Below are 90,067 nucleotides of genomic sequence, written 5' to 3'. Positions count from 1 at the left end.
GGCGTATATTACGCTTTCCTCCTTCGGAGTCAACTTCTTTTTGAGAAGTTTTTTCCGGCGGTTCAGATGCTTCCTGAACCTCCTGAGCCGCTGGCTGTAAGCCGTTGTGCCGTCTCAGTGGTTGCGCATTATAGGCAGTTTCCGACGAGTGACAAGTGTTTATTGCAATAAAATGACTGAGCGCGTTATTTTTCAGCGAAGCGCGTTTTTTTACTGCGATTTGTTCGGTAATTCAGCAAATTCATGGGCAAAACGGGCCACTTGTTGCCAGTCGGTATACTCCACTTCTTTACTGGCATCGGTTTCTCCCTTTGTCATACGCATAATCAACTGGATCATGATGCGATCGAAGAAACTGTAGCGCGGATACCGCAGCGCGCCCGCAAAGACAGCACAGCAGTCAGGCTCCCACGGCGACTGAATCAAAAACTTTCGAGTATAAGCATTGGTCTGCGGTGTACGCTTCTCAGGCTTACGTGCCGTCAGGTTTACCGAGAAAAAACCACTTGAACGCTGCTGCAGTGCATTAAGGTGTGTTTTCACAAATTTGGCCACCGCTGGATGGAAGTGACCATAACGAATAGAAGCACCAATCATCACCCGATCGTACTGCGCCCAGTCAATCTCGTTAATAAGCTGGATGTTGAACACATCACACTCCCGAACCTCCTTTAGCTGGTTAGCTATATAGAAGGCAATCTCGCGGGTCTGCCCATCACGGCTGGAAAACAGGATTAACGCTTTCATTATTCCACTCTCACTTATTCACGCCAGAATGTCGGCGTAAACAAAACTAATAAGGTGAAGACTTCAAGACGCCCGAACAGCATCGTCAAAATCAGTATCCATTTGGCGGTATCATTCATTGAGGTAAAGTTGTCCGCCACCACACCAAGGCCCGGGCCAAGATTATTCAGCGTTGCTGCCACCGCCGCAAATGCAGAGAAGTCATCAACACCAGTAGCGATGATCGCCAGCATGCTGAGGATGAATACTAATGCATAGGCAGAGAAGAACCCCCACACCGCTTCAAGAATGCGTTCAGGCAGCGCACGGCTACCCAATTTAATGGTGTATACCGCATTAGGGTGTACCAGCCTTTTCAGTTCTCGCGACCCTTGCTTAAACAACAGCAGAATACGGATCACCTTCAGGCCACCGCCCGTCGAACCCGCACAGCCACCAATAAAAGCAGAACAGAGTAACAATACGGGTAAAAAGAGAGGCCAGCGCGCAATGCTGTCCGTCGTGAAACCTGCGGTGGTTGCCATCGATACCACCTGGAAGAAAGCCTGATTAATGGTCTGCATTCCTGTCTGATAGACATTATGAAACCACAGCACCAGAGTACAGATAATCACCAGTGTAATCTGTACGCCGATAAACATACGAAATTCAGGGTCACGCCAGTACACGCGTAAGTTGCGCCCGCTCAGTAACGAGAAGTGCAGGCCGTAGTTACAGCCAGAAATCAGCAGGAAGACGGCGATGATGGTATTAATAGTCGGACTATTAAAGTAGCCAATGCTGGCATCATGGGTAGAGAACCCCCCAATGGCGATAGTTGAGAAACTGTGCCCAATGGCATCAAACAACGACATACCCGCCATCCACAGCGACACTGCACAGGCAATCGTCAGCAGCACATAAATCAGCCAGAGCGTTTTCGCTGTTTCAGCAATACGCGGCCGCATTTTATTGTCTTTCAACGGGCCAGGCATTTCGGCACGGTAGAGCTGCATTCCCCCCACCCCAAGAATAGGCAGGATCGCTACGGCGAGTACGATGATCCCCATCCCCCCCAGCCACTGCAGCATCTGGCGATAAAACAAAATCGCCTTCGGCAATGCATCCAGCCCCACCAACGTGGTGGCTCCGGTGGTCGTCAGAGCGGAGAACGATTCGAAAAAGGCATCGGTCAGCGACAGATTAGGCTGCTCTGCGAAGATAAAGGGCATAGCACCCACACTACCCAGCACCGTCCAGAACAATACGACGATCAGAAACCCTTCCCGTGGCTTCAGCTCGCTCTTCTTTTTACGGTTGGGCCACCACAGTAACGTCCCAATCATCAGCGCCATGAAAAACGTCTGAGTGAATGCTCGCCCTGCCCCATCGCGGTAAATTAACGCCACCAGCCCGGGCACAATCATGGTGCCTGAGAACAAAATGACCAGTAAACCCACTATGCGGGTAATGGCGCGAAAATGCATTCTGCCGTTCCTTTCCTGACATGAAGTGTTATGTGAGCGAGGCTAAGTGCAAAGCGCCCCGGCTAAAGTCTGACAGATTTTGCCTGAAGCCCGCCACCTGCGCATGAGGCAGAGCCAGGTGAAGAGTAATGTTCTGTTGGAACTCAGTATGAATCAGCTGGCCATCAAAGCGTGCGACCATCCGTTCAATATCACCCAGTTGGGCATAATCGCAAATCAGGCTGAACTGCATCATGGGAACCTTGACCTTGCGGGGCAGTAATCGCAACGCCTGCTGCACGCCACCGCCATAGGCCTTGACCAGCCCCCCCGTTCCCAGCTGGATGCCGCCATAATAACGCACAACCACCGCCGTAATTTCGCCAATATTGTTACCCATTAACTGGGCCAGCATCGGTTTTCCGGCGGTACCGGACGGCTCCCCGTCGTCGGAGAATCCCAACTGTTGCGAATCATCGGGTGCCCCGGCAACGAACGCCCAGCAGTGATGCCGGGCCGTTGGGTGCTGCTGCTTGATCTGCTGTACGAATCCCCGCGCCGCCTCCACACCTTCGGTATGTGCCAGTAGCGTGATAAAGCGGCTTTTCTTGATCTCTTCGCTAAAGCTGAATAGTTCAGCCGGGATATCGTAAGCGTCCATCAGGCCAGATGCAGATCGCGAGTCATATTTTCTACGCCGTTGGTATGAATCACGACATTATCTTCAATACGAATACCGCCGTAAGGCTTCAGCGCATCAATTTTCGCCCAGTCAAAATGCTGGCTGAACTTACCGGCACGCCACGGCGCCAGCAGCGAGTCGATAAAGTAGATGCCCGGTTCAATCGTCAGCACCATTCCAGGCTCCAGCATGCGGGTACAACGCAGGTAAGGATACTGCGCAGGGGCGGCCAGATGTGTCCCCTGGTCATCCTGCATAAAACCTGCAACGTCATGCACCTGTAAGCCCAGCGGATGGCCGATGCCATGAGGCATAAAGGGCCCCGTAAGATCCTCTTTCACCATGGCTTCCGCGCTGATGCCATTCACCAGTTGGTGTTTCAACAACAGACTGGCGATACGGTAATGCATCTGCTGATGGTATTCGGTATAGCGCACGCCCGCTTTCATCGTGGCAATCAACGCCAGCTCTTCAGCGTTCATATCCCGGATCAACTGCGCATAGTCGCTCTTCTCATTAGCCGCATAGCTGCGGGTCAGGTCTGCCGCGTAGCCGTTATACTCGGCACCTGCATCGATCAGGAAACTGCGGCGCTGTTCAGGGAGCTGATGTTCGAGTTTAGTGTAGTGCAGCACCGCTGCATGTTCGTTAAGGGCAATGATATTGCCATAAGGAACATCGGTATCGCGGTGGCCGGTCGCGCTGAGATAGGCGACATTAATGTCGAACTCGCTCATACCCGACAGAAACGCTTCTTTCGCCGCACGATGACCGGTCACGGCTGTTTTCTGCGCCTGACGCAGGCAGTGCAGCTCATAACCCGTTTTATAAGCACGGTGATAATGCAGGAAGTCGATCACGCCCTGAGGATTAATCGCTTCGGCACTGAATCCAAGCTGAGTCGCTCGTGCAGGCACCGGGCCAATGTAGGCCACATTCTGGCGCTGCACAGGCAACTGCTGACCAATGTCATCCGCGCTTTTCAGGCCGACGATGTCAATTTCGCTCGTCCAAAAACTGTGCGGTAAAGGCTCAACGTTGTGCCAGTAATCAACAGGGGAATAGAACCACAGTTTCGGTTTGTTCACACCGTCGATCCACAGCCAGCAGTTTGGCACCTGAGTGACCGGCACCCAGGCTTTGAACTGAGGATTAACCTTAAAGGGATACGTGTGATCGTCGAGAAATACCGTCAGTAATTCCCCGGAATGAATCAGCATGGCATCAAGATTGTGCCGCGCCAGTACCTGCTGTGCGCGCTGCTGTAACGTTTTAACATGCTGCTGATAAAGCGTAACCAGTGACTCCATCTTCCTGTCTCCGTTATTACGAAATTGTCGGCATCTTACCACAGCCAGCAGGGGTATGGCGTTTTGCCGCAGTTGTGATCTTGTTTGCAAATCGACAACGTATCGTTTGCAAATAAGCAACACCAATCCCACACTCACGATCATCTGGTATGACCAGATCCCCTTATCGCGGCACAGGAGACACACATGCTCTACCAAGGCGAAACCCTATCCCTCGACTGGCTGGAAGACGGCATAGCCGAACTGGTTTTTGATGCGCCCGGCTCGGTGAACAAGCTGGATACACAGACGGTTGCCAGCCTCGGTGAAGCTATCTCGGTGCTGGAACAGCAACCCACCCTGCGCGGCGTTCTACTAACCTCGCGCAAAACGGCCTTTATCGTCGGTGCCGATATCACGGAATTCCTCTCACTGTTTATCGCCCCGGAAGAAAAACTGACAGCATGGCTGGGCTTTGCTAATAGCATCTTTAATCGGCTGGAAGATTTGCCTGTCCCCACCGTTTCGGCCATCCGTGGTTATGCATTGGGTGGCGGATGCGAATGCGTGCTGGCAACGGATTTCCGTATCGCGACTGCCGATACCCGCATTGGCCTGCCGGAAACGAAGCTTGGCATCATGCCAGGTTTCGGCGGTTCCGTGCGCCTGCCACGTCTGCTGGGAGCTGACAGTGCGCTGGAGATTATTGCCGCAGGTAAAGATATTGATGGCGCTCAGGCGCTGAAAGTGGGTCTGGTAGATGCTGTCGTGGCTGCGGATAAACTGGATGCCGCCGCATTATCCGTGTTGAAAGAAGCTATCTCCGGCCGACAGCCGTGGCGGGAACGCCGCCAGTGCAAGCTGGAAGCGCTAAAACTGAATAAAATCGAAGCCGCAATGAGTTTCACCACGGCCAAAGCTATGGTGATGCAAACCGCCGGGAAACACTATCCGGCCCCACTGACCGCCGTGAAAACCATTGAAGCCGCCGCACGTCTGGGACGTGATGAAGCACTGAAACTGGAAACGGCTGCGTTTGTTCCCCTGGCACGATCGAATGAAGCCCGTGCCCTGGTCGGGATTTTCCTTAACGATCAGGCGGTGAAAGCCAAAGCGAAGAAACTGACCCGCGACGTCGAAACGCCAAAACAGGCCGCCGTGCTGGGTGCCGGCATCATGGGCGGCGGCATCGCTTATCAGTCCGCCTGGAAAGGCGTGCCGGTTATCATGAAAGATATCAGCGACACATCGCTGACGCTGGGGATGAATGAAGCCGCAAAACTGCTGAATAAGCAGCTGGTACGCGGCAAGATTGATGGTCTGACGCTCGCAGGAGTCATCAGCACCATTCAACCCACGCTTCACTATACGGGGTTCGATCGGGTTGATGTGGTAGTAGAAGCGGTAGTAGAAAATCCGCAGGTGAAAGCGGCCGTACTGGCCGAAACAGAAAGTCACATTCGCCCGGATACGATTCTGGCATCGAACACCTCGACCATTCCCATCAGCCAGCTTGCTAAAGCACTCACCCGCCCGGAAAATTTCTGCGGTATGCACTTCTTCAACCCGGTGCCCCGTATGCCACTCGTTGAGGTTATCCGGGGAGAAAAAACCGCTGAAAGCACCATCGCCAAAGTGGTGGCCTGGGCCAGCAAAATGGGCAAGACACCGATTGTCGTCAATGACTGTCCAGGATTCTTTGTGAACCGCGTGCTGTTCCCCTACTTCGCTGGCTTCAGTCTGCTGCTGCGCGACGGCGCCGACTTCCGTCAGGTTGATAAGGTGATGGAAAAACAGTTCGGCTGGCCAATGGGCCCCTCGTGGCTGCTGGATGTGGTAGGCATCGATACAGCGCATCATGCGCAACGCGTTATGGCAGAGGGCTTCCCGCAACGTATGAAGAAAGAGTACCGGGATGCCATCGATATCCTGTTTGAAGCAAAACGCTACGGCCAGAAAAACCAGCAAGGATTCTGGCGCTGGGAAACCGACAATAAAGGTAAAGCGAAAAAGGTGACGGATGCCGAAACCGATCGTTTGTTGCAGACCGTGTGCCAGCCTAAACGCGTGTTCAGCGATGAGGAAATTATCGCGCGCATGATGATCCCCATGATTAACGAAGTGGTTCGCTGTCTGGAAGAAGGCATTATTGCCAGTCCGGCGGAAGCCGATATGGCGCTGGTGTACGGCCTTGGCTTCCCACCGTTCCACGGCGGCGCGTTCCGCTATCTGGACACCCTTGGCAGCGATCAGTTTGTTGCTCAGGCTGAACCGCTCACTGTACTCGGTCCGCTTTATCATCTGCCGGACGGGTTACGGGATAAGGCAGCGCAGGGCGGAAGCTGGTATCCGCTGGCGGTTCCCCTGAATGATCTCTCTTTGAAAACGGCGTGAGGAAATCAAAATGGAAAAAGTTGTGATCGTTGATGCCATTCGCACGCCAATGGGACGTTCGAAAGGTGGCGCATTTCGCCATGTACGTGCCGAAGACCTTTCAGCTCATCTGATGCGTAGCCTGCTCAGCCGCAATTCTGCGCTGGACGCCGCGTTGCTGGATGACATCTATTGGGGTTGCGTTCAGCAGACGCTGGAACAGGGATTTAATATTGCGCGTAATGCGGCTCTGCTGGCGGAAATCCCTCATAGCGTGCCCGCGACCACCGTCAACCGCCTGTGTGGCTCGTCGATGCAGGCACTGCACGATGCCGCACGCGCCATTATGGTGGGCGATGCCCGCGCCTGCCTGATTGGCGGCGTAGAACACATGGGTCACGTACCGATGAATCACGGCGTCGACTTCCATCCCGGGCTGAGCCGCAATGTCGCGAAAGCGGCGGGAATGATGGGCCTGACGGCTGAAATGCTGGCAAAAATTCACGGTATCAGTCGTGAGATGCAGGATCAGTTTGCCGCGCGATCCCATCAGCGCGCCTGGGCAGCAACGGAAGCCGGGCATTTCGCCAGTGAAATTGTGTCTGTATCCGGGCATGACGCCGATGGTGTATTAAAACGCTATGACACCGATGAAGTTATTCGCCCGGATACCACCGTGGAAAATCTGGCAGCATTGCGCCCGGCATTTGATCCAGTGAACGGTACCGTGACGGCGGGCAGCAGTTCAGCACTCTCCGACGGCGCAGCCGCCATGCTGGTGATGAGCGAGTCACTCGCACGGGAGTCTGGCCTCACACCGCGAGCCCGGATCCGCGCAATGGCCGTTGTCGGCTGTGACCCGTCAATTATGGGGTACGGTCCTGTTCCGGCATCACAGCTGGCGCTGAAACGTGCCGGGCTGAACGCCAGCGATATCGGTGTGTTTGAATTGAATGAAGCCTTTGCGGCACAAACCCTGCCCTGTATTAAGGATCTGGGGTTAATGGATCAGCTCGACGAGAAGGTGAATCTGAATGGCGGCGCGATTGCATTAGGCCACCCACTGGGATGCTCAGGAGCGCGTATCAGCACCACACTGCTTAATCTGATGGAACGACGGGATGCGCAATTTGGCCTTGCCACCATGTGCATCGGGTTGGGACAGGGGATCGCAACGGTGTTCGAACGCGTTTAGCTTTCAACACGGGTAAAAACAAGGGGCAGCCAGGCTGCCCCTTACTATCAGATAAAGGCAAAAGCATCGCCAAACATGCGCGATTCCTGTGCACCACGTTCAGCACAGAAGCGTTCACGGGCGATTTTAGCCATCTCAAAACGACCAGCTATGTAGATATCGTGATCGGCAAGAGAGCCATAATCCTGCATGACAGCGGTCAGAACGGTGCCATTACGGCCGGTAAAGCCCTCTTCAGGTTGCTCGACCACCGGAATAACGCTCAGGTTCGGGTGCTTAATCGCCAGGGCGTTCAGTTCATCCAGATCGTACAGGTGTTTCAGCTCGCGCCCACCCCAGTAGATCGCAATATGGCGATCCGGCTGCTGCGACAATGCTGTCAGCAAAATGGAACGCGCATAGGAGAAACCTGTGCCGCCAGCAATCAATACCAGCGGACGTTCGCCCTCTTGTAGCCATGCATCACCATGAGGAATATCAACGGTGATCTGACGCTGCTGTTGGATACGTTCCATTACGGCCATCGCATAGAGGTTCAGCTCAGAGGCACCAATATGCAGCTCAATAATGTCTTTTTCCATCGGCGTTGATGCCAGTGAGAACGGACGTTTGTCGTTTTCATCCATCACCACCATCAAATACTGACCCGCCTGGAAGCTAAAATCAGCTTCAGGGATCATTCGTACGCGGTACACGGTATCGGTAATAGCCTCTACTGAGGTCACTTTACAGCTTAAGGTTGTCATGCGTTCCCTCTGTCGGGTCGTCATTATCATTTGACCGCCAGCGCTTCATCGCGCTGGTGTATCACTCAAGATGCCTAACTCATCCCAGATCGCATCAATACGTGCAGTAACGGCAGGGTCCTTACGGATTGGCGTACCCCACTCGCGCTGGGTTTCACCCGGCCATTTATTGGTCGCATCAAGCCCCATTTTTGACCCCAGACCCGAAACAGGCGAGGCAAAATCGAGGTAGTCGATCGGTGTATTTTCAATCAGCACGGTATCACGGGCCGGATCCATACGCGTGGTGATCGCCCATATGACATCATTCCAGTCTCGGGCATTAATGTCATCATCGCAGACGATAACAAATTTGGTATACATAAACTGACGCAAGAAAGACCAGACACCCATCATGACGCGTTTGGCGTGTCCGGCATACTGTTTCTTAATCGTCACCACGGCAAGACGGTATGAACACCCTTCCGGTGGTAAATAGAAATCCACAATCTCCGGAAACTGTTTTTGCAGGATCGGCACAAACACTTCATTCAGCGCGACACCCAGTACCGCAGGTTCATCCGGCGGACGCCCGGTAAAGGTAGAATGATAAATCGCATCACGGCGCTGCGTAATATGCGTGATGGTGAACACCGGGAAGTTATCCACTTCATTATAGTAACCAGTGTGGTCACCGTATGGACCTTCCGGTGCCATTTCACCCGGTTCAATGTACCCCTCCAACACAATTTCTGCACTGGCAGGGACTTCCAGATCGTTGGAAACGCACTTAACCACTTCGGTTTTCGTGCCGCGTAACAGCCCGGCAAAAGCATATTCCGACAGAGTATCCGGCACTGGCGTGACGGCCGCGAGAATGGTGGCCGGATCGGCACCCAGCGCAACAGAGACGGGAAAACGTTCGCCCGGATGCTGCTGGCACCAATCCTGGAAATCCAGTGCGCCGCCACGGTGTGAGAGCCAACGCATGATCAGTTTGTTTTTACCAATCACCTGCTGACGATAGATGCCTAAATTCTGGCGTTCTTTCAGCGGGCCGCGCGTCACGGTCAGACCCCAGGTCACCAGCGGTGCTGCGTCGTCTGGCCAGCATTTCATCACCGGAATACGGCTGAGATCGACATCATCGCCCTGCCAGATTTGTTCCTGGCAAGGTGCACTGCGCAGCCGTTTGGTCGGCATGTTCAGGACCTGCTTCCACTGCGGCATTTTATCGAAGAAGTCGCGGAAACCACGCGGCGGCTCAGGCTCCTTAAGGAAGGCCAGCAGGCGGCCAACGTCACGCAGTGCTTTAACATCCTCCTGGCCCATGCCCAGCGCCACGCGGTCCGGGGTACCAAAGAGATTGCAAAGGACTGGCATGCTGTAACCTTTCGGGTTTTCAAACAGCAGAGCAGGACCACCGGCACGCAGTGTGCGATCGGCAATTTCAGTCATTTCCAGATCGGGATCGATCTCATGTTTGATGCGTTTTAATTCCCCACGCTGTTCAAGCAGAGAAAGGAAGTCGCGTAAGTCGTGGTATTTCATGACTTTCCATCAGTACGGTCAGTGAGTCGGCCATTATAGTGCCGATCCATCGCTCAGGGTAAATTTTGTTGCAACGTTTAGCCTCTTGCGCACGGCAAAACACAGCGGACTCGCTTATTAGAATAAGGCTGATCTACCGTGCATAATAAGGATACGACACAGGTGTAAGGCGACAAGTTGATTCGATAATAACGGCGAATTCAGCGTTATCGTATGACGGAGTACCCTGTGAGCCAGGGGGATGAAACAGACTGATGCCGCCAATCTCGCTATATCTCTCAGAGCGATTTTGCTATTCTTATCGGACAGATAATTGGAAAGTGATGTTATGGAATCCTGGTATTTACTTTACTGCAAACGAGGTCAGTTACTGCGCGCAAAAGAACACCTTGAGCGCCAGGCCGTGCATTGCCTCAGCCCGATGATTGCTTTAGAGAAAACAGTGCGCGGTAAACGTACCCAGGTGAATGAACCGTTATTCCCTAATTATCTGTTTATTGAGTTCGATCCTGAATCCATTCACACCACAACCATCAGCGCAACGCGTGGGGTCAGCCATTTTGTCCGTTTTGGTACCCAGCCCGCCACCGTCCCGCTGGATGTGATTGTCGCGTTGCAAAGCCCTATCGAAACCGTCGTAGAAAGTGAGCTGCCGCAGCCAGGCGATACGGTAATTATTACCGAGGGTGCATTTGAAGGGTTGCAGGCGATATTCACTGAACCTGACGGTGAAGCCCGATCTATGCTGCTACTGAACCTGTTAAATAAACAGGTGGTACGCAGTGTGGGCAACCGCCAGTTTCAGAAGCTGTAATACGCATCATTCAGAGGCAAAAATAGCCCCAGGGCGTCTCACAGACCAAACAGTTTTCGTGCGTTTAACGCCGTTTGCTCTGCCAGTTCACCCGCATCTTCCCCACGCAGTAGTGCCACCTGTTGAACAATATGCGGTAAAAAACAGGGTTCATTGCGGCGCGATGCCGGACGTGGGTGCATATCACGCGGGAGCAACCAGGGCGCATCCGTTTCCAGCAACAGACGTTCTGCCGGGATCAACGGCATCAACTCGCGCAGCGCCTGTCCTCTTCGCTCATCGCACACCCATCCGGTAATTCCGATAGATAATCCCACTGCCAGACAGGCTTCCAGCTCTTCACGTGTCCCGGTAAAGCAGTGCAATACAGCCGCTGGTAGCTTAGGTAACCACGGCGTCAGGATCGCAATAAACCGCTCATGGGCTTCCCGGCAGTGCAGAAACACAGGCAGTGATAATTCGGCGGCCAAAGCGAGCTGGGCTTCAAAGGCGTAAGCCTGCTGTTCCGGCTCAGAAAAGTTACGGTTAAAATCGAGGCCACACTCCCCAATAGCGACAACCCGCTCGTTTTCTGCCAGTCGACGCAGCGTAGCAGCCGTTTCTCCCGACCACTCGCTGGCATGATGGGGATGAACGCCAGCGGTTGACCAGCAATACTTCGGATGCTGCTGTGCAAGGCTGCAAGCCTGCTGACTTTCCAGCGCATTGGTGCCCGTAATCAACATGCCGGTGACACCCGCTTCACGCGCACGTTTAACGACTTTTTCGCGATCTTTCGCGAACTGCGTGCTGGTCAGGTTTACACCAATATCAAACATAGTCTCTTCCATACAGTAACCGCCCTGACGGGCGGTTAATTTATTCAGATTGTTCTGCCGGTGGCAGCCGTTCGCGCATCGTTACTCCGATTCCGCGTCCTGTACTTCGTCTTCATCATCTCGACGGTTTTTACCCACGTAGAAGCGGGAAACAAAAACACCGACTTCAAACAGGCAGTACATCGGAATGGCCAGCAACGTCTGGGAGAAGATATCCGGCGGCGTCAGTAACATGCCCACGACAAATGCACCTACCAGCACATACGGGCGCTTCGCACGCAAATCTTCTGGCGTTGTTACCCCGGTCCAGCACAGCAGAACGATAGCAATCGGTACTTCGAACGACACACCAAATGCCATAAATAACGTCATCACAAAATCGAGATAGTTATTAATGTCGGTGGCAATCGTCACTCCCTGGGGCGCGGTCTTGGCAAAGAAACTAAACGCCAGCGGGAAGACAATAAAGTAGGCGAAAGCCATCCCCAGGTAGAATAGGAATGAACTGGAAAACAGCAGGGGCATAACCAGCCTGCGTTCATGGCGATACAACGCGGGCGCCACAAAAGCCCACACCTGGTAGAGGATAACCGGCACTGACAGGAACAAAGAGACAATGATTGTCAGCTTAATCGGTGCCAGAAAAGGAGAGGCGACATCCGTAGCGATCATACTGGCCCCGGCGGGCAATTGCTTGATCAATGGCGCCGAGACAAGTTGATAAATATCGTTGGAAAAATACACCAGGCACAGAAAAATGGCCAGAACAGCAATAATGCTGTTCAACAGGCGCTTACGTAGCTCAATCAGATGACTGATAAGCGGTTGGGTATCATCAACAGCCATATTTAACGTTCATCGCCTGGTTGTAGGGGTGGCACGGGTGCACGCGGAGCGGAAGACGCTGGCGGCTGTTTCGATTCAGATGGCATTGACGAGGCAGATTGCGTCACCGTGACAGGTGCCTGTGCAGGCGCACTTGCCTGGTGATCCGCTGCCGCTGGCGTGGCACCATCATGCGATTCTTGCGGATCTTTCACCAACGGATTATGGATAGTATGAGCTTCGTCATCCGCTTTTTCATTTTCGCCCAAGTAGGAGCGCTTCATTGAATCAGCCGTCTGTTTCAGCTCATCGACCGTCGCTTTCAGTTCAGGGGAGAGACTGTCTTTGCTGGCCTGTTCAATTTTTTTCAGGCCGTCCTGCAGTTCCTGAATTTTCAGTTCCTGGGCCAGCTCATTCTGAACGCTGGTTGCCAGAGAACGCATTGCGCGAATCCAGCCCATCACCGTTCTGACTGCAACAGGTAAACGCTGCGGACCCAATACCACCAGGCCAATAACGAATACCAGTACCAGTTCACCAAAGCCTATGTCGAACACGGATTACACCTTGTCGTTCTTGACGTCTTCTTTCTTCGCTTCAGTCTGCTGCGGTTCAGCCAGTTTGGCATTGAAGTCAGCATCATCATGAGCATGGTTTTTTTCTTTGTCGTCTTCATCGCTCATGGCTTTTTTAAAGCCTTTGATCGACGAACCGAGGTCAGAACCCAGTGAGCGCAGTTTTTTGGTGCCAAACAACAGAATCACCAGTACCGCGATGATCAACAAGTGTGGAAGTGTAATACCCATGATTACCTCTGATAACAATAAGTGATGCGGATTTCGAGTATATAACAGCTTATGTCTTACTTACGATGCGCAAACCTTGCCCCTTGCGCAATAAACTGCCTATTTACCTTTCATGACAATCAGTTTGTTCTGCGCCAGCCCACCAGCCAGGCAACAACGCCTGCGGCCATCAGCCCGGCAGAGAACATATCCCATTCAGGACGTGACAGCAGGATTGCCGTCCCACTGAGCAGCAATGTAGCACCGACACCAAACAGATAGCGCGACTGATGCTGCTTTGCACGCTCTCCTTTCAGATCGTTAGCCAGGCGATCAACACTGTGGCGCAAATGCTTATGCTGACGCAGGCTGTCATAAAATAGCTCTGGCAGCTCAGGCAATTTTTCTGCCCAGAACGGCGCTTTTTCTTTCAACGCACGCACAATGGCAGGAATCCCTACCTGGTCTTTAATCCAGTCTTCCAGGAAAGGCTTGGCCGTTTTCCACAAATCCAGCTGTGGATAGAGCTGGCGACCCACCCCTTCAACGTACAGCAAGGTTTTTTGCAGCAGAACCAGTTGAGGCTGCACTTCCATATTAAAGCGACGTGCCGTGTTGAACAGGTTAAGTAGCACATGTCCGAACGAAATTTCGGCCAGCGGTTTCTCAAAAATCGGTTCGCACACTGTGCGAATGGCGAATTCGAAATCTTCCACATTGGTATCGGGCGGCACCCAGCCGGAATCCACGTGCAGCTCGGCCACCTTACGGTAGTCGCGATTAAAGAAGGCAATGAAATTCTCTGCCAGATAGCGTTTATCTTCTTTGTTCAGAGAGCCAACAATACCGCAGTCAATGCCAATATATTGCGGATCTTCCGGATGTTCATAGCTGACGAAGATGTTACCGGGGTGCATATCCGCATGGAAAAAGCTGTCACGGAACACCTGGGTAAAGAAGACCTGTACGCCACGCTCGGCCAGCAGCTTCATGTTGACGCCATGCTGCTCCAGCGTCACCACATCGGAGATGGGAATACCGTAAATACGCTCCATCACCATCATATTTTCACTGCAGTAATCTGAAAAGACTTCCGGTATGTACAGCATCTTGCTGCTATCAAAGTTACGTCGCAGCTGGATAGCATTGGCGGCTTCGCGCAGCAGGTTCAGCTCGTCGAGCAGTGTTTTTTCATAGTCCGCCACCACTTCGCGTGGACGCAGACGGCGACCATCAGGTAACAAACGCGGCACCCAGCGCGCCAGGCGGTAAATCAATCGCATATCCGCTTTAATCACCGGCAAAATGTCCGGGCGGATCACCTTGATCACCACTTCACGGCCGTTCTCTTTCAGGGTTGCAGTATGTACCTGGGCGATAGAGGCAGAAGCCAGCGGGACAATATTGAAATCATCGAACTGGGTGTCGATAGGCGCACCCAGCGACTGTTCGATCAGTTTAAGCGCTTTAGCCCCATCAAATGGCGCGACGCGATCCTGCAACATCGCTAGCTGATCAGCGATCAACGGCGGAAACAGGTCCCGACGGGTCGACATCATTTGCCCAAACTTAATCCACACCGGCCCTAACTGCTCCAGAGACAAGCGTAAACGCTCGCCCAATGGCTTGTCTTTATGGCGGTTAGGCATCCAGAACAGGCATTTACGCCCCAGCCGTAACGGCAGAGTCAGGCGCATTTTCGGGATCAGTTCATCAAGACCGTAGCTGAGGAACACACGAATAATCAGATAGAGACGACGCAGTTCACCGAAGGTCATTTGACCTCCAGCTGGCTAAGGCGAGCATCTAACGCATCCAGCGAACGGGACAGCGCATCCACTTCTTCAGCAAACCACACCAGCTCAAGCGAACCCGGTGCCAGACGCCACTCTTCCGTCACCGTTTGTGACAGATAACTCTGTTTACGCTGCACATCACGGCGGACCGCGTTGAAACCACGTCGGGCGAACTGCGTGATGCCCTGGGCGGCGATATCACCGATCCAGGGCGCAAGATACTCTGCCGGGTCCAGTTCTGCCAGGTCCAGCAGGGCCGAAAACTGCTGCACAACCTGAAGGTCACCTTCAACTTCCAGCTCACCGCTGCGAATAAGTGTCGTCAGTTGCTGCCGATCACGCAGTTTTGACAGCGTGGCAAAGCGCGTCTTCACCGTACAATCCGGTGTATCACTCCATTCGCCAATCACGTCCACCTGCTGTTCACTGAAAATGAAGATAATCGGCTGCTTGAGCTCGGCCAGCACGATCGCCAGGCTGCGACCATTGAGACGTTGACGCGCCGCCTTAAGGCCACGATCGCGGTACAGCAAATGGTTAAGTGCGGTCTCCAGACTGGCGGTTAATAGCGGCGTTAATGTCATTCGTTTCCCTGCTTAAAACTTAAATCCGCGGTGCAAGGCAACAATGCCGCCCGTCAGATTGTGATACGTGGTGTTTTCAAAGCCAACGTCATTCATCATCTGTTTCAGAGTGTCCTGATCGGGATGCATACGGATGGACTCTGCCAGATAGCGATAGCTGCCTGCGTCTTTCGCGACCATTTCACCAATGCGCGGCAAAATATGGAATGAATAGGCATCGTACGCTTTGCTCAACGGTGCGAACTGCGGCTTGGAAAACTCCAGTACCAGCAAACGCCCACCCGGCTTCAGCACACGGAACATGGACGCCAGCGCTTTTTCTTTTTCAGTCACATTACGCAGACCGAAAGCGATAGTGATGCAGTCAAAATAGTTATCAGGAAACGGCAGTGCTTCGGCGTTGGCCTGCACATAATTCACGTTGCCGATAATGCCTTTATTGCGCAGCTTTTCACGGCCCACTTTCAGCATTGAGCTGTTGATATCGGCCAGCACGACTTCACCGGTTTCACCCACCAGGCGCGAGAATTTCGCCGTGAGGTCACCCGTGCCACCCGCCAGATCGAGAACGCGTTGCCCACGGCGCACGCCGCTGGAATCAATGGTAAAACGCTTCCAGATGCGGTGAATGCCGAATGACATCAGGTCATTCATCAGATCATATTTGGCCGCAACGGAATGGAAAACATCAGCAACCATATCGGCCTTTTCGTCTTTCGCAACGGTGCGGTAGCCGAAGTGGGTTGTGTCCTTTGATTCATCTGCCATTTGTTTTGCCTGCTCTACAATCAAATATTTGCCAAGTGTACCAGAGTCACGCAGGCCAGGCACTGGCCGCACGCTTATTCATTGATACGGCGTGATACTGCATCCGGCGAATATTCCGCCTTTTCTACAGGCGGCATATCATCATCGTCATCCACATCGTCATCAGCTTCTGGTAATGCCTGTTCCACCAGTCTTGGGTTAATCGGACGCTTCACTTCAACCCCCATCTGGCGGAACCCTTCTGTCTGAGCAATCAGATTGCCCCGACCTTCGGACAATTTTTTCATTGCCTGTCGATAGCTATCCTGAGCCTTATCAAGGTTCTGGCCGATGGCACTCATATCATCGACAAAAAGACGCATTTTGTCATAGAGCCGGGCGGCACGATCGGCAATACGCTGGGCGTGACGACTCTGGTGCTCATAGCGCCACAGATTATTGATGGTGCGCAGCGCCACCAGCAAGGTGGTCGGGCTGACCAGCATGATGTTCTGGTTCAACGCCTCGTTGATCAGCTCTGGCTGTCTGTCGATGGCCAGCAGGAAAGCGGGTTCCACCGGGATAAACATCAACACATAATCCAGCGAGCGTAAACCCGGTAATTGTTGGTAATCTTTTCGGCTTAGCAGGCGTAAGTGCCCACGGATCGCAGCGATATGCTCAGTGATTGCCAGTTCACGCGCTGCGTCATCATCACCGTTAAAATAGCGCTCATAGGCCACCAGCGTCATTTTGGCGTCAATCACCACATCCTTGCCCTGCGGCAGGCGTACGATCACGTCAGGCTGCATTCGCCCATTTTGCTCAAGCTGGATGTTAACCTGCGTTTCGTATTCATGGCCTTCACGCAAACCGGAAGCTTCCAGCACCCGGCTGAGGATCACTTCTCCCCAGTTACCCTGCGTTTTGTTATCTCCCTTGAGCGCCTTGGTCAGGTTGATCGCTTCCTGGGCCATCTGCGCATTCAGCTGTTGCAGGTTCCGTATTTCATGCGCGAGGGTGTGCCGTTCACGCGCCTCCTGGCCAAATCCTTCCTGAACCTGGCGGCGAAAGCCCTCAAGCTGTTCCCGCAGCGGCGTAATCAGGCCATGCAGGCTCTGACGATTTTGTTCATCCACCCGGCGGCCACTGTTTTCAAAGATGCGGTTCGCCAGATTTTCAAACTGCGCGTTAAGGCGCTGCTCACTGTTCACCAGCAGCCGCTGCTTCTCTTCCGCCGCCATGCGCGTCTCTTCCAGGCGGATGGTAACTTCGCGCAGTTCAGCCTCCTGCGAGGCATTGATCTCCAGCTGATTGCGCAGCTCACGATTGAGCTGCTCAGTTTCACCACGCCAGTGATCAAGCTGGTGCAGCTTCTCTCCGGCCGCTGCCAGTGAACCGTGCAGCTGACGCAATTCCTGCTCATTCTGTTTTTGCGTCAGGAGCTGGGCATCCAGCTGCTGCTGCTGACGCTGGCGTTCAGATTCCGCCAGTTCCACCGACTGCTGAAGCAAACGCCGCTCAGTTTCGCCGTTGGCCAGCTGCTGCTGGCTGCGGATCCCGGCGATTAACCAGCCCGCCAGCAACCCAACCAGACCAATACCGGCACCATATACGATTGTTGCATCCACCCTGCTTCTCCTGCTGAAACCCTGACAGGGGAAAAATAGAGGTGCACTGTATGAATGTCCAGACAAAAAGCAGTGAACGGGCAGCTTAGGGAGGGAATATCGAGGAGGATCTGAATTTTTTCACGGCGGGAAAAGGCATTGCAGGCCGTGCGTGAGCACGGCCAGAAGAAAAACGATTAGATCAGACGGCGGGCAGCCTCAACCACAATCTTCACCGCATCGCTCTCGGTGCGTTTCATGGTTTCTGCATCCGGGATTTCCTGCTGGGTGCGGTTGACGATAACCCCTGCCACCATCCCGGCACGCAGCCCCTGGCTGGCACACATGGTGAGCAGCGTGGCAGATTCCATTTCGTAGTTCAGTACGCCCATCTGCTGCCACTCTTTCATCGAGTTCTGGAAGCGGCTGACCACCCGTCCGGAGAAGGTGTCATAACGCTCCTGGCCCGGATAGAAGGTGTCTGACGAGGCGGTAATGCCAATATGGGTGGTCGCACCAGCCGCTTTAGCCGCGTCGACCAGCGCCGTGGTGCAGGTAAAGTCCGCCACAGCCGGGAACTCCAGCGGAGCAAAGTGCAGGCTGGCGCCATCAAGACGCACAGACCCCGTGGTCACCAGCACGTCACCGACGTTGATATCAGGCTGGATCGCGCCGGTGGTTCCCACGCGCAGGAAAGTACGTACTCCAAGCTGAGCCAGTTCTTCCACGGCAATCGAGGTGGACGGGCCACCAATACCTGTTGAGCAGACAATCACGGGTTTACCGGATAACTCGGCACGCCAGGTGGTGAATTCACGATGCGATGCCAGATGAACCGGATTGTCCATCAGGGCGGCAATTTTCTTCACGCGCTCCGGGTCGCCCGGCACGATGGCCAGTGTGGCGCCCTGAAGATCGGCTTTCGTTAAGCCAAGATGGAAAACGTCAGACTGTGCCATTTCAAACTCCTTTCACGGGAAGAGGGATAGTTAACGGGATGCTACTGTAAGGAAATCCGGCGAACATTTATGTGATTAACATCGATAATACAAATGAAAATTGCATTGATTACATTGTAAAAAGTGATGGATGTCACATTATTAAATCCGATCATGGCACTTTCACACATCCGGGCCTGTGGTTCAGGGCTATCTGGTGATAGAGATAGCCCGTAGTGAAACCTGATCCCATCGCATTACGGGCTATAGTTAAACCCTGAATGCCGATCGTACTTGTGCATGCACGGAGAGGATAATGAAAACCGACGATAACACGACGCAAGAATCGAGCAATAAAGGGTTTGCACCCGCAACAGGTCCTGCCGCAGCCACCACGATTATCACTGACAGTACCGATATTATTTCAGGTGAGACGTCCATTCCTACTCAGGGTGAGAACATGCCGGCTTTCCATGCGAAACCGCGCCATGCCGAAGGGCTGTTGCCGGTAGTGCTGGTGGTCCAGGAGATCTTTGGCGTACATGAACATATCCGGGATATTTGTCGTCGTCTGGCCAGTGAAGGCTATCTGGCGGTGGCGCCAGAACTCTATTTCCGCCAGGGTGATCCTGCGGATTACACCGACATCTCCACCCTGTTCAATGACCTCGTCAGCAAGGTCCCGGACAGCCAGGTACTGGCCGATCTCGACCACGTGGCAAACTGGGCGTCCCGTCATGGCGGGGATATGCGCAACATGGCTGCCACCGGTTTTTGCTGGGGCGGACGTATCACCTGGCTGTATGCCGCGCACAATCCGCAGCTAAAAGCCGCGGTCGCCTGGTATGGCAAGCTGGTGGGTGAAAAAACCATGAAGCAGCAGAAGCATCCGGTGGATATTGCCGTGGATCTGAATTCGCCGGTCCTGGGCCTTTACGGCGGCAAAGATGACGGTATCCCGCTGGAGAGCGTGGAGACCATGCGCCAGGCGCTGCGTGCGGCGAATGCTGACGCTGAGATTATCGTTTACCCCGATGCCGGGCACGCCTTTAATGCGGATTATCGTCCCAGCTATCACGCGGAGTCTGCTCAGGATGGCTGGCAACGGATGCTGGCATGGTTTAAACAGCATGGCGTGGCGCCAAAAGCATAAAAAAGGGGCGCCTCTTGGCGCCCCTTTATGATCAGCAACAACATCGTCATCAGGCTTTTTGCGTGCTGCGCAGGTTCTGGGCCGCTTTCACCATGTTTGCCAGAGCCTGACGTGTTTCTGTCCAGCCACGCGTTTTCAGACCACAATCCGGGTTAACCCACAGACGTTCAGTCGGGATCCGTTGTGCCGCTTTCAGCAGCAGTGCTTCCATCCACTCCACGCTCGGAACGTTTGGCGAGTGAATATCGTAAACGCCGGGACCGATTTCATTCGGGTAGTCGAACTCTTCAAACGACTCCAGCAGTTCCATATCCGAGCGTGAGGTTTCGATGGTGATCACATCGGCATCCAGTGCAGCGATCGAATCCATGATGTCGTTGAACTCGCAGTAACACATGTGGGTGTGAATCTGAGTGTCATCCTGCGCCACGGCGGCGTTTAAACGGAAGGCATCCACAGCCCACTTCAGATAGGCAGCCCAGTCGGAGCGATGCAGCGGTAAACCTTCGCGCAGTGCAGGTTCGTCAATCTGGATGATACCGATACCGGCTTTTTCCAGATCTTCCACTTCGTCACGCAGTGCCAGGGCAATCTGTTTTGCGATGGTTTCGCGAGACACATCTTCACGTGGGAATGACCAGCACAGGATCGTCACTGGCCCGGTCAGCATGCCTTTGACCGGCTTGTCGGTCAGAGACTGCGCATACTTCGCCCACTCAACGGTAATGGCTTGCGGGCGGCTGACGTCACCGATAATCACCGGCGGTTTCACACAGCGCGAACCGTAGCTCTGTACCCAGCCATTCTGCGTAAAGATAAAGCCATCCAGGTTTTCACCGAAATATTCCACCATGTCATTACGTTCCGCTTCGCCGTGCACCAGCACGTCCAGACCTAAACGCTCTTGCTCAGCAATGGCCTGCTTAATATGTTCAGCGATGCCGGTACGGTAGTGATTGCCGTCCAGACGCCCTTGTTTGAAATCAAGGCGCAGGCCACGAATTTCGGTGGTTTGCGGGAAAGAGCCGATAGTGGTGGTGGGCCAGGCGGGCAACTGGAAACGCTGACGTTGTGCTTCAGCACGCACCAGGTAGCTGCTGTTACGCTGGCTGTCTTTGGCAGTAATCCCGGCCAGACGCTCGCCAACGGCCGCATTGTGAACACGGGTGGAGTGTTTACGGGCGCGAATGGGCGCACTCCAGGCCTCCAGTGACGCCGGATCGTTGTTGTTCAGCGCATTGCTCAGCAGTGACAGTTCAGCACACTTTTGCAGGGCAAAGGCGAACCAACTTTTTACTTCATCATCCAGACGGGTTTCCACGCTCAGGTCGATCGGGCTGTGCAGCAGTGAGCAGGAAGAACCGATCCACAGCTGTTTACGGGCAGCGCTCAGCGGCTGCAGACGCTCAAACCAGCGGCTCAGATCCGCACGCCAGATGTTACGACCGTTAATCACCCCGACTGACAGCAACCAGCTTGCCGGTACTTTGCTGTTGAGCACAGAGATATCATCGTTACCGTGGACCAGGTCCACATGCAGCCCCTGAACCGGTAGTGCCGTAATGATGTCAATGTTCTGGCCGATACTGTCGAAATAGGTGGTCAGCAACAGCTTGCTGTGCCCCTGCAATGCAGCATAGGCGGATTTGAAAGCAGCTAACCACTCGGCAGGCAGTTCCAGCGCCAGCGCGGGCTCGTCAATCTGCACCCATTCGATATCGCGTTTAGCCAGTTCGGCCAGCACCTGCTGGTAAACTGGCAGGATGTCTTTCAACAGGCTCAGGCGATCAAACTGATCCCCTTTCACTTTGCCCAGCCAAAGATAAGTTACCGGGCCCAGTAAGACAGGTTTAATTTTGTGGCCCAGCGCCAGCGCTTCGTCGACTTCGTCCAGCAGTTGGGTCCAGGTCAGTTTGAACTGCTGACCCTGAACAAATTCAGGCACCATGTAGTGATAGTTGGTGTTAAACCATTTGGTCATTTCTGCGGCGGCGGCGGGTTCACCGGTCGGAGCGCGGCCACGACCAAGACGGAACAACGTATCGAGGTCAACTGAGCCCTCTTTATTCTGGTGGCGCGCGGGTACGTTACCCAGCATCAGGCTGGTGGTCAGCACGTGATCGTACCAGGCGAAGTCACCGACCGGCAGCAGATTCACACCTGCGTCTTTCTGCTGTTGCCAGTGGCGTGCACGAAGTTCACGGCCAGTCGTCAGCAGATCGTCCTGGCTGGTGGTGCCCGCCCAGTAGCTTTCCTGCGCTTTTTTCAGTTCGCGACGCAGACCAACGCGGGGAAATCCGAGAATGTGGTTCAGAATAGTCATCAGTTGTGCCTCGTTAAATTGTTCTTTACCGGGACCATCAAAATTGGCTGATGTCAGTGTGCACACAGCCAGCGCGCAAGAACCGGAGCGTACTGAAGTACGTGAGGATTCTGAGCACTGCCCGGGATGTAAAATGACAAGTAAACTCATCAGCGAATCATTTAGACGTCCAGATGTTTACACCGCTATATTGTGCAGGTACTGTATCAACCACAAGCGCAAAATATTCACTGTCGATGTGAAGGACTCTCATGATCGAACTTAAACACCTGCGGACGCTGCAAGCGTTGCGAACGACAGGTTCACTGGCGGCGGCGGCGGCCCAGCTTCATCAAACGCAGTCAGCGTTATCTCATCAGTTCAGCGACCTGGAGCAACGTCTGGGGTTCCGGCTGTTTGTACGTAAAAGCCAGCCGCTGCGTTTCACGCCACAGGGAGAAATTTTGCTGCAACTGGCGGAACAGGTGCTGCCGCAAATCCAGCAGGCATTGCAGGCCTGCCATGAACCGCACCAGACCACATTGCGCATCGCTATTGAATGCCACAGTTGTATTCAGTGGCTGACCCCGGCGCTGAACAATTTCCGCAAGAGCTGGCCGCAGGTGGTGATGGATTTCAAATCGGGGATGACATTTGACCCGCAGCCCGCCCTGCAACAGGGAGAGCTGGATGTGGTACTGACCTCCGATATTCTGCCGCGCAGTGGGCTGTTTTATTCACCTATGTTTGATTTCGAAGTCCGCCTGGTGCTGGCACCGGATCATCCCCTGGCGCAAAAGGCGCATATTTCACCGGAAGACCTGGCCAGTGAGGTGCTGATGATTTATCCGGTTCAGCGCCAACGCCTGGATATCTGGCGTCATTTCTTACAGCCGGCCGATGTCAGCCCAACGTTGAAAAGCGTAGACAACACGCTACTGCTGATTCAGATGGTGTCTGCACAGATGGGGATTGCTGCGCTGCCACACTGGGTAGTGGAGAGTTTTGAGCATCAGGGACTGGTGGTAACGAAAACGCTGGGAGAGGGCCTTTGGAGCCGCCTGTATGCGGCAGTGCGCGACGGTGAACAGCGTCAGCCTGTAGTCGAAGCCTTTATTCGTTCCGCCCGCCAGCACGCCTGCGATCATCTGCCTCGGGTTCGTGATGCATCCCGTCCTGGCGTGCCACATCCTTCCATCAGCCATCCTTAGCATGCACGGCAGCCAGTCGACTACTGGCGTTACACGCTGACCCGCGCTCGTGACTCAGGGCAGCGCACGCCGCTAACGCAGATGCACCCTGAGGGACGACGAGTTATACTGCACTCACTGCAATTGTTTCACTACAGAGAGTCCCTATGACCAATAACGATGTCCTGCGCAGCGTGCGTTACATGCTGAATTTAAGCGATGCTAAAGTTGTGAGCATTCTGGCGCTGGCAGAGAGCGAAGTAACAGAAGCCGAAGTGCACAGCTTCCTGAAAAAAGAGGATGAAGCCGGCTATCGCCCCTGCCCTGATGTCATCATGGGTTACTTTCTGAATGGTTTGATTTTTGAACGCCGTGGCAAAAGTGAAGACGCACCTGCGCCTTCTATCGAACGCAAGATGACCAATAACATCCTGATGAAGAAGCTGCGTGTTGCCTTCGACCTGAAAACCACCGACATTCTGGAACTACTGAAAAGTGCCGATTTTGCGGTAGGACAGTCAGAAATTGGGGCGATCTTCCGTAAACCTGGGCATAAAAATTACCGCGAATGCGGCGATCAAATTCTGCGTAACTTCCTCAAAGGCCTGACGATGAAAATCCGTCCGGTGAAGAAAGCCTAAGCGATTGACTGACTGATTAACGCCATCTGCTGGCGTTAATCTTTGTTCTTCTGCCAGATTAAAACCTTCCTTTTAGAACAAAATCACTCACCAAACGAAACCCACAGCCTTTATCTGGGTTTGCATATGTGACTATCCTCACACTTTATAGTTTCATTATGAAAATAAAACACCGATTTGTGATGTAGATATAGCCATCTCGTCATAAAACTGTAACATTTGCGCCATTCTTCACAGTCAGTTGTTCTGATTACGACTACGCTATGCGCGAAATGGAACATTTATTCCTGTTTTAACAGGATCCTGTTCCTCTACTCTGCGCATTCGAAGCCGGATGTCAGTCTTTCGAGCCATGGGAGGCCAAAATGTTACGTTTTTTCAAACCTGCTGCACATCAGCCCCGCGTTGATGACAGCCGCGTTGACCCGTTATACCGCAAGCTACGCTGGCAGATCTTTCTGGGGATATTCTTCGGTTATGCTGCCTACTACCTGGTGCGTAAGAACTTTGCCCTCGCGATGCCCTACCTGGTTGAACAGGGTTTCTCACGTGGTGACCTCGGCTTTGCGCTCTCCGGCATCTCTATCGCCTACGGTTTCTCAAAATTCATTATGGGGTCGGTCTCTGACCGCTCCAACCCGCGCGTCTTCTTACCTGCTGGCCTGATACTCGCCGCGGCAGTCATGTTGTTTATGGGCTTTGTCCCCTGGGCAACGTCCAGCATCATGGTGATGTTTGTACTGCTGTTCCTGTGTGGATGGTTCCAGGGGATGGGCTGGCCGCCGTGCGGTCGTACAATGGTGCACTGGTGGTCACAGAAAGAGCGCGGCGGCATTGTTTCCGTCTGGAACTGTGCGCATAACGTCGGTGGTGGTATCCCTCCACTGCTGTTCCTGCTCGGTATGGCCTGGTTTAACGACTGGAAAGCGGCGCTGTATATGCCTGCTTTCGGTGCCATTGTTATCGCCATCATTGCTTTTGCGCTGATGCGTGATACCCCGCAGTCTTGCGGCCTGCCGCCGATTGAGGAGTACAAAAACGACTATCCACCGAACTATGATGAGAAACATGAAGATGAGCTAACGGCTAAGCAGATCTTTATGCAGTACATCCTGCCGAACAAACTGCTGTGGTATATCGCGCTGGCCAACGTGTTTGTTTACCTGCTGCGTTACGGCATCCTCGACTGGTCACCGACCTACCTGAAAGAAGTGAAACACTTCACGCTGGATAAATCATCGTGGGCTTACTTCTTCTACGAGTACGCCGGTATCCCGGGTACGCTGCTGTGCGGCTGGATGTCGGATAAAGTCTTTAAAGGTAACCGTGGTGCAACAGGCGTGTTCTTTATGGTGCTGGTGACCATTGCCACCGTCGTGTACTGGATGAACCCGGCAGGTAATCCTGGTGTGGATATGGCCTGTATGATGATTATTGGCTTCCTGATTTATGGCCCGGTGATGCTGATTGGTCTGCATGCCCTGGAGCTGGCACCGAAGAAAGCGGCGGGTACCGCAGCAGGCTTTACCGGTCTGTTTGGCTACCTTGGTGGGTCCGTTGCCGCCAGTGCTATCGTCGGCTATACCGTTGATTACTTCGGCTGGGATGGCGGCTTTATCATTATGATCGGCGGCTGTGTGCTGGCGGTGATCCTGCTGACGATGACGATGTTCAGCGAGAAGAAACACAAACAGGGCCTGAACTCACTCTGATTGAAGGGAACATTATGTTGAAAAACGTTATCGCTACCTTACTTCTCACCACCTCTCTCGCGGCGACAGCCGCGAGTTCTTCGCCTGTCGTGATTGCGCATCGTGGGGCCAGCGGTTATCTGCCAGAACACAGCCTGCCGGCAAAAGCGATGGCCTATGCTCAGGGAGCGGATTACCTTGAGCAGGATCTGGTGATGACCAAAGACGATCATCTGGTGGTGCTGCATGACCACTATCTGGATCGGGTGACGGATGTTGCCACGCGTTTCCCCCATCGCGCACGGGCTGACGGACGTTATTACGCCATCGACTTTACCCTTGCCGAGATCAAGAGCCTGGCGTTTACCGAAGGCTTTACGCTTGAAAACGGCAAAAAGGTGCAGACCTTTCCAGGCCGCTTCCCGATGGGGAAATCTGATTTCCGTGTTCATACCTTTGAGGAAGAACTGGAGTTTATTCAGGGCCTGAACCACTCCACCGGCAAAGACATCGGGATTTATACCGAAATTAAAGCCCCGTGGTTCCACCGCAAAGAAGGCAAGGATATCTCTGCCAAAGTGCTGGACGTCCTGAAGCAGTATGGTTACAGCAGTAAGACCGATAAGGTTTATGTGCAGTGCTTTGACTATAACGAAGTGAAGCGCATCAAGACCGAACTGGAACCTCAGCGGGGAATGAATCTGAAGCTGGTGCAGCTGATCGCCTATACCAAATGGGATGAAACTCAGGAGCAGCGCGACGGTAAGTGGGTGAACTACGATTACGATTGGATGTTCGCGCCGGGTGCGATGAAAACCATCGCCCAATACGCCGACGGTATTGGCCCGGATTACCATATGCTGGTGGCGCCAGGCGCAAAAACCGGCAATGTGGCGCTGAACGATATGGTCAAAGAGGCACACCAGAATCATCTGGTGGTGCATCCGTACACGGTACGCGCCGATCAGCTACCGCCTTATGTCAGCAACGTCGATCAGCTGTACGACCTGCTGTACAACAAAGCGGAGGTTGATTGTCTGTTTACTGATTTCCCGGATAAAGCCGTTCGTTTCTTAGGTCGATAACTATCGGATGACTAAAGGGCCGATCGAACAGTTGATCGGCCCTGCAGACTTACACGTGATACAGCTGACGCAGGAAGTTCGGCACGGCCTGATCGGCATTCGACCCGATCACTTCCAGCTCCGGTAAGATATCTTTCAGGCGCTGATGAGAGTTGCTCATGATGCAGCCTTTGCCCGCCATACTCAGCATCTCTTTATCATTCATACCGTCACCAAAGGCAATGCACTCCTGTAACGAGAAGCCCAGTGATTTTGATACCGCATCCAGCGCGTGCCCTTTCGACACACCGCCCGCCATCACTTCCAGGCAGGTTGGCAGCGAGAAGCTGACGTTAACCCGATCACCCCAGCGCGCAATCAGCGCCAACTCCAGTGGGACCAGCAGTTCCGGGATCGCGCAGGTGAAGAACACCTTGCTGATGCCGTCGGTCGACAGCTGGCCCGGCTCATAGATCTGATAGTTGAAGTCAGACTCGCGGAAGAAATCCATCTCTTCAGGACGGTGGCGGTTCAGGAACCACTCTTCATCCCGATACACGTTGGTGTAGATATCAGGGTTGGCGTGCTGCATGGCGAACAGTTCAAGCGCGATATCTTCATCCAGGTTGTGACTGAAAACCAGCTCACCGGCGGTGTTATGCACCCGCGCCCCATTTGAGGTGATCATGTAAGCATCGATGCCCAGGCTGTCACGCATCTGCGCCACGTCGATGTAATGGCGGCCCGTTGCAAAGACAAAATGGATGCCTTTACGTGTCAGCAACTGTAACGTTTCGCGGGCATAAGGGGAAAGCGTGTGGTCCGGTGACAGCAGCGTGCCATCCAGATCTGAAGCAACAATACGGTACATAACACCTCTGATTAATATTTCTGGCGGGCTGTCAGTACCCACCGGCAAAGTCATTCTGTCCACTCAGCAGTGGCGGGAAAAAAAGGCCAGGATGGCCTCCAGCGCTTCGCTGCGCATGCTGTCTTTCTCAAACAGGATCTCGTGGCGGGCACCGTCGATAATCATCGGCTTACCCCCTTCGCAGGGCTGGCCGGCGGCCACCATCGTCTGGCAAAACAGATCCTGAGCGCGGTTATCCACCACTTTATCGTCAGCGGCCTGGAGCAGCAGCAGCGGCGTCGATATCTTCGCCGCCTGGCTTAAAATACTGTGCCCGGCGCGTACCCCTTCTCTCACCCAGTGATAAGTGGGGCCACCCACACGCAAGCCCGGGTCGTCGGCATAAAAGCGCAGGTTACGGCGATAGCGTTCACGGCTGTGTGTCAGTTCGTTAATGGCGAACGGGCGCGCATGCCATTTTCCGGTCCCCAGTGCATAACCCTCGCGTACCGTCGGATATTTTTCCGCCCAATTAAGGATAGAGTTGGCCATCCATAACGGCATCGGCAGGAAGATGCCAAACATCGGCGATGCCAGCGCCACTGCATCAAACGCCGCAGGCTGGCGAGCCAGCATCAGCGCCAGTATCGCCCCGCCCATCGAATGGGCCAGTGCATAACGGCGGCGATAGTGACGTGTGACAATCTCTTTCAAATACAGGGTTTCGAGGTCGTCGACATAATCTTCGAATTCAACCACATGGCCACGGTGAGAATCCTGCAATAACCGCCCGGATCGTCCCTGCCCGCGATGATCGATAATGATGACATCATAACCGCTATGGAACAGGTCATAGGCCAGCTCCGGGTATTTCACATAGCTTTCAATGCGCCCCGGGCACAGCAGTATCACCTTATCGTGTTGCGGTGAGATGAAACGGACGTAGCGGATCGGGATGTTTTCAACACCGAAAAACTCATCCTCTTCACGCAATTTCCAGAAATCCAGCAACGGGCCTGTAGCAAATGCCGCAAAGGCTTTTTCCCGCGTCGTCCAGTTGTGTTTACGATGTTCCATCAGGCTCATTTCCAGAAAGGACTCTCCCTTAAAAAAAGGGGCAGGGTTCCCCGTAGCGCCGCATTCAACAATAACGTATTGTGTCACAAATGAGCGTTTTTCGGGAGTTTTACGCATGACCATCGAGTGGTGGCTGACCTATCTGTTAACAACCAGCATCTTAAGTCTGTCGCCAGGTTCTGGCGCAATCAATACCATGAGCACCGGTATCAGCCACGGTTATCGGGGTGCGGTCGCCTCAATCTCCGGCCTTCAGGTTGGGCTGTCACTGCATATTGTGCTGGTTGGCATCGGGCTGGGTGCACTGTTTTCCCAGTCGTTACTGGCCTTTGAAATTCTTAAATGGGCCGGGGCGGGCTACCTGGTCTGGCTGGGTATTCAACAGTGGCGATCGGCCGGGGCGATCGATCTGAATGCGGTTGCCAAAGCGATGCCGCGTCGTAGGCTGTTTAAACGCGCCGTGCTGGTGAATCTGACCAATCCAAAAAGTATTGTGTTCCTGGCTGCCCTCTTCCCGCAGTTCATTCTGCCACATCAGCCGCAGGCGATGCAGTATCTGGTCTTGGGCGTCACGACCGTAGTGGTGGATATTATCGTGATGATTGGCTATGCCACGCTGGCCACACGCATCTCCGCGTGGATCAAAGGACCGCATCAGATGAAATTGCTAAACCGGATTTTTGGGGGCTTGTTTATTGCGGTAGGTGCACTGCTGGCCTCGGCACGAAGAATCGCCTAACAGAACCCGGGTCGGGCATGCCTGCCCCCTACAAAACCTGTCGCGGCCGATAATTTATCGATCGGCCCACATCAAACATTACTCGTCGTCTTCACCGTCGACATGTTCTTTGATCATCACCATAAACGGCCTGCCAAAACGCTCCAGCTTCTTATGCCCGACGCCATTCACACTCAACATCTCGGATGCTGTCAGCGGCATTTGCTCCGCCATTTCAATCAGCGTTGCATCGTTAAACACCACATATGGCGGAACATTGGCTTCATCGGCGATGGATTTACGCAGCTTGCGCAGTTTGGCAAACAGCTTGCGGTCATAACTTCCGCCATAGGATTTCTGGCTGCTGTTACGCGGTTTAATACTCACCAGGCGAGGAACCGCCAGCATCAGCGGCACTTCACCACGTAAGGTGGGGCGTGCGGCTTCCGTCAGCTGTAATGCTGAGTGCATGGCGATGTTTTGCGTCACCAGCCCAAGGTGAATCAACTGGCGTAACACGCTGGTCCAGTGCTCATGGCTCTGCTCACGGCCGATGCCATACACCGGTAATTTGTCGTGCTGCATATCGCGGATGCGCTGGTTATTGGCGCCGCGCAGGATCTCGACGATATACCCCATCCCGAAACGCTGCCCAACGCGATAAATACAGGAGAGTGCTTTTTGCGCCTCGACCAGGCCATCATAACGGCGCGGTGGATCAAGGCAGATATCGCAGTTGTCGCAAGGCTGCTGACGCCCCTCACCAAAATAGTTCAGCAAGACCAGACGACGGCAGGTCTGCGCTTCGGCAAACGCACCCATCGCATTCAGCTTATGGCGTTCAATATCCTGTAGCGGCCCCGGTGTTTTCTCTTCCAGACACTTACGCAACCAGGCCATATCGGCCGGATCGTACAGCAGCAGCGCCTCGGCTGGCAGGCCATCACGCCCCGCACGCCCGGTTTCCTGATAGTAGGATTCGATATTGCGCGGGATATCAAAGTGCACCACAAAACGCACGTTGGGTTTGTTAATGCCCATACCAAAAGCCACGGTCGCCACCACAATTTGCAGGTCATCACGCTGGAAGGCTTCCTGCACATGAGCACGGTGTGCGTTATCCATCCCCGCATGATAGGCACCAACACTCAGGCCACGGCTTTGCAGACGGGCTGCGGTGTCTTCCACTTTGGCCCTGCTGTTACAGTAAATGATGCCGCACTTGCCGCGCTGATCCTGCACATAGCGCAGCAGCTGTTCGGTAGGTTTGAATTTTTCCACCAGCGTATAGCGGATATTGGGGCGGTCAAAGCTACTGACCTGGATGAGCGGGTCATCAAGCTGCAGCAGACGGGCAATGTCGTTACGCGTGGTTTCATCGGCGGTGGCGGTCAGCGCCATCACCGGGACATCCGGCAGGCGATGACGTAGCTGGCCCAGCGCACCGTATTCCGGGCGGAAGTCGTGGCCCCACTGGGAAATACAGTGGGCTTCATCCACCGCCAGCATCGCCGGATTCCAGTGCGTCAGCTGCTCGAGGAAGTTGTCCATCATCAGACGTTCAGGGGCAATGTACAGTAGACGGATGCGACCGGTACGGCAGCCTGCCATCACTTCCTGCTGCTCTTCACGGTTCTGCGTCGAATTGAGGCAGGCCGCCGCAACGCCGTTTGCAAGCAGTTGGTCGACCTGGTCTTTCATCAACGAGATCAACGGCGACACCACCAGCGTCAGCCCCTCACGCACCAGTGCAGGGATCTGATAACAGAGTGATTTTCCGCCGCCGGTTGGCATAACGACCAGACAGTCACGCCCATTGAGCGACTCCTGAATGATGGTTTGTTGCCCCGGACGAAACTGCTGATAGCCGAAGGTATCGCGTAATACCTGCTCTGCCAGCGTTTCTTTATTGATGACTGCTGCCGTAGACACGTTGTCCCCACATCTGAAATAACAAGAATTCTGGCCGGGTTGATTGCTCAACCCGGTCACGACGACCTTAGAACAGGTCGTTGAGCGTCACGCCCACACCGACGCGCGTTTGACGGTGGTTATAGTCGATTAACGATTCGCCATAACCACTAAACACCTGCGTATAGAAACGCACATGATCGGTCATCGGGTAGCTCCAGCCCAGTTCAGCGCCGCCGTAGCCGCTGTTCCAGTTGTAGTTGCTCCTCACGCTGAAGATGCTCTCGCCCCACTGGTAGCCCACCGTCAGGCGATAATAACCCATGTACTTAGTGATATCCGGGTTATCGTCATTATTTTCACTTTCTGGAAGACGGTACCAGGGTTTGACCTCAACCATCCAATTGCCGTTTTCTGCCATCAGTCGGGCATAGACACGGTTCCAGCTGCGCGATGTCGGATCGGATCGGCCGTTAGACTCATGATTCAGGCCCGTTTCCACATCGCGTAACGTCCAGCCAGCGAAAGAGTAATCCGTGGCCCAGCCAAGAAAGATCTGCGGCTGGTAGTTGGTTTCACGAAACGGTGAAGAGGCACCACGATTAGATAACTGCCACCAGGACCGTTGAGTATAGGACGCCGCCAGCACCGAGTTATCGCCGAGAATGCCACGCCATAACGGGAAGGCCAGGCTTAACTGGAACTTCACTTCATCATGTTTGGCTTTATTTCCCCAGTCGTAAGACTCGATCGCTTCCTTGTTGATATTGCTGGTATCCGTGTAAAGCAGATAGTTGTTTTCGTAAGGGAACAAGATAAACGGGTTATCGTGCTTCTCCAGCAAATTGGCAATAATGCTGCCGCGAACCGCAGGCTGATCGTGGACATCTTTTACGGTAGCGGTCTGTGCCAGCACCAACGTCGGAAACAGAATTGCTGACGCCAGCAATCCTTTCAGCAGAGCCATAGGATTCTCCCAGAGAGGCGGATAAGTGAATAAAAAGCACGCCATTCTACACAGAAACATCCTGGGGGATTAGTGCTCATTTCCGAAAGTGGAAAGCACCGTCAACGAAGCATATTATACACACTCCGTTAACCTGATTTTTCATTCAGACCGCATTACAGGAAGACCCGCTAATGTCAGCAGTACCTATGGATCAGGCTGCCGCTCGCCGCCTGATTGGCGAGATTTTTGTCTACCACATGCCGTTCAATCGCGCACTGGGGCTGGAGCTGGACCGACTGGAGTCGGATTACGCAGAGATAAGCCTGGCGAACCAGACCATGCTGGTCGGTAACTCTGCTCAGAAAATATTGCACGGTGGCGTGATCGCTTCCGTACTGGATGTCGCTGCCGGTCTGGTGTGTGTCACCAGCGCGCTGACACGCCAGGAAAGCATCACTGAAGAGGAGCTACGCCAGCGCCTGTCGCGCATGGGAACCATCGACCTGCGGGTGGATTATCTGCGTCCCGGCCGTGGTGAACGCTTTACGGCCAGCAGCAGTCTGTTACGTGGTGGTAATAAAGTGTCGGTTGCCAGGGTCGAGTTACATAACGATGTCGGTGTTCATATTGCCAGCGCCACTGCTACCTATCTGATCGGTTAACTTCATGAATCCACAGCACACTCGCCAGGGCATTTTCTTTGCTCTGGGCGCTTATTTTATCTGGGGCATTGCTCCGGTTTACTTCAAGCTCATCCAGCAAGTTGCCCCCGGGGAAATTATGACCCACCGGGTGATCTGGTCATTTTTCTTTATGCTGGTGCTGCTCACCGCCAGCCGACACTGGCGCAATGTCCGTACGGTTATCCAGCACCCCAAAAAGGTGCTGCTGCTGGCGCTCTCCGCCGTTGTGATTTGCGGTAACTGGCTGCTGTATATCTGGGCGGTGAATAATCACCATTTGCTGGAGGCCAGTCTGGGTTACTTTATTAACCCGTTGCTGAACGTTCTGGTGGGGATGGTGTTTCTCGGGGAACGCTTCCGGCGCCTGCAATGGCTGGCAGTGGCACTCGCGGCCTGCGGCGTACTGATACAGGTGTGGCAGTTTGGTTCCGTGCCGGTGATCGCTCTCAGTCTCGCCATCAGCTTTTCATTCTATGGCTTGCTGCGTAAAAAAATAGCCGTTGATGCCCAAAGCGGAATGCTGATTGAAACCAGCTGGCTGTTAATCCCTGCGGCTATCTATCTGTTCGCGATAGCCGACAGCCCCACCAGCCATCTGGGAAGCAACCCACTGAGCCTCAACTTGATGCTGGCCGCTGCCGGGGTGATCACCACGGTTCCGCTGATGCTGTTTACTGCCGCTTGTACACGTTTGAAACTGTCCACCGTCGGCTTTTTCCAGTATATGGCACCCACGCTGATGTTCCTGCTAGCCGTATTATTTTACGGAGAGCAAATGACACCCGATAAAGTCGTGACCTTTGGCTTTATCTGGACAGCGCTGGCGCTCTTTATTGCCGATGCTCTGTTGGCATTACGCCGATCGTCGGCCGTATAGCGCGATAAGCAGAAATAAAAAAATCGCCTCTCAGGCGATTTTTTTTATCGAGCGGCTTACAGCCAGTTCTTACGCTTAAAGTAGGCGTAAGGTGCCAGACCGGCGAGGATCATCAGGCTAATCGCCCCTGGATAGCCAAAGCTCCATTTCAGCTCAGGCATAAACTCGAAGTTCATCCCGTAGCTGGAGGCCACCAGGGTAGGCGGCAGGAAGACCACCGATACCACCGAGAAGATCTTGATGATGCGGTTCTGTTCGATGTTGATAAAGCCCATCGCCGCCTGCATCAGGAAGTTAACTTTCTGGAACAGGGATTCATTGTGCGGCAGCAGGGATTCGATATCGCGCAGGATCTCGCGAGCCTGCTCCAGCTGATTGCCTGGCAGACGCGCCTTACGTACCAGGAAGTTAAGTGCACGCTGGGTATCCATCAGACACAGGCGCACCTTCCAGCCGATATCTTCCAGCTCTGCCAGCGTCGACAGTGCTTCATCAAACGCATCGCCCTGCTGTCCTTCCATAATCACGCGGCTCAGTTTTTCCAGATCGCTGTAGATATTCTCGATCTCATCCGCCAGCTGTTCGATTTTTGTCTCAAACAGATCGAGCAGCAGCTCGTAAGCATTTCCGTCGCTCAGAACCTGATTACGGGCACGCATACGGTAAAGACGAAACGCCGGGAGTTCACGTTCGCGCAGCGTATACAGGCGCCCTTCACGAATGGTGAAGGCCACCGTCGAGTTACCCGCGTGATCGTCAGCATCTTCATAGAAGAAAAATGAGTGAATATGCAGACCATCTTCATCTTCGAAGAAACGTGCGGAGGCTTCGATATCTTCCAGTTCAGGGCGGGTCGCAAGGCTCTGGCCCAGTTCGGTTTGTACCCGATCTCGTTCAGCTTCTTCCGGTTCGATCAAATCGACCCAGACGGAACCGATCAGCTCGTCCCTGGCATCAGCATCATCCAGTTCAAGGCGGGTCAGACGGTTTTGGTCGAGTTTAAATGCGCTCAACATTAGCTGTACTCCCAATTCACAGTAACAAAATGGGACAGAGCGCTTGAACACGGGAAACAGATGTTTCAGTCAGCGAGCAAAACTGACTCAGAGCGACGGGACATGCGGTCGCCAACAACCACGAAGGCTATCGGCAAAAGAGGATAGCCTTAGGAGTTGTACCTGAAATGCAGGTCAGTGAGCCAGTATGTACTGGGTGTGTCCAAGGCGAATGTCCTCTTAGGGTAATGGTGGGCGCATGTTACGCTGAGACTAAAAAGGCGTCAAGCGGGGCCATGCGCCCTTCTGGGCGTCACATCGCTTCCAGTTTGGCATAAGCAGCCACCAGCCACTTAATGCCCTGTCCCTGGAACGCCACCTGGAGTCGGCTATGCTCGCCACTGCCTTCCAGATTAACGATAGTCCCTTCGCCAAACTTGGCATGATGCACCCGCTGGCCGAGGGCGAAACCACTGTCATTTTTCGCGATCGGCGTCCCCATGCGCTGATGGTTGGCAGGGCGGCTGACGCTGGCACGCAGACGAACCTCCTCCACGCACTCTTCAGGCAACTCTCCGATAAAGCGCGATGGGCGGTGATACACTTCCTTACCATAAAGCCGTCGGGTTTCGGCATAGGTCAGGGTCAGTTTCTGCATCGCACGCGTCACACCAACGTAGGCCAGGCGACGTTCTTCTTCCAGGCGGCCACCTTCATCCAGCGACATCTGGCTGGGGAACATGCCCTCTTCCATGCCGACAATAAACACCTGCATAAACTCCAGCCCTTTGGCGGAGTGCAGGGTCATTAACTGCACGGCATCCTGCCACTTGTCGGCCTGCCCTTCACCGGCCTCAAGAGCGGCATGGGAGAGAAACGCCTGCAGCGGCATCAGGTCCTGGTCTTCATCCTGATAGCTGTACTGTCGTGTGGCATTAACCAGCTCCTCAAGGTTTTCGATACGTGCCTGGCCCTTCTCGCCTTTTTCCTGCTCATACATCAGCCACAAACCGGAATCTTTGATCACCCGGTCCGTCTGCACATGCAGCGGCATCTCAGCGGTTTCCTGCGCCAGTGAATCGACCAGCTCGGTAAAGCGCTGTAAGGCTGATGCGGCACGCCCGGCCAGCGCTTTTTCCTGCAACAGCACGCGCGTGGTTTGCCACAGCGTGAGCTGACGTTCACGTGACGTCTGGCGGATGACATCCAGCGTCCGGTCGCCTATGCCTCGGGTCGGCGTGTTGATCACGCGCTCAAAGGCGGCATCGTCATTACGGTTGGAGATCAAACGCAGATAGGCCAGCGCATCCTTGATTTCCTGGCGCTCGAAGAAGCGCATACCGCCATAGATCCGGTACGGCATACTGGTTTGCAACAGGGCTTCTTCCAGCACGCGCGACTGGGCGTTACTACGATAAAGGATCGCGCAGTCATTCAGCGCGCCGCCATTCTCCATCCACACCTTAATGCGGTTGACCACAAAGCGCGCTTCATCGAGTTCATTGAAGGCACAGTAAACCGCAATTTGCTCGCCATCGCTGTCTTCGGTCCACAGCTCTTTACCCAGGCGGCCACTGTTATTAGCAATCAGGGTGTTCGCTGCTTTCAGAATATTGTTGGTCGAGCGGTAGTTTTGCTCAAGACGGATGGTTTCCGCACCGGGGAAATCTTTGAGGAAGCGCTGGATGTTTTCCACCTGCGCACCACGCCAGCCATAGATAGACTGATCGTCATCCCCCACGATGATCACTTTACCGGTGTCACCCGCCAGCATACGGATCCACGCATACTGGATGTTGTTGGTATCCTGGAATTCGTCCACCAGGATATTGGTAAACCGTTCGCGGTAGTGATTGAGGATATGCGGTTTGTTCAGCCACAGCTCATGAGCACGCAGCAGCAGCTCGGCAAAGTCCACCAGACCGGCGCGATCGCAGGCTTCCTGATAGGCCTGGTAAATACGCAGCCAGGTCTGTTCAATCGGGTTACCGTAACTTTCGATATGTTTCGGACGCAGCCCTTCGTCTTTTTTGCCATTGATGTACCACATCCCCTGACGGGCAGGCCACTGCTTCTCATCCAGATTCATCGCTTTGATCAGGCGCTTCAGCAGACGCAGCTGATCTTCACTGTCGAGGATTTGGAAGTCCTGCGGCAGGTTGGCATCGAGATGGTGCGCGCGCAGCAGACGGTGCGCCAGCCCGTGGAACGTCCCGATCCACATACCGCCCTGGCTGGTACCGATGAGCTGTTCGATACGGTGGCGCATCTCGGCCGCCGCTTTGTTGGTGAAGGTCACCGCCATAATCGAATAGGGGGAGCAGTTTTCCACTGCCATCAGCCAGGCAATGCGATGCACCAGCACGCGGGTTTTACCACTGCCCGCACCCGCCAGCACCAGCAGGTTGCTGCGCGGCGCGGCAACGGCTTCGCGTTGTTTGTCATTCAAGCTGTCGAGCAGTTCAGAAACGTCCATAGGCACCGTCGGGGATCGGGGGCAGCATCAGGCCGCCCACTGGATATTTAACCAGCTTATTATATCAGCGCGGTCAGCGATGCCAACCGGGAAATTTCCAGCGTGGGAAGCAGGCGGGTGTCGTTAATATGCATCAGGTTGCCTTCGCGCAGGTTAATCCAGCATGACTGCATGCCGTAGCGGATAGCCCCGGCGACATCCGTGGTGAGATCGTCACCCACATGCAGGATATTTTCAGCAGACAGATTTAACCGCTCTGCCGCCAGCTGATACATATCATGGAAAGGTTTAGCGCGGCCATCCGGCCCGGCACGCAGGGTAAACTGGAAGTACTTATCCAGGCCACAAAGGTGGGGTTCCGCATTACCATTGGTGATCGCCACCAGCGGTATGCGCTGAGCCAGAGCCGCCAGCGTGGCGTGCGTCTCTTCAGGCATCTCAATCTCGCTGCGCCAGCGGGCAAAGACAGCCATGACGTCATGCGAACCTCTCAGCGCCTGCGTTGACGGCAGCCCCACATCCAGCATCACCTGCTCGACTGCGCGGCGACGCCACTCGCTGACATCATGATAAATTTCAGGCTCGGCAGCCAGCAGGCGGTCACGCACCTGTTGATACTGCGCCACGCTGTAGTCCTTCAACGCGGGATGATACGCCTGTAGCGCGCTGTGAGATTCCCGCGTGGTACGCAGGATCACCGGGTGGTTGTCATACAGCGTGTCATCAAGATCGAAGGTCATTGCCGCAACAGGGCGTAAAGGCCGGTAAAAGTGCATCAGGATTTTCCTCGTTTCGCACGGGGATGGGCAGCATCGTAAACCGACGCCAGGTGTTGAAAGTCGAGATGGGTATAGATTTGCGTAGTGGTCAGATTGGCATGCCCGAGCAGCTCCTGCACGGCACGCAAATCACCACTGGATTCCAGCATATGCGTTGCAAATGAATGACGTAGTTTATGCGGATGAACATGGCTTGACAGCCCCTGTTTAACGCCCCACTCAGCAAAACGCTTTTGTACGTTACGCGCTGAAATGCGCTTGCCCTGCTTCGACAGGAATAACGCAGTGTCCTCTGGTGCAAACAGCTCACGCATCACCATCCAGTGCTCAACCCAATGGACGGCGGTCCGGCCAATCGGCAGACGGCGCTCTTTGCTGCCTTTACCGATCACCCACACTTCACCGGAAGCGAGGTCAAGATGACTCAGGTCAATACCCACCAGTTCGGACAAACGCAAGCCGGCACCGTACATCACCTCCAGCATCGCGCGATCGCGAACGGCCAGCGGGTCATTGAGGTCAATGTCCAGCAGCTTGTCGACTTCATCGACATCAATATTTTTGGGAAGATGCCGTGCAGCGCGCGGCGTGGCAACGCCTTTCGCCGGGTTAGCGTTGATGACGCCCTGGCTGATCAGCCAGTCGAGGAAGCTACGTAATGCGGAAAGCCTCAGCGCCAGGCTCGCGGGCTTCAGCCCGCTGCGACTGCTGCGGGCCGCCAGTGAGCGCACCAGGGCAGCATCCAGCCGTGGCCAGTCACTCACGTTCAGTTCATCCAGCAGGGCTATGACAGCACTGAGCTGGCGCTGATAGCTCTCCTGAGTGAGAGGACTGAGCTGACGCTCCACTTTCAGATAACGCAGGAAGCCCTCTACGGCTGGCAGCAGGGGCGACTCGCTATTCACGCGCGTTCTATCCAGCGTGACAGCAGCTGGGGCAACATCAGCGACAGATGCTGTAACAACACCGTACCCATGCCCGACTGGTAATGCTGATTGTCGCGGCTGCTGAAGATCAGTACGCCGAGGTCACCCTCTTCACCCAGCAGCGACATCGCGACCGAACCAATGGCTTTTGCCTGTGGCAACAGTAACAGTAACTCCGGGCCATTAAGACTGCCAAGATAGTGATTCTGTTTACCCAAACGCTGAATGCGCACAGATTCAAATGCCTGACGCGGCAGCGCCAGCTGCGTAAAGTCGGAAGGGGCACCGATGCGCCATTTCTCAGCGAACAGCCGAATATTTGCCCCCGCAAGGCCAAATTCACGCGCCCAGCGATGGAGGCGGTTAAGCATGTCATGCAGACTGGTGGCCGAGGCGAGACGCCCCTGCAGGGCGAACAGCCGATCAAACAGCTGCTGATTTGCGCTGGCCTGCTCCATCAACAGCGTAATGTCTTCTTCCAGCTGGTGAATATGATTGCGCTGACGCGCCAGCTGCCACTCCACCAGCGAGACGGTGCCGCGGATCGGATGCGGCACGATCATCTGTTCAACCTGGCGGGCATTGCGGATAAAGAAGTCTGGATTTTGCATCAGGAACTCACTGACCGTACGATCGTCTAGTAAGATTTCGCCAGCGTCCTGTTGTTCCCCGACATTTTTCATAAATGAATAAACCCGTCATATACGTGAGTGGCAGGACCGGTCATATACAGGGGATGCCCCGGACCTTTCCATGCGATATTGAGCGTGCCGCCAGGCAGGTCAACCCGCACTTTTTCCGCCAGCAACGTCTGCTGTATCCCGATCGCGACGGCGGCGCATGCACCGCTGCCACAGGCCTGGGTTTCACCCGCACCGCGTTCATACACGCGCAGACGGATATGTTCGCGGCTGACCACTTCCATAAAACCAACGTTGACCCGCTCAGGAAAACGTTCGTGGCTTTCCAGCACCGGCCCCAGTATTTCCACCGTGGCGGTTTTTACACTCTCAACCTGTAAGACGCAGTGTGGATTACCCATCGACACCACACCACACATCACAGTTTGCTCAGCAGCGCGCATCAGGTAGATATTTTCCGCTTTGTTGGCACGGAAAGGCACCTGCTGCGGTTCGAAATTGGGTTCGCCCATGTTCACGCACACCAGTTCATCCTGGTTGACGCTTAACACCATGCGGCCGGTTTGGGTGCTGACGCGGATATCATTTTTATTGGTCAGCCCTTTCAGGCGGACAAAGCGGGCAAAACAGCGTGCGCCGTTGCCGCACTGTGCCACTTCGCTACCGTCGGCGTTAAAGATGCGGTAATGAAAATCCAGATCAGGATCGTAAGGCGGCTCAACGATCAGTAGCTGATCGAAGCCGATCCCCAGATGACGATCGGCCAAACGGCGGATCAACTCAGGTGAGAAATAGACATTCTGCGTGACGGCATCAACCACCATAAAGTCGTTGCCTAGGCCGTGCATTTTTGAAAACTGCATTTTCTGCTCCGCCGGGTGCGTCATAGTTTACTGAGCCGGTTGCACACTCTGTCCGCGGGTCGTGGCAGGCGTCTGCTCTGACGTGGCGGATGGCGTCGTTGGGGTAGCCTGCTGGACCTGCGGTTTAGCAGTCTCATCTTTGGGGAAATAGAGCGGGCCTTTCAGGCCACATCCCGTGAGGCTGACCGCAGCCAGTACCAGAGCCAGCGGGAATCGTATTTTCTTCATTCTTGTTCTGCTCGTTAAAGATACCTTTTGCCGTCTATCATCGCAGGTGAAGTTCGAAAAGCAACAGGAAAAGCGCAATCCCTGTTGCCGTATTCACCATCAGAAGCATCAGAGGCACAGCAGTAAAAGAGGGAACAGACGGCCAGAGAAAGGATGCCAGCGAAACACCGCCCACGGCCGCAGGCGGTCTCTCTTTATCCGTCACGCTTTAGTGACAACATTAAAGGTCAGCACATCGCTGTAGTCGCCATTTTTAATCCCCTCCGGCGCGAAGGTGCGGAACGTGGGTAGAAAACAGGATGTCCTGTCTTCGAGTAACTGCAGCGTGGAAAAAGAGTTGTTGGGCAGATCAACTTTACTCGTTCCGCTATCCAGCGTCAGCTGGTAAGGAATACTCTGACTATTATCCTGTATGTTTTTCAGCTGATACTTATTATTTACCGTGCCGTTCTTGCTGCTGGCAGTAACAATAAACAGCCTACGGTCCGCCCCACCACCATTATACCGCATGCAGAGCTTTTCGCTGCTGGTGCTCAAAGGAATGACCTGCTCGCCGCTTTTTATTTCACCGAGATCCCAGTCAGGCGCAGTAACCGTCAGTATGATATCACGAGCAGGAGGGTGGGTCGGGTCGGATATTGTTTGACAAGTTACACTGTTGCGGCTGATATAAACCCCACCGGTAATATCAGCCACATCAGTAAAACCAACAGTTACATTTGCTGCCCGGATAACCACCCCGGGCCAGGATTCAACAATACTATTGTTGAATATTATTTTGAACTCGGCATCAAAGGGCATTCCTTTTAATCCGACATTATATAGAACAATGTAATCATCTCCGCTGTAATTTCCTAATTTCAGGCCGTCCATGAAAGCTGAATTTGGACGAACACTAACAAGAACACCAGAACTTGAATAGTTATAAAACAACACACCTCGGCCCAAAAATTGTAAATTATTTGTTCTTCCGGAAGAGGTCTTAAATTTCACCACGGCCTTGACCGTACTGGTTCCATTACCATTATCAACCATCTGGCAATCACGGTATCCATATGCAACATCTGTGGTTACGAGAGTAACCCCACCAAAAGCAGGGTTTATCAACAGACTCAGAAGTAACATCCTCCAAAACCCCCCTACAATCCTTTTCATTGCTTATTCCTTATTCGCATTTTTTCTATCTATACCACTGACTGAGGGGGTTCTGATTCATTGATTAAACAGTAACTGATACTAATTTCTGCTTACATCAGTGCCTGTGCCATCAGGCCTTTGTCGCAATATTAAAGGTCAGCACATCGCTGTAGTCACCTTTTTCAATGCCCTTAGGCGCGAAGGTACGGAACGTGGGTAGAAAACAGGTTTTCCCACCGGGCAGCAGTGGCAGTGTGGTTAATGACCCGTTAGGGAGGTCAACTTTATCGCTACCACTGTCAAGCGTCAGCTGGTAGGGAATAATCTGCGTATTATCTTGCAGGCCTATAAGCTGATACTGATTATTCACTGCGCCGTTCTGACTGCTGGCATTAATGACAAATTTCTTACCGGTCGCATAGGCTTGATCATACTCCAGACAAAACTGGCTTTGACTGCTGCTAAAGGGAATTATCTGCTCGCCGCTTTTTATTTCACCCAGGTCCCAGTCGGGTGCCGTTGCCGTCATTGATACATCGGGTTCGGGTGGGTTTTCAGGGTCGGCAATGATGCGGCAAGTTCCTTCGCTGCCCAAGGTAATATAAGCAGTCTTATTATCGTTATAATGAGTATCGAGAGTATCAATACCCGCACTGATGGAAACCCCTGCCCAGTTGTCTATATCACTATTATACAAATAGACTAATACCTCTCCGATAAATGCCCCCGCCTCACCCCATGGATAAAGCATCGGAACTCCCCAGACAGGCATAATAAATATTCGCACATAGCCATTTTCCTTCATCATGTTAGGACGATTCGCATCTGAAAGATCTATTCTAACGCTTGAAGGGGTCGACCTGGCTGGAAGACCATCCTTCGAATACGTGTAGAACAGAATTGCACGCGACCTCAACTCAGTACTTCCAATTATTCCTGCTACGGCGTTAAATGAAATATTGACCCTTGCAAAAGTACCGTATCGATTTTTTGTCAATGAGCAGCTAGAGTACCATTTAGCAACGTCTGCTTTAACAATATTTGTGGAATAAGCCGGGGTAACAAAAAAACAATGAATTAAAATCACCAACACACCTGAAATAATAATATGCATTCCTGTTATCCTTATTGACGATTGCACCAATATTTCCCACCAATATCTATCTTTTCACCGGGTATCATCTGTGGTGTACCGGGATAGACATTAAAATCATCCACTTTACGGCTATCAATTTTAATGTTTTTTGCCTGATAACGCGTTGTGCCCGTCGCCGTCAGCGTAATGGTATTCGCGCGGCATACGGCGCTCAGGGTGCTGATCTTCTTTTCTGGCAGTTGGCGTACCAACGCACTAAAACTCAGGTTAACCGCCACGCCAGCAGCAAGGTTTGCTATCCCGTTGCCGGATATTTCAGTGGATGGCTTTACATCCAGTCGGTAAACGGTTTCCTGCGTAACGGCGGCCAGCGGCTTGAGATTAATTTTTTTTGACTGACCGCGTGCAAGGGACAGTTTGAACGGATAGGCATAGAGCTGCGGGTTGCGCGCCATCCCCACCGGCTCAAGTATTTCTTTGTCATACGGCACACCAGGGTTGATCAGTTTTGAAAGGGTGACGGTGACGTATTCCATATGGTCACTTTTGTTGACGAGGGTCATATTGGCAATATCGTCCCCGTCAACGTCAATCATTTTTGGCACCAAATCAATCACTGCACAGGCAGGAAAACCGAAGAGTAATATCATCGTTGCTAATACCGATCTAAACATTATTCCACCACTGGCTCAAAGAGTAATGACAGCACGCCGCTGTAAGTTCCCCCCACGGACTTAAAGTCTCCGGCAGGCGGGTAACCTGAAATATTGATCAGATAGTGCCCTATGGTATCTTCACCGTTTATCGGCGGGGGATTGGAAAAGGTCACTTTAGTCGCTGCCGTCAGCTCCTGCACCGGCGAATCCATCGCCCCCATGACGACTTTTATATTACGGAACAACAGTTCAGGCTTATTTTTGTTTTGTAACGTCAGCGGCAGCGCCAGACTGGCCTGGAAGGTTCCACTACTGGACGTAATTCGCAGCGGCGCTGCAACCGAATAAGGCGTGTCAAACGCCCCAAGCTGCTCAAGCTGTAGACCCTGATCGTACCAAGTCCCTTTTTCATCGGTAACAAACAGATTATTCTCTTTGTTCACATGAGCGCTAATTTTACTGGTAAATTTGCCTTTGAGCTCTATGTCTGCCCCCAGGCTCAGGCCCGGCAACAAACAAAGCAGCAGTGGCGCTATCTTCATTTTTGATATCATTACGTTTCCTCTGCGTTATTTGTTACCCACTGAAGCACCCAGTTGATAAATCACCACCCCATAACCGATACTGACCGCCAAAGGCACCAGGGTATTCTCCGTCGTCACCCCCTGTACGCTGATATTTTCACGCGGACGAAAAGTCACGCGCCAAATTTTTCGCTGTGCAGGCTTACGGAGTTCTTTCACATTGATTTCCCGCTCTTGCTGGGGCCCCAGCGCCAGACGCATCGGACTAATCAACAGCGAGGGAGCGGCAACGTCGCCCACAGGGACACGCACTTCCGGGTCTGTCAGCGGCGTTTGCACCTGCTCCTGGGTGATATCAAGATACAGCGGAGAATCACCCGTGTTTTTCACCATCAGTTTTCCCACACGATCTGGGCCGCCCAGGGTCATCTCGCTGAGTGAAATGCGCAGCACACCCGCTGCCTGCGACGTATTGTTCAACAGGCATAAACCGAGTAGTACGCTCATCAGCAAACGCATTACGGGCAGCTCAGGGTTGTCGGCTCATCGTCAACATTCATGACAATCTGACTGGCGGTAAACGACTGCGGTACGCCTGGGAAAAGACCAACAGTGGCCGGGTTTTTCTTATTCACTGGGGTGAACTTCATATCCGACAAGCGGACCCGGATATTTCCACTGTTGGTCAGGATGATTTGTTTGCCTTCGCAGCGATGTGTCCAGCTACTTTTCTGATTTCGAGGCACAGGCATATGGCGCACCAGCACGCCATATCCAATAGCGACACTCATGGGTGCGGTGATTTTATCCTGTGGCGCATCTTTCACCTGGAGCGAATGTACCGGGGTGATATACAGGCGGTATACCCCTTCCTGCGTGGGCTCTTCCAGCGACGTCAGGCGAATATCGCGGCTCTGATTAGGCCCCAGGGTCAGCTTTTCTGGCGTTGCCAGCACGCCCGGATGAGGCATATCGCGCATCATGATTTTCTTTTCAGGATACATGCCAGGATTCATCACTTTCTCCAGACTGACGGAGAGATAGAGCGGAGCATCGCCGACATTACGTACTTTGATCATCTGCGGATGGGCGTTAAACAGACGCGTACTGACCGGGAGAACCATCAGTTCTCCGTCGGCGAGTGCCGCGGGGGCTGAAAACAGTAACCCGCCGACCATCGCGGGTATCGCCAGCATGGTCAGCAATAATTTTTTAGGCATCAATATTCTCACTCATTAAAGTTTAAGGCCGCAGCGGCACACAGGGGTAATCATTGCCTCTGGGTTTGGTTAAGTCGCAGCGGAAACTCCCCTGCTTACCATCGACCGTCACCTGTTGCAGTACGCCTTTACTGGCAATAGAGAACAGACCGTTTTGATAAACGTTATCCCCGGTTTCAGAAATGACACCGCTGACGGGCAGCCCCTGTACGGTTTTCATAAAGCCGTTGTACAGCAGGTTGATATCGACCGTTGCTTTGGCGTTATAGACCTGTCCTGGGTGCGAACGCACAATGTTGGCCGGGATTTCAATGTTCATATCCATATCGTTGCTGCGGGTCATGACCTGTGCATACGGGATATCGGTATACTGTTTCAGCGGAATGGCATAGCGATGCCCGCCGGCAACGGGGGCACCTTCAACGCGAAAGCCATAATCCAGCGCGTCAATTTTTGGTGTCTCCAGCATCATGGCCGCGCCGCTATAGCTGTAGCGCCCCAGAGCAATGCCCTGAGCGTTCGCCGCGATCATGCCGCGATAGTTGAAATCACCATTGGTACTGCTTTTGTCATGCCCGACGTTAAGTGAAGCATCACCACGGGTACCGGAACGACTGGCATAGAGATTAACGTTGGTGTCATTACCAATGCGGTTGACAGTGGTGCCCGCAGTGGTTTCGCCGAAATCATCGTCGAAGGTTTTACGGTAATCGCCACTCAACTGCGTTTGTCCGCCAGAGCGAGCTGCACTGAAGCTGGCCTGTGAGTTGTTCAGCGTCCAACTGGTATTCAGGTAAACACCATAATTCCCCGATGACTGCTGGTAACCGCCCTTCTGTATGCCCAGGGCAAAGTTGGCCCACAGTCCGTTCGGACGATAGTTCCAGCGCACTTCGGCCTGCTGCTGTTCGCTATTCGAATAGCGCCTGTAGCTGTAACTTAACATCGCACCTTTCAGCAGATAGCTGTAAGAAAGGCTGGTACTACTGGACCCGGCATAAAAATGGGATACCTGATTATTCTGGTAACGGCTTAGGGACAGCGTGCCAAGTTTCTCGCTGGTGGCACTCATGCTGACGTAACCCCCGGTTTTCTTTTCACCGCTCAATAACCCTAACGTTGGGATCACCTGGAACAGTCCCGTTACAATGGAGCGCGTAAGATTCAGCTCTGCCGCCCATTTGCCTTTATCACCTTGTATCATGGAGGTATTCACAAAGAACCAGCGCATATCCTGGCTCCAGGATGCCTGCAACATCGACAGATTGGTCTGTGCTTCGCGGCCAGCGGTCAGGCTCCAGGCATTCCGCCCGCTGCCAAAGTTAACGTTATTGACTTCTCGCTCTTCTTTTTTTATCAGCCGGCCATTATGGTCAACCAGTCTGATCTCCAGTGGGTAATAACCACCAGGTAGATCGGAAAAATCGATCTCATTTCGCCCCAGGACTGCCGGGCGCTTAAGCAACATACGGCCGTTACGATAAAACTCGTAGTTACCTTCCGAGGTGGCATACAGCACCAGCGACCCTTTGTTCGGGTTACTTAACAGGTGAGCTTGACTTCCCACGGTGAAAAACTGGTTAAAACCGCTGGTCAGCAGCGTACTGATCGAACCGGATGAGTAATCAACGCTGTTTTGTTTACCCGTTCGAACATAGATGTCAGCGAAATTTTTCTGCATATACCAGGATGAAACACCCTGCGTATCAGCGCTCTGATTCTCTCTTTCTGTACGGCTGGCATACCAACTAAGAAAACCATAGGACTGAGAGGGCAGCCCAAGCCAGGCATTGCCGTTAATGTTCATTGCGCGATAACTCTCAGAAGAGGCGCGCAGGTCAACCGACTGATTATGAACCAGACCAAAATTTGTGGCCGGCACTATATAATCACTGTTTGCATCACGAATGGTTATGGTGCGTTTAACTTTATCAACAGAGACGCGATAACCTTCCAGCGTTAAATCACAGCCGTTATGACATTTTTGGTAGTCAAAATTCTCAAGTATTTTTTTCAGCGTAGCAATATCTTCAACCCCCACGCCATTACTGAGATATTTTCGTTGGTTAAATGTTAATTTACCGTCCTGCCGGGAAATAATAATAAAGTCCGGCAATGTATTGCCGTTAAATGTTGCTAAATAACGCGCATCATCCTCTAAATCTGAAGCACTAAACCCAGCAGGTACATTATAAGAGATCTTCATCTGGGCGAACGAACCCGGGGAGTTCATTGCAAAAAAAACAAAGACCCACCCTTTATAAGGTAAGCTGTTTTTTTTTCGGTGAGTCATATCCATATTCCTCTACCAGGTAGTCAATGCAAAAAAAACCCCGGTCTAACCGGGGTTAAACTAAGCTATCGCTGACTCTTACGAACCCGTTGATGGCTCAAAAAGCATAACCAGATCACCGCTGTAGCTACCATTCAGGCTTGGTTTGCCATCAGCAGGAGTAGCAGGTGCATCAACAGTGACGGTCAGGTTGTAAATAGCGTCATAGCCATCAGCAGTCTGTACGGTTTGGGTCACTTTCTGTGCCGTGCCATATTTTAATGCCAGGTCACCCTGAGCAGAGCCAAGAGTTACCACTGGGTTCAACATTTCATAATTAGGGCCGGCCAATTTCAGGTCCTGAGCCAGGGAAATGTTAAAGTCAGCATTCTTAGTCCACACACGAATAGGCAGCACTTTAGAGAATTGCTTCTGTTTGTAATCAGTCGGTTCCAGCTGTTCGGTGTTATACCAAGAAGAACCATCTGGCTTGGATACAAACATGCCATCGTTAATCTGTGCAGTCAGCGTAATTTTCTTAGAAACTGAATCAGTTTTAGTCGCAGCGTGTGCAGCACCGGCTAAAGAAAGAGTCATTGCCATTGCAAGTGCAATATTGCTGAGTTTCATGATATTCATCCATAATATATTTAACTAAGTCACCTTCATGATGACCATCCCCCCAAGGTGTAAAGCACCTTGCCTGTAATATAAATTACAGGCAAAGCGCCTAATCACTTGTTAATAGGATGAGATGTAGTTTACATGTCAAAATTGATGGATGCATTATGACAAACCCTGCCACATAAAAACAAATAAATGAACAATATAATTATATATACGATGAAAAACATCGCGAAAATTTAAAAAAACAGAATAGCGACTATTAATATCGCATATTAACAATTATAACAAATAATGTGTCGCACAATAAAATAAATCAATTAATAACAAGTTGATAGATGACAAACATAAGATGCTTAAATCAAGCATCTTGATAGGTATAAATAAAATAAAGCACGACAAATCATAGTATTACGAAATAATACGCAGGGGGAGGTGGCGGCGCAGGTTGAAAAATGATCAACGATACTACGGGGACTCAATCATCGCAAAGAGGATCGGCAGCATAAAAATCTATCGCATCTTAGTGCATCTGATAGCGTCGTGCGTTCTCTTCGCTGGCGCTATCATTCGGTACGGCAGCACAGAGCTGCGTCAGAGTCTGACTGCGAAACGGAATCACCTGGAAGCGCTCTTCCACCTTCACAATCTGATAGAACTGCGGCAGGTTGAAGTTGATGAAACTGGAACCGTAGGTGAATCGATCGTGTGAGGACGAGTAGAAGCGGCTGACATCACGCACCAGCTCCTCTTTACTGCCTTCGCAATGGTGATACACCTCAACGCGGTTTGTTTCGTCAAGGATATAGATATTGAAGCCGTGATCGTCCAGGGTATCTTCAAAGAAGAACTGAATGATGCCTTCACTGGCATAGCCATTCACCACGGCAGGCAGGCGTACCTGATCCGTTTCCACCTTAAGCGACAGGCCGTGCAGTTTATTATTGGAAATGGCACCGTAGAATTCGACCGCATTTTCCAGCTTTTGTACCGAAACACTGAGGCGCTCAAAGAACAGTCCCCATGTCTGTCCCGCTACACGTACGGCTTTGAATCGGCCTGGCTCCTGACGAGTGCTGGAAAGGCGCAGTTCAATGCATTCAGACACCAACTGCTGCACACGGGTACGAATCAATCCGCGCAAGTGCTGGCTATAGCAGAAGACTTCCACAGAATCTGGCGGTGAGGCGTCCTGGTGCATTTTGCCCAGAATGGTTTTCAACGCTTCAATCATTGCCTGCTCGCCGTTGAAATGCAGCGTACGCACTTCATTCCACGAGTTGCGGTACAGCAGATCGACACTGCCAACCAGGCACTGCTGCTGCTGACCAAAACTGAACACATCCAGCTTACGGAAGTCGAAATGCACCACCTGATTGCGGAATGCCGCCGTCGGGTCATATTCAAGATTGACGATAATCGCCAGATGACGGATCTCGCACGGGCTGTAAAGGGCTTTCGGCGTAGGCGAAGGCAGACGCAACGGGAAGTGATGCGAAACATCGGACACCAGCTCCTGCAAACGGGCCAGATCGCAGATCTCGTTGCCTTTAATATGCAGCCGCGTTTTGCTGGTCAGCAGGCCGTTAAACCATGCCCATGCCACCAGCTTGTTAAGGTAGCGATTATATTCCAGCGGCTGATGGCTGATAATCGAACTCATGTCTGGTGACTGGTTATACAGATACCAGCCTGCACGGTTAGCGCGGCCGTTTGGCACATGAATAAAGGTCAGGTGTGATTCTGACAGGTCAGGGGAAATCTGCGGATTAAGCAGAGTGACTTTCCCTGGCAGAGCTTCAAAGGCCGCGTACAGCTTACGCGTCAGCACGCCAATATCCTGCGGGCTGGCGCTGACGCTTAAGTTGTTACGGCGCGCAAAACGAATCAGGTTGCGATAGCTCTGCATCATCGCATCCAGTAATTCATTATGGGCTTCTCGAACCTGGCTTATTTTCCAGTCGGCACGGCTGTCGAGCATCGCCAGGCGGGCATTATCCCAGCCCCACTCTTTAACCAGCTGGCCAAGAATTTCGCGGCGCCAACCCGTGTCTTCTGCTGAAATCGACAGTTTTTCACAGACTTTGAGATAGAAGCAACGCCGCACCAGGTCAAGGCGAGCATGATCGTCAATACTGGTGAGGTAGTGAGTCACCCGCTCCAGCATCATGCAGTAGGGGTCGAGCCCATAAGAGACGATTTCACCGTCGTGCAGGCGTTGTTTAATATCCATCGCCAGCAGACGCGTGGCAGGGTATTCCCAGGAATAGGCCTCCAGCAGCAGCGTTTTGAGCACCGCCTTGTAGGGCGAATCGATGCTTTTATACAACTGCCACAGGCTTGCACCGAAATACTCTTCGGCCGACAGCGTACCCAGACCACCGAGGTCCAGCCATTCGTTAGGGGTTAACACGCCCTGTTGATACAACGACATAACATAGTCGTCGTAATGTTCTTCTTCTTCGCGTGGCACCATATTCCACAGAATACGTTTACCCGCCATGCGCACCGCCGTGCGATAGAACTCATCCAGCAACAGGATATGCTGAGTAGAGCCGCAATCTTCACCACCGAGGCTGCCGCTTTCGTTGTGCCGGAAACGATTTTCATCAATAAGGAAGAAACTCACCTCAACGCCCATGGCCGCACACCACTTTTGCAGCTGAGTGCATTTTTTCTGCAAGCTCAGGCGCTCGTCATTGTCCAGCCATGACTGATGGCAGACCCAGATATCGAGATCGGAGGTATCATTTTGACCGACGGATGAGGTACTGCCCATGGAGTAGACGCCGGTGATCGGCATTTCACCCTCGGGAGGGATCGCCGCGGCAGATCCGGATTTTCCTTCTAAATCATCCAGATAGAACTTTTGACTTTCATCAGGCGTGTAAAAGCTGATGCCATGTGGAACGTTACCTTCGAAGTAACCCGGCATCAGCGGATGATGATAATGTAATAAGGTCGGCAGCAGACTGTAAACCTGTTGGAACGCAGGCCCCATGGCCGCCAGCGCACGATCAACGCGCAGCTGGTTAATGGCATCCAGTCTCTGTTTCAGTGTCTCAATGTAGAGGTACAAGACGTCTCGCCTGATTATCCCAGTGCCTATACCCTTATTGGACTAACAAGGGTATATAAAAGTTCGGTTTCCGAAATCTGCCGCTTGCTTTAAAAATAGTCGTGCAGATTATTGCTGGAAACGTGATCAATCTAACACCTGGCAGATTGACCGTAAAGAAAGTTGCGCTACTTAACAGTTTAGCACATTTTGCGACCAACCTGATGCAATACCTCCGTGTACCGCCGTTTAACTGACAGCCTTCCCGGTTCAATGATAGGATAATCAGTGAACGATCAAAACGGTATCAAGCATGTTAGACAAAATTTTAAGAATTGCCACCCGACAAAGTCCACTCGCGCTATGGCAGGCAGAGTATGTTCAGCAACGTTTAATCGCCGCCCATCCAGGCCTGCGCGTTGAGCTGGTGCCTATGGTTACACGCGGGGATGTGATCCTCGATACTCCTCTGGCGAAAGTCGGCGGTAAAGGCCTGTTCGTTAAAGAACTGGAACAGGCCATGCTGTCCGATCGTGCCGACATCGCCGTGCATTCGATGAAAGACGTGCCGGTCGATTTTCCGCCGGGTCTGGGATTAACCACGATCTGCGAGCGTGAAGACCCGCATGATGCCTTTGTTTCTCATCATTATGCGTCTGTCGATGACTTACCGCAGGGCGCGATTGTCGGCACGTCCAGCCTGCGCCGCCAGTGTCAGATCAGTGCACGTCGCCCGGATCTGATTATCCGTTCGCTGCGCGGGAATGTTGGCACGCGCCTGGGCAAGCTGGATGCTGGTGAATATGATGCCATTATCCTTGCCGTGGCTGGGCTGAAACGTCTGGGCCTTGGCGATCGCATTCGTCAGATCATGCCGGCTGAAGAATCTCTTCCGGCGGTGGGTCAGGGCGCGGTGGGCATTGAATGCCGCCTCGATGATGTCTGGGTTATTGGGCTATTGTCTGCGCTGAATCACGACGACACCGCCTGCCGGGTTCGTGCAGAGCGTGCGATGAATACCCGACTGGAAGGGGGTTGCCAGGTGCCCATCGGCAGCTATGCGCTGCTGGAAGGCGATCAACTCTGGCTACGGGGGCTGGTCGGTGCGCCAGACGGAAGCCTGATGGTTCGCGGTGAACGTCGCGGCCCACGTACAGATGCAGAAAAAATGGGTATTTCGCTGGCGGAGGAACTGCTGGATAACGGCGCGCGCGACATCCTCGCTGAGGTCTACCAGGGAAATCCCCCGGCATGACGATTCTGGTCACCCGCCCATCACCGGCCGCCGACGAGCTGGTCAGCCGTCTGCGCACGCGTGGTCAGGTGGCCTGGGCATTCCCGTTGATTGAGTTTACGCCGGGAACCCAGCTGGATACCCTGCCCGGGCGACTTCGATCGCTGGCGGCAGGCGATCTGGTCTTTATCTTGTCACAACACGCTATCCATTATGCCCAGCCCGCACTCTCTGCTACTGGAACTACATGGCCTGCCAACCTGAACTATTATGCTATAGGCCGCACGACAGCGCTGGCACTGCATGCGGTCAGTGGCCATAACGTTGTCTGGCCTCACGAGCAGGAAATCAGCGAAGTACTGATCCAGCTTCCGGCCCTGCAAGCGGTTGTCGGCAAACGCGCCCTTATTCTGCGCGGCAACGGTGGTCGGGAATTACTGGCAGAAACTTTGCTTGCCCGTGGCGCTCAGGTAGAGTTCATTGAGTGCTACCAGCGTTGTGAAAAGCCTTATCACGGAGCGGAAGAAGGCCGACGCTGGCGTAATTGCGGCATTGATACCCTGGTCGTGACCAGTGGTGAAATGCTGCAACAGCTTTACCAGCTGTTCCCCGATGTTGATCGGGATGAATGGCTCCTGCACTGCCGGCTGGTTGTCGTCAGTGAACGTTTGGCTACTCTGGCCCGGGAACTGGGCTGGGCGAACATTTGTGTCGCCGGGGGTGCCGATAATGACGCGCTATTGCGCGCGCTATACCTTTAAAAGGTCGTACGGATATTGCGCGAGCAATGAAACGTCAATGCTAAGGTATAAAACACACTTAAATATGGGATGAGCCATTATGACGGAACACAAAGATTCCTCCGCCATGGTTGAAGAGACTACCCCAGCGGTTGATAACTCAACATCTGAATCACAATCACCACGTAAAGTGAAAAACAGCGGTGTGGTGCTGGGTGCTGTCGCCATCGCGATTGCACTGGCTGTGGGTGCGGGTCTCTCTCTGTATGGAAACCATCAAATACAGCAGCAGGCCGCCGCCAGTCAGGCGCTTGCCTTACAGCTATCCGACCTGCAACAGTCAGCGCTCAGTGACAAAAAGTCACTGGAACAGCAGTTGGCAACGCAAACCAGCGCACTGGATACCGCCCGTCAGCAGCAGGCAGCCACCAGCCAACAGTTGGATGAGCTGAAACAAAAAGTCGCCACCATCTCAGGCAGCGATGCCCAGACATGGATGCTGGCGCAGGCTGATTACCTGGTCAAAATGGCCGGACGTAAGCTGTGGAGCGATCAAGACGTCACCACCGCAGCAGCGCTGCTGAAAAGTGCGGATGCCAGCCTGGCCGACATGAACGATCCGAGCCTGATCGATGCCCGCCGCGCGCTCACGCATGACATCAGTACCCTGTCCGCTCTCAGCCAGGTCGACTACGATGGCGTGATCCTCAAATTAAACCAATTATCTAACGATGTTGATAATCTGCGCATCGCCGATAATGACAGTGATAATGAGCCAATGGATGCCGACAGCAATGAGCTTTCCTCTTCGCTGCGTGAATGGCGTCAGAATCTGGTCAAGAGCTGGCATAACTTTATGGACGATTTCATCACCATCCGTCGTCGTGACGCAACCGCAGAGCCACTGATGGCGCCGGATCAGGATATTTATTTACGTGAAAATATCCGTTCACGCCTGCTCATTGCGGCTCAGGCAGTACCGCGTCATCAAGATGAAATCTTCAAACAGTCTATCGACACGGTTTCCGCCTGGACACGTGCCTGGTTTGACAGCAACGATCCGAATACAAAAGCCTTCCTTAGCCAGTTGGATGAGCTGAGCCAGCAGAGCGTATCAATGGATGTTCCGGAAGCTCTGCAAAGTCAGCCACTGCTGGATAAATTGATGGAGACACGCGTGCGTAACCTGCTGGCACAGCCAGCCGCACCATCCGCTTCATCTCAGCAGCAGGGAGAATAATGATGTTGAAAGTACTTCTGCTGTTCCTGCTGCTAATCGCCGGTATTGTGCTGGGTCCCGTGATTGCGGGTCATCAGGGCTTTGTACTGATCCAGACCGACAACTGGGATATTAAAACCAGTGTGACTGCACTGGTGATCATGCTGATCCTGACGCTGATAGTGATTTTGGCTATCGAATGGCTGCTCCGCCGTCTCTTCCGTACGGGGGCACGCACCCGCGGCTGGTTTAGCGGCCGCAAACGCCGCAGTGCACATAAACATACCAATGCTGCGTTGATCAAACTGGCGGAGGGTGATTACCAGCAGGTTGAAAAACTGCTGTCACGTAATGCCGACCATGCTGAACAACCGATGGTTAACTATCTGCTGGCCGCCGAAGCTGCACAACAACGTGGTGACGAGATACGTGCCAATCAGCATCTGGAACGTGCTACCGAATTAAATAACGGTGACCCGCTGCCGGTAGAGATCACGCGTGTACGTATCCAACTGGCACGTAATGAAGATCATGCCGCACGCCACGGTATTGATCGTCTGCTGGAGATTGCGCCACGCCACCCTGAAGTCCTGCGTCTGGCTGAGCAGGCTTATCTGCGTACCCATGCCTGGGGTGCATTGCTGGATATTCTCCCTGCCATGGAGAAGATTCAGTTGGGTGATGAAGCACATCGCCTCGATTTGCAACAGCAGGCATGGCTGGGCCTGATGAGCCAGGCCATGGCCGATCAGGGCAGTGATGGTCTGAAGCGTTGGTGGCAGAACCAGAGCCGTAAAACACGCCATGATCCCGCTCTACAGGTGGCTATGGCAGACCATCTTATCGTCTGTAATGACCACGACACCGCACAGCAAATCGTGTTGGATGGCCTGAAGCGTCAGTACGATGAGCGCCTGGTATTATTGATGCCACGACTGAAAACCGGTAACCCGGAGCAGCTGGAGAAAGCGCTTCGTCAGCAGATCAAGCAGCATGGCGCGACACCGCTGTTGCACAGTACGCTGGGTCAACTGTTGATGCAGCACGGTGAATGGGAACAGGCTGCCGAGTCCTTCCGTGCGGCGCTGCAGCAGCGCCCTGATGCTTTCGACTACGCCTGGCTGGCTGATACGCTGGATCGTCAGCACAAGCCGGAAGAAGCGGCCACCATGCGTCGTGATGGTTTACTGCTGACGCTGAAAAATAATTCTTAATCTGCATCTGCAAAAAGACATGAAAGCCGGGCAATGCCCGGCTTTTTTATGCCTGTAACTGCGCGGCCAACGCATCTGCGGCACGAAAGATGACGGGCATCAGGGCAAAAAAAAACACCTGTCCGGGGACAGGTGCAAATTTTCAGGTCGGTTAAGACAACCGATTGGTACCTGACTCAACGTATTGCCCGATAGATCCAATAAGGCGTTAGCGATATTGGCTGGCTGGACAACAGGTACCGTAAAATGGCTCTGCGTCATTCCCAGGTTTATGAAGCATCTGCAAACATAAGAGGTGGAATGAGCATCTACGAGGGTATTCTTGCACAGCGCGTGCCAGAATAGAAATTCATTCACCATGAATTTAATATCTCACTGATAGTTAACATATTAATTCATGCTTAGCCGACTTTACTGCCCTTCTCTGATGTCACCTCAAGCCGACACGATTGCCCGAGGTGCGTCTCCATTTAGAGACAGGCAGCGCATACTTAAGTAAACACCTTATTAAACATAGCGTTATATGTCTCAATGTAGCGACAAACGGATATTATGTTCTTACGCTGCGTTCGACCAGTGCCATAATCACCGCGTACAACTCATCCCGCGCCTGTTGTTCGGTGATTTCATGACGGGTGGATGCGTAAGCCACCGCTTCCGCAGCCCCCAACATGGCCCACAAACCGGCGTTCGATAATGCTTTACCCCCGGTAAAAGGCGTCAGCGTTTCGCGACACTTCTCGATAAAGGCCACTTCGTAGGCCCGCTTGATCTGCTCAAGCTCGGGTGAGCCGACCAGCGCAGCAATAATGCCCGGTATCTCCCGTCCCTGTTTCTGAACACAATTCACATAAGATTCTGCCATCACCTGCGCCCTGGCCGACAAAGTGGCTTCACTTTGCGCTAATGCCGCATCAAACAGCGCATTTTGGCGGGCATCGAACTCCTGATAGAGCACCGCAAACAGGCCTGAACGTGTGCCGAAATGATCATACACCACGGGCTTAGTGACGTCTGACTGCTCGGCCAGTCGGCCCAGCGTTAACGCCTCCGTTCCCTCGGTACGAATGAGCTGCCATGCAGCTTCAATGAGCTGCTGGTAACGCGCCTCACGCGATAAACGTCGCCGGGGCAGCGGTGAAGAGTTTTTGTCCGTTGACATGCTTATATACCAAAGGTAACTTACCAATAGTATATTAGCGTAACTTTTCTCAGTTCAACCTGCAAGCCGGAGGCTGCTCATGCATACCCTTATTGTCGTTTCTCATCCCGATCGCCAGTCATTGACACATCTCGTCGCCAGACAACTCGCAGAGGGCATCGAGTCAACAGGTGGCAGCATTGAGATCGCCGATCTTGCCGCCGAAGGATTTGACCCGCGTTTTACCGCCGATGATGTAGCCGCGTTCCGCCAGCAGGGATCGGTAACAGAGGAGATCGTTGCGCAACACGCCAGGATCGACCGCGCGGACACCCTTGTACTGGTTTATCCGATTTACTGGTGGTCGATGCCTGCACAGCTAAAAGGCTGGATTGACCGCGTATTTACTCAAGGCTGGGCTTATGACGCCGATGACGATGGCCGCCTGGTAAAAAAACTGCAACACCTTAAGGTGCATCTGGTCGCCATTGGCGCGGGCGATATGCGTACTTACGCCCGTCACGGTTACTTTGCCGCCATGAGAACGCAGATCGATCACGGGATTTTCGATTTCTGTGGTGCGGAGGTGCTGACCTCTGAACTGTTGTTACAAATGCCCGGAGATGCGCTAAGCGCTGAACTGCAAAATGTGAGCGAGCTGGGAAGGAAAATGGGGCTGGTGTAAACGAAATAAAAGACGAAAAAAAACCTGCTTTTTCAAGCAGGTTTCTTAAATTGGTAGCGAGTAGGATTACGGCTCTTCGAGCCGCCCTGCGGGCCGTTGCTGAAGCAACGTTGTCTCGCTTCGCTCGGCTCAAACCTCCTTCGGAGGTTCTCATCCTCATTATGTACAGACGAAAAAAAACCTGCTTTTTCAAGCAGGTTTCTTAAATTGGTCGGCGAGAGAGGATTCGAACCTCCGACCCACTGGTCCCAAACCAGTTGCGCTACCAAGCTGCGCTACTCGCCGAATACTTCTGTAATGCCACTACTTTTCTTTTTTTATCGCTCAAAACTCTCAGGTTTTAAGCAAAAACCCCGCCACAGCAGGGTTTTCTAAATTGGTCGGCGAGAGAGGATTCGAACCTCCGACCCACTGGTCCCAAACCAGTTGCGCTACCAAGCTGCGCTACTCGCCGAATACTACGGCACTGCTTTACTGCTTAGATTTTGTGGTGCGAAGAGAGGGACTTGAACCCTCACGTCCGTTAAGACACTAACACCTGAAGCTAGCGCGTCTACCAATTCCGCCACCTTCGCATACGACAAAATCTTGTACTTAAAGTCTGGGGTGGCTAATGGGACTCGAACCCACGACAACTGGAATCACAATCCAGGGCTCTACCAACTGAGCTATAGCCACCATACCTGACTTCTTTACTGCTTCTTTCAACTACTGACTAACGCGGTAAATGTTACCACCGCCGCTCATATGCGCACAAAATAAATGGTGCGCCCGACAGGATTCGAACCTGAGACCTCTGCCTCCGGAGGGCAGCGCTCTATCCAGCTGAGCTACGGGCGCGTAGCGCCGTTGCGGATGTGCATACTACGGAGGAGAGCCCTGACTGTCCAGTGCTTTTTTCACAAAAAAACGCGTTTGATTACGCTTTGTGCATTACGTCTAAAGTAGCAGCGTTTTTCGGCCTTTTCACCCGGTTAAATCGCACAAAAGGCCTTTCAGTGACAACAATGACTGATTGATTAAAGATCGCCGCGCCAGTGATATTTGAGGTATTTCAGCAATCTGAGCTGACGTTTCAGGCGTGAAGGCTGTGAAATCAGGCGATACAGCCACTCAAGGCCCATTCGCTGCCATATCTTAGGCGCACGCTTCACCTGGCCGGTAAACACGTCGTAGGTGCCGCCCACGCCCATATACAGCGCATCCGGATAGCTGGCTTTGCAGTCACGCATCAGAATCTCCTGCCGTGGTGACCCCATCGCCACCGTCACCAGTTTCGCGTCGCTCTCCCGGATGCGCGTAAAGAGTGCGTCGCGCTGGTCCGGCGTGAAGAACCCATCCTGCGATCCGACAATGTTCACATTCCACTGGCGACGCAACTTATCGATGGTCTGCGCAAGAACCGGCGGTTTGCCTCCAATGAGAAAAACCGGCGTTCCCTCACGCCCGGCACGCTCCATCAGTGCTTCCCACAGATCGGCTCCGGCAATGCGCGATACCTGCGCCTGCGGATACTTCTTGCGGATAGAGCGCACGATGCTGATGCCATCGGCATATTTGTATTCTGCGGCATCAATCAACTGATACACCGCCGCATCGGCTTCTGCGGTCAGCACTTTCTCCGCGTTGATCGCTACCAGCGTGCCGGTTTTCAGCTCACCCTGTTGATTGAGGTAATCAACAAACTGCGCCATATCACTAAAGCCTGACAGCGTTATCCCGCGGATCCGATATTGCGGCACGGTTACAGAAACACTCATGGACATTCCTTCAAAACAAATCGCCTGGCAAGCGTTACGGTTGGGTCGACAGCGGACGAACCGGAACACGGGCACGGATTAAACCCGCGGTGTCCAGCAGCCAGTACAGCAGCTTCGCCACCACCACACAGAACGCGAAAATCACGCAGAAGAACACCACGCGCGAAACAAATGAATCCAGCCCTTCCCGTGCCAGCACGATCATGTTGAACACGGCACCAAAGCAGAAGCTTTGCAGAATCGCTGCTTTATAGCGATTCTGCTCTTGCTGGCCTTTTTCGTATAACCAGTCGAACCACTTAATAATCAGCCCAACGCCAACCGCCCCCAGCGGAATAAACAGCGCCCCGCCCATCACCACCAGCGAACCGATTAATGTGGGCGAGATGGCCAGCCCGGAGTGGTTATCCAGCACTTCCCACGTAAAGTAGTTCGCGCTGTTGAGCACAATGGAAGGACGGTCATGCCACAACCAACTGGGAATAAACACGTAGAAGTCACGCCAGATTGGTGCCAGCCCCTGGAAATCGATTTTGTCATAATTTTGCAGCAGCAGGCCGAGGTTCTCCCACGGCGAGAAGGTATCGCGGGTCAGATAGAGGAAGGTGTAAAACGCCTCCGCGCCGCTAACATCGAGGTTATAGCGCTTCAGCGCCAGCCAGAACATGCCGACAATCCCGCCAATCCCCGCCAGCACTAGCATCCACAGGGTAATCCAGCCACGAATAATGCCGATAAACAGGAACAGGGCAAAAGCAATAATGATGTTGGCGCGGGTGCCCCCAACAATCATGTACGTCAGCAGCCCAAACGCTACGGTACTGACCAGAAACAGCAGCCAGCTCCGCTTGTCCTGCTTGAGGAAGTAGATCACCAGCATCGCCGGGATAAAGAAGTAGAAGAAACGCTTCAACGCCACGCCGGAGACATCCGCCGAGAAAATCTGGCTGTAGCTGTGCAGCTTGAAGAGCAGGAAACCATTGTGCAGGAAGAACACACTGACGGTTCCCAGCGCTACCAGCGCCAGAATGCCCCAGGTCAGATGGGCTTCAATACGGTTAATCGTAAATACCTGACGAGGGGGTGCCCGATGCTTCGCCCGCAGCCGGGTTTTATAGCTGACGTAGTAAATAGCGTAGAAACAGCCCGCTGACAGTAACGCCTGGAGCAAATACTCCGGCGGCACCACGTCAACATCAAATCCAAACACCAACATGCAGGTCAGCGGGAAGCCGAAGAAGAACGTCAGCAGAAACAGCAGCGAGAAAAATACGTTGAAGTTGAAGCGCACACGACGAAACTCGCGCCAGGTCAGCGTGAGAATAAAACCACAGCAGCACAGATACACCACCAGCAGCCCGGCAAACTGTAATAACGTCATGCGGTGTCCCCTTCTACCCGACGCAGTGCCTGCTGCCAGCCGCTCAGGTAGCCCGGCTCGAAAAAGGCAATATGTGATTTATCCAGCAACATCATCTGACGCCGCGCCTCTTTCACTGTCGCTGCATCCAACGGATCGCCCTCAAACAACACCGGCACCTGTTGTTCTGCCAGATCCTGCCAGAACGGGTTCTTTCGGTTAAGTACAAAGGGCACATTGGCCTGCATCAACAGACACAGCGTACCGATACCCTGCTGGCGTTCAAAAATAAAATAGCCAAGGTGGCAACGGGCGATCAATTTCAGATAATCGCTGAACGCCAGCTTCTCGGTCAGGAGCTCAACGACACCCGGGGCAAACAACGCCGCGGCTGCGTCGCGCACACGCTGAATATACGCCTCGTTATTGGCGGGGTAGCCCAGCGGCACTTTCACTCGCACATTATCGCCAAACTGCTGATGGATGGACTGCAATGCCTGAATATGTCGGTTGCTGGCATCCCCTGAATTACCGAGCAGAAGGGTCAGCTGCCCCTGCGGCTCATCACTGCTTTGCACATTCTGTGCCAGCCGTGTCGGGAAATAGAGTAAAGAAGCCGGAACCTTCGGATGCCGCTGATGAAAGTGATTAATATCACCTCGGGTGGCAAACACCTGTGCCACACGTTTTTGTGCCTGACGCCGCAGCAGATAGAACAGCCGGAATTTCAGGCGGGTCGAATCTTCATACAGATCGGCCCCCCAGATATGCCAATAGATCTGAGAGCGCTTAAGCTGGCCGGACAACAGCGCCAGCCACAAGCGAGGATTGAACTGACCGTGGCAGAAAAAGCGCGTGTCACGCTCACGGCGTCCGGTGGTAATCACAGCAGCAGCGAGCGCCGCTTTATTCGCAAAAACACGGATATTCAGCCGCGTAAAGGGCTGCGCCATCTCAGGCAGTGCGCTCACCAGCCAGAACTCGCGCGCGGCTGCCACGGGCACCACGTCATGCAGCTGTTGATCAAAGAAGCTCAACACCGTCTGGTTATGATGAGGGATGTCTGAGCCTAAAAGGTGGATTACTCTGGTCATACTCGTCTACGGTAAATAATAAAAATGCCTGCACAGAGTGCAAAATAAGCGATATAGGTCGCCATATACGCCTGAGCCGCACCGGCTGCACCATGCAGCGGGATCAGCCAGCGGGAAAAGCCGGTGAGCAAGATAAACTGGCTCACTTCCGTCAGCACATAAAAACGCAGCGATGCCTTCGCGATGACCAGATAGCCAAAAACGTAGCAACCCACTTTGAGTACATCGCCCGTCAACTGCCAGACAAACAGGTCGCGCATGGCCGCAAACTCACGGGAGAACAGCAGCCAGATAGCCACATCACGCAGCCACCAGACGGTTAAACTCACGGCGGCGACCACCGGCAGTACGAAACGCAGCGCCTTCAGAATTTCACGTGAAATCTCAGCCTTGTGCTGCAGGCGTGACAAGGTGGGCAGGAGATACACGCTGAAAGACGCCGTGATAAATTGCAGGTAGGCATCCGAGATACTGCTGACGCCCTGCCACAACCCAACCTGTTCCCACCCCGCATGTTGTGCCAGCAGGTTACGCATCATCATCCACGCCACGGGCAACGTCACAGCGGTGATCAGTGCCATCAGCGTAAACTTACCCAGCAGAGCCACGAACTCCGGCTGCCAGGCGGGCAGCAGATAGCGCATTGGCAGATGCTCGCGACGCACCAGCAAAACCACTGCCGGCACCACCACCAGCGCAGGCACCATCGCCAGCCCGATCAGTGCACCGCTGTAACCTCCCAGCTTGTAGCAGACAAACCATGCAGCAACGCCGGTCAGGCTGCCGATAATCAGCGACCATGCATTACCTGCCGCATCACGAAAACCTTTCATGATCGCCAGCGCCAGATTAGCCCAGGCGATGCCCATTTGCAGGAAGGCGACGATACGGATTACCTGCTGATAGCGGTCATGACCAAACAGTGCATGACTGATGGGCGCGGCGAACAGCAGGAACACCAGCGCCAGCAGCAATGAGAATCCCAGCACCATTGACGATGCAGTGCCAGTAACGGCACGCAGCTGTTCAGGCTGCTGCTGATACTGCGCCACATACTTTGTGACGCCGTTAAAAATGCCGGCTCCGGCCAGTACGCCGAGCACGGTAATCAATTGACGAAAATTCCCCGCCTGTCCGACACCCGCCGGCCCGTAAGAGACCGCCAGCATTTTCACCACCAGCAAACCGGCGACAATTTTTACCAGCGTGGAGGCTGCCGTCCACACTGACGCTTTTGCCAGTGACATATCAGGAGAAATAGCTCAGTAAGGAGTTGATCACCGTTTTCTGATTATTATCAGAAAGGTTATAGAACAGCGGCAAACGCAGCAGGCGATCGCTCTCTGTCTGGGTGAAATGGTCTTCACCGTGGAAACGGCCAAAGCGCTGCCCCGCGGGTGAGCTGTGCAGCGGAATATAGTGGAACACCGCCAGGATTTCGGCCTCTTTCAGCCATGCAATCAGCGCGCTGCGGTCATCATGGTCACGCAGCTTCAGATAAAACATATGGGCATTGTGTTCACACTCGGCGGGTATGCTTGCCAGCTCAATGCGCCCACGTGCGGCCAACGGCTGCAACGCATCGTGGTAGGTCTGCCACAGGCGCAAACGTTGCTGGTTAATGCGTTCCGCTGCCTCCAGCTGCGCCCAGAGATATGCTGCCTGCAAATCCGCCATCAGGTAGCTGGAGCCGATATCACGCCAGGTGTATTTATCCACCTGGCCGCGGAAAAACTGGCTGCGGTTGGTCCCTTTTTCACGAATGATTTCAGCACGCTCGACCAGGGACGCGTCGTTGACCAGCGTCGCACCGCCTTCACCACCCGCGGTATAGTTTTTAGTTTCGTGGAAGCTAAAGCAGCCGATATGACCGATGCTGCCCAGCGCCCGGCCTTTGTAAGTCGACATCACGCCCTGCGCAGCATCTTCCACCACCCACAGTTGGTGCTTTTTCGCCAGCGCCATAATGGTGTCCATCTCGCAGGCAACGCCCGCGTAATGTACAGGCACGATGGCTTTGGTTTTATCGGTGATCGCGGCTTCTATCAGGCACTCATCGATGTTCATGGTATCCGGACGCACATCGACAAACACAATCGTTGCACCGCGCAGCACGAAGGCGTTGGCCGTAGAGACAAACGTGTAGCTCGGCATGATCACTTCATCACCGGGCTGAATGTCGATCAGGATGGCCGCCATCTCCAGCGATGCGGTGCAGGAGGGGGTCAGCAGGACTTTGCGGCTGCCGAAGCGCTGCTCCATCCACTGTTGGCAGCGACGGGTAAAACCGCCGTCGCCGCAGAGTTTGCCGCTGCCCATTGCCGACTGCATATATTCAAGTTCAGTTCCCACCACCGGTGGCGCATTAAACGGAATCATGGCGTTTCCCTGTATAACCAGTAGGCGGTGCGTTCAATCACGCCACCGCAGCGAAGATAGAGTCGCAGCGCGGCAACATTGCCCAGTTGCGTTGCGACATGAAGCCGTGTCAGTCGGCGCGCGCGGCACCAGTCATTAGCTGCGTTCATCAGCCGCTGGCCAATGCCCAGCCCCTGCGCGGCTGGCACTACAGCCAGCAGGCCAATGCGTGCCGTGCCGTCTTCCAGCTCACGCAGCGACACAAAGCCCTGCATCGCGCCCTGCTCATCCACCGCCAGCAGGCACTGGTGATCAAAGGTGCCGCGTACGGCATTTTCCACCCACTGCGCATAAAAACGCCCGCTGTCGCCCGGCGCATACCAGGGCGCGCGAAAACGGCTGTAGATGAACGCTTCTTCAGCCACCTGCCGCAGCATGGGGATATGCTCAGAGCGGGCAATACGAATGCCCGTCGGGCGTTCAACAGGGGTGATACCCAGCACGCAGTCTGCTTCCCCTTCCACCAGGCGAAACCCCAACGCGCTCAGGGCATCCAGCTCTGAACTCTGTTGAGCCAGTACTTTGACCTGCACCAGCGTATAGCTGTCGAGTTGCGCGCTATCAAGCGGTGTATCACCGTGCAATTCAAGCAGGGCACTGTGACATCCAAAGAAGGCGTTTTCCCACGCCAGGGGTTTAAGCGTCGCTTTCACTAACGCCAGACACCTTTCGTATCAACAATCCATTGCTGGCTGACGGCTGTCGGATCAATGGCTTTAAAATCACGATGGTCCACCAGCATCACCAGCACATCGGCCTGTTGCAGCGCATCGTCCAACGTCATCAGCGTCACGCTGTCCTGCAATTTTGCCGGAAGTTGCTGCACGTTAGGCTCCACCACCAGCGTGGTGCCCTGATGCCAGTCGGCAATCATTTTGGTGACCTGTACCGCCGGGCTTTCCCGCAGATCATCAATATCGGGTTTAAACGCCAGACCAAAGCAGGCGATTTTCAGCTCGCTGGCGCGTTTGTTGTTGCTCATCAGGCAGTCGGCCACCTGGCGCTGAACCTGCTCCAGCACCCAGTGCGGCTTGCTGTCGTTGACTTCACGCGCGGTACGGATCAAACGTGCTTGTACCGGATTCTGTGCCACGATAAACCATGGATCGACCGCAATGCAGTGCCCGCCCACACCCGGTCCAGGTTGCAGAATATTGACACGCGGGTGCCGATTGGCCAGCCGGATCAACTCCCAGACGTTAATACCCTGATCGGCCGCGATCAGTGACAGCTCGTTCGCGAAGGCAATATTGACGTCGCGGAAGCTGTTTTCGGTTAATTTGCACATCTCAGCGGTGCGCGAGTTAGTCACCACGCACTCGCCTTCCAGGAAGATGTTGTACAGCTCGCAGGCGCGCTGTGAACAGCGTGGCGTCATACCACCAATCACACGGTCGTTTTTAAACAGTTCAACCATCACCTGGCCAGGTAACACGCGCTCCGGGCAGTAGGCCACCTGGATATCCGCGTTTTCACCGGCCTGCTGTGGGAACGTCAGATCCGAGCGAGCCGCCGCCAACCATGCCGCCATCTGTTCGGTAGCGCCAACAGGTGAGGTCGATTCCAGGATCACCAGATCACCCTTTTTTAACACCGTGGCAATCGACACGGCCGCCGCCTGCACGTAAGCCATATCCGGCTGGTGCTCGCCTTTAAAGGGTGTCGGCACAGCAATCAGATAAGCATCGGCAGCCTGTGGTTGCATAGCTGCGCGTAACCACCCGCCTTCAACGGCCGTTTTCACCACGCGATCGAGGTCCGGTTCGACAATGTGGATCTCGCCACGGTTGATGGTTTCGACCGCGTGCGCATTGATATCAATGCCGATCACCGGCTTCTGGCGCGAAGCAAAAGCGGCAGCGGTAGGCAGGCCGATGTAACCCAGACCGATCACTGAAATAGTATTGAAACTCATAATGTTATCCGATTATTTTTGAGAGCCTGCACAATACGCTGGCAGGCCAGCCCGTCACCATAAGGGTTATGGGCGCGGCTCATTGCATGCCACGCGTCCTCATCGGTGAGCAGACGGGTCACTTCGCTGACGATCTTCGCGCCGTCTGTGCCCACCAGTTTGACGGTGCCTGCTGCCAGCGCCTCAGGGCGTTCGGTGGCATCACGCATCACCAGCACCGGTTTACCGAGCGATGGCGCTTCTTCCTGAATACCACCGGAATCCGTCAGGATCAGCCAGGCGCGATCCATCAGCCAGACAAAAGGCAGGTACTCCTGCGGTTCAATTAAAATAATATTATCTATACCGCGCAGAATGCGGTTTACCGGCTCGCTGACATTCGGGTTGAGATGCACGGGATAGACAATCTGCGTGTCGGGGTGCAGACGTGCAATTTCAGCCAGCGCGTTACAGATACGCTCAAAGCCGCCACCGAAACTTTCACGACGGTGGCCGGTGACCAGAATCAACTTTTTATCCGCATCCAGGAACGGGTAGCGAGCTGCCAGGCTATTTCTCAGCGCATCGTCACTGAGTACGCGATCACGCACCCAGAACAGCGCATCAATCACGGTGTTGCCCGTCACGAAAATACGGGATGCGGGCAGATTTTCACGCAACAGATTCTGCTGCGAACTGGCGGTCGGGGTGAAGTGGTAGCTGGCAAGATGACCGGTCAGCGTACGGTTCGCTTCTTCTGGCCACGGCGACCAAAGATCACCCGTGCGCAGCCCCGCTTCCACGTGCCCCACCGGAATTCGGTGGTAAAACGCCGCGAGGCTGGCAGCCAGCGTAGTCGTGGTATCGCCGTGAACCAGCACCACATCTGGGGTGAAATCGGCAAATACCGTCTTCAAACCCTCCAGAATACGGCTGGTGATCTCGGTCAAACCCTGGCCTGGTTGCATGATATTAAGATCGTAATCCGGCACGATGGAAAACAGGTGCAATACCTGATCGAGCATTTCCCTATGCTGTGCGGTCACGCATAAGCGCGACTCAATGTCCTCATCCTGCGCCAGCGCATGCACCAGAGGTGCCATTTTTATCGCTTCGGGACGCGTGCCAAAAACCGTTAATACTTTCACCGTGACTCTCTTAATTCGAAATGGTTTAACAGCACTTATTCAGTGCCCTTAACGGCGAGAGCGGCGCACCAGCGCAGTCCCGGCACCCAGTAGCACGCCTACCGTGCCCCACATAATCATCAGTAATACACGGCGTGGGCTGTCACGTTTTACTGGCTCTTCCGGTGTGCGCAGATAACGCCAGGTCTGGAATGATTTTACCAACGTAGGACCGACATTCAGTGTCGCCTGCATAGCCCGGTTTTGATCGTACTCCAGATCGTAGGATGGGCCCGTTGCACGCAGATTTTCCAACCGCGCCTGCAACATTGGCCTGCCCAGCATGAACATTTCAGAGTCCGGTAATTGCTCGGAAGGGGTCTGTGTTTTTGCTTGTTCAAAGCCCTGCTGCTGCGCAATTTTCAGCGCCTGTCCGATGCTGTTGATCTGACGGTCGTAAATGGCTTTGGCAACCGCTTCCTGACGCTTAATCTGCGCCTTTAACTGAATACTGCGCGCAGCCCAGGCAGCGGCGAGTTCTTCATTGAGATGCGTGGTAGCACGGGCATTAGCAAAGGCAACATACTGGCGCAGCAGGGTATTCGCATCTGCTGCTGTTTCCGCGATCAACCTGACGGTATCGTTGATATTTTTCGCATTATCGGCGGGCTGGAACTGGATATTGGCAATCATTTCATCCAGTAAGGCGGCGTCTTCACCGGTCTTGCCGCTTTTACGCTGCTGGTAATAGCTGGACTGTAGCCAGAAGTCACGACGCGTATCCCAGGCAAAAAGCTGCATCATAAACTCCTGATACGCTTCATCCATCACCGTCGGCGGAGCCACGGTCAGGCTGCCAGCACGAATATCCAGATTATTGAGAAACTGCTGCTGGGAATAAAACCCGGACAACATATTCACCGTAGGACGATCCACAATCGCCGTGGTGCTCCACTTCGGCGTCACCAGCAACGAATAGATCCAGGCCAGCAGGGCAAAGAGCACACCACCCGCAATAATCCATAACTTACCGCGCCATAGCGTGCAGCAAAGGCCACGAATATCCAACTCGTTATCTGCAGCGTCAGGATAGGTCATACATCTGTTTCCTTGTCGTCAGGGCATAGGTCAGTCAGTAGGAGATTTGCTGTCATTATTGTTATTTCGCAGACGGCGTTTAAACCGTTTGATCATGCGCGCCACGCGCCACGCGCGTTTAATGCAGTAGCCGTAGAGCATAAAGGCCAGCAGAAACAGAACCAGCATCATCCACTCAGGGACAAATGAAAGGTACTCGCCCAGCACACCAACGATAGCCAGCAGGGCCGCAGCCGCGGTGATCAGGACAAACGCCTGACGCGAAGTAAAACCGGCGCGCATGATCAGATGGTGAATATGTTGGCGATCTGCGGAGAAGGGGCTCATCCCTTTGCTCAGACGGCGATACATAATGGCGACCATATCCATTAATGGAATCGCAATCAGCCAGAGCGCCGTCACTGGCGTGATGGGATGGTTCTGACCCTGGGTCGCTTCTAACAGGATCCAGATAATTGTGAAGCCAATAACCGTGCTGCCAGCATCGCCCATAAAGACTTTATAGCGGCGGCCAAACATTCCCAGATTCAACAGGATGTAGGGCACGATGGCTGCAATCATGATAAAGCACCACATGGCAAGGCTGCTCTGCCCGTCAAACTGGAGGATGACCCCCATCGCCAGGAACGTCACACAGGATAAACCGCCCAGCAGTCCGTCGATGCCGTCCACCATATTGAAGGCGTTGATCGCAGCCCAGACAGCAAACAGCGTCAGCACATAGCCGAACGGCCCTACCACCAGTTCCCATGGGCCAAAGATGTAGCCCAGGCTTAGCAGGTAAAGTTTAGCTTTCATCATCATGACAATGGCGACACCCGCCTGTACCACCGCGCGGAATTTCACACTAATGTCATAACGATCATCAAGCGCCCCCACCAGTACCAGGCACCCGGCACACGCCAGATATAGCACTGAGTGAGGTATGTAGAAATTCGTCAATGCAAAAGCAAAACAGCTGCCTGCAAACACAGAGATACCGCCTACCAGCGGAATAGCCCCCTGGTGACGTTTGCGATAATTGGGCTTGTCCACCAATCCAATTTTGTTAGCCGCTTTACGTGCAAAGAAAAGAAACACCAATGAAAATAAAAAAGTCAGGCCAAGTTCTGTACTCATATTGAGTAAATTCACATTATCCAGCTCTCTGCTAAGAATTGCACAATGTTATAAGCAATATTTGTGCCAATAACATCTCTTCAATTCTGAATTTTATTCACCGGGACAAGCATAATCAATATCCCCATTGATCAGTATCCCGTGCCGTTCTTTAGATTAATTCTCCCAGATCAGGATAGCCTATAGGCCAAAAACAAAAAACGCCACGACTATGCGTGGCGTTACCCGAGTTTTGTACTTAATTTGACGACTGCGGTATGGCCAGACGATCAGTTCGGCGTCTGCCCGCAGCCCAACGACCTGTTATGAACGTTTCATCATGTCGAAGAAATCATCATTGGTTTTCGTCATCGCCAGCTTGTTGATAAGGAATTCCATCGCGTCGATTTCGCCCATTGGGTGAATAATCTTGCGCAGGATCCACATCTTCTGCAGCTCTTCGGACGTGGTAAGCAACTCTTCTTTACGCGTACCGGAGCGATTGTAGTCAATAGCAGGGAACACACGTTTCTCGGCGATTTTACGCGCCAGATGCAGTTCCATGTTACCTGTACCTTTAAACTCTTCGTAGATCACTTCATCCATCTTCGAACCGGTATCAACCAGTGCGGTGGCGATGATGGTCAGGCTTCCGCCCTCTTCCACATTACGCGCAGCACCGAAGAAACGCTTCGGACGATGCAGGGCGTTGGCATCCACACCACCGGTCAGTACCTTGCCGGAAGCAGGAACCACGGTGTTGTAGGCACGCGCCAGACGGGTGATGGAGTCCAGCAAGATGATCACGTCTTTCTTGTGCTCAACCAGACGCTTGGCCTTTTCGATCACCATCTCAGCAACCTGAACGTGACGGGATGCAGGTTCATCGAAGGTTGAAGCGATAACTTCACCTTTAACCAGACGCTGCATCTCGGTCACTTCTTCCGGACGCTCGTCAATCAGCAACACCATCAGCACGCAGTCTGGGTGGTTGTAAGCAATGCTCTGCGCGATGTTCTGCAGCAGCATAGTTTTACCGGCTTTCGGAGGAGCCACGATCAGACCACGCTGACCACGACCGATCGGCGAAGCCAAATCCAGTACGCGAGCGGTCAAATCTTCGGTAGAACCGTTGCCACGCTCCATGCGCAGACGAGAATTGGCATGCAGCGGCGTTAAGTTTTCAAACAGGATTTTATTACGGGCATTTTCCGGTTTGTCGTAGTTAACTTCATTAACTTTCAGCAGTGCAAAGTAACGTTCACCTTCTTTTGGCGGGCGAATCTTGCCAGAGATGGAGTCACCTGTGCGGAGGTTGAAGCGGCGGATTTGGCTGGGGGAAACGTAGATATCATCGGGACCGGCGAGGTAGGAGCTGTCTCCTGAGCGGAGGAAACCAAATCCATCCTGCAATATCTCGAGTACGCCGTCGCCGAAGATGTCTTCGCCACTTTTCGCGTGTTGCTTAAGGATGGCGAAGATAATGTCCTGTTTGCGCAAGCGCGCCAGGTTTTCCAGCCCCATATTTTCGCCGAGGGTAATCAGGTCAGAAACCGGCGTATTTTTTAATTCGGTAAGATTCATAATGGTGGGTTCTTAAACTCGGGGTAAAACATGAACTGTTTGTCGTGAATGGTATGGCGAAAGATCCATGCCTGTTTAATTGGTTCTTGGTTCCGAAGTCCACTCGATGATCACGTGCAGGAAAACGCAAATCTGAGACGAGGAGACGGTGAGGACAAGAAGCCGGAAATCAGTTGATACTAACCGTCAGATTGCTGAACGTCTGTAAGACTTTTGATGAATACTGTGTTCAACAAGGAGTAATTCTAAAGATTCAAACTACAAGGCAAGTGCGTAGTGCAGTAGATTTAACTTAGCATGCTTAATGCCGGGCGTCTAGCGGTCAGCGAAAAATTCAAACCGCAAGGCGCCGGCACGGCATGATTAGCCCAGGTTCGCGTTCAGGAACTCTTTGAGCTGGCCTTTAGACAGTGCGCCGACTTTCGTCGCGGCCACTTCGCCATTCTTAAACAACAGCAGGGTTGGGATGCCACGGATACCGTACTTAGGTGCGGTAGCAGGGTTTTCATCAATATTCAGTTTAGCAACGGTGAGCTTGCCATCAAACTCTTCGGCCACTTCGTCAAGAATAGGGGCAATCATTTTGCAAGGACCACACCATTCTGCCCAGAAGTCAACCAGCGTCAAACCTTCTGCTTTCAGAACGTCGGTTTCAAAGCTGTCATCGGTCAGGTGAACAATTTTATCGCTCATGTTTACTCCAGGAGATTATCTTTACCATGATGTTGCATTAAGCAGCATAAGGATGAGTTTATTGTACTGCTTTTATTTCACCGGATAAGCTTTCGTAAAGCAATAGTAAGCTGATATTCTACCACACTATGAGCAAAACACACTTAACCGAACAGAAGTTTTCCGACTTCGCCCTGCACCCTCAGGTTATTGAAGCCCTTGAAACTAAAGGGTTTCATAATTGCACGCCTATCCAGGCGCTGGCATTACCGTTTACGCTCTCCGGGCGTGATGTAGCAGGTCAGGCGCAAACCGGTACCGGCAAAACGATGGCGTTTCTGACGTCAACGTTCCATCATCTTCTTTCTCACCCCGCACCGGAAGGTCGCCAGGTTAACCAACCGCGGGCGCTGATTCTGGCACCAACGCGCGAACTGGCGGTGCAGATTCATGCGGATGCAGAGCCTCTGGCGCAGGTAACCGGACTGAAGCTTGGTCTGGCTTACGGTGGCGATGGCTATGATAAGCAACTTAAAGTGCTCGAAAGCGGTGTCGATGTGTTAATCGCCACCACGGGTCGTTTAATCGATTACGCTAAACAGAATCACGTGAATTTAGGCGCCATCCAGGTGGTGGTACTCGACGAAGCTGACCGTATGTTCGACCTCGGCTTCATTAAAGATATCCGCTGGCTGTTCCGCCGCATGCCTGCCGCCAACCAGCGTCTGAATATGCTGTTCTCCGCAACATTGTCCTTCCGCGTGCGTGAGCTGGCGTTTGAGAACATGAACAACGCGGAATACGTTGAAGTCGAACCGGAGCAGAAAACCGGGCACCGTATTAAAGAAGAGCTGTTCTACCCTTCCAATGAAGAAAAAATGCGTCTGCTGCAAACGCTGCTGGAAGAAGAGTGGCCCGATCGCGCCATCATTTTCGCCAATACCAAGCACCGCTGTGAAGATGTCTGGGGCCACCTGGCTGCAGATGGTCACCGTGTTGGTTTGTTAACCGGCGATGTGGCACAGAAAAAACGCCTGCGTATCCTGGATGATTTCACCAAGGGTGATGTCGATATCCTCGTCGCGACGGATGTCGCTGCACGCGGCTTGCATATTCCAGCAGTGACCCACGTATTTAACTACGATTTGCCAGACGACTGCGAAGACTACGTTCACCGCATTGGTCGTACAGGTCGTGCAGGCGCCAATGGTCACTCTATCAGCCTCGCCTGTGAAGAGTACGCGCTGAACCTGCCAGGTATTGAAGAATACATCGGTCACAGCATTGCGGTCAGTCGCTATAACAGCGATGCGCTGATGAGCGAATTGCCACCACCAAAACGCTTAACACGTAACCGTTCTGGTAATGGCCCGCGCCGTGGTGGAAATAACAACCGCCGCAGTAGCGCACCGCGTAACCCTAACCGCAAACGTTCAGGTTAAGCCGCCATGCTGAGTGCATCATCACTCTATGCTGCGATCGATTTAGGATCGAACAGCTTTCATATGTTGGTGGTGCGCGAAGTGGCTGGCAGTATCCAGACCATTGCCCGCATCAAGCGCAAGGTGCGTCTTGCTGCTGGTCTCGATCCCGATAATCATCTTTCAGATGAGGCAATGGAACGAGGCTGGCAGTGTCTGCGGTTGTTTTCCGAGCAACTGCAGGACATCCCTCCCGAACAAATCCGCGTTGTGGCGACAGCCACGCTGCGTATTGCTGCCAATGCCGGTAGTTTCCTGGTCAAAGCCCAGGAAATCCTCGGTTGTCCGATCAATGTCATTAGCGGTGAAGATGAAGCACGCCTGATTTATCAAGGTGTTGCGCATACTACGGGTGGGTCGGACAAACGACTGGTCGTCGACATCGGTGGCGGCAGTACCGAGCTGGTCACCGGCAGAGGTTCACAGACGACGACGCTGTTTAGTCTGTCGATGGGCTGTGTCACCTGGCTTGAACGTTATTTTGCCGATCGTCATCTGGGTAAAGCGAATTTCGAACAGGCGGAACAAGCGGCGCGAGCCATGATCCGTCCGGTGGCTGATGCTTTACGCGAACAGGGCTGGCAGGTCTGCGTGGGCGCGTCCGGCACTGTACAAGCCCTGCAAGAAATTATGATGGCTCAGGGCATGGATGAGCGCATCACGCTCAGTAAACTTGAGCAACTGAAACAGCGCGCTATTCAGTGCGGCAAGCTGGAAGAGCTGGAGATTGAAGGGCTGACTCTTGAGCGCGCGTTAGTGTTCCCCAGCGGCCTGTCTATTCTGATTGCTATCTTTACCGAGCTGAATATCAACAGCATGACGCTGGCCGGTGGCGCGCTGCGCGAAGGTCTGGTGTATGGCATGCTGCATCTGCCAGTGGATCGTGATATCCGTAACCGCACGCTGCACAATATCCAGCGCCGTTTTGCGATTGACCCTGAGCAGGCAGAGCGTGTCCGCCAGCTGGCAGACAGTTTTGCCCGTCAGGTCAGCCAGGTGTGGAAGCTGGACGACCGCAGCCGGGAACTGCTGGAAAGTGCCTGTCTGATCCACGAGATTGGTCTGAGCGTCGATTTCCGTCAGGCACCACAGCATGCGGCTTATCTGGTACGCCACCTTGATTTACCAGGCTTTACGCCAGCGCAGAAAAAGCTACTGGCGACATTGCTGCAAAATCAGGTGAACGGTATCGATCTGGCGCTGTTAAGTCAGCAAAATGCCGTACCGCCACGTGTTGCCGAACGGATGTGCCGTCTGCTGCGATTAGCGATTATTTTCGCCAGCCGCAGGCGCGATGACATGCTGCCCGCCGTCCGTTTACTGGCGGATGATGATAATCTGACGTTGACGTTGCCGACAGGTTGGCTGGAAGCGCATCCTCTGCGTGCAGAGCTGCTGGAGCAGGAGGCACACTGGCAAAGCTATGTGCACTGGTCATTAGTCATCGTTTGAAATCTGCTGCGCCCGGTGTGATGCTGCGTTAATCCGGGTGCTATTTCTTTGCTTTTGCCAACTGTGCGCGGAGATTCGCCAGGTGGCTCTGGCCTTTCTGCATGCGCTCTTCCGCACTGACCACTTTACGCTCGCTTTCCCACTGTAAGTCATCCTGCGGCAACTCCAGCAGGAAACGACTGACTTCCGGGCGCACCAGCTCACCATACTGACGGCGTTCGCGGCACAGCGTAAAGGTCAGTTCTTTCTGCGCGCGCGTGATCCCTACATAAGCCAGACGGCGCTCCTCTTCGACGTTGTTCTCGTCAATACTGCTCTGATGCGGTAACAACCCTTCTTCCATACCCACCAGGAAAACGTAAGGGAACTCCAGGCCTTTAGAAGCGTGCAGCGTCATCAACTGGACCTGATCGGAATCTTCATCGCTTTCGCCACGTTCCATCATGTCACGCAGGGTGAAGCGCGTCACCACCTGGGTCAGCGTCATCGCTTCGTCAATATCACTGCCTTCCAGCATTTCCGTCATCCACTGGAACAAGGTATTGACGTTTTTCATGCGCATTTCAGCGGCTTTGGGGCTGGGCGACGTTTCAAAAAGCCAGCTCTCGTAATCAATACCCCGGATCAAATCACGAACCGCCGCTACAGGTTCACGTTCGGCCAGCCGGGCAATCTCCTGCAACCAGTGAGTAAAGCGCTGTAACGATTCCAGCCCGCGGCCGCTCAGCGTCTGCTCCAGACCCATATCAAAACTGGCGCTGAACAAGCTCTTGTTACGCTGCATGGCCCAGTCGCCCAGCTTTTGCAGGGTGGCTGAACCAATTTCGCGCCGTGGCGTGTTCACAATACGCATAAACGCACTGTCATCGTCAGCATTGGTCAGCACGCGCAGGTAGGCGAGCAGATCTTTGATCTCCGGGCGTGAGAAGAATGAGGTACCACCAGAGATACGATACGGGATGCGGTTTTGCATCAGCATCTTTTCGAACACCCGCGACTGATGGTTACCACGATAGAGAATGGCGTAATCTTTGTAGCCGGTTTTGTTGATGAAGTGATGGGCAATCAACTCCCCGGTCACGCGTTCTGCTTCATGATCCTCATGGTTAGCCGTGATCACTTTTAGCTCGGCGCCATACCCCAGCTCAGAGAACAGGCGCTTTTCAAACACATGTGGGTTATTGGCGATCAGGATATTCGCGGCTTTCAGGATGCGTTCGGAAGAGCGGTAGTTCTGCTCCAGTTTAATCACCTGTAGCGCCGGGAAATCCTCCTGCAGCAGCACCAGGTTTTGTGGCCGTGCCCCGCGCCAGGAGTATATTGACTGATCGTCGTCCCCTACCACGGTGAAGCGTGCCCGGTTACCCACTAACAGTTTAACCAGCTCATACTGACTGGTGTTGGTATCCTGATATTCATCCACCAGCAAATAGCGTATGCGTTGCTGCCAGCGCTCGCGAACCTCGAGATTACGCTGGAACAACAGCGTGGGCAGCAGGATCAGATCGTCGAAGTCCAGCACGTTGCACGATTTAAGGTGTCTGTCATACAGCGCATAGCAATGTGCAAAGAGCTTATCGCGTTCGGACAGCGCCCCCGCTGCCGCACGCGAGGGATCCATCAGATCGTTTTTCCAGTTCGAGATCGTTGAGACCAGCTGTTGCAGCAGGGTTTTATCATTTTCCAGCCACTCTTCCGTCAGATCTTTGAGTAATGCCAGCTGGTCCTGATCGTCAAACAGCGAAAATTTGGCTTTCATGCCCAGCGCAGCATATTCGCGCTTGATAATCTCCAGACCCAAGGTATGGAAGGTCGAAATCATCAGTCCGCGTGCTTCTTTACGGCCAAGGGTTTGTGCCACACGCTCTTTCATCTCACGCGACGCTTTATTGGTAAACGTCACTGCGGCGATATGGCGTGCCTGATAGCCACACTCGCGGATCAGATGGGCAATTTTGTTGGTGATCACGCGTGTTTTACCCGAACCGGCACCAGCCAGTACCAGACAAGGCCCGGTAACAAATTCGACGGCGTGTTGCTGACCAGGATTAAGACGCATAGATAAGTCACTCAATGAAATTGCAGAGGGAAGAAAATAACAGCGTGGTAGTATAGCCAGCCAAATCCCTATGACTCAAGGTAACATCATGGCAAAAATGGCAGCAGCACTGCACATTCTGGTAAAAGAAGAGAAACTGGCTCAGGATCTGTTAGCCCAGCTGGCAGAAGGTGCCGATTTTGAGAAGCTGGCAAAGAAACACTCGACCTGTCCGTCAGGTAAGAAAGGCGGCCATTTAGGCGAGTTCAAACAAGGTGCAATGGTGCCGGCGTTCGATAAAGTGGTGTTCTCCTGCCCACTGATCGAGCCACAGGGCCCGCTGCATACCCAGTTCGGTTACCACATCATTAAGGTGTTGTACCGTAACTAATGAAAAAAGCGCCGTCAGGCGCTTTTTTTTCGGGCAGATCGTCGATCCGCCCCTGGAGGTACTGCACGTCATTAACCTGCGACAGCGATACGCTTCATATCGGTCATGTAGCCACGCAGTTTACGGCCTACCGTTTCGATGTCGTGGTTGCGGATGGCTTCGTTCACATCACGCAGCTGCGCATTATCAACGGTGGTCGCAGTGTTCACTGCTTTACCCAGATCGCCTGCCTGCAGAGTGGTCATGAACTCTTTCAGCAGCGGTACTGCTGCGTAAGAGAACAGGTAGTTACCGTATTCTGCAGTATCAGAGATAACCACGTTCATTTCATACAGACGCTTACGTGCGATGGTGTTCGCAATCAGCGGCAGCTCGTGCAGTGATTCGTAGTAAGCAGACTCTTCGATGATGCCAGCAGCCACCATGGTTTCGAATGCCAGCTCAACGCCCGCTTTCACCATGGCAATCATCACAACGCCCTGGTCGAAGTAATCCTGCTCGGCAATTTTACCTTCAAACTGTGCAGCGGTTTCGAAGGCGGTTTTACCGGTCTCTTCACGCCAGCCCAGCAGGTTTTTGTCGTCGTTCGCCCAGTCAGCCATCATGCCGGAAGAGAACTCACCGGAGATGATGTCATCCATGTGCTTCTGGAACAGCGGTGCCATGATGGTTTTCAGCTGTTCAGACAGTGCGAAAGCACGCAGTTTTGCCGGGTTAGACAGGCGATCCATCATCAGAGTGATACCACCCTGCTTCAGTGCTTCAGTGATGGTTTCCCAGCCGAACTGAATCAGTTTTTCTGCATAAGGTGCATCGGTGCCTTCAGCGACCAGTTTGTCGAAGCACAGCAGTGAACCAGCCTGCAACATACCACACAGGATAGTCTGCTCACCCATCAGGTCAGATTTCACTTCCGCAACAAAGGAAGACTCCAGCACACCCGCACGGTGGCCACCGGTCGCTGCTGCCCAGGCTTTAGCAATCGCCATGCCTTCGCCTTTCGGGTCATTTTCCGGGTGAACTGCGATCAGCGTCGGTACGCCGAAACCACGTTTGTACTCTTCACGGACTTCAGTACCCGGACATTTCGGCGCTACCATCACAACGGTGATGTCTTTACGTACCTGCTCACCCACTTCAACGATGTTGAAGCCATGAGAGTAGCCCAGTGCAGCACCGTCTTTCATCAGCGGCTGAACAGCCTGAACAACAGAGGTGTGCTGTTTGTCCGGCGTCAGGTTAACCACCAGGTCTGCCTGCGGGATCAGTTCTTCGTAAGTACCCACTTTGAAGCCGTTTTCGGTCGCTTTACGCCATGAAGCACGTTTCTCAGCAATCGCTTCAGCACGCAGAGCATAGGCAATATCCAGGCCAGAGTCGCGCATGTTCAAACCCTGGTTCAGGCCCTGAGCACCACAACCAACGATGACGACTTTTTTGCCTTTCAGGTAGCTGGCTTCATCAGCGAATTCTTCGCGAGCCATAAAGCGGCATTTACCTAATTGCGCCAGCTGGTTGCGCAGGTTCAAAGTGTTGAAATAGTTAGCCATGGGGTACTCCGTATGAGGTTGTGTTCGCATTATTGTTTGTTGTCGGGGTAGGTTATTTCCTTACCCTCAATAGACCTTATCATATGACAGGAAATGCGTTGCTGAAATTGATATATTAACAACGTGACATTGCATATTTTGCAACATAAGAATGAGGCCTGACTCTGATGGATTTGCGTGACCTGAAATTGTTTCTACATCTGGCTGAAAGCCGCCATTTCGGGCGCAGTGCGCGGGCGATGCATGTCAGTCCTTCCACGCTCTCACGCCAAATCCAGCGATTGGAAGAAGACCTTGGCCAGACGTTATTCTTGCGTGATAACCGCACTGTCACCCTGACCGATGCCGGAGAGCGCCTGCGTCAGTTTGCCCAGCAGACGCTGCTACAGTACCAGCAGATGCGGCACGCGATGGGCCAGAACGGCCCGTCACTCAGCGGTGAGATGAAAATGTTCTGCTCGGTGACGGCCGCTTACAGCCATCTGCCACCCATTCTCGATCGCTTTCGTGCCGAGCATCCGCTGGTCGAAATCAAACTCACCACGGGCGATGCTGCCGACGCGGTGGAAAAAGTGCAGTCTAACGAAGTGGATATTGCCATCGCCGGACGGCCGGAAACGCTGCCCACCAGCATCGGTTTTACCCCGCTGGGGTTAATCCCGCTGGTGTTAATCGCCCCGGCACTGCCCTGTCCGGTACGGGCTCAGGCGACGCAACCGCAACCCGACTGGGCGCAAATTCCGTTTATTCTCCCCGCTCAGGGCCCTTCGCGGCGGCGTATTGATCTCTGGTTCCGTCATCGTCATATCGCCAATCCCCAGATTTATGCGACGGTGTCCGGCCATGAGGCGATTGTGTCAATGGTCGCGCTGGGCTGTGGTATTGCCCTGCTGCCGGATGTGGTGCTGGAGAATAGCCCGGAACCGATACGCAATCGTATTCTGGAACTGGAAGATGTGGAGATGGTGGCGCCGTTTGAGTTGGGCGTTTGCGTACAAAAAAAGCGGCTCAGTGAGCCGCTTATTGATGCTTTCTGGAAATTGCTTTAACCAGCCAGGAAGAAACGGAAAGCCGGGTTATGCGTTTCATCGTGGAAATCATAACCGAGTGCCGCCAGATGCTCTTCAAACTTCGGTTCACTGTCGCTCAGTTCAAACGCCGCCAGCACGCGGCCATAGTCCGTGCCGTGGCTGCGATAGTGGAACAGCGAGATATTCCAGTGGGTACCCAGTGTTTGCAGGAAACGAAGCAGCGCACCGGGCGCCTCCGGAAATTCAAAGCTGAACAGCTTTTCACGTAATGGCTTTGACGGACGCCCGCCCACCATATAACGCACATGCAGCTTCGCCATCTCGTCATCGGAGAGATCCACCACCTTGTAACCCCCTTCTGACAACAGCGTCAGAATCTCCTCACGCTCGGATAATCCGCGCGTCAGTCGTACACCGACGAAAATACAGGCATCGTCTGCGTTGGCGTAACGGTAGTTGAATTCGGTGACCGAGCGGCCACCCAGCAGCTGACAGAAACGCAGGAAGCTGCCCTGTTGCTCTGGGATCGTCACCGCCAGCAGCGCTTCGCGTTGTTCTCCCAGTTCACAGCGCTCTGATACATAGCGCAAACCGTGGAAGTTAACGTTAGCACCGGACAGCACATGCGCCAGACGTTCACCCTGGATCTGGTGCTGCTGGATGTACTTCTTCATACCCGCCAGTGCCAGTGCGCCCGAAGGCTCCGCCACTGCACGCACATCGTCAAACAGGTCTTTCATCGCGGCACAGATCGCATCGCTGTCGACGGTAATGATGTCGTCAAGATACTCCTGGCAAAGACGGAAGGTTTCGCTGCCGATCCGCTTCACCGCCACCCCTTCGGCAAACAGCCCGACGCGTGGCAGATCGACCGGATGCCCGGCATCCAGCGCGGCTTTCAGACAGGCTGAATCGGCCGCTTCCACCGCAATCACTTTGATCTGCGGCATCAGTTGTTTGATCAACACCGCAACACCTGCCGCCAGCCCGCCGCCGCCCACCGGCACGAACACACGATCCAGATGCGCATCTTGTTGCAGCAGTTCCATCGCCAGCGTGCCTTGCCCGGCGATCACCATCGGATGGTCGAACGGTGGCACGAAGGTGTAACCCTGCTGCTCAGACAGCTCAATGGCTTTGGCTTTGGCCTCGTCAAAGTTGGCCCCAAACAGATAAACCTCACCGCCAAACGCCCGCACAGCATCCACTTTGATATCGGCCGTTGCCACTGGCATCACAATCAGAGACTTAATCCCCAGCTTGCTGGATGACAGCGCCACACCCTGCGCGTGGTTGCCGGCAGATGCTGTAATCACACCACAGGCTTTCTGCTCTGCGTTCAGCCCGGCGATCATCGCATAGGCGCCGCGCAGCTTGAAACTGTGGACCGGCTGGCGATCTTCGCGTTTCACCAGAATCGTATTACCGAGACGCGCGGAGATCTTTTCCATCTTCTGCAACGGGGTCACCTGTGCAGCTTCGTACACCGGCGCACGCAGCACGGCCCGCAGATACTCTGCGCCCGTGGGCTGGTCGGATAGCGGTTGAGATTCAGCCATGTTGGTTAGCCTCCCAGCTTACTCTTGTCACGGACGGCACCTTTATCGGCGCTGGTTGCCAGAGTGGCATAAGCGCGCAGTGCGAAGGAAACCTGACGCTCACGGCCGTGTGGCGTATAGGCCTGATCGCCACGAGCATCCTCTTCCAGACGACGGGCAGCCAGTTCATTCTCTGGTACCGCCAGTTGGATGCCACGATTCGGGATATCAATGTCGATGATATCGCCATCTTTGACCAGCGCGATGGTCCCGCCGCTGGCCGCTTCCGGTGAGGCATGACCGATTGAGAGACCGGAGGTACCGCCAGAGAAACGCCCATCGGTGATCAACGCACAGGCTTTACCGAGACCCATGGATTTCAGATAGGTGGTTGGGTAGAGCATTTCCTGCATACCCGGCCCCCCTTTTGGTCCTTCGTAGCGGATCACCACAACGTCACCAGCAACCACTTTGCCGCCAAGAATGGCAGAAACAGCATCATCCTGGCTTTCATACACTTTTGCCGGACCACTGAACACCAGGCTGCCTTCATCCACACCGGCTGTTTTCACAATACAGCCGTTTTCAGCAATGTTGCCATACAGTACGGCCAGACCACCGTCCTGACTGAAGGCGAACTCGCGTGAACGAATACAGCCTTCCTGGCGATCGTCATCTAACGTGTCCCAGCGAGTGTCCTGCGAGAACGCCTGCGTGGTACGAATACCTGCCGGGCCAGCGCGGAACATCTTTTTCACGGCTTCATCTTTGGTCAGCATGATGTCGTACTGATCCAGCGTTTCACGCAGGCTCAGTCCGAGGATATTACGTACGCTGTTGTCCAGCAATCCGGCACGGTCCAGTTCACCAAGGATGCCCAGTACGCCACCGGCACGGTGTACGTCTTCCATATGGTATTTTTGGGTACTTGGTGCCACTTTACACAGGTGTGGAACCAGGCGGGAAAGACGGTCAATGTCAGAGATATCGAAATCGATTTCGCCTTCCTGTGCGGCAGCCAGCAGATGCAGAACGGTGTTGGTTGAGCCGCCCATAGCAATATCCAGCGTGATGGCGTTTTCGAACGCCGCTTTGCTGGCAATACTGCGTGGCAGTGCGGTTTCATCATCCTGCTCGTAGTAACGCTTGGTCAGCGCAACAATACGACGGCCCGCATTCAGGAACAGCTCTTTACGGTCAGCGTGCGTTGCCAGCAGCGAGCCGTTGCCCGGTTGTGACAGACCCAGCGCTTCGGTCAGGCAGTTCATCGAGTTGGCGGTGAACATACCGGAACAGGAGCCGCAGGTCGGACAGGCAGAACGTTCAATCTGGTCGCTCTCCGCATCGCTGACGTTCGGGTTAGCGCCCTGAATCATCGCATCGACGAGATCGAGTTTAATAATTTTGTCGGACAGTTTGGTCTTACCGGCTTCCATCGGACCGCCGGAGACGAAGATCACCGGAATGTTCAGGCGCAGTGACGCCATCAACATTCCCGGGGTGATTTTGTCACAGTTGGAAATACAGACCATGGCGTCAGCGCAGTGCGCATTGACCATGTACTCCACGGAGTCCGCAATCAACTCACGTGACGGCAGAGAATAGAGCATCCCGCCGTGGCCCATAGCGATACCATCATCCACCGCAATGGTATTGAACTCTTTCGCCACGCCGCCAGAAGCTTCGATCTCTTCAGCAACCAGTTTCCCCAAATCGCGCAGATGAACGTGACCCGGCACGAACTGCGTGAAGGAGTTAACCACCGCAATGATCGGCTTACCGAAATCATCATCGGTCATTCCTGTGGCGCGCCACAGGGCACGGGCACCGGCCATATTACGGCCGTGGGTGGTGGTGGCGGAACGATACTTAGGCATGCTCTTTACTCCAGAAATCAGATAGTGCGCGGGCATCAAATGATGCCCGCGAAAAGTATTTTTTGTTATGGGTTAACCGGATCCAACCAGCCCCATTTGTCTTCCGTTTCGCCAGTGAACAGACCAAAGAATGCAGACTGAATACGCTCGGTCACCGGACCACGCTTGCCTTCGCCAACCTGAATACCGTCGACGCTGCGTACCGGGGTGATTTCCGCTGCGGTGCCTGACATGAACACTTCGTCAGCCAGATACAGAGATTCACGAGACAGCACCTGCTCACGGACTTCAATACCCATATCCTGCGCCAGTTTGATGATGGCGTCACGAGTAATCCCAGGCAGAGCGGAAGAGGTGAACGGCGGCGTGAACAGGATGCCGTCTTTGACTTCAAACAGGTTCTCACCTGCACCTTCAGAGATGTAGCCCTGAGTATCCAGCGCGATGCCTTCCTGGTAACCGTGGCGGCGTGCTTCGCTACCGACCAGCAGAGAAGAAAGGTAGTTACCACCGGCTTTCGCTGCGGTTGGCAGCGTGTTAGGCGCGACACGGTTCCATGAAGACACCATGGCATCAATACCCTGCTCCAGCGCTTCAGCACCCAGATAGGCGCCCCATGGGAAGGCCGCGATGATCACATCCGTTTCGTAGCCGTCCGGCGGGTTAACACCCAGACCAACGTCACCCACGAAGACTAATGGACGAATATAGGCGCTTTTAAGGTTGTTCTTGCGCAGTGTGGCGCGGCAGGCTTCCATCAACTCATCAACACTCAGGCTGACCGGGAAACGGTAGATTTTTGCAGAATCGCGCAGGCGCTGCATATGTTCACGATGGCGGAAGACTACTGGTCCTTTATGCGAGTCATAGCAACGTACGCCTTCAAACACTGAAGTGCCGTAGTGCAGTGCATGGGACATCACGCTGACCTTTGCGTCTTCCCATTTTACCATCTCGCCGTTGAACCAGATAAAGTCTGCTTTCTTCGTCATTCTTGTTTCCTTGCGCGCTTATGCGCGGATTTGTTGTGTTGTTTGTTGTTGGATCTGAACGCATGCAACGTCCATCAATTTACTTAACTGCGTTGACAGTAAATCGACAGAGCGCTGGCTGGCAACGGTCATCTCAATATTAATATTGTCAGTATTGACCAGCGACGCCATGTTCATTGAGCACACCTGGAAGCCACGGTGACGAACGACGCGCAAAATGCGTTCCAGTATTTCCGGGCGAAAGCGTGCTTCTATAGACAATTGATGCTGTTTCATGAAGTCTTCTCCATCATATTTTCGTTGCTGGCGCCCGGTGGTACCAGAGGCCAAACGTTCTCATGCTCATCAATCGCGACGTGGAGCATGTATGGCCCTTCACTGTGCAGCAAAGCGTCTAATGCGGCGTCGACCTGATCTTTACGGGTAATGCGCTGGCCAGGAATGCCAAATGCACTGGCCAGGATGAGAAAATCGGGGTTATCTGAAAGATTCGTTTCGCTGTAACGCTCTTCGAAGAACAACTGCTGCCACTGGCGTACCATCCCCAGGCGTTGGTTATCCATCAAAACGATTTTTACCGGCAGCTGTTTACGCTTAACGGTGCCCAGCTCCTGGACATTCATCATAAAGGAGCCATCTCCCGAGACGCAGATGACGGTGTCATCTGGACGGGCAACCTGCGCACCCACGGCTGCGGGCAGGCCGAAGCCCATCGTGCCCAGACCGCTGGAGGTGATGAAATTCTCCGGACGGTTAAAACTCATATGCTGTGCAGCCCACATCTGGTGCTGGCCCACATCGGTAGTCACTACCGCACTTTGCGGTTTACGATCTGATAACTGTTTTAAAAACAGCGGAGCAAAAATCGCCTCGCCGGGATGATCATAGCGCCAGCCATGATCGGCTTTCAGCGCTTTCACTTCATCACGCCATGCGCTGATGGATACTGGCTGATACAAATCAGGCAACAGCTTATTAAGATCGCCCTGTAAGCCAACATGTGCACGGCGCAGTTTATGCAGCTCGGCAGGGTCAATATCCAGATGGATCACACTGGCATGCGGCGCGAAGGTGTCGAGTTTTCCGGTGACGCGGTCATCAAAGCGCGCCCCGACAGCGATCAGCAGGTCACACTGCTGCACAGCCAGGTTGGCCGCTTTGGTACCGTGCATGCCCAGCATACCCAGGTAGCATTCGTCATCAGCATCCGGTGTGCCCAGACCTTTCAACGTTGCGACAGTGGGAATTCCCGTTTCTTTCGCAAAAGCACGCAACGCATGTACAGCATCAGCCATACCCACGCCACCGCCCACATACAGAATCGGCTTCTTCGCCAGCGCCAGCAGATTACGCGCCTGCTGTAATTCCGCGTGAGGATGTGCCATTTCCTGTTCAACTGGCAGCAGATGGGCGGCCAGATCGCCGCTCGCTAACTGGATATCCTTAGGAATATCAACCAGTACTGGGCCAGGCCGACCTGATTTCGCAATGGCAAAAGCTTCGGCCATCACCACCGGCAGTTCATCAAGGGATTCAACGAGGAAGCTGTGTTTGGTGCAGGCCAGCGACAGGCCGAGAACATCAATTTCCTGGAAAGCATCCGTCCCCATCACGGCAGAAGAGACCTGCCCGGTAATGGCGACGATAGGAACAGAGTCCAGCATGGCATCTGCCAGCCCGGTGATCAGATTGGTGGCACCCGGCCCGGAAGTGGCGATACAGACGCCGACTTTACCGGTTGCACGAGCAAAGCCGATAGCGGCCATCGCTGCACCCTGCTCGTGGCGGCACAGTAGGTGTTCGACACCGCCGTCATAGAGCGCGTCATAGACCGGCATGATTGCACCACCCGGGTAGCCGAAAACTGTTTCGACTCCCTGTGCACGCAAAGCTTGAACCACCCACTGAGCACCATTCATAGTTATTCCCCCGCCTCTCGCTGGGAACAACAGCATTTTATGCTACTGTTCATATTCTGTTCCTCTGTCGTTGATACCTTGCCAAAAAAAAACCCCCGGACCTTTCGGTGCGGGGGTTCTTTCGAAATCAGGCTTGATTTTTAAGCCTTTCTTTCTCCGAGCGTAGCCCCGCACGGCGTGATAATAATCACGACGACGCTAATGACGACTAGGCTAATGACTCGTAGAAGGGCTTTCATTTGAATTCTTTTAGTTCGCTTGTTCGAAGTAATGCCTACAGAGTTATCACAGTTATCAGCATTAATTCAACTTTTTTCATCACTTTATTTTATGACCGCTGACGCAAATCCAGAAAAAACTATTGTTATTCAGTTAATAAGGAAAAATTGAATTTTTTTCATCACTCACGGCGCGTGACTGCTTTATTTCCACATAGTGAAAATGTTCGGGGCAGATCGCACGAAGATGTCTTCCGCAGTCGAGCTGATGAAATTCATTACGGCGCAGCATACAAATTCCTGATGTCATCCTCGTCAGAGGCAAATCGACAGTGCACAGTAGCGAATACAAGGAGTGTCTATGTCGCTATCTGTTGCCAATACCCGTGCCGCATTGGGCATTCAGGCGCCGCTGGTGTCTGTTGAAGTTCACCTGAGTAATGGCCTGCCCGCTTTGTCACTGGTTGGTCTGCCCGAAACGACAGTTAAAGAAGCCCGGGACCGGGTGCGCAGCGCCATCATTAACAGCGGTTTCACCTTTCCTGCAAAACGCATTACCGTCAATCTTGCCCCCGCCGATCTCCCGAAAGAAGGCGGCAGGTATGACTTGCCTATCGCTATAGCCATCCTGGCAGCTTCAGAGCAGATTCCTGCGGCGAAACTTGCCGGGTATGAGTTCCTCGGTGAGTTAGCCCTCAACGGCGCGCTACGTGGCGTACAGGGCTCAATTCCTGCAGCCGTTGCGGCACTCAATGCAGGAAGGCAACTCATCCTCTCAGCGGATAACCAAAATGATGTTGGCCTTATCCAGCACGGGAAAAGTTTAATCGCCAGCCATCTTCTTGAGGTCTGTGCTTTCCTGCATGGCAGAACGCAGCTTGAAGAAGCCCAGAGCAACGACCTGGTCTGTCTGTCGCACGTTACAGGGGATTTAAACGAGATTATCGGCCAGCAGCAGGCCAAGCGCGCACTGGAGGTAACAGCAGCCGGTGGGCACAACCTGCTCTTAATTGGCCCACCCGGCACGGGGAAGACGATGCTCGCCTCACGGTTGAACGGTCTGATGCCGCCTCTAAGCGATCGTGAGGCCCTGGAGAGTGCCAGCGTAGCCAGTCTGCTAGGCAGTGGCGATCTGCACCGTCAGTGGCGCCAGAGGCCATTCCGTTCCCCTCATCACAGTTCATCTCTGTATGCTCTTGTCGGCGGTGGTTCACTGCCTAAGCCAGGTGAGATTTCCCTTGCCCACAACGGCATACTGTTTCTTGATGAGCTTCCGGAGTTTGAACGCCGCGCATTGGATGCACTGCGTGAACCGCTTGAATCAGGGGAGATCAGTATTTCGCGGGCACGTGCCAAAATCACCTATCCGGCACGCTTTCAGCTGATCGCCGCAATGAACCCCAGCCCAACCGGGCATTATAGCGGCCCACATAATCGAAGTTCACCCCAGCAGACATTACGTTATCTCAGCCGTCTGTCTGGCCCTTTTCTCGATCGTTTTGATCTCTCTCTTGAAGTGCCGTTACTACCACCAGGGATGTTGAGTACACAACAGGGTAATGGAGAGTCCAGTCAGCAGGTGCGTGAACGTGTGCTGGCCGCACGGGAACGCCAGATCAATCGCTGCGGCAAAGTGAATGCGGTAATGAACAACAACGATATCAAGGCATGCTGTACACTTACGCCTGAGGATGCTCAATGGCTGGAGCAAGTGCTGAACCAACTGGGGCTGTCAGTGCGGGCATGGCAACGTTTGCTGAAGGTGGCACGTACGATTGCCGATCTGGCAGGGGAGAACGAGGTTAGCAGGGAGCATTTAACGGAAGCCGTTAGTTACCGAGGGATCGACCGCCTGCTGATTCATCTGCATAACAGCCTGCAGTAGGGAAATGAAAAAGGGGCCGAAGCCCCTTTTTCTTAATCGTCACTATCCGTGTAGTCTTCAACGCCTTCCATCTGCGGTTTACCGCCGGACAGGGTATGGAAACGTTTAGGACGTTTAATTCGGGTCATATATTTTGACCAGACTTTTTCTGCCTCGGTTTGCGGCTCACGCACGCCCCGGCACACCTCAATGAACAGACGCTCTTCTTCCGTACCTGGCTCACGTTTTGCCAGGTCCAGTTCGTTGAAAGCGTAACCATAACGCTCAAGAAGTTGGGCTTCTTTGATGGTGAAATCACCGTGACGGGAGAACCCGCGAGGGTAATGTTTGTTATCAAAAAAACGATTCGTTGTTGCGAAGCTTTCCGCCATTTTACACGCTCCTAACTCATTTATGGCCGTGCTATTTATGGCGCGGAGTATTAGATAGGCTTGACAGAGTGTAAAACAAAACATTTAAATCATAACGACAAATGTTTTTTAGGAGATGGATGTGGATACGGAATTACTGAAAACCTTTCTTGAAGTGAGCAGAACTCGCCACTTTGGACGTGCCGCAGAAGCACTCTATCTCACGCAATCTGCTGTAAGTTTTCGCATCAGACAGCTTGAAAATCAGCTGGGAGTGAACCTTTTTACCCGCCATCGTAATAACATCAGACTGACGTCTGCAGGGGAGCGTTTGCTGCCCTATGCAGAGAGCCTGATGAGCACATGGCTGATGGCTAAGAAAGAGGTAGCGCACACTCAGCAACATCACGAGCTGTCGATCGGGGCCAGTGCTTCTCTGTGGGAGGCTTATCTGACACCCTGGCTGCAAACGCTGTATGAGAACCGTGAGAGCTTACATCTGGAAGCGCGTGTTGCGCAGCGTCATTTGCTGGTTAAACAGCTACATGAGAGACAACTTGACCTGCTTATTACGACCGAAGCCCCCAAAATGGATGAGCTGACCAGTCAGCAAATTGGCCATATTTCACTGACTCTTTTCCGGTCAAAAAAATCCGAGAAAAAGGAGAAATATGATTACATTAAGTTGGAATGGGGTGCTGATTTTCATCAACATGAAAGTTATCTTGCCGGCGCTGATGATGTTCCGGTACTAACAACAACCTCAGCACATTTGGCCAGGCAACTGCTGCATACCACTGGGGCCTGTGCATTTTTACCGGATGTGTGGGGGAAAGAGTACAGCGATCTGCTAGTCATCCCTGATACCGCTGTCGCATCCAGACCGCTGTATGCGGTATGGCTACAAAACAGCGATCAGCAGGCATATATCCGACAACTCATTAAGTCTCCGGTCAATATAAGAGCATAAAGCGTATAAATAACCATCGAATCGGACCAGCTTGCTGGTCCTTTTTTATGCTTTTAAGATGATTGCAGGGGTAACATGGCAGGAATTTTAGACAAAAAAAATCCTTTGCCGAAGCAAAGGATTGTTTTTATTTGGCAGGGGCGGAGAGATTCGAACTCGCGACACCCGGTTTTGGAGACCGGTGCTCTACCAACTGAGCTACGCCCCTAAATTATGCTTAACATTATGCCTGCTAAATTTAGCAGGCATAATTTTTAATAATTGGCGGAACGGACGGGGCTCGAACCCGCGACCCCCTGCGTGACAGGCAGGTATTCTAACCAACTGAACTACCGCTCCACCGGTCCTTACACTCACATCAGAAAACGTCTGATACAAGTTTGTTCCTGTTATTTTCCTTGTCAGGGGAAAAGGAACTAATTTGATGCCTGGCAGTTCCCTACTCTCGCATGGGGAGACCCCACACTACCATCGGCGCTACGGCGTTTCACTTCTGAGTTCGGCATGGGGTC

At 53.4% G+C, this 90,067-nt stretch carries 81 protein-coding genes, 7 tRNA genes, 1 rRNA gene and 1 other RNA gene; 22 read left to right on the top strand and 68 right to left on the bottom strand.

All coding sequences use genetic code 11. The features are described 5' to 3' along the window. Positions 1–210: 210 nt before the first annotated feature. The 4 genes from hemG to pepQ are packed head-to-tail and all read right to left on the bottom strand — an operon-like array spanning position 211 to position 4,184. Positions 211–747, bottom strand: coding sequence for a menaquinone-dependent protoporphyrinogen IX dehydrogenase (gene hemG / locus HHI26_RS23485; protein ID WP_133846811.1), 537 nt, complete (start codon positions 745–747; stop codon positions 211–213). A gap of 14 nt (positions 748–761) precedes the next feature. Then, complete coding sequence (trkH, locus tag HHI26_RS23480) at positions 762–2,213, bottom strand: Trk system potassium transporter TrkH (protein WP_133846812.1); 1,452 nt, start codon at positions 2,211–2,213, stop codon at positions 762–764. A gap of 28 nt (positions 2,214–2,241) precedes the next feature. Beyond that, entirely contained in the window at positions 2,242–2,853 is a 612-nt protein-coding gene (locus HHI26_RS23475; protein ID WP_133846813.1) for an IMPACT family protein, read from the bottom strand. After that, positions 2,853–4,184, bottom strand: coding sequence for a Xaa-Pro dipeptidase (gene pepQ, locus HHI26_RS23470; protein WP_133846814.1), 1,332 nt, complete (start codon positions 4,182–4,184; stop codon positions 2,853–2,855). Before pepQ ends, HHI26_RS23475 begins: the two co-directional genes overlap by 1 nt. Before the next feature lie 186 nt (positions 4,185–4,370). Between pepQ and fadB the strand changes: the two genes are divergently transcribed. Next, entirely contained in the window at positions 4,371–6,557 is a 2,187-nt protein-coding gene (gene fadB / locus HHI26_RS23465) for a fatty acid oxidation complex subunit alpha FadB (protein WP_159338549.1), read from the top strand. A 10-nt stretch (positions 6,558–6,567) separates the two neighbouring features. Continuing rightward, positions 6,568–7,731 (top strand): acetyl-CoA C-acyltransferase FadA, encoded by a 1,164-nt coding sequence (gene fadA, locus HHI26_RS23460; protein ID WP_133846816.1) that lies wholly within the window; start codon positions 6,568–6,570, stop codon positions 7,729–7,731. A 47-nt stretch (positions 7,732–7,778) separates the two neighbouring features. On the opposite strand, the gene fre is transcribed toward fadA, so the two are convergent. Next, on the bottom strand, positions 7,779–8,477 hold the full coding sequence (gene fre / locus HHI26_RS23455; protein ID WP_133846817.1) for an NAD(P)H-flavin reductase: 699 nt from the start codon (positions 8,475–8,477) through the stop codon (positions 7,779–7,781). A 45-nt stretch (positions 8,478–8,522) separates the two neighbouring features. After that, positions 8,523–10,007, bottom strand: a complete 1,485-nt coding sequence (ubiD, locus tag HHI26_RS23450; RefSeq protein WP_133846818.1) for a 4-hydroxy-3-polyprenylbenzoate decarboxylase — start codon at positions 10,005–10,007, stop codon at positions 8,523–8,525. A gap of 328 nt (positions 10,008–10,335) precedes the next feature. Between ubiD and rfaH the strand changes: the two genes are divergently transcribed. Beyond that, positions 10,336–10,821 (top strand): transcription/translation regulatory transformer protein RfaH, encoded by a 486-nt coding sequence (gene rfaH, locus HHI26_RS23445; RefSeq protein ID WP_167864787.1) that lies wholly within the window; start codon positions 10,336–10,338, stop codon positions 10,819–10,821. 38 nt (positions 10,822–10,859) lie between these two features. Here the strand turns inward: rfaH and tatD are convergent, their stop codons facing one another. The 9 genes from tatD to udp form a co-directional block, all read right to left on the bottom strand. Further along, positions 10,860–11,639 (bottom strand): 3'-5' ssDNA/RNA exonuclease TatD, encoded by a 780-nt coding sequence (gene tatD / locus HHI26_RS23440; RefSeq protein ID WP_133846820.1) that lies wholly within the window; start codon positions 11,637–11,639, stop codon positions 10,860–10,862. A gap of 81 nt (positions 11,640–11,720) precedes the next feature. Then, positions 11,721–12,485 carry a Sec-independent protein translocase subunit TatC gene (tatC, locus tag HHI26_RS23435; protein WP_133846821.1) on the bottom strand — a complete coding sequence of 255 codons (765 nt, stop codon included), beginning with the start codon at positions 12,483–12,485 and terminating at the stop codon, positions 11,721–11,723. Positions 12,486–12,487: 2 nt separating this feature from the next. Continuing rightward, positions 12,488–13,021, bottom strand: a complete 534-nt coding sequence (gene tatB / locus HHI26_RS23430) for a Sec-independent protein translocase protein TatB (RefSeq protein WP_133846822.1) — start codon at positions 13,019–13,021, stop codon at positions 12,488–12,490. Between the two features lie 3 nt (positions 13,022–13,024). Next, positions 13,025–13,273: a twin-arginine translocase TatA/TatE family subunit gene (tatA, locus tag HHI26_RS23425; RefSeq protein WP_133846885.1), complete on the bottom strand. Its 249-nt coding sequence runs from the start codon at positions 13,271–13,273 to the stop codon at positions 13,025–13,027. 116 nt (positions 13,274–13,389) lie between these two features. Next, positions 13,390–15,027, bottom strand: a complete 1,638-nt coding sequence (gene ubiB / locus HHI26_RS23420) for a ubiquinone biosynthesis regulatory protein kinase UbiB (protein ID WP_133846823.1) — start codon at positions 15,025–15,027, stop codon at positions 13,390–13,392. Beyond that, complete coding sequence (locus HHI26_RS23415; RefSeq protein WP_159338547.1) at positions 15,024–15,629, bottom strand: SCP2 domain-containing protein; 606 nt, start codon at positions 15,627–15,629, stop codon at positions 15,024–15,026. Before HHI26_RS23415 ends, ubiB begins: the two co-directional genes overlap by 4 nt. Before the next feature lie 12 nt (positions 15,630–15,641). Beyond that, positions 15,642–16,397: a bifunctional demethylmenaquinone methyltransferase/2-methoxy-6-polyprenyl-1,4-benzoquinol methylase UbiE gene (gene ubiE, locus HHI26_RS23410; protein WP_133846825.1), complete on the bottom strand. Its 756-nt coding sequence runs from the start codon at positions 16,395–16,397 to the stop codon at positions 15,642–15,644. Positions 16,398–16,471: 74 nt separating this feature from the next. After that, the gene (gene rmuC / locus HHI26_RS23405; RefSeq protein WP_133846826.1) at positions 16,472–18,007 is read right to left on the bottom strand and encodes a DNA recombination protein RmuC; all 1,536 of its coding nucleotides are present in this window, start codon (positions 18,005–18,007) and stop codon (positions 16,472–16,474) included. A gap of 176 nt (positions 18,008–18,183) precedes the next feature. Continuing rightward, complete coding sequence (gene udp / locus HHI26_RS23400; protein ID WP_133846827.1) at positions 18,184–18,945, bottom strand: uridine phosphorylase; 762 nt, start codon at positions 18,943–18,945, stop codon at positions 18,184–18,186. 295 nt (positions 18,946–19,240) lie between these two features. Between udp and HHI26_RS23395 the strand changes: the two genes are divergently transcribed. Then, positions 19,241–20,077: a dienelactone hydrolase family protein gene (locus HHI26_RS23395; protein WP_133846828.1), complete on the top strand. Its 837-nt coding sequence runs from the start codon at positions 19,241–19,243 to the stop codon at positions 20,075–20,077. 49 nt (positions 20,078–20,126) lie between these two features. Here HHI26_RS23395 and metE read toward each other — a convergent pair whose 3' ends face one another. Further along, the gene (gene metE / locus HHI26_RS23390) at positions 20,127–22,400 is read right to left on the bottom strand and encodes a 5-methyltetrahydropteroyltriglutamate--homocysteine S-methyltransferase (RefSeq protein ID WP_171149789.1); all 2,274 of its coding nucleotides are present in this window, start codon (positions 22,398–22,400) and stop codon (positions 20,127–20,129) included. A gap of 251 nt (positions 22,401–22,651) precedes the next feature. On the opposite strand from metE, the gene metR reads away from it, so the two are divergent. The 4 genes from metR to glpQ all read left to right on the top strand — a co-directional run bounded on the left by metR (position 22,652) and on the right by glpQ (position 26,986). After that, entirely contained in the window at positions 22,652–23,590 is a 939-nt protein-coding gene (gene metR / locus HHI26_RS23385; protein WP_133846830.1) for an HTH-type transcriptional regulator MetR, read from the top strand. 146 nt (positions 23,591–23,736) lie between these two features. Beyond that, positions 23,737–24,210 (top strand): DUF1456 family protein, encoded by a 474-nt coding sequence (locus tag HHI26_RS23380; RefSeq protein ID WP_133846831.1) that lies wholly within the window; start codon positions 23,737–23,739, stop codon positions 24,208–24,210. 365 nt (positions 24,211–24,575) lie between these two features. Then, the gene (gene glpT / locus HHI26_RS23375) at positions 24,576–25,922 is read left to right on the top strand and encodes a glycerol-3-phosphate transporter (RefSeq protein ID WP_133846832.1); all 1,347 of its coding nucleotides are present in this window, start codon (positions 24,576–24,578) and stop codon (positions 25,920–25,922) included. A 14-nt stretch (positions 25,923–25,936) separates the two neighbouring features. After that, on the top strand, positions 25,937–26,986 hold the full coding sequence (gene glpQ / locus HHI26_RS23370; RefSeq protein ID WP_171149788.1) for a glycerophosphodiester phosphodiesterase: 1,050 nt from the start codon (positions 25,937–25,939) through the stop codon (positions 26,984–26,986). Between the two features lie 49 nt (positions 26,987–27,035). Here glpQ and yigL read toward each other — a convergent pair whose 3' ends face one another. After that, positions 27,036–27,836: a sugar/pyridoxal phosphate phosphatase YigL gene (gene yigL / locus HHI26_RS23365; RefSeq protein ID WP_133846834.1), complete on the bottom strand. Its 801-nt coding sequence runs from the start codon at positions 27,834–27,836 to the stop codon at positions 27,036–27,038. Between the two features lie 63 nt (positions 27,837–27,899). Further along, entirely contained in the window at positions 27,900–28,892 is a 993-nt protein-coding gene (gene pldB / locus HHI26_RS23360) for a lysophospholipase L2 (RefSeq protein ID WP_159338544.1), read from the bottom strand. Between the two features lie 115 nt (positions 28,893–29,007). Between pldB and rhtB the strand changes: the two genes are divergently transcribed. Continuing rightward, complete coding sequence (gene rhtB / locus HHI26_RS23355) at positions 29,008–29,631, top strand: homoserine/homoserine lactone efflux protein (RefSeq protein WP_133846836.1); 624 nt, start codon at positions 29,008–29,010, stop codon at positions 29,629–29,631. Positions 29,632–29,709: 78 nt separating this feature from the next. On the opposite strand, the gene recQ is transcribed toward rhtB, so the two are convergent. Next, on the bottom strand, positions 29,710–31,542 hold the full coding sequence (recQ, locus tag HHI26_RS23350; RefSeq protein WP_133846837.1) for an ATP-dependent DNA helicase RecQ: 1,833 nt from the start codon (positions 31,540–31,542) through the stop codon (positions 29,710–29,712). A gap of 67 nt (positions 31,543–31,609) precedes the next feature. After that, positions 31,610–32,488: a phospholipase A gene (gene pldA / locus HHI26_RS23345; RefSeq protein WP_133846838.1), complete on the bottom strand. Its 879-nt coding sequence runs from the start codon at positions 32,486–32,488 to the stop codon at positions 31,610–31,612. Between the two features lie 173 nt (positions 32,489–32,661). Between pldA and HHI26_RS23340 the strand changes: the two genes are divergently transcribed. Together HHI26_RS23340 and rarD are read left to right on the top strand one after the other, a co-directional pair. Further along, positions 32,662–33,132, top strand: coding sequence for a thioesterase family protein (locus HHI26_RS23340; RefSeq protein WP_133846839.1), 471 nt, complete (start codon positions 32,662–32,664; stop codon positions 33,130–33,132). Between the two features lie 4 nt (positions 33,133–33,136). Then, the gene (gene rarD / locus HHI26_RS23335) at positions 33,137–34,030 is read left to right on the top strand and encodes an EamA family transporter RarD (protein WP_133846840.1); all 894 of its coding nucleotides are present in this window, start codon (positions 33,137–33,139) and stop codon (positions 34,028–34,030) included. Between the two features lie 56 nt (positions 34,031–34,086). Here rarD and corA read toward each other — a convergent pair whose 3' ends face one another. The 16 genes from corA to HHI26_RS23255 form a co-directional block, all read right to left on the bottom strand. Then, positions 34,087–35,046, bottom strand: coding sequence for a magnesium/cobalt transporter CorA (gene corA / locus HHI26_RS23330; RefSeq protein WP_133846841.1), 960 nt, complete (start codon positions 35,044–35,046; stop codon positions 34,087–34,089). Positions 35,047–35,338: 292 nt separating this feature from the next. After that, on the bottom strand, positions 35,339–37,501 hold the full coding sequence (uvrD, locus tag HHI26_RS23325; protein ID WP_171149787.1) for a DNA helicase II: 2,163 nt from the start codon (positions 37,499–37,501) through the stop codon (positions 35,339–35,341). Positions 37,502–37,560: 59 nt separating this feature from the next. Next, positions 37,561–38,277, bottom strand: a complete 717-nt coding sequence (gene yigB, locus HHI26_RS23320) for a 5-amino-6-(5-phospho-D-ribitylamino)uracil phosphatase YigB (protein WP_167864782.1) — start codon at positions 38,275–38,277, stop codon at positions 37,561–37,563. Further along, the gene (xerC, locus tag HHI26_RS23315; protein WP_133846844.1) at positions 38,277–39,185 is read right to left on the bottom strand and encodes a tyrosine recombinase XerC; all 909 of its coding nucleotides are present in this window, start codon (positions 39,183–39,185) and stop codon (positions 38,277–38,279) included. Before xerC ends, yigB begins: the two co-directional genes overlap by 1 nt. Then, a complete protein-coding gene (locus HHI26_RS23310; RefSeq protein WP_133846845.1) occupies positions 39,182–39,889 on the bottom strand; it encodes a DUF484 domain-containing protein in 708 nt (235 codons plus the stop codon). Before HHI26_RS23310 ends, xerC begins: the two co-directional genes overlap by 4 nt. After that, positions 39,886–40,710: a diaminopimelate epimerase gene (gene dapF / locus HHI26_RS23305; protein WP_133846846.1), complete on the bottom strand. Its 825-nt coding sequence runs from the start codon at positions 40,708–40,710 to the stop codon at positions 39,886–39,888. Before dapF ends, HHI26_RS23310 begins: the two co-directional genes overlap by 4 nt. A gap of 27 nt (positions 40,711–40,737) precedes the next feature. Then, positions 40,738–40,938: a lipoprotein gene (locus tag HHI26_RS23300; RefSeq protein WP_133846847.1), complete on the bottom strand. Its 201-nt coding sequence runs from the start codon at positions 40,936–40,938 to the stop codon at positions 40,738–40,740. A 201-nt stretch (positions 40,939–41,139) separates the two neighbouring features. Continuing rightward, positions 41,140–42,093: a hypothetical protein gene (locus tag HHI26_RS23295; RefSeq protein ID WP_171149786.1), complete on the bottom strand. Its 954-nt coding sequence runs from the start codon at positions 42,091–42,093 to the stop codon at positions 41,140–41,142. A gap of 112 nt (positions 42,094–42,205) precedes the next feature. After that, positions 42,206–43,189, bottom strand: a complete 984-nt coding sequence (locus HHI26_RS23290; protein ID WP_171149785.1) for a hypothetical protein — start codon at positions 43,187–43,189, stop codon at positions 42,206–42,208. Positions 43,190–43,200: 11 nt separating this feature from the next. Next, positions 43,201–43,845: a hypothetical protein gene (locus tag HHI26_RS23285; protein WP_159338539.1), complete on the bottom strand. Its 645-nt coding sequence runs from the start codon at positions 43,843–43,845 to the stop codon at positions 43,201–43,203. Continuing rightward, positions 43,845–44,381, bottom strand: coding sequence for a hypothetical protein (locus HHI26_RS23280; protein ID WP_171149784.1), 537 nt, complete (start codon positions 44,379–44,381; stop codon positions 43,845–43,847). Before HHI26_RS23280 ends, HHI26_RS23285 begins: the two co-directional genes overlap by 1 nt. A 15-nt stretch (positions 44,382–44,396) precedes the next feature. Next, positions 44,397–44,858 (bottom strand): hypothetical protein, encoded by a 462-nt coding sequence (locus tag HHI26_RS23275; protein WP_166653769.1) that lies wholly within the window; start codon positions 44,856–44,858, stop codon positions 44,397–44,399. 11 nt (positions 44,859–44,869) lie between these two features. Further along, a complete protein-coding gene (locus HHI26_RS23270; protein WP_202879951.1) occupies positions 44,870–45,571 on the bottom strand; it encodes a pilus assembly protein in 702 nt (233 codons plus the stop codon). 22 nt (positions 45,572–45,593) lie between these two features. Beyond that, positions 45,594–47,777: a TcfC E-set like domain-containing protein gene (locus HHI26_RS23265; protein WP_159338535.1), complete on the bottom strand. Its 2,184-nt coding sequence runs from the start codon at positions 47,775–47,777 to the stop codon at positions 45,594–45,596. A 165-nt stretch (positions 47,778–47,942) separates the two neighbouring features. Next, complete coding sequence (locus tag HHI26_RS23260; protein ID WP_171149783.1) at positions 47,943–48,473, bottom strand: CS1 type fimbrial major subunit; 531 nt, start codon at positions 48,471–48,473, stop codon at positions 47,943–47,945. Positions 48,474–48,990: 517 nt separating this feature from the next. Beyond that, positions 48,991–51,546 carry a class I adenylate cyclase gene (locus HHI26_RS23255; RefSeq protein WP_133846855.1) on the bottom strand — a complete coding sequence of 852 codons (2,556 nt, stop codon included), beginning with the start codon at positions 51,544–51,546 and terminating at the stop codon, positions 48,991–48,993. Between the two features lie 292 nt (positions 51,547–51,838). On the opposite strand from HHI26_RS23255, the gene hemC reads away from it, so the two are divergent. From hemC to hemY, 4 genes are all read left to right on the top strand, one after another. After that, the gene (gene hemC, locus HHI26_RS23250; protein ID WP_133846856.1) at positions 51,839–52,780 is read left to right on the top strand and encodes a hydroxymethylbilane synthase; all 942 of its coding nucleotides are present in this window, start codon (positions 51,839–51,841) and stop codon (positions 52,778–52,780) included. After that, a complete protein-coding gene (hemD, locus tag HHI26_RS23245) occupies positions 52,777–53,520 on the top strand; it encodes a uroporphyrinogen-III synthase (protein ID WP_133846857.1) in 744 nt (247 codons plus the stop codon). Before hemC ends, hemD begins: the two co-directional genes overlap by 4 nt. 79 nt (positions 53,521–53,599) lie before the next feature. Beyond that, positions 53,600–54,739, top strand: a complete 1,140-nt coding sequence (hemX, locus tag HHI26_RS23240) for a uroporphyrinogen-III C-methyltransferase (protein ID WP_133846858.1) — start codon at positions 53,600–53,602, stop codon at positions 54,737–54,739. Positions 54,740–54,741: 2 nt separating this feature from the next. Continuing rightward, complete coding sequence (gene hemY, locus HHI26_RS23235) at positions 54,742–55,932, top strand: protoheme IX biogenesis protein HemY (RefSeq protein ID WP_167864840.1); 1,191 nt, start codon at positions 54,742–54,744, stop codon at positions 55,930–55,932. A gap of 550 nt (positions 55,933–56,482) precedes the next feature. On the opposite strand, the gene HHI26_RS23230 is transcribed toward hemY, so the two are convergent. Then, positions 56,483–57,094, bottom strand: a complete 612-nt coding sequence (locus tag HHI26_RS23230; protein WP_133846859.1) for a helix-turn-helix domain-containing protein — start codon at positions 57,092–57,094, stop codon at positions 56,483–56,485. Between the two features lie 79 nt (positions 57,095–57,173). Here HHI26_RS23230 and HHI26_RS23225 point away from each other — a divergent pair, with 79 nt between their 5' ends. Then, entirely contained in the window at positions 57,174–57,758 is a 585-nt protein-coding gene (locus HHI26_RS23225; RefSeq protein WP_133846860.1) for an NAD(P)H-dependent oxidoreductase, read from the top strand. Between the two features lie 51 nt (positions 57,759–57,809). Here the strand turns inward: HHI26_RS23225 and HHI26_RS23220 are convergent. The 18 genes from HHI26_RS23220 to trxA form a co-directional block, all read right to left on the bottom strand. Then, positions 57,810–57,930, bottom strand: a non-coding RNA gene (locus HHI26_RS23220) — RtT sRNA. A gap of 36 nt (positions 57,931–57,966) precedes the next feature. Next, positions 57,967–58,043 (bottom strand) — tRNA-Pro (locus HHI26_RS23215). A 92-nt stretch (positions 58,044–58,135) separates the two neighbouring features. Then, positions 58,136–58,212 (bottom strand) — tRNA-Pro (locus HHI26_RS23210). Positions 58,213–58,246: 34 nt separating this feature from the next. Then, positions 58,247–58,333, bottom strand: a tRNA-Leu gene (locus HHI26_RS23205). Positions 58,334–58,360: 27 nt separating this feature from the next. After that, positions 58,361–58,436 (bottom strand) — tRNA-His (locus HHI26_RS23200). Positions 58,437–58,521: 85 nt separating this feature from the next. Next, positions 58,522–58,598 (bottom strand) — tRNA-Arg (locus tag HHI26_RS23195). Between the two features lie 179 nt (positions 58,599–58,777). Further along, positions 58,778–59,518 (bottom strand): lipopolysaccharide N-acetylmannosaminouronosyltransferase, encoded by a 741-nt coding sequence (wecG, locus tag HHI26_RS23190; protein WP_159338534.1) that lies wholly within the window; start codon positions 59,516–59,518, stop codon positions 58,778–58,780. A 34-nt stretch (positions 59,519–59,552) separates the two neighbouring features. Further along, a complete protein-coding gene (gene wzyE / locus HHI26_RS23185) occupies positions 59,553–60,899 on the bottom strand; it encodes an ECA oligosaccharide polymerase (protein ID WP_133846862.1) in 1,347 nt (448 codons plus the stop codon). After that, positions 60,896–61,972 (bottom strand): TDP-N-acetylfucosamine:lipid II N-acetylfucosaminyltransferase, encoded by a 1,077-nt coding sequence (locus tag HHI26_RS23180; RefSeq protein ID WP_171149782.1) that lies wholly within the window; start codon positions 61,970–61,972, stop codon positions 60,896–60,898. Before HHI26_RS23180 ends, wzyE begins: the two co-directional genes overlap by 4 nt. Then, positions 61,969–63,219, bottom strand: coding sequence for a lipid III flippase WzxE (wzxE, locus tag HHI26_RS23175; RefSeq protein WP_133846864.1), 1,251 nt, complete (start codon positions 63,217–63,219; stop codon positions 61,969–61,971). Before wzxE ends, HHI26_RS23180 begins: the two co-directional genes overlap by 4 nt. A gap of 1 nt (position 63,220) precedes the next feature. Beyond that, complete coding sequence (gene rffA, locus HHI26_RS23170; protein WP_171149781.1) at positions 63,221–64,351, bottom strand: dTDP-4-amino-4,6-dideoxygalactose transaminase; 1,131 nt, start codon at positions 64,349–64,351, stop codon at positions 63,221–63,223. Continuing rightward, complete coding sequence (gene rffC, locus HHI26_RS23165) at positions 64,348–65,043, bottom strand: dTDP-4-amino-4,6-dideoxy-D-galactose acyltransferase (protein ID WP_159338530.1); 696 nt, start codon at positions 65,041–65,043, stop codon at positions 64,348–64,350. The genes rffA and rffC overlap by 4 nt, the downstream gene beginning before the upstream one ends. After that, positions 65,043–66,305, bottom strand: coding sequence for a UDP-N-acetyl-D-mannosamine dehydrogenase (gene wecC, locus HHI26_RS23160; protein ID WP_171149780.1), 1,263 nt, complete (start codon positions 66,303–66,305; stop codon positions 65,043–65,045). The genes rffC and wecC overlap by 1 nt, the downstream gene beginning before the upstream one ends. Continuing rightward, positions 66,302–67,432, bottom strand: a complete 1,131-nt coding sequence (wecB, locus tag HHI26_RS23155) for a UDP-N-acetylglucosamine 2-epimerase (non-hydrolyzing) (protein ID WP_159338529.1) — start codon at positions 67,430–67,432, stop codon at positions 66,302–66,304. Before wecB ends, wecC begins: the two co-directional genes overlap by 4 nt. A gap of 48 nt (positions 67,433–67,480) precedes the next feature. After that, positions 67,481–68,509: an ECA polysaccharide chain length modulation protein gene (wzzE, locus tag HHI26_RS23150; RefSeq protein WP_133846869.1), complete on the bottom strand. Its 1,029-nt coding sequence runs from the start codon at positions 68,507–68,509 to the stop codon at positions 67,481–67,483. A gap of 30 nt (positions 68,510–68,539) precedes the next feature. Then, complete coding sequence (gene wecA / locus HHI26_RS23145; RefSeq protein ID WP_133846870.1) at positions 68,540–69,643, bottom strand: UDP-N-acetylglucosamine--undecaprenyl-phosphate N-acetylglucosaminephosphotransferase; 1,104 nt, start codon at positions 69,641–69,643, stop codon at positions 68,540–68,542. A gap of 288 nt (positions 69,644–69,931) precedes the next feature. After that, complete coding sequence (gene rho, locus HHI26_RS23140; RefSeq protein WP_056234711.1) at positions 69,932–71,191, bottom strand: transcription termination factor Rho; 1,260 nt, start codon at positions 71,189–71,191, stop codon at positions 69,932–69,934. 363 nt (positions 71,192–71,554) lie between these two features. Next, complete coding sequence (trxA, locus tag HHI26_RS23135) at positions 71,555–71,884, bottom strand: thioredoxin TrxA (RefSeq protein WP_133846871.1); 330 nt, start codon at positions 71,882–71,884, stop codon at positions 71,555–71,557. Positions 71,885–72,012: 128 nt separating this feature from the next. Here trxA and rhlB point away from each other — a divergent pair, with 128 nt between their 5' ends. Both rhlB and gppA read left to right on the top strand, forming a co-directional pair. Next, a complete protein-coding gene (rhlB, locus tag HHI26_RS23130) occupies positions 72,013–73,305 on the top strand; it encodes an ATP-dependent RNA helicase RhlB (RefSeq protein ID WP_133846872.1) in 1,293 nt (430 codons plus the stop codon). Positions 73,306–73,311: 6 nt separating this feature from the next. Further along, positions 73,312–74,796, top strand: coding sequence for a guanosine-5'-triphosphate,3'-diphosphate diphosphatase (gene gppA, locus HHI26_RS23125; protein ID WP_171149779.1), 1,485 nt, complete (start codon positions 73,312–73,314; stop codon positions 74,794–74,796). Positions 74,797–74,836: 40 nt separating this feature from the next. Here gppA and rep read toward each other — a convergent pair whose 3' ends face one another. Next, complete coding sequence (gene rep / locus HHI26_RS23120) at positions 74,837–76,855, bottom strand: DNA helicase Rep (RefSeq protein WP_133846874.1); 2,019 nt, start codon at positions 76,853–76,855, stop codon at positions 74,837–74,839. A gap of 88 nt (positions 76,856–76,943) precedes the next feature. Here rep and ppiC point away from each other — a divergent pair, with 88 nt between their 5' ends. Further along, the gene (gene ppiC / locus HHI26_RS23115; protein ID WP_133846875.1) at positions 76,944–77,225 is read left to right on the top strand and encodes a peptidylprolyl isomerase PpiC; all 282 of its coding nucleotides are present in this window, start codon (positions 76,944–76,946) and stop codon (positions 77,223–77,225) included. A 71-nt stretch (positions 77,226–77,296) separates the two neighbouring features. On the opposite strand, the gene ilvC is transcribed toward ppiC, so the two are convergent. Then, positions 77,297–78,775, bottom strand: coding sequence for a ketol-acid reductoisomerase (gene ilvC, locus HHI26_RS23110; protein WP_133846876.1), 1,479 nt, complete (start codon positions 78,773–78,775; stop codon positions 77,297–77,299). Positions 78,776–78,942: 167 nt separating this feature from the next. On the opposite strand from ilvC, the gene ilvY reads away from it, so the two are divergent. Continuing rightward, positions 78,943–79,824, top strand: coding sequence for an HTH-type transcriptional activator IlvY (ilvY, locus tag HHI26_RS23105; protein ID WP_133846877.1), 882 nt, complete (start codon positions 78,943–78,945; stop codon positions 79,822–79,824). Here the strand turns inward: ilvY and ilvA are convergent. The 7 genes from ilvA to HHI26_RS23070 all read right to left on the bottom strand — a co-directional run bounded on the left by ilvA (position 79,821) and on the right by HHI26_RS23070 (position 86,642). After that, positions 79,821–81,365: a threonine ammonia-lyase, biosynthetic gene (ilvA, locus tag HHI26_RS23100; RefSeq protein WP_133846878.1), complete on the bottom strand. Its 1,545-nt coding sequence runs from the start codon at positions 81,363–81,365 to the stop codon at positions 79,821–79,823. The genes ilvY and ilvA overlap by 4 nt on opposite strands. Before the next feature lie 5 nt (positions 81,366–81,370). Next, on the bottom strand, positions 81,371–83,221 hold the full coding sequence (ilvD, locus tag HHI26_RS23095; protein ID WP_133846879.1) for a dihydroxy-acid dehydratase: 1,851 nt from the start codon (positions 83,219–83,221) through the stop codon (positions 81,371–81,373). 65 nt (positions 83,222–83,286) lie between these two features. Next, on the bottom strand, positions 83,287–84,213 hold the full coding sequence (locus HHI26_RS23090; RefSeq protein WP_133846880.1) for a branched-chain amino acid transaminase: 927 nt from the start codon (positions 84,211–84,213) through the stop codon (positions 83,287–83,289). Between the two features lie 18 nt (positions 84,214–84,231). After that, complete coding sequence (gene ilvM / locus HHI26_RS23085) at positions 84,232–84,489, bottom strand: acetolactate synthase 2 small subunit (protein WP_133846881.1); 258 nt, start codon at positions 84,487–84,489, stop codon at positions 84,232–84,234. Further along, positions 84,486–86,132 (bottom strand): acetolactate synthase 2 catalytic subunit, encoded by a 1,647-nt coding sequence (gene ilvG / locus HHI26_RS23080; protein WP_159338528.1) that lies wholly within the window; start codon positions 86,130–86,132, stop codon positions 84,486–84,488. Before ilvG ends, ilvM begins: the two co-directional genes overlap by 4 nt. A gap of 140 nt (positions 86,133–86,272) precedes the next feature. Beyond that, a complete protein-coding gene (gene ilvL, locus HHI26_RS23075) occupies positions 86,273–86,371 on the bottom strand; it encodes an ilv operon leader peptide (RefSeq protein WP_105595116.1) in 99 nt (32 codons plus the stop codon). 133 nt (positions 86,372–86,504) lie between these two features. Then, positions 86,505–86,642, bottom strand: a complete 138-nt coding sequence (locus HHI26_RS23070; RefSeq protein WP_159338527.1) for a hypothetical protein — start codon at positions 86,640–86,642, stop codon at positions 86,505–86,507. Between the two features lie 69 nt (positions 86,643–86,711). Between HHI26_RS23070 and HHI26_RS23065 the strand changes: the two genes are divergently transcribed. Next, positions 86,712–88,235 carry a YifB family Mg chelatase-like AAA ATPase gene (locus HHI26_RS23065; protein WP_167864774.1) on the top strand — a complete coding sequence of 508 codons (1,524 nt, stop codon included), beginning with the start codon at positions 86,712–86,714 and terminating at the stop codon, positions 88,233–88,235. A gap of 32 nt (positions 88,236–88,267) precedes the next feature. Here HHI26_RS23065 and HHI26_RS23060 read toward each other — a convergent pair whose 3' ends face one another. Continuing rightward, positions 88,268–88,606: a DUF413 domain-containing protein gene (locus HHI26_RS23060; protein WP_062749119.1), complete on the bottom strand. Its 339-nt coding sequence runs from the start codon at positions 88,604–88,606 to the stop codon at positions 88,268–88,270. Between the two features lie 121 nt (positions 88,607–88,727). On the opposite strand from HHI26_RS23060, the gene hdfR reads away from it, so the two are divergent. After that, positions 88,728–89,555, top strand: a complete 828-nt coding sequence (gene hdfR / locus HHI26_RS23055) for an HTH-type transcriptional regulator HdfR (protein ID WP_133846884.1) — start codon at positions 88,728–88,730, stop codon at positions 89,553–89,555. A 132-nt stretch (positions 89,556–89,687) separates the two neighbouring features. Here hdfR and HHI26_RS23050 read toward each other — a convergent pair. The 3 genes from HHI26_RS23050 to rrf all read right to left on the bottom strand — a co-directional run. Further along, a tRNA-Trp gene (locus tag HHI26_RS23050) sits at positions 89,688–89,763 on the bottom strand. A 54-nt stretch (positions 89,764–89,817) separates the two neighbouring features. Beyond that, positions 89,818–89,894 (bottom strand) — tRNA-Asp (locus HHI26_RS23045). Positions 89,895–89,981: 87 nt separating this feature from the next. Then, a 5S ribosomal RNA gene (gene rrf / locus HHI26_RS23040) occupies positions 89,982–90,067 on the bottom strand; the annotation flags it as partial.

It is taken from the genome of Erwinia sp. JH02 (genome assembly GCF_013074405.1).
In the GTDB taxonomy this organism is placed as follows: domain Bacteria; phylum Pseudomonadota; class Gammaproteobacteria; order Enterobacterales; family Enterobacteriaceae; genus Erwinia; species Erwinia rhapontici.
This window is presented reverse-complemented; position numbering and strand designations above follow the sequence as displayed.

Bases quoted from the DNA above. Each gene is read 5' to 3' on its own strand.
- hemG (WP_133846811.1), bottom strand. From the start codon at position 747: ATGAAAGCGTTAATCCTGTTTTCCAGCCGTGATGGGCAGACCCGCGAG.
- trkH (WP_133846812.1), bottom strand. From the start codon at position 2,213: ATGCATTTTCGCGCCATTACCCGCATAGTGGGTTTACTGGTCATTTTG.
- HHI26_RS23475 (WP_133846813.1), bottom strand. From the start codon at position 2,853: ATGGACGCTTACGATATCCCGGCTGAACTATTCAGCTTTAGCGAAGAG.
- pepQ (WP_133846814.1), bottom strand. From the start codon at position 4,184: ATGGAGTCACTGGTTACGCTTTATCAGCAGCATGTTAAAACGTTACAG.
- fadB (WP_159338549.1), top strand. From the start codon at position 4,371: ATGCTCTACCAAGGCGAAACCCTATCCCTCGACTGGCTGGAAGACGGC.
- fadA (WP_133846816.1), top strand. From the start codon at position 6,568: ATGGAAAAAGTTGTGATCGTTGATGCCATTCGCACGCCAATGGGACGT.
- fre (WP_133846817.1), bottom strand. From the start codon at position 8,477: ATGACAACCTTAAGCTGTAAAGTGACCTCAGTAGAGGCTATTACCGAT.
- ubiD (WP_133846818.1), bottom strand. From the start codon at position 10,007: ATGAAATACCACGACTTACGCGACTTCCTTTCTCTGCTTGAACAGCGT.
- rfaH (WP_167864787.1), top strand. From the start codon at position 10,336: ATGGAATCCTGGTATTTACTTTACTGCAAACGAGGTCAGTTACTGCGC.
- tatD (WP_133846820.1), bottom strand. From the start codon at position 11,639: ATGTTTGATATTGGTGTAAACCTGACCAGCACGCAGTTCGCGAAAGAT.
- tatC (WP_133846821.1), bottom strand. From the start codon at position 12,485: ATGGCTGTTGATGATACCCAACCGCTTATCAGTCATCTGATTGAGCTA.
- ubiB (WP_133846823.1), bottom strand. From the start codon at position 15,027: ATGACCTTCGGTGAACTGCGTCGTCTCTATCTGATTATTCGTGTGTTC.
- HHI26_RS23415 (WP_159338547.1), bottom strand. From the start codon at position 15,629: ATGACATTAACGCCGCTATTAACCGCCAGTCTGGAGACCGCACTTAAC.
- ubiE (WP_133846825.1), bottom strand. From the start codon at position 16,397: ATGGCAGATGAATCAAAGGACACAACCCACTTCGGCTACCGCACCGTT.
- udp (WP_133846827.1), bottom strand. From the start codon at position 18,945: ATGGCACAGTCTGACGTTTTCCATCTTGGCTTAACGAAAGCCGATCTT.
- HHI26_RS23395 (WP_133846828.1), top strand. From the start codon at position 19,241: ATGAAAACCGACGATAACACGACGCAAGAATCGAGCAATAAAGGGTTT.
- metE (WP_171149789.1), bottom strand. From the start codon at position 22,400: ATGACTATTCTGAACCACATTCTCGGATTTCCCCGCGTTGGTCTGCGT.
- metR (WP_133846830.1), top strand. From the start codon at position 22,652: ATGATCGAACTTAAACACCTGCGGACGCTGCAAGCGTTGCGAACGACA.
- HHI26_RS23380 (WP_133846831.1), top strand. From the start codon at position 23,737: ATGACCAATAACGATGTCCTGCGCAGCGTGCGTTACATGCTGAATTTA.
- glpT (WP_133846832.1), top strand. From the start codon at position 24,576: ATGTTACGTTTTTTCAAACCTGCTGCACATCAGCCCCGCGTTGATGAC.
- glpQ (WP_171149788.1), top strand. From the start codon at position 25,937: ATGTTGAAAAACGTTATCGCTACCTTACTTCTCACCACCTCTCTCGCG.
- yigL (WP_133846834.1), bottom strand. From the start codon at position 27,836: ATGTACCGTATTGTTGCTTCAGATCTGGATGGCACGCTGCTGTCACCG.
- pldB (WP_159338544.1), bottom strand. From the start codon at position 28,892: ATGGAACATCGTAAACACAACTGGACGACGCGGGAAAAAGCCTTTGCG.
- rhtB (WP_133846836.1), top strand. From the start codon at position 29,008: ATGACCATCGAGTGGTGGCTGACCTATCTGTTAACAACCAGCATCTTA.
- pldA (WP_133846838.1), bottom strand. From the start codon at position 32,488: ATGGCTCTGCTGAAAGGATTGCTGGCGTCAGCAATTCTGTTTCCGACG.
- HHI26_RS23340 (WP_133846839.1), top strand. From the start codon at position 32,662: ATGTCAGCAGTACCTATGGATCAGGCTGCCGCTCGCCGCCTGATTGGC.
- rarD (WP_133846840.1), top strand. From the start codon at position 33,137: ATGAATCCACAGCACACTCGCCAGGGCATTTTCTTTGCTCTGGGCGCT.
- corA (WP_133846841.1), bottom strand. From the start codon at position 35,046: ATGTTGAGCGCATTTAAACTCGACCAAAACCGTCTGACCCGCCTTGAA.
- uvrD (WP_171149787.1), bottom strand. From the start codon at position 37,501: ATGGACGTTTCTGAACTGCTCGACAGCTTGAATGACAAACAACGCGAA.
- yigB (WP_167864782.1), bottom strand. From the start codon at position 38,277: ATGCACTTTTACCGGCCTTTACGCCCTGTTGCGGCAATGACCTTCGAT.
- HHI26_RS23310 (WP_133846845.1), bottom strand. From the start codon at position 39,889: ATGAAAAATGTCGGGGAACAACAGGACGCTGGCGAAATCTTACTAGAC.
- dapF (WP_133846846.1), bottom strand. From the start codon at position 40,710: ATGCAGTTTTCAAAAATGCACGGCCTAGGCAACGACTTTATGGTGGTT.
- HHI26_RS23300 (WP_133846847.1), bottom strand. From the start codon at position 40,938: ATGAAGAAAATACGATTCCCGCTGGCTCTGGTACTGGCTGCGGTCAGC.
- HHI26_RS23295 (WP_171149786.1), bottom strand. From the start codon at position 42,093: ATGAAAAGGATTGTAGGGGGGTTTTGGAGGATGTTACTTCTGAGTCTG.
- HHI26_RS23290 (WP_171149785.1), bottom strand. From the start codon at position 43,189: ATGCATATTATTATTTCAGGTGTGTTGGTGATTTTAATTCATTGTTTT.
- HHI26_RS23285 (WP_159338539.1), bottom strand. From the start codon at position 43,845: ATGTTTAGATCGGTATTAGCAACGATGATATTACTCTTCGGTTTTCCT.
- HHI26_RS23280 (WP_171149784.1), bottom strand. From the start codon at position 44,381: ATGATATCAAAAATGAAGATAGCGCCACTGCTGCTTTGTTTGTTGCCG.
- HHI26_RS23275 (WP_166653769.1), bottom strand. From the start codon at position 44,858: ATGAGCGTACTACTCGGTTTATGCCTGTTGAACAATACGTCGCAGGCA.
- HHI26_RS23270 (WP_202879951.1), bottom strand. From the start codon at position 45,571: ATGCCTAAAAAATTATTGCTGACCATGCTGGCGATACCCGCGATGGTC.
- HHI26_RS23265 (WP_159338535.1), bottom strand. From the start codon at position 47,777: ATGAAGATCTCTTATAATGTACCTGCTGGGTTTAGTGCTTCAGATTTA.
- HHI26_RS23260 (WP_171149783.1), bottom strand. From the start codon at position 48,473: ATGAAACTCAGCAATATTGCACTTGCAATGGCAATGACTCTTTCTTTA.
- hemC (WP_133846856.1), top strand. From the start codon at position 51,839: ATGTTAGACAAAATTTTAAGAATTGCCACCCGACAAAGTCCACTCGCG.
- hemD (WP_133846857.1), top strand. From the start codon at position 52,777: ATGACGATTCTGGTCACCCGCCCATCACCGGCCGCCGACGAGCTGGTC.
- hemX (WP_133846858.1), top strand. From the start codon at position 53,600: ATGACGGAACACAAAGATTCCTCCGCCATGGTTGAAGAGACTACCCCA.
- hemY (WP_167864840.1), top strand. From the start codon at position 54,742: ATGTTGAAAGTACTTCTGCTGTTCCTGCTGCTAATCGCCGGTATTGTG.
- HHI26_RS23230 (WP_133846859.1), bottom strand. From the start codon at position 57,094: ATGTCAACGGACAAAAACTCTTCACCGCTGCCCCGGCGACGTTTATCG.
- HHI26_RS23225 (WP_133846860.1), top strand. From the start codon at position 57,174: ATGCATACCCTTATTGTCGTTTCTCATCCCGATCGCCAGTCATTGACA.
- wecG (WP_159338534.1), bottom strand. From the start codon at position 59,518: ATGAGTGTTTCTGTAACCGTGCCGCAATATCGGATCCGCGGGATAACG.
- wzyE (WP_133846862.1), bottom strand. From the start codon at position 60,899: ATGACGTTATTACAGTTTGCCGGGCTGCTGGTGGTGTATCTGTGCTGC.
- HHI26_RS23180 (WP_171149782.1), bottom strand. From the start codon at position 61,972: ATGACCAGAGTAATCCACCTTTTAGGCTCAGACATCCCTCATCATAAC.
- wzxE (WP_133846864.1), bottom strand. From the start codon at position 63,219: ATGTCACTGGCAAAAGCGTCAGTGTGGACGGCAGCCTCCACGCTGGTA.
- rffA (WP_171149781.1), bottom strand. From the start codon at position 64,351: ATGATTCCGTTTAATGCGCCACCGGTGGTGGGAACTGAACTTGAATAT.
- wecC (WP_171149780.1), bottom strand. From the start codon at position 66,305: ATGAGTTTCAATACTATTTCAGTGATCGGTCTGGGTTACATCGGCCTG.
- wzzE (WP_133846869.1), bottom strand. From the start codon at position 68,509: ATGACCTATCCTGACGCTGCAGATAACGAGTTGGATATTCGTGGCCTT.
- rho (WP_056234711.1), bottom strand. From the start codon at position 71,191: ATGAATCTTACCGAATTAAAAAATACGCCGGTTTCTGACCTGATTACC.
- trxA (WP_133846871.1), bottom strand. From the start codon at position 71,884: ATGAGCGATAAAATTGTTCACCTGACCGATGACAGCTTTGAAACCGAC.
- rhlB (WP_133846872.1), top strand. From the start codon at position 72,013: ATGAGCAAAACACACTTAACCGAACAGAAGTTTTCCGACTTCGCCCTG.
- gppA (WP_171149779.1), top strand. From the start codon at position 73,312: ATGCTGAGTGCATCATCACTCTATGCTGCGATCGATTTAGGATCGAAC.
- rep (WP_133846874.1), bottom strand. From the start codon at position 76,855: ATGCGTCTTAATCCTGGTCAGCAACACGCCGTCGAATTTGTTACCGGG.
- ppiC (WP_133846875.1), top strand. From the start codon at position 76,944: ATGGCAAAAATGGCAGCAGCACTGCACATTCTGGTAAAAGAAGAGAAA.
- ilvC (WP_133846876.1), bottom strand. From the start codon at position 78,775: ATGGCTAACTATTTCAACACTTTGAACCTGCGCAACCAGCTGGCGCAA.
- ilvY (WP_133846877.1), top strand. From the start codon at position 78,943: ATGGATTTGCGTGACCTGAAATTGTTTCTACATCTGGCTGAAAGCCGC.
- ilvA (WP_133846878.1), bottom strand. From the start codon at position 81,365: ATGGCTGAATCTCAACCGCTATCCGACCAGCCCACGGGCGCAGAGTAT.
- ilvD (WP_133846879.1), bottom strand. From the start codon at position 83,221: ATGCCTAAGTATCGTTCCGCCACCACCACCCACGGCCGTAATATGGCC.
- HHI26_RS23090 (WP_133846880.1), bottom strand. From the start codon at position 84,213: ATGACGAAGAAAGCAGACTTTATCTGGTTCAACGGCGAGATGGTAAAA.
- ilvM (WP_133846881.1), bottom strand. From the start codon at position 84,489: ATGAAACAGCATCAATTGTCTATAGAAGCACGCTTTCGCCCGGAAATA.
- ilvG (WP_159338528.1), bottom strand. From the start codon at position 86,132: ATGAATGGTGCTCAGTGGGTGGTTCAAGCTTTGCGTGCACAGGGAGTC.
- ilvL (WP_105595116.1), bottom strand. From the start codon at position 86,371: ATGAAAGCCCTTCTACGAGTCATTAGCCTAGTCGTCATTAGCGTCGTC.
- HHI26_RS23070 (WP_159338527.1), bottom strand. From the start codon at position 86,642: ATGCTGCGCCGTAATGAATTTCATCAGCTCGACTGCGGAAGACATCTT.
- HHI26_RS23065 (WP_167864774.1), top strand. From the start codon at position 86,712: ATGTCGCTATCTGTTGCCAATACCCGTGCCGCATTGGGCATTCAGGCG.
- HHI26_RS23060 (WP_062749119.1), bottom strand. From the start codon at position 88,606: ATGGCGGAAAGCTTCGCAACAACGAATCGTTTTTTTGATAACAAACAT.